The organism is Sphingomonas profundi (assembly GCF_009739515.1).
Classification (GTDB): Bacteria; Pseudomonadota; Alphaproteobacteria; order Sphingomonadales; family Sphingomonadaceae; genus Alterirhizorhabdus; species Alterirhizorhabdus profundi.
In genome coordinates, this window is sequence record NZ_CP046535.1 from 1,525,597 (window position 1) to 1,635,650 (window position 110,054).

Genomic DNA, 110,054 nt, shown 5'->3' on the forward strand with positions numbered 1-110,054 from the left:
CCGGCTCGAACCTGCTGTGCGAGGAGTGGTGCGATGGAGCTTTCGGTTTCGCTTGAGACGGTGTGTCGCCTGATCGTCCGGGCCCGCGAGCTGGAGGCCCAGGTGCCGGCCATCGAGACCGACGAGGAGGCCGATCCCACCGACTCCGACGACGGCATGGCCGTGCTGGAGGATGAGGCGAACGAATCGATTGAGGCCGAGATGATGGCCGCGCTGGATGATCTGGCCGACGATCAGATCGCCGAGATCCTGGCTCTCGCCTGGGTCGGCCGTGGCACCTACGACGCCAGCGAGTGGGAAGACGCGCTGGAGGAGGCGAACGACGCCGACGCGGAAGACCCGATCGACCAGCTGCTCGATATGCCGATGCTGGCCGGCTATCTCGACGCCGGGCTGGCGGCGTTCGATCTCAGCTGCGAGGGCATCGGCCAGATCGACTGAGGCTCGGCCGGGCGCGCGTCGGCACGCGCGCCCTAAAACGTCGTGCCGGGGCAGGCTGACATCCATGTCTCTCCCGCGCTCGGGTGCCGTTCGCCGCGCAAGACATGGATTCAGTCCTCGTCGTGGCGAGGGTTCAGGCGGCCACGCCCTCCTCGAAGTCCACCTCCGCCAGGAAGCGCTCGGCGTCCAGCGCGGCCATGCAGCCGGTGCCGGCGGCGGTTATCGCCTGACGATAGACCTTGTCGGCCACGTCGCCGCAGGCGAACACGCCGGGGATGTTGGTGAGCGACGTGCCCGGCTTCACCCGCAGATAGCCGTCATCGTCATGGTCGAGCTTGCCGACGAATAGTTCGGTGGAGGGGTGGTGGCCGATCGCCACGAAGCCGCCGTCCACGTCGAGCCGGCTGATCTCGCCGGTCTTGGTGTCGCGCAGGTCCAATGCGACCAGGCCGGCATTGCCCTCCCCCCCGATGAACTCCGCCACCTCCTTGTTCCACAGCACCTTGATGCCGTGATGCTTGAACAGCCGCTCCTGCAGGATCTTCTCGGCGCGGAAGCTGTCGCGGCGGTGGATCAGCGTCACGTCGTGCGTGTGGTTGGTCAGGTACAGCGCCTCCTCCACGGCGGTGTTGCCGCCGCCGATCACCGCCACCTTCTTGCCGCGGAAGAAGAAGCCGTCGCACGTCGCGCAGGCGGATACGCCCTGCCCGCGCAGCCGCGTCTCGCTCTCCAGCCCCAGCCATCTCGCCTGCGCGCCGGTGGCGATCACCAGCGTGTCGCAGACATAGACGTCGCCGCCGTCACCGGTGAGGCGGAACGGGCGCTGGCTGAGATCGACGTCGACGATCATATCCCACATCATCTTGGCGCCGACATGCTCGGCCTGCGCCTGCATCTGCTCCATCAGCCACGGGCCCTGGATCACGTCGCGGAAGCCGGGATAATTCTCCACGTCGGTGGTGGTCATCAGCTGGCCGCCGGGCTGGATGCCCTGCACCACGATCGGCGCCATGCCGGCGCGCGCGCCGTAGATGGCGGCGGAGAGACCGGCCGGCCCGGAGCCGAGGATGAGCATGCGGGTCGAATGGGTGGCGGTCATCACGGTCTCGCTGAAGTTCGGCCCAGCGAGATATGCGCGCGCACCGGCGAGTCAAGCACGGCCGCTCTGCCGTGACCCGGCCTGGCGTGGCCTCAGCCCAGTTCGCGCACCGGATCGCTGCCGTCCCAATCCCGCGCGGCATCGCGCATCATCGCGAACACGGGCTTCAGGCCCGCTCCCTCGATCAGCTCGATCAGCGGCGCGCCCTGGCCGGGATCGACGTAGATCGCCTCCACTCCCTCCAGCACGATATCCTGCAGGATCTCGGCGTTGGCGGCCTGCGCCTCGCGCCGCGCCGCCGCGATGTCGTCCACCTCGATGCAGACATGGTGCAGCCCGGTACGGCCCGCGTCCAGCCAGTCGCGGTAGATCGAGGGGGCGTCGTTATGCTGGTCGATCAGCTCGATCTGCATGTCGCCCCAGTAACCGACCGCCATCGAGAAATCGATGTTCGTCTCCGCGCCGCGATGGGTCGCGCGCTTGTAGGCGATGTGGCGCAGGCGGAAGAACGGGCCGGCGCCCAGCGACAGCCAGTGGGCGATCGCCGCCTCGATATCCTCCGGCACGAAGGCGAGCTGCATGATCGGCCCCAGGCTCGCAATCGACATCTCCGGCACTCCTCGCATGATGATCCCGCACTCCTCTTTCGGCGTGGCGGGGCGCGACGCTTAGCTGTCGTTTTACGCAGGTGCGCGGGCGGCCGCGCCAAGCGAGGGGTGATGCCCGGCGCAGGGCGATCGCGCCGCACGGACCGAAGAGGATGCCCGATGGGTCGTACCCTGCGTTTCACCGCCGCCGCCGCGATCACCGCGCTGGCGGCCGCCGCGCTCCAGTCGGCGGCGACGCCCCGACCGCAGGCATCGAAAGACGCCGCCCGCCTGGCCGATGCCAGCGGCGGCGACGATTGGGCCGCCTTCGGCCGCACCTTCGGCGAACAGCATTACAGCCCGCTGGCCGACATCAACGATCGCAACGTGAGCCAGCTCGGCCTCGCCTGGTCGCTCGATCTGCCGTTCGGCAATTCCGTGACGGCGCCGCTGGCGGTGGACGGCACGCTCTATTTCGCCCGCGGCTACAGCGTGGTGCAGGCGGTGGACGCCGCGACTGGCCGCGAATTGTGGACCTACGATCCCAAGGCGCCGGAAGCCGCCGGGCACAAGCTTCGGCAGGGTTGGGGCAGCCGCGGCATCGCCTACTGGAACGGCAAGATCTACACCGGCGCGCATGACGGCCGGCTGATCGCCATCGACGCGAAGACCGGCAAGCCGGTGTGGAGCACGATGACGGTGGACAAGGACGACGTCCGCTTCATCTCCGGCCCGCCGCGCGTGTTCGACGGCAAGGTGATCATCGGCCATGGCGGCGCCGACGTGGGCTCGATCCGCGGCTACGTCTCCACCTACGATGCCGAGACGGGCAAGCTGCTGTGGCGCTTCCACACCGTGCCCGGCAACCCGGCCGACGGGTTCGAGAACAAGGCGATGGAAATGGCGGCCAAGACCTGGGCGGGCGAGTGGTGGAAATATGGCGGCGGCGGCACCGTGTGGAACGCGATGACCTACGATGCCGGCACCGACACCATCCTGATCGGCGTGGGCAACGGCGCGCCGTGGAACCGCAAGGTCCGCAGCCTCGACCAGGGCGACAACCTGTTCCTCTCCTCGATCGTGGCGCTGGATGCCAGGACCGGCGCGTACAAGTGGCACTACCAGACCAACCCCGGCGAGACGTGGGACTATAATGCCGCGATGGACATGGAGCTGGCCGATCTGACGATCGGCGGCGCCCGGCGGCAGGTGCTGATGACGGCGCCGAAGAACGGCTTCTTCTACGTGATCGACCGGACCAACGGAAAGCTGATCTCGGCCGAGCCGTTCGTGAAGGTGACGTGGGCCTCGAAGATCGATCTCGCCACCGGCCGGCCGGTGGAGAATCCGGCGTCGCGCTATCCCAAGGGCACCACCTTCACGATGTGGCCCGGCCCGGTCGGCGCGCATACCTGGCTGCCGATGGCCTTCAGCCCGAAGGCGGGCCTCGTCTACATCCCCGCGATCGAGATGGCGACGAGCTACAATGACGACGGCATCACCCAGCCGACGTGGAAGCGCACGCCCGGCAGCGCGGTGGATGGCGCCGCCAACCCCAATTTCGTGGTGAAGGATGCGGGCCCGCTGAACGCCACGAGCGCCCTGATCGCGTGGAACCCGGTGACGCAGAAGCAGGCGTGGAAGGTGCCGACGCCGGGCTTCTGGAACGGCGGCATCATGGCGAGCGCGGGCAACCTCGTCTTCCAGGGACAGATAGACGGCGCGTTCAATGCCTATGAGGCGGGCAGCGGCAAGCGGCTATGGTCGTTCGCGGCGCAGGCGCCCGTCACCGCGCCGCCGATTACCTACCGCGCCGGCGGCCGCCAATATGTCACCGTGCTGACAGGCATGGGCACCAGCGGCGCCGCCTTCGGCCCGCTGATCGAGCGATACGGCATCGACTATCGCACCCAGGCGCGCCGCGTGCTCACCTTCGCGATCGGCGGCAAGGGCGTGCTGCCGAAGGCCGAGAAGGCCGTCATCACCGCCTCCGACGATCCGACCTACAAGGCGGACAAGGCGTCGGCCGATGCCGGCATAGAGATATATGGCCGGCGCTGCGCCGTGTGCCACGGCGTCTACGCGATCGCCGCCGGCATCGCGCCCGATCTCCGCCAGTCGCCGGTGCCGACCGACGCCGAGGCGTTCAACGCGGTGGTGCGCGGCGGCGCGCTGGTGCCGAACGGCATGCCCCGTTTCGAGGAGCTGACCGACGCCGAGATGCTCCACCTGCGCCAGTATATCCGCAGCGAGGCCGCCGCCCTGCGCACGCGCAAATAGGCGTGGCGGGCGGGTCGTCGCGGCTGTGCCCGGCGACGACCCCGAAGGCGGGAGCTACTCGATCGCGTCCGCCAGCGTCCGTCGCGGGGCGGCCTTCGCGCGGCGCCCGGCGGGCGCCAGGCCGGCAGAGAGGATCAGGTGGCGGATGCCGTCATCGAAGGCCTTTGCCCCGCCCAGCGGCGCGGCGGCGGCATATTGCGCCTCGCGGACGCGCTCCCACGTGCCGGCATCGGTGGCGAGCGCGCACATCCAGTCGGCGAACGACCGGCCGCCGTCATCCCGCCGCGCCACCGCCAGCCCGCTCGTCCCGACCGCCTGGCTGCCGACGATCTGCTCCTCCAGCAGATCGGTCATCACCACCGGAACGCCGAGCATCATCGGCTCCAGCACCTTGGAGGCGACGCCCGCCGCGAAGCGCGTCGGCGCGATCGCGATCCGGGTCTCGGCATAGAGCTCGGCCAGCCGCGCTTCGGACACCACGCCGGCAAACTCGATCGCGGCATCCGTATAGCGTGCCTCGAAGCTCTCGCGCACCTCGGGATGCCAGTAGCCGACGATCGTGAGGGTGAGCCCGGCCATCGCCTCGCGACACTCGCCGTAGATGCGGTCCATGAACCACAGCAGCCCGTCATGGTTGGGCGCGCCGGCCTCGTGGATGGCGCCCACCGCCAGCACGCGCCGCCGCTCGTCGAACGGGCGCGGCGTACCGGCCGGCGCGCGATCGAAGCGGTGGCAGATCATCGATGTCGGGCCGAAGCCCGCCGCCTCGATCAGCTCGCGCTCATAGGGGCTCACGGCGATCCAGTGGGCGACGCTCACGGGCGCGTCCAGCTCCAGCCGCACGGCCGATTGCTGCTCGGCCGCGTCCACCGGCCGGCCGGCCTGCCGCTTCGTCTCCAGCAGCCGCAGCACGCTCAGCGCTTCCGTGTCGCAGATCACCTTGAAGCCGTGCTGGTGGCGCAGCCGCTCGATCAGGCCGCCGAAGCGGGTGAGGTTGTGCGTCCGGCAGACCATGATGTGCGAATAGGCGCCGCCATCGCGCGAGAGCACCGTCTCGACATCCTCGCCCGCCATCCAGCCGCGATAGACGGTGACGAGCGGATCGGAATAATCGTCGACGACGGAGCTTGGATTCAGCACGAGCAGATCGTAGGCGACGCCCGCATCGCTGAGCCCGCCGAGCAGCTGGGCCGAGCGGACGAAGCCGGAGCCGAGCCGCCTGTCCGGCATCAGATCCTCGATCACCAGCAGCCGGGTGCGGTCGATCGTCTGCGGCTTGGCCCCCGCCCCGCCACGCAACGCCAGGGGAGACGGCCGCTGCGCCAGCGCCGCGCGATGCTTCTCGGCGAAGCGGGCCTGGTTGCGGCGGATCAGCGCGTAGGCGGTCGTCGGCGGACGACCCTTGCCGAAGCTCGCATGTTCGAAATGGTTGATCTGGATGGCGGAATCGATCGCCGCCTTCTTGCCCAGCGTCTCGTGGAGGCGGAAGCTGAAGTCCGTCTCCTCATAATAGCCGGGGGAGAACGCCTCGTCGAAGCCGTCCACCGCATCATAGTCCGCCCGGCGGAAGGCGATGAAGCTGCCGGTGCAATAGTCCGCCTCGTGCACGCCCTGGAAATATTCGTTCCACGGATCCTCGTGGCGGCCGAGCCCGATCACGCCGGCCGTGTGGTCCAGGAAGGAGCCCGCCTCCTGCAGCGTCTCGTTGGGCAGGATGGTGAGGCCGCCCAGCAGCCCGATCCAGTCGTCCGCCGCCAGCCGCCCGTGCACCTTCACCAGCGTGTCCGGCGCGAACTCGATATCGTTGTTCGCGACCACGATCACCTTGCCACGCGCTTGGGCGACGCCGGCATTCACCGCGCGCGGGAAGCCGATCGGCCCGGGGAAGCGGACGATCACGAGGCCGGGGCAGCGCGCGAGCAGCCGGTCGGTGCCGTCCTCGCTGCCATTGTCGACGACGATCACCTCGCAGCCGAGGCCGGTCGCCTGCTTCAGGAAGGCGGCGGCGAAATAGGCGCATTCCAGGAAGCGGGCGGTGAACTCCACCTCGTTGAACACCGGCACGATCAGCGAGATGGCCGGATCGACCGAGAAGGGTGTGAAATCCAGCGGCGTGCGGCTCAGCGTATTGAAGCTGCGGCGGGTGCGGCGCTGGAACACCGCCTTGGCGGCATCCATCGCCGGCTGCCCGCTGACGAGCGGCGGCGAGGGCTTGTAGCCGCGCGCCTTGCCGATCAGCAGGAAATGCTCCAGCTCCGATCGGATGCCGAGCTCCCGCATCTCGCCCGGCGCGTGCGGCTGGCGCTCGCGATAATATTGCGGGCTGAAATAGGGGTTGGGCGCATAGCCTTCCGCCAGGCCGTGGAAGATGAAGTGGTAGCTGGCGGACGGGATGTGGCCGCCGCGTATCGCGGTTTCGATATCGGGATGGCGGGTGAGGTAGAAAGCCGGGTCGAAATCCGGCGAGAAGGGCAGATCGCGGTTCATCCCGCTCGTCAGGAAATGGTGCAGGGCCGAGACGTGCGTGCCGGTGAGCAGCGCGTAGCGGGCATCCGCGTTCGTCACGAGATAATAGTCGTCGTCGAAGACGGCGCTCGTCCGCCGCCCGGCTAAGCAGCCATGCCTTATATAGTCCGCGAACGCCCCGACGGGCGCCCGCTCGCCGGCATAGGAGCGGTATGCGAACGGGCAGAACAGGGGATGCGGATTATAGCCCTTGCCATCGCCGTACAGGAGGAAGTCGAGGTAGGAGCCCCGCTCCGTCGGCCGATCGCCGTCCTGCTCCTCGGCGTCGCGCTTCCAGTCAAGGATCTTGGCGTAATAGGGTGCGGAAAACAGCCAGTGGGTGAGTTCGCCGGCGCGCGCGTCCATCTCCATCTGGGCGAGCACATGCTCGATCGTCAGCGGCCCCTGGCGCAGCACCTTGCGGTAGGAGGCGACGCGGTTGTTCGGGAAAGCCGGGAGCGCCTGCTGCCCATCGCGTATGCCGTCGGCCAGGAAATAATCCTCGGCGGAGGGGAACATGCCGCTGGAAAGGGCGAGCCGCGCCTTCTCGTTGACGCGGAGATACCAGTCGGCATCGAAGGTGAAGAGGGGCCTCTCGGCGTAGAACTGGCTCGCGCTCTCCCGCGCCTGCGACGCGGCCGTATCGCGCAGTCCGGCCAGATCCAGCGCGGTAATCGCGTCGCCCAGTTCCTCGCGACCCAGCAGCGCGTCCAGCAGCACCCACCAGTTTGCGCCCGCGACATCGCTGGCGGCGGGAGCAAAACGGGCGACCCATTTAGCCGCTGTCCTGAAGTCGGCAAATGCAAGGCGCTCGTAAGGCGATCGACCACCCTCGATCGCAGTCTTCATCACCACACCCAGCTCACCAGAGCCCAGTATATCGGTGATGACGCGCTTTATAGTCTGGCCGATGCGCTCCTGAATGACTATGTCGTTCTCGGGCGGCCGGGCCAGCAGCAGCAGATATACGGCGCGTATGTCGTCCTTACCGGCGCTGCCATCGAGGAACCTGTGCATCCGATTTGCTCCGCCCACTGGCACGCCTTTTACGATCGAACCTTTATAAGCTAATCGGCTGATTGCAAGCTGACGGGCACCCTCATCCCCCGGCGCATCGCCGCCGCGAGCTTCGGGCGGCGGACGGCCGAAAGCCCGATCCAGGGACTGGCGTCGTCCGGACAGGCGGCCCGCCGCTCACGCCGGCCACGCGAGGATCAGCACGTTGCCCAGCAGCACCAGCGCCGCCACGATCATCAGCACCCCGCGTCGCCGATCCGCCACGCGGCGGCGGATCAGGTAGAGGCCCCCGGCCGCAAGCGCGAAGACCGCCAGCATCGCGGTGCCGAGGAACAGGGGCAGGTTGCCGGCCGGCATGGCTGGCGGCGCGGCCTATTTCTTGCGCGTGAAATCGACCGAGACGACGTTCGAGCCGTCCTCGATCGGCTCGGCCACCGGCGCGTCGTTGCCGGCGCTGCCGGATTCGGGCGCGTCGTCCTCGCCCTGCGCCTGGAACTGCAGCGCGAAATTGACCGCGGGATCGACGAAGCCCGTCACCGCGGCGAAGGGCACGATCAGCTTGGAGGCGACCTGGTTGAAGCTCAGCCCCACCTCGAACCCGTCCGGCGTCACCTTCAGATCCCAGAAACGGTTCTGGATGACGATCGTCATCTCGTCGGGAAAGCGCTCGATCAGGTGGCGCGGGATGTCCACGCCGGCCGCCGTCGTCTTGAAGGTGATGTAGAAATGGTGCTGGCCCGGCAGGCCGCCATTGCGCTCCACCTCGCCCAGCACCCGGCCGACGACGGCGCGCAACGCCTCCTGCACGATCTCGTCATAGGGAATCAGGCTGTCGGGCGCGGTGTCGCTCATGCCCGCTAGGTGAACGCTGCGTTCGGGCCGGTCAAGCGCGTTGCGCCTGTCGCGGGCCGCGCTATAGCCGCCACCATGCGCACCGCCTCGCTCCACCGCAAGACGAACGAGACCGACATCGCCGTGGAGATCAATCTCGACGGTTCGGGCAGCTACAGCATCGCGACCGGGATCGGCTTCCTCGATCACATGCTGGAGCAGCTTTCCCGCCACTCGCTGATCGACATCCATCTCACCGCGAGCGGCGACCTGCATATCGACCAGCATCACACGACCGAGGATTCCGCCATCGCGCTGGGCGAGGCGTTCGGCCGCGCGCTCGGCGACCGGCGCGGTATCGCGCGCTTCGGCCACGCCTATGCGCCGATGGACGAGTGCCTGACGCGCGCGGCGATCGACGTGTCCGGCCGGCCCTTCTGCGTGTGGCGGGTGCAGTTCAGCCAGGCGAAGCTGGGCGACTTCGACACCGAATTGTTCGAGCACTGGTTCCACTCTTTCGCGCAGGGTGCGGGGATCACGCTGCACGTCGAGAATCTCTACGGCCGCAACAACCACCATATCGTCGAGAGCAGCTTCAAGGCGGCGGCGCGGGCGCTGCGCGCGGCGATCGAGATCGACCCGCGCAAGGCCGATGCGATCCCCTCCACCAAGGGGACGCTGGGCGGCCATGCCTGAGCGGATCGCGCTCGTCGATTACGGGGCGGGCAACCTTCGATCGGTCGAGAATGCGCTGCGGGCGGCCGGCGCGGAGGGTGTCGTCGTCACCGCCGATCCGCAGGCGGTGCGGGCTGCGGACCGCATCGTGCTGCCCGGCGTCGGCGCCTTCGCCAACTGCATGGGCGCGCTCTCGGCCGTGCCCGGCATGGTCGCCGCGCTGGAGGAGGCGGTGCGCGGGCGCGCCCGCCCGTTCCTCGGCGTGTGCGTCGGCATGCAGCTGATGGCGGATGCGGGCGAGGAGCATGGCCGCCACGCCGGGCTCGGCTGGATCGGCGGCACGGTGCGCCTGCTCGCCCCGGCCGATGCCGCGCTTAAGGTGCCGCACATGGGCTGGAACGACGTGGTCGCCGCCGCCGCCCATCCGCTGATCGTGCCGGGCGAGGCCTATTTCCTGCACAGCTACGTGTTCGATCCGGCCGATCCGGCGCATCTGGCCGCCACCAGCGACCATGGCGGCGCGCTGACGGCGGCGGTGGCGCGGGACAATATGGTCGGCGTGCAGTTCCACCCGGAAAAGAGCCAGGCCTACGGCCTCGCCTTCCTCCGCCGCTTCCTCGATTGGCGCCCGTGAGCGGGCCTCGCGTGAGAATCACCGCATGAGCCTGATCGTCTTTCCCGCCATCGATCTGAAGGGCGGCCAGATCGTCCGTCTGGCCGAGGGCGACATGGATCGCGCCACCGTCTACGGCGACGATCCGGCGGCGCAGGCGCTGGCCTTCGCGCAGGCCGGCGCCGATCACCTCCACGTCGTCGATCTCGACGGCGCCTTTGCCGGCCAGTCGGTGAATGGCGACGCCGTGGAGGCGATCGTCCGCGCCTTTCCCGGCAAGGTGCAGGTGGGCGGCGGCATCCGGACGCGCGCCGGCATCGATCGCTGGCTGGCGCTTGGCGTCGACCGGGTCGTCATCGGCACCGCCGCGCTGGAGGATCCGGATCTGGTGAAGGCGGCGGCGCGCGATCTGCCCGGCCGCATCGTGGTGGGCGTGGACGCGCGCGACGGCTTCGTCGCGACGCATGGCTGGGCGGAGGTGTCCGACCTCGCCGTCGCCGATCTCGCCGCGCGATTCGTCGATGCCGGCGTCGCCGCCCTGCTGTTCACCGACGTCGGGCGTGACGGGATGCTGAAGGGCTGCAACGTGGAGGCGACGCTGCGCCTGGCCCGCCGCACGACCATTCCGGTGATCGCCAGCGGCGGGGTGGCCGACCTCGCCGACATATTGAAGCTGGCGCGCCACCATTCGGAGGGGATCGAGGGCGTCATCACCGGCCGCGCGCTGTACGACGGCCGGCTCGATCTGGCCGACGCGATCCGCATCGCGCGCGGGCGATAGCGGTGCGCACGCCACCTCCCTTCCCCGAGGCGCTTTCGGTGCGCACGCCTGCCCGGGCGTTGGCGGTGCACCCCCTTCCTCCGCTGCCCCAAGCGCAGTCGAGGGGCCGGCCGGGCGCAGCCGGGCGCATCGCCTGGGCGGCAGGCGTGTCTCGACTGCGCTCGACAGATGGAGTGCCGTCGGGCGTGTCTCGACTTCGCTCGACACACGGCGGGGTTCCGGCGAGGGTCGCCATCTCGTGCGTGGGCGCCGGGGCACACCGGCGATGACCGTCCGGGTCCGCATCATCCCCTGCCTCGACGTCGCCGGCGGGCGGGTGGTGAAGGGGGTGAACTTCGTCGATCTCGCCGATGCCGGCGATCCGGTGCAGCAGGCCCGCGTCTATGATGCCGCGGAGGCGGACGAGCTCTGCTTCCTCGACATCACCGCCAGCCACGAGGGGCGCGGCACCATCCTGGACGTCGTCGCGCGGACCGCCGCCGTCTGCTTCATGCCGCTCACCGTCGGCGGCGGCGTGCGGACGGTGGAGGACGGCCGCGCGCTGCTGCTGGCGGGCGCCGACAAGGTGGCGATCAACTCCGCCGCCGTCGCCCGGCCGGAACTGGCCGGCGAGCTGGCCGAACGGTTCGGCAGCCAGTGCGTCGTTGGCGCGATCGACGCGCGCGCCACGGCGCCGGGCCGGTGGGAGATATACACCCATGGCGGCCGCCAGCCGACCGGCATCGATGCCGTCGCCCACGCCCGCCACCTCGCCGCGCTGGGCGCGGGCGAGCTGCTCGTCACCTCGATGGATCGGGACGGCACGCGCGGCGGCTACGATCTCGCCCTCACCCGCGCCATCGCGGATGCGGTCACGGTGCCGGTGATCGCCAGCGGCGGCGTCGGTACGCTCGGCGATCTGGTGGCCGGCATCCGCGAGGGCGGGGCCAGCGCGGTGCTGGCGGCATCGATCTTCCACTTCGGCCAGCACAGCATCGCGGAGGCGCGCGCCGCGCTGGCGGCGGCCGGCCTGCCCGTGCGCGGCGCCGCCGCGGCGCCGAGCCCCATGGCGCACGGCCCGGGCGCTTGACCCGTGGCCGCCGCCGCTCTCTAACGCCGGCATGACCGAGACGCTGAGAACCCTGGAAGCGACGATCGCGCGCCGGCGCGGGGCCGATCCCGAACACTCCTACGTCGCCCGGCTGTTCGGCAAGGGCCGCGCCAAGATCGCCCAGAAGCTGGGCGAGGAAGCGGTGGAGACGGTGATCGCGGCCATGCGCGGCGACAAACGGGAAATGATCGGCGAGGCGGCCGACCTGCTGTTCCACCTCGCCGTGCTGCTGGCCGAGATGGGCATCCCGCTGGACGCGGTGATGGCCGAGCTCGATCGCCGCGAAGGCATATCGGGCATCGCCGAGAAGGCCGGCCGCACGCCCTGACCCCGTTCCATCTACCGCCGGAGGCCCGCCATGCCGATCGACGCCACCCTGCCCTATGACGACACCAACATCTTCGCCCGCATCCTGCGCGGCGAGATCCCCTCCACCCGCGTGTATGAGGACGCGTTCGCCCTCGCCTTCCACGACATCGCCCCGCAGGCGCCGACCCACCTGCTGGTGATTCCCAAGGGCCGCTACGTCTCGTGGGACGACTTCGCCGCAAAGGCGGACGATGCCGAGATCGCCGGCTTCGTCCGCGCGGTTGGCCATGTCGCGCGCGAGGCGGGGCTGGTGGAGCCCGGCTATCGCCTGCTCGCCAATATCGGCGGGCACGGCCATCAGGAGGTGCCGCACCTGCACGTCCACATCTTCGGCGGGCGGCAGCTGGGCGCGATGCTGCCGCGCTGAGGGCGGGACGCGGCCCCGGCCGATGTCCGTTCCCGCGCTGCCGCTAACCGCGCAGGCTTGCGCCCGTCCCATATCCGATTAGGCTCGGCCGATTGAAGCGGGCCGTGTTCCAGCCCGCCTGTCGGGGGACACCGCATGATATTCGGTCGCGTGAAATCACTCGACGCCATTCTCCTCACCGCCCAGCGCAAGGGCCTGCACCGCACGCTCGGCGCGTTCCAGCTGACCATGCTCGGCGTGGGCGCGGTCATCGGCACCGGCATCTTCGTGCTGACGTCGGAAGCGGCGCAGAAGGCGGGGCCGGGCATGCTCGTCAGCTTCGTCATCGCCGGCTTCGTCTGCGCGGTGGCGGCGCTCTGCTATTCGGAGCTCGCCTCCATGGTGCCGGTCTCCGGCTCCGCCTACACCTACACCTACGCCGTGGTGGGCGAGCTGCTCGCCTGGATGGTCGGCTGGGCGCTGATCCTGGAATATGCGGTGGGCGCCAGCGCCGTCGCGGTCGGCTGGTCCAACCACGCCGTCGGCCTGCTGCGCGGGCTGGGGATCGGCTTTCCCCATCTGCTCAGCAACGGCGATGCGCTGATGGCGCATGTGCAGCTCGCCTTCGGCGCCGCGCCCTCGGCCGATCTGCAGGCCGCGATCGAGACGGGCGGTTATTTCAACCTGCCGGCCGTCGTCATCTCGGTGCTGGTCACGTGGCTCCTGATCGTGGGCACGACCGAGAGCGCGCGGGTGAACGCGGTGCTGGTGGCGATCAAGATCACCGCCCTCACCCTGTTCGTGGCGCTGACCCTGCCGGTGCTGAACGCGGAGAATTTCACGCCCTTCTCGCCCACCGGCGCCTCCGGCATGTTCGGCGCCGCCGCCTCGATCTTCTTCGCCTATGTGGGCTTCGATGCCGTTTCAACCGCGGCCGAGGAGACCAAGAACCCGCAGCGCAACGTGCCGATCGGCCTGATCGGCAGCCTGTTCATCTGCACCCTGTTCTACCTGCTCGTCGCCTCCGGCGCGATCGGCGCGATCGGCGCGCAGCCGGTGGTCGGCGCGGACGGCGGCGTGCTGGCGCCGGGATCGGCCGAGATGGCCGGGCGCTGCGCCGCCATCGTGCGCGGCGGGCTGGAGGAGCCGCTCGTCTGCTCCAAGGAGGCGCTGGTCCACGTGCTCGACACGATCGGGTGGGAGAAGATCGGCCGCCTCGTCGGTCTCGCCGCCGTGCTGGCGCTGCCCTCTGTGGTGCTGATGATGATGTTCGGCCAGACCCGCGTCTTCTTCACCATGGCGCGTGACGGCCTGCTGCCGGAGAAGCTGGCCAGCGTGCACCCGCGCTACCGCACGCCGCACGTCGTCACCTTGGTGACGGGCGCCGGCGCCACGCTGGCGGCGGCCGTGCTGCCGGTGGGCCGACTGGCGGACTATTCGAACTCGGGCACCCTGTTCGCCTTCCTGATGGTGGCGATATCGGTGATGGTGCTGCGGCGGACCGATCCGGGCCGCGTCCGCCCGTTCCGCACGCCGGCGGTGTGGATCATCGCGCCGCTGGCGATCGTCGGCTGCGTGGCGCTCTATTTCTCGCTGCCGCTGCTCGCCATCCTGGTGCTGCCGGTGTGGGGCGGCATCGGCCTGCTCGTCTATTTCGGCTACAGCCGCAGCCGCAGCCATGTCGGCCGCGGGCTGGACGACGTGCCCGAGGGCAAGGTGTCCGGGGTGGAGCCGCCGATGCCCGGCACGGCGGGATAGAACGTCGCCGCGCAGGCCTTCCACCGCAGTCGCCGTGAGGCGCGTGCCATTCCCGCCTGCTGGCAGGATATGGCACGGCGCCTCTTCCGTTCCGCTTGACGCGGCACGCCCATGCTGGGAACATAAAGGGAACACAAGAGTCGTCGAGTCCATCATGTCCGCGTATCCGTCCGCCCGCGCCGAACGCCTCTCCGCCCTGCGGGAGGAGGTGCGCGCCATCGGCGCCACCGCCTCCGGCGCCGCGCGGGCGGTGCTGCCGTTCGGGCTGGAGACGCTGGACGCGCGGCTGGCCGATGGCGGCCTCGCGACCGGCGGGCTGCACGAGATTGCCGGCGCCACCTGCGCCATCGCCGACGATGCCGCCGCTACCCTGTTCGTGGCCGGCATCGCCGCCCGCGCCGGCGGCGCGCGGGCGAACATGCTCTGGGCGTTCGGCCGGCGCGATCTGTTCGCGCCCGGCCTGGCCCAGGCCGGGCTCGGCCCCAACCGGCTGATCCACGCCGAGGCGGGCCGCGATCCGGACATATTGGCGGTGATGGAGGAAGGCCTGCGCCACGGCGGCCTGTGCGCCGTGATCGGCGAGGTCGGCCGCATCGGCATGACGGCCACCCGTCGCCTCCAGCTCGCCGCCGAGGAGGGCGGCACCATCGCCCTGCTGCTGCGCCGCTGGCGGCCCCGATCGTCTGCCGCCGACGCCGATCCGCTGACCGAGCCCTCCGCCGCCACCACCCGCTGGCGCATCGCCTGCGCCCCGTCCGAGCCGTTGCCGGTGCCGGGCGTGGGGCGGCCGCGCTGGCATGTCGATCTCGTCCGCCAGCGTGGCGGCGAGCCTTTTTCCTGTATCCTGGGAGGATGCGATGCCGAGGGTCGCCTCGCTCTACCTACCGAATCTCGCGACCGATCGCCTGCGCCGCGCCGACGCCGCCGCGCGGCCTGAGACGGCGGATGCGATCCGGCCGTCCGCTCCGCATCCGCCCGCCCGCATCCGCGAAGAACCGCCCGTCGCCGATCCGCAGGATGATGCCACCGCCTGCTCGGCGCCGCGCGGCGGCTGGCGGCCGGGCGCGCGATGGGCGCGGGATGCGGAGGAGGACTCGTCGCCGGAGGCCGCGTGGGCGGCCTTCCGCCGCCGCAAGGCCGCCCAGCGCGCCGCCACCCAGTGCGAGATCGAGCGGCTGCCGCTGCACCAGCGCCCGCCGGTGCGCGAGCTCGGCCGCCGCAGCGAGGCGGCGGAGAACCCCTTCAAGAACGGGGCTTTTCGCAGCGGGCCCGCCGGCGGCAAGCCGATCCACCACGGATCGTTCAAGGGTCCGTCGCTGGCCAGCCAGCCGTTTGCGATCCAGCCTTTCAGGGCGATGCGGCCGGACGATGGGGGCGCCGGCGGCGGCCAGCTGCCCGTTCCCCTCGGCGAAGCATCCGGAACGGCGCCGCTCGTCACCGCCCATCCGGTCGGCCCGCGCATAGTCGTGGCCGCCGCCTGCCCCGCCGCCCGCGCGCTCGGCCTGCTGCCCGGCATGCCGCTGACGCAGGCGCGCGCGCTGGTGCCGGGGCTGGACGTGCGCGATGCGGCGCCGGCGGCCGACTCGGCGATCCTGGAGCGGCTGGCCCTGTTCGCCGCCCGCCGCTGGACGCCGACGGCCGCCGTGTCGGCCGGGCTGGACGGGCTGTGGCTGGATCTGACCGGCGTCTCCCACCTGTTCGGCGGCGAGCGGGCGGTGGCCGCGCGGATGCTGCGCACCTGCGCGCGTGCCGGCTTCACCGCGCGCATCGCCGTGGCCGGCACGGCGGGCGCCGCCCACGCGCTCGCCCGCTACGGACGCGAGCCGCTGGCGATCTGCCCGAGCGGCGGCGAGGCGGCGGCGATCGCCCAGCTGCCGCCGGCCGCGCTGCGGCTGGAGCAGAACCAGATCGACGCCGCCCGCCGGCTGGGCATCGAGACGGTCGGCGATCTCTTGGCCAGCCCGCGCGGGCCGATCGGCCGGCGCTTCGGCACCAGCCTGATCGCCCGGATCGATCAAGCGATCGGCCGGCAAGGCGAGCCGATCGAGGCGATCGCGCCGTTCCAGCCGCCATCCGCCACGCTGCGCTTCGTCGAGCCGATCGCCACCGCCGAGGCGATCGCCACCGCCTTGGCCGATGCGATGACGATGCTGGTGCGCGAGCTCGGCCTGCGCGGCCTGGGCGCGCGGGCGCTGCTGCTCGCCTGCCTGCGGGTGGATGGGGCCGAGCAGCGTGTCCGCTGCGGCACCGCCCGGGCGACGCGCGACGGCGGCCACCTGCTGCGGCTGCTGGCGATGCGGATCGAGACGATCGAGCCCGGCTTCGGCATCGAGGGCATCCGCCTGGTCGCCACCCGGTCCGAGCCGCTGGCGGCGGAGGCGATCGACGGCGGCCTCGGCGCGGCCGGCGGGCCGCACGGCTGGGGCGGCGATCCGCCCGCGCCCGATCTCGCGCCGCTGATCGATCGGCTGGCCGGCCGTATCGGCGCGCGCAACCTCTACCGCGTGGGCGCGGTGGAGAGCGACGTGCCGGAGCGCGGCGTCCGCCCCGCCCCGCCGCTCGCCGAGGTGGCGGAGTGGCCGCGCCGCTGGCCGCGCCCGGCGCGGCTGCTGTCCCCGCCCGAGCAGGTGGATCATGTGATCTTCGAGATACCCGATCACCCGCCCCGCCGCTTCGTCTGGCGCGGCCGGCCGTATCTCGTCACCCGCGGCGACGGGCCGGAGCGGATCCACGGCGAGTGGTGGCGCCGCAGCGGCGAGGCGGACGCGGTGCGCGATTATTATCAGGTGGAGGACGAGGCCGGCGCCCGCTTCTGGCTGTTCCGCCGCGGCGACGGCCTCGATCCCCGCACCGGCGACCTCAGCTGGCACCTGCACGGCGTGTTCGGGTGAGGCACCGATCGGCGCACCAGACGATGCTATATTCCGTGCCTTGCGAGGAGGTACATCATGCGGACCACGATCGTGCTCGACGACGATCAGCTTGCGCTGGCGGCGGACTATACCGGGCTGCGCGAGAAGTCGGCCATCGTCCGCTAGGCGCTGAAGGCGCTGATCGAACGCGAGGCCGCGCGCAGGCTGGCCCTGCTCGGCGGCAGCGAACCCGATCTCGCGGCACCGCCGCGGCGCCGTTCCGCCGTCTTATGATCCTGGCCGACACGTCGATCTGGATCGATCATCTGCGCGCCGGCGATCCGCTGCCCGCCGCCCGGCTGAGGCGGCGGCAGGTGATCGTGATCGGCGAGATCGCGCTCGGCAGCCTGCGCCGCCGCCGCGAGACGCTGGCCGATCTCCACGCGCTGCCGCGCGCGGTGCAGGCCGGCGAGGGCGAGGTGCAGGTGTTGATCGAAGCCGCGCCGCTGCACGGCCTTGGCATCGGCTATGTCGATGCGCACCTGCTCGCCTCGGTCCGGCTCACGCCGGGGGCCTCGCTGTGGACCAGCGACAGGCGGCTGCATGCCGCCGCTCGATGGCTCGGCATCGCCCCTCCGGCCGACTGAGCCTGCACCTGCCATGGCCTATTCCGAACTCCAGGTGACGACGCACTTCAGCTTCCTGCGCGGCGTCTCTTCGTGCGACGAGCTGTTCGCCGCCGCCGCGCTGCTCGGCCTGCCGGCGCTCGGGCTGGTCGATCGCAATTCGGTGGCGGGGCTGGTGCGCGGCATGGTGGCGGCGCGGGCGACGGGGATGCGGATGGTGGCCGGCTGCCGGCTCGATCTCGCCTGCGCCTGCCCGGAGAGCCACCCGCCGGGCGACTGCCGGAGCGCATCGTCGCTGCTGGTCTGGCCGCAGGATCGCGCCGGTTGGCGCCACCTCACCCGCCTGCTCACGATCGGCAAGGGCCGCGCCAATGCGCAGAAGGGCGAGAAGGGCCGCTGCTTCCTGCACTGGGAGGATGTCGCGGCCCATGCCGGCGGCCTCGTCGCCGCGCTGGTGCCCGATCTGGCGGACCGCGGGACGGAGATCGCGCTGGCCCAGCTGGCCGACATCTTCGGCGATGCCGCCCATCTCTGCCTCACCCACCGCCGCCGCCCCGGCGATGCGCTGCGGCTGCACGAGCTCGCCGGCATGGCGCGCCGGTTCGGCGTGCGCCCGCTCGCCACCGGCGACGTGCTCCACCACACGCCGGACCGGCGGATGCTGCAGGACGTCGTCACCGCCATCCGCCACGGGTGCACGATCGACGATCTCGGCTTCCGCCGCGAGCGCCACGCCGACCGCCACCTGAAGGGGCCGGACGAGATGGCCCGCCGCTTCGCCCTCCACCCGGATGCGATCGCCGCCACGGAGGCCATCGTCGAGCGCTGCACCTTCGCGCTGACCGAGCTGGACTATCGCTATCCCGACGAGCTGGTGATGAGCGGTCGCACGCCGCAGGCCGCGCTGGAGCAGCTGACCCGCGATGCGCTGGCGCTGAAGTTCCCCGATGCGCCGTCGCGCTATGCCGGGCTGCTGGAACATGAGCTGCAACTGGTCGCCCGGCTCGGCTACGCGCCCTATTTCCTCACCGTCAACTCGATCGTCCAGTTCGCCCGCAGCCAGGGCATCCTGTGCCAGGGGCGCGGCTCCGCGGCCAATTCGATGATCTGCTTCGTGCTCGGCATCACCTCGATCGATCCGGTGCGGCACGAGCTGCTGTTCGAGCGGTTCATTTCCGGCGAGCGCAAGGAGCCGCCCGACATCGACGTAGATTTCGAGCATGAGCGGCGCGAGGAGGTGATCCAGTGGATCTACGAGACCTACGGCCACCGCCACGCCGCGCTGACCGCCGTCGTCAGCCGCTTCCGCGCGCGCGGATCGGTGCGCGAGGTGGGCAAGGCGCTGGGCCTGCCGGAGGACATGACCGGCGCGCTCGCCGGCCAGGTGTGGGGCTGGTCCACCGAGGGCGTGGGAGACAGGCACGTCGCGCAGCTGAACCTCAACGCCGCCGATCCGCGCCTCGCCCTCACGCTCGATCTCGCCCGCCAGCTGATCGGCACGCCGCGCCACCTCTCGCAGCATCCGGGCGGCTTCGTGCTGACGCGCGAGCGGCTCGACGATCTCGTGCCGATCGAGCCCGCCGCCATGGCCGATCGCCGCGTGATCGAGTGGGAGAAGGAGGATATCGAGGAACTGGGCTTCATGAAGGTCGATATCCTCGGCCTCGGCATGCTCGGCTGCATGCGCCGCGCCTTCGATCTGCTGGCGGCGCACAAGGGCCTGCGCCTCGATCTCGCCTCGGCCGAGATGCAGACGGACTGCCCCAGGACGTTCGAGATGATCCAGCGGGCCGACACGCTCGGCACCTTCCAGATCGAGAGCCGCGCGCAGATGAGCATGCTGCCGCGGCTGAAGCCCAGGAAGTTCTACGATCTCGTCATCCAGGTGGCGATCGTGCGGCCGGGGCCGATCCAGGGCGACATGGTCCACCCCTATCTGCGCCGGCGGGAGGGCAAGGAAAAGGCCGAATATCCGAAGCCGGAGCTGGAAGCGGTGCTGAAGAAGACCTACGGCGTGCCGCTGTTCCAGGAACAGGCGATGAAGGTGGCGATCGTCGGCGCCGGCTTCACCCCGGCCGAGGCGGATCAGCTGCGCCGATCGATGGCGACGTTCAAGTTCACCGGCGGCGTCGGCGAATTTGCCGACAAGATGATCGGCGGCATGATCCGCAACGGCTATGAGCGCGATTTCGCCGAGCGCACGTTCAAGCAGATCGAGGGTTTCGGCAGCTACGGCTTTCCGGAGAGCCACGCCGCCAGCTTCGCCAAGATCGCCTACGCCTCGTCGTGGATGAAGTGCCACCATCCGGACATCTTCTGCGCCGCCCTGCTCAACGCCCAGCCGATGGGCTTCTACGCCCCCGCCCAGATCGTCCGCGATGCGCGCGACCACGGCGTGGAGGTGCGGCCGGTGGACGTGAACGCCAGCCGGTGGGACTGCACGCTGGAGAGCCTCGACGAACCGTTCCTCCCCGGCACGGGCAGGGGGACCGGCACAGCCGGTGGAGGGGGGCTGCGGCCGGATGGAACGACACCGCGTGCCGTCACCCGCCGCCCATGTCCCGCCGATGGCCCCCCTGCCCGTGCCGGGGAGGAGCGGTTCGCCGTGCGGCTGGGGCTGCGCATGGTGCGCGGCCTCTCCAACGTGGATGGGGCGAAGATCGTCGCGGCGCGCGGCGGCACGCCGTTCGCCTCGCCGGAAGACCTCTGGTTCAGGAGCGGGGTGGCGCCGGCCGCGATAGAGAAGCTGGCCGATGCCGATGCGTTCGGGCGGATCACTAGCGGCCCGTCCCGCCAGCCGTCATCCCCCCACCCTCCACCGGCGGGACGGGACGGCCTGTCGCGCCGCGACGCGCTCTGGCGGGTGCGCGGCCTGGCCGCGGCGCCGCTGCCGCTGTTCGCCGCCGCCGACGCGCGCGAGGCCGCGAACGAGCCCGCGGTGGCGCTGCGCCAGATGACCGAGGGACGCGAGGTGGTCGAGGATTATCGCGCCGTCCAGCTCTCGCTGCGCGCCCACCCGCTCGCCTTCCTGCGCGCCGACCTCGCCCGGCGCGGCGTGGTGACGGCCCGGGCGCTGGAGACGATCCGCGACGGCCGCCACGTCGAGGTCGCCGGCATCATCCTGGTGCGGCAGAAGCCGGGCTCCGCCAAGGGGGTGCTGTTCATCACGATCGAGGACGAGACCGGCATCGCCAACGGCATCCTCTGGCCGGATCGGTTCGAGGCACAGCGCCGCACCGTGCTGGCCTCGGCGATGATCGGCATACGCGGCCGCGTGCAGCGCGAGGGGCTGGTGATCCACGTGATCGCCGACCATATCGTCGATTACACGCCGCTGCTGCGCACAGTCGGCGAGATGGACTTCCCGCACCGCCCCGGCCCGGGCGACGGCGCCACCCACGGCGGCTCACCCGATCGCGGCGATCCCGGCTACAAGGACCATCGCCCCACGGATCGCGAGCGGACCTGGGCGCCGAAGATCTACGACAGCTATCACCGCGCCTTCGCCGACGGCTGCGACCCGGAAGACGCGATCCGCGTGAAGACGCGCGACTTCCACTGACGCGCCCGCGCGTCTCCCGCGGTTCAGAGCCGGACGATCACCTTGCCCACATTGCCGCCGGTGAACAGCTTCGCATACGCGCCCAGCACGTTCGCCAGCCCGGCCGTCTCGTCGAACGGCATCGTCAGCCGGCCATCGTCCAGCCAGCCGCGCAGCCGATCGGTCAGCTCCGGCCCGCGATCCATGAAGTCGGGCGAGAAGAAGCCGGTGATCTGCAGGCGGCGCGCGAGGATCTGGTCGAACCGGCGTGGCCCGGGCTGCGCCTCGGCATAGCCGGCGACGAGGCCGCAGAGCGCGATGCGCCCGTAATGGGCCATGTTGGGCAGCACCGCATCCAGCAGCGGGCCGCCGACATTGTCGAAATAGACGTCCACGCCGTTCGGCGCCGCCGCCGCGATCGCGCCCTCCACGTCCGCGCCGCGATGATCGACCGCCGCGTCCAGGCCGAGCTCATCCGTCAGGAAGGCGCATTTGCGCGGGCCGCCGGCGATGCCGATCACGCGCGCGCCCAGGATGCGGGCGATCTGCGCGGCCAGGATGCCCGTGGCGCCCGCCGCGGCCGAGACCAGCACCGTCTCGCCCGGCCGCGTCCGCCCCACCTCGGCGATGCCGACCAGCGCCGTCCAGCCGTTCATGCCCAGCACGCCGAGATGCTGGCGCGGATCCGCCACGCCGTCGTCGAGCACGACCAGTCCGGAGAGTTCGGGCCGCACCACCGATATCTCCGCCCACTGGCCGAAGGCGCGGACGAGATCGCCGGCCGCGAAGCCCTCTGCCCGCGATTCGAGCACCCGGCCCAGCACGAGGCCCGGCACCACGCTGCCGAGCGGGATCGGCGGCTGATAGCTGTCGGTGCGCGGCGTCATCCACATGCGCGTGCCGGCATCCAGCGAGAGCAGTTCGTTGGCGATCACCACCTCGCCCTCGGCGGCGCTGGGCGTCGGCGCATCGACCAGGTGGATCGCCGCGGCGAAATCGTTGCCGGCGGGATAGTCGTCGAGTTGCCAGGCCTTCATCGTCTCGCCTTTCGTGGATGCGCGCGACATGCTGGCCGGCGTGCCGGCGGGGCAACTATCAGAAACGCTACCGCCACCCCCGCGATCCGGCCCCGCCTCCCCGCCTTTAACCGGCCCTTATCTTCTCGGCGATATGATCCGTTCCGGTTGAAGATCTTCCGCCGGTGGCGGGTGTGAACCAGCTGTTAGGCATTTCACCTTAGCCGTCGTCGGAGTGTGGATCGGGATCGCTCCCGGCGTTCGGGGAGACAGACGATGGCTTCGCGGCCGATCGAGAGAGACGATACAGACGTGGCCGCCCGGCTGATGGCGCTCGTGCGGAGCGACAGCAGCGCCGGGCGCGGGGCGCTGACCGCCCGGCCCTATCTTCCGGGCAACGAGACGGCGCGCAACTTCGCCGACGCCGCCCATTATCTCTGCCTGATCCACGGCCGCGCGCCGGGCGTGGTCGATCTCGCCGCCGCGCAATATGTGCCGCCCGCCGCGCGCGCCTGGCTGGAAACCGCCGTGTCGGGCTTCGGGCGGGAACGCGGCTACATCACCCGCCTGGCCGTGGCCGCCGGGCCGCAGCCGAGCACGCCGGGCCACGCCACGTCGGAAGCCACCGTTCTCGCCCAGCGCCACGCCGCGGAGGTGCTCGCCCGATCGGAGCGCAGCGGCTGCGCGCTGGGTGCCGCAATGGCGCTGGTGCTCGACTGGCGGGCGCTGCGCGAGGTGCTGGACATCGCCGCCATCCGCTTCGGCATGGAGCCGCCGCCGCTGGCGCTGCCGGGCGTGGAGGAGACGCGCGCGCTCGCCGCCACCTTCGCCACCACGCCGGCGGCCGAGCGGGCGATGCTGTTCGGCGCGGAGCAGATCATGCGCCAGCACCGCGCGCTGTGGGATCTGCTCGACGCCCGCCGCCAGGCCCGCCTCGAACAATAGCGCCTGCCGCAACGATCGCCCGGCCTTGCGTGGCCGCGCCCGCTTTCCTATCCCGGTCGCGACCGACGCGATCGAAAGGAATGGCGAGTGCGCTTCGAAGGCACGCGGGACTATGTCGCGACGGACGATCTGAAGGTGGCGGTGAACGCCGCCGTCACCCTGCGCCGCCCGCTGCTGGTGAAGGGGGAGCCCGGCACCGGCAAGACGGTGCTGGCGCACGAGGTGGCGAAGGCGGCGAACGCGCCGCTGATCCAGTGGCACGTGAAATCCACCACCAAGGCGCATCAGGGCCTCTACGAATATGATGCCGTCGCCCGCCTGCGCGACGGGCAGCTCGGCGATCCGCGCGTGCACGATATCGCCAACTACATTCGCCGCGGCAAATTGTGGGAGGCGTTCACCAGCCCCGTTTTGCCCGTGCTGCTGATCGACGAGATCGACAAGGCCGACATCGAGTTCCCGAACGATCTGCTCCAGGAGCTCGATCGCATGGCCTTCGACGTCTACGAGACGGGCGAGACGGTGGCCGCGCAGGAGCGGCCGATCGTCGTCATCACCTCGAACAACGAGAAGGAACTGCCGGACGCCTTCCTGCGCCGCTGCTTCTTCCACTACATCAAGTTCCCCGATCGCGAGACGATGCAGGCGATCGTCGACGTGCATTTTCCCGGCATCCAGAAGACGCTCGTCGCCCGCGCGATGGACATCTTCTACGAGGTGCGCGACGTGCCCGGCCTGAAGAAGAAGCCCTCGACCAGCGAACTGCTCGACTGGCTTAAGCTGCTGCTGGCGGAGGACATGCCGCTGGAGGTGCTGCAGTCCAGGGATGCGCGCAAGGCGATCCCGCCGCTTCACGGGGCGCTGCTGAAGAACGAGCAGGACGTGATGCTGTTCGAGCGGCTGGCCTTCATGTCGCGCCGCCAGGGCGGCTGAGCGTGGCGCCCCCCGCGCCCCCGCCGATCGCCACCTTGGCCGAGCTGGACGCGGCGCGCGCGCAGGCGCGCGGCCTCGTCCACCGCCGCGCGCTGAAGGCGGCGGGCCGCGCGGCGGTGCCGTTCGGCTTCGGCCACGATGCGCTGGCCGATCTCGTCGACGACATCCAGCGCATCTTCCGCCTCACCCCCGCGCAGCGCGCCGAGATCGCCCCGCGTCTGCTCACGAGCATGACGGACCTGATCGCCGCCTACGCCCCTCCGGCGATCGGCGCGGAGGCGATCGCCGGCCTCGCCGCCCGCTTCGGCGCCAACCCGATCGCGCGCGTGGCCGGCCGCTCCTTCGCCGGCCGGCTGCTGCGCCGCGTCGCGGCCGGGCGCGGCCTGCTCGGCACCGTCGCCAGGCGGGCATGGGTGATCCCGGCGGCGCTCGGCGGCGGCGCCGCCGCCGGCTACGAACTGCTCGGCCGCCGCTGCATCAACCAGTGCCACGCCTACCTGCGCACGCGGCTGCCGGGGGCGGCGATCGCCTGACGCGACGAGCCGCTTCGAGGCCCGGCGACAAGGCGCTCCCTCCCCTGCGGCGCGGATCGGGCTTGCACCACCCTCCCGCTTCGCCACACTGCCGAGGCGGCGGCCCGGCGAGGCCGTGGACAAAAGGGAGGATCATATGCGCCTGCTGTGCCTGCTGCTGCTTGCCGTCACCCTCCAGCAGCCCGCGCGCGCGGCCGATTATGCGGTGCTCGACGGCCAGGCCTGGATAGACAAGGCCAGCAAGCCGCCGCGTCCGCGCCTCGTCGATATCGGCGTGCCCCGCGCGGCGGCGGGGCTGAACCTGTTCCAGCTCAACAGCTTTCGCCCGGGCGGCGAGGATGTCGTCGCGAAATACCAGACGCCGGATGGCGAGGTCTTCGCCACACTCTATCTCTACCGGCCGACATTCCCGGACGCGCGGCTGGCCGCCACCGCGACGGGCGAGGTGCTGAAGATGCGCTTCGGCAAGGAGATGAAGCGTCTGCCGGACGCCATCCTGCCCGCCGGCGGCGTACCCGGCGTCGCCTACCGCACGATGGTGGACGATGCCACGTTCGAGATGTCGGCCAATGTCAGCCTGGGGCTGAAGGCCAGCTTCGCCGCCTTCCTCCAGGCCGGCGACTGGCTAGTCAAGCTGCGCGTTAGCGGCCCGGAAGGTCGCAAGGACGAGGTGGACGCGGCCGGACGCGGCATCCTCGACGCCCTCGTCTTCGGCAAGGCGGCGCAGCCCCGCGCCGCGCCCGCCTACCGCCTCACCGAATGTCCGGACGAGACCTACGCAGCCGGCGCAACCCGCCTGCCCGGCGGCCCGGATGCCATGGCGGCGGCGCTCGTCGGCACCGCCACGCTCGGCAATCCGGCGGCGGCCGTGGCTTCGCCTTCGGCGGACCTCTGCGTCATGCGGCGCGACGCCTCCTCTCGCGCGCTCGTCCTCGTGCTGCGGCCCGCTGCCGGCGCCGCGACGCCGGCCTTCATGCTGCTCGGCGATGCCGGCAATCTCGTGCAGGTGGTTGCGGAGAGCGGCGCCCGCCCAATCGTGATCAGCCACGGCGTAGGCGGCGCCACGCTGTACGGACCGTTTGATCGCCCGCCCAGCGCCGACCAGCTGATCGCGATGAAGGATGGCGACACGGCCTGGTCGGGCACGCCGATCGGCACCGTCGCCTACGACCGCAAGGGCCCGAAGCTCACCCTCGATCCCGCCGCCATGGGCCTGCCCGCGCGGTAACGCCTGACAAGGCGCCGCACGCGCGTTATCAGGCACTTCCCTGGCTGACGGACCGATCCATGTTCCTGACCTTCCTCGACGAGCTGCGCGCCGCCGGCATCAACGCCAGCCTCAAGGAGCATCTCGTGCTGCTGGAGGCGCTCGATCGGGAGGTTATCGCGAGGCGGCCGGAGGAGTTCTACTATCTCGCCCGCGCCACCTACGTGAAGGACGAGGGGCTGATCGATCGCTTCGACCGGGTGTTCGCCAAGATCTTCAAGGGGCTGGAGGGCGCCGCCGGCACGGACGAGGCCGAGATCCCGGAGGAGTGGCTGAAGGCCGTCGCGCAGAAATATCTGAGCGCCGAGGAGATGGAGAAGATCAAGGCGCTCGGCTCGTGGGACGAGATCATGGAGACGCTGAAGCAGCGGCTGGAGGAGCAGAAGGGCCGCCATCAGGGCGGCAGCAAGTGGATCGGCACCGGCGGCACCTCGCCCTTCGGCAATAGCGGCTACAATCCGGAAGGCGTGCGGATCGGCGGGGAGAGCGTCCACAAGCGCGCGGTGAAGGTGTGGGAGAAGCGCGAGTTCCAGAATCTCGACAGCAATCGCGAGCTCGGCACCCGCAACATCAAGGTGGCGCTCCGCCGCCTGCGCCGCTTCGCCCGCGAGGGCGCGACGCAGGAATTGGACATCGACGCGACGATCGATGGCACCGCGCGCAAGGGGTGGCTCGATCTGGCGATGCGTCCGGAACGCCACAATGCGGTAAAGCTGCTGCTGTTCCTCGACATCGGCGGATCGATGGACCCGCACATCAAGCTGTGCGAGGAACTGTTCTCCGCCGCCAACAGCGAGTTCAAGAACCTAGAATTCTTCTACTTCCACAATTGCGTGTACGAGGGCGTGTGGAAGGACAACAAGCGCCGCTTCACCGAGCGCACGCCGACGTGGGACATCCTGCACAAATATGGCCACGACTGGAAGCTGGTGCTGGTGGGCGACGCCTCGATGAGCCCGTACGAGATCGCCCAGCCCGGCGGCTCCGTGGAGCATTTCAACGAGGAGGCGGGTGCTGCCTGGATGCAGCGGCTGACCACCACCTACCCCGCCGCCGCCTGGCTGAACCCGACGCCGGAGGCGCACTGGGGCTATTCCCAATCGACCCGGATGATGCGCGAGCTGATGAACGACCGCATGTACCCGCTGACCCTCACCGGCCTGGACGATGCGATGCGCGGCCTCAGCCGCAAGGGATGACGCAAAGGGCGCCGCCGAACAGCCGCTTGACCCCTCCGGAAAACCGCGTATCTCCGGCCTCACGCGGGTGTAGCTCAATGGTAGAGCAGAAGCTTCCCAAGCTTACGACGAGGGTTCGATTCCCTTCACCCGCTCCATCCCCATAGCCGGCGCCTTGCATCCGCTTCGGGTCAGGCTCGTTCCGTAACGGACTGGTCTGTCCATTTCTGGCACGGTGGCGCGCTGCTAGCACCGGAGCATGGAAAATCGCTCCGCCGGTCGCATCGCCCTTGTCGAACATGATCCGGCGGTCGCCGCCACGCTGATGGGGGCGCTGCGGCGGGCGGGGCATGCGTGCCGCCGCTTCGCCGACGGGGCATCGGCGCTGCGCGAGATCGACGAGGCGCGGTTCGATCTGCTGATCGTCGGGCGCGATCTGCCGGACATCCCCGCGCGGGAGCTGATGGCCGGCGTCCGCGCGCGGCTGGGCTTCGCGCTGCCGGTCATCGGCCTCGTCCGCGCCGAGCGGCCGGAGGCGATCGTCGCGGCGCTGGACGATGGCGCCGACGCCTGCCTCGCCCGGCCGGTCGCGCCGGCGCTGCTGATCGCTCATGTCAATGCGGCGATGCGGCGCGCGTCGCCGTGCGGGCCGCGGATCGAGGCGGCGCTCGGCCATCTCCGCTTCCAGCCGGAAGGGCTGAAGGTGTTCGTCGACGGCCGGCCAACCCTGCTGACCGCCAAGGAATATGCGCTGGCGCTGATGCTCTGCCGCAACATCGGCCGGCCGCTCGATCGCGATCACATCCTGGCCACGATCTGGGGCGACGAGATCGCGCCGCTCACCCGCACGCTGGACGTCCACGTCTCGCGCCTGCGCGCCAAGCTGGAGCTGCGGCCGGATCGCGGCTTTCGCCTGGTGGCGCTCTACGGCCGCGGCTACCGGCTCGATCAGGTCGCGGCGGACGAGGCGGAGGCAAGCCCGCGCTTCACCCCGCGACGATCAGCTTCACCTTCCGCCCGGCCCGCACAGGTTCATCTGCCGCTAGCCCGTTGATCGTGCGGAACCGCTCGATGCGGTGATCGGCATAGGCCATGCGGGCGGCCAGGCTCGTCACCGTGTCGCCGGGCTGCACCGTCACCACGTCTATGCGGCGCGGGCGGATGGCGGCGGCCTGCGCGTCGCTGAGCCGGCCGAAGCTCTGCACCATCGGCGCGAACGGGCCGATGCCGCGTCCGGTGGGCGTCAGCAGCAGGAAGTGATAGGCGCTGCCGCCGAGATCGTAGGCGAACACGGTCACGTCCACCGCCTGCGATCCGCTGGTTGCGCGGGTGGTGGCATAAGCGGCGTCTAGCCCGTTCACCTTCGTGCGGGTGAGCGTGCCCGGCGTGCCCGATCCACCGATGCCGCGGAACACGCCATCGACATAGGCGTCCAGCCCCGTGCCCTTCGCGCCGCCGCCGAACTGTGCCTGCCCGCCGGTGCCGGCGATCGTCACTGCGGTGGCCGAATTGCTCATGCGGAAGCCCTGCGGCGCGGTGAAGGCGATCTTCAGCTGCGGATGGGCGAAGCGATTGCCTTCGATGATGCCCTGCGCCGGATCGTCGTCGTACAGCAGCCCGTCCAGCCGGGCGACGAACGCGTCGGCGTTGCGCGGCCTGTCGCCGATGGCAAGGCCGGTGCGCGTCGCCTGCTCCCGCGCGCGGGCGACGCGGTCGGCACCGTTCGGGTGCGTGCTCATCCAGCTCGGCACGCCGCGCGCATCGTCGCCGCCCTTGATCTGCGCGTCCAGGTTGGTCTGCGCGTTCAGCGCCGTCAGCATGTCGGCGGCGGCATAGGGATCGTAGCCGGCGCCGGCCAGGTAGCGGATGCCCAGGTCGTCCGCCTGATATTCCTGCTGCCGCGAGAAGCGCAAGGTGACGAGCTGCGCGCCGGAGCCCGCCAGCTGGCCCAGGGCCGAACTGCCCGTCACCGCGCCCAGCAGGCCGGCCAGCACGTTGCCTATGGTCGAGGTGGTGTTGCGCTTGCTGGCGTGGCGGGCGGCGACATGCCCCACCTCATGCCCCAGCACCGATGCCAGCTCCGCCTCGTCGTTCATCAGGGCCAGCAGCTGGCGGGTGACGTACACATAGCCGCCGGGAATGGCGAAGGCGTTGTTCACCGGCGAGTTCAGCAGGGTCACGGTGAAATCGGCCTGCGAGTTCGACAGGCCGGACTGCAACGAGATCTTCTTGCCCACCGCCGCCACATAGCCGGCCTGCGCGCCGGCATATGGACCGCCATATTCCTTCAGCAGCTCCGGATGCGCCTTGGCACCCGCCGCCTTGTCGCCGGCCGAGATGCTGCGGGCGGACTGGGTGATGCCGTCCGCGCTGCCCATCGCCGCATAGCCGATCAGCGCCGCCGCCGCGCCCCAAGCCAGTATCCGCTTCATCGTCCCCTCCGAACATCTGCCGGAACCGGCCCGATCGCGCCCGGTTCCATTCACGCCGCGTCAGCCGATGGCGAGGAACTTGTCCCGCCGGGTCTCGCGCAGCGCCTCGCGCGGCTGGCCGGCCAGCGCGGTCAACTCCTCGCCGATCGCCGCACCCAGCGACGTGATCGCGGCCGCGCGATCGCGATGGGCGCCGCCCAGCGGCTCCGGCACGATGCGGTCGATCACACCCAGCCGCTTCAGATCCTGCGCGGTGATCTTCATCGCCTCGGCCGCCTCCGGCGCCTTGTCGCCGGTGCGCCACAGGATGGAGGCGCAGCCCTCCGGCGAGATCACCGAATAGACCGCATGTTCGAACATCAGCACGCGGTTGGCCGCCGCCAGCGCCACCGCGCCGCCCGATCCGCCCTCCCCCACCACCGCCGTCACCAGCGGCACGCCCAGCGCCAGGCATGCCTCGGTCGATCGCGCGATCGCCTCCGCCTGCCCGCGCTCCTCGGCCTGGATGCCGGGAAAGGCGCCGGACGTGTCGACCAGGCTCACCACCGGCAGGCCGAAGCGGTCGGCCAGCTGCATCAGGCGGATCGCCTTGCGATAGCCCTCGGGCTTGGCCATGCCGAAATTGTGGCGCAGCCGGCTGGCGGTATCGTCGCCCTTCTCGTGGCCGATCACCATCGCGCGCCGCCCGTCGATCCGCCCCAAGCCGCCGACGATCGCCTTGTCGTCGGCAAAGGCGCGGTCGCCGGAGAGCGGCACGAAATCTGTGACGAAGCCGGCGAGATAGTCCTTCAGGTGCGGCCGTTCCGGATGTCGCGCCACCTGCGTCTTCTGCCACGCGGCCAGTCTGGCGTAGGTATCGCGCAGCAGCTTCTGCGATTTGCCCTCCAGCTTGGCGATCTCGGCCGCGATGTCGATCGCGCCGGCGTCGGCCGTCTCGCGCAGTTCGGCGATGCGGCCCTCGAGCTCGGCGATGGGCTTTTCGAAATCGAGGAAGGCGACCATGGCAGCGGCGGTTACGGTGCGCGGGCGGGCGCGTCAACGTGGCCGGCGTCGAGAGGGCCGGCCTCGACAGCGCCAGCGTCGAGCGGAATCACGTCCGGCCCGGCGGCGGCATCGGCCAGCGGGTGGCGGCTGTTCACCAGCTCCACCAGCCGGCGGCTGTCGACATGTGTGTAGATCTGGGTGGTCGCGATATCGGCGTGGCCCAACAGCATCTGCAGCGCCCGCAGGTCCGCCCCGCCTTCCAGCAGGTGGGTGGCGAAGGCGTGGCGCAGCACGTGCGGGCTGATCCGCTCCGGCGCGATCCCGGCGTCCGCGGCCAGTTCCCGCACGAGCTGGTAGAGGCGCACCCGGCTGAGATGCTTCGCGCCGGACGGGAACAGCCAGGCGGCCCCGCCCGGCACGAACACCTCCCACGCGCGCACGGCGGCGCGGGCGCGATCGGAGATCGGCACCAGCCGCTCCCGCCCGCCCTTGCCGCGCAGGATGATGAACGGATCGTCGCCGCGCAGCGCCCGCCGGGGCAGGGAGACGAGCTCGGTCGCGCGCAAGCCGGATCCGTAGAGAAGCTCGATCAGCGCCCGCAGCCGCGCAGTGGCGGCCCCGTCCGGCCGATCGGCGAGGGCGGCGAACAGCCCGGCGATGTCGCCATGGTCCAGCGTCCTGGGCAGCGCCCGCGCGGCACCCGGACGCGGCAAAGCGGCGGAGGGATCGTCCGCCCGCATCCCCTCCTCCGCCAGAAAGGCAAGGAAGCGCCGCACCGCCGCGGATTTGCGCGCCACCGTGGCCCGCGCCAGCGGCAGCCACGCCGCGCCGAGGGTGGCGAGCGCGGTGTCGTCCGCCCCGGCCAGCCGCCCGCCGAGCAGTGCGGAGGCGCCGCGCAGATCCGATCCGTAGGCTGCCAGCGTGTTGCGCGCGGCGCCGGCCTCGGCCGCCATCATCTCCAGGAAGCGGTCGATCAGCGCCGCGTCGTCGACCGCATCGCTCACGCCGCCCACATGTGCGTCACGCCGGCCTCACGATCGCGTCATCGCCTCGGCGGCGATCATCCGCGCCTCGCCCTCCAGCCCCACGCGGCGCAGCGCCGAGACCATGCGGTAGAGATAATGCGCCGGCACCCCGCCCCAGCCGCGCGTCTGCATGCCGGTGGCGACCAGCAGCGCCACGGTGCCGGTCTGCCCGCCGTTCGCCGCCAGATCCAGCGCGCGGCTCCAGCGATCCTCCTGCGTCAGCGACAGGCCGTTCGCCTGCGCCAGCCGCTCCGCCTGCGCGGGCGCGAGCCGGCCGAGCCCGGCCAGCGCCGCCACGATCAGCTGCGCCCGCCGGCCGCCGGCCCGCCCGGCGAAGTCGGCCACCCGCCCGGCGCCGGTATCCACTGCCGGCTGCTCCGCGCCCACGGCCAGGATCGCCCAGGCGGCATCGCCCGCCCCGCCGGACATCGCGCTTACCACCGGCGCCCAGCGCGCGGCCTGCCGATCGAGCCCGGCGGAGAGCATCGCCCCAACCAGCGCCCCGGCCTCGTCGGCCAGCGCCGGATCGGGCGCGATGCGGGCCGCCGCCCGCGCCGTCAGGATCGCCGCGGCGTAGCGATCGCGCGCGCCCCGTGCGCCGCTCCACAGCGTGCGCAGCGCCTGGATGCGGGTGGCGGCGTCCGCCCCCACATAGGCCACGCGCAGGCGCCCGGCATCGGTCTGGTCGATGTCGGAAGGGTCGGTCTGGTCGGCGATCGCACCGTACAGGTCGACCAGCGCGGCGCTGGAGAACACGCCCAGCGCCGCCGCGATTCGCGCCGGCATCACCCGCTGCTGCGGCGCCAGCATCGGCGCGCGGGCGCGCCACGCCTGCACCTGCGGCCCCACCGTCATGAACAGCGGATCGGGTATCGCCAGCCCGACGGCGCTGGCCAGGCCGAAACGCCATGCGTTCAGCCGCTCCACACCGTCCCACTCGATGTTGATGGCGCGCCGGCCGTTCACCCCGGCCCCGATCACCTTTTCCGCCAGCAGCAGGTCGATGCCGCCGGCCAGCTTCTTCTGCCGCGCGTGATCGATCAGCGCGCCCGATGTCGCCGCCTCGCCGGACAGGCCGTCGCAGATCGCCGTCGCCAGCTGCCAGGCGGCCTCGCCGCTGGTGGCGGCGCCGGGGGCGGCGATGGCGCAGAGGCCCGCCGGATCCGCCGAGGCGAGAGCCGACTGCATCGCGATCTGGAACATGCGCGGCGTGTAGCGATCGACGTCGACCGACTGCACCAGCATCCGCGCGGCATCGGCCTCGCCCAGCCGCAGCAGCAGCCACGCCCGTTCCGCCACCCAGTCGACCGGATCGATCAGCCGCGGCGCCGGCGTGCGCGCCATCAGCGCGCGGCGCAGCAGCATCGCCTCCCAGCGCGAGGGCAGCGGCGCGTCCAGCCGCCGCATCAGCCCGGCCAGGAATCGCCCGTTCGCGCCGCCGAACGGATCGCCGCCCAGCCCCAGTTCCGTGCCGTCCAGCGGGCCGACGGCCGCGACCGACCGCCGCGCATAGTCCGGCAGTTCCAGCTCCTCGGGCGGCGTCTCCTCCGCGTCGGTGAGCGCCTCGTCCTCGCCCGGCACCGCATCCGCCTCGCCCGGCGGCGGCGCCAAGGCGACAGGCGGCAGCAGGTCGGCCGGCGCGCCGGCGGGCGCCGCATCCGCGCCGGGGCGCGGCGCCGCCGGTTGCGACGGCGGTGGTGCCGGATCGCCGAACCCGGGCGGCAGCAGCGATTCGGGCGCGGCGGACTGGCCGAGCGCGACGCCGCCCAGGCCGATCAGCGCCGCCCCGCCGAGCAGCGCCGCCAGCCGCTTATTTGGCGGCCGCTTCATTCAGCATCGCCTTTTCCACACGCTGCGGCGGCACTTCGGTGTTCACCGTCGCCATCACGGCGATCAGCGCCACGATCGCGACGAGGATCAGGATCAGGATGATGAAGAAACGCGGCATTGTGCTTCCTTGGGCCTTGGCCGGATCAAACCGTGTGGCGGCTTTTGCCCGACGCGGCGGCACTGTGTATAGCCCCGCCGCCATGTCGCACAGCCTTAGCGCCCCGTTCCCGCTCCGCAAGCGCCCCATCGTGCTGGTGGGGCTGATGGGCGTGGGCAAATCGACGGTCGGCAAGCGGCTGGCGGCGCGGCTGCACCTGCCCTTCGTCGATGCCGATCACGAGATCGAGCAGGCCGCCGGCCTCACCATCAGCGAGATCTTCGAGCGGTTCGGCGAGGCGGAGTTCCGCGATGGCGAGCGGCGGGTGATCGCCCGCCTGATCGATGGCCGCGCCAAGGTGATCGCCACCGGCGGCGGCGCCTTCATGCAGGAGGAGACGCGCGCGCTGATCCTGGAGCGGGCGACCGCGATCTGGCTGGACGCCGATCTCGACGTGCTGGCGGAGCGTGTCGGCCGGCGCGACGGGCGGCCGCTGCTCAAGGACCGCGATCCGCGTATCGTGCTGGGGGAACTCGCCGCCGTCCGCAATCCCGTCTACGCGCTGGCCCCCATCCACGTCCGCAGCCAGCCGCTGCCGCACGAGGCGGCGGTCGAATCGATCCTGAAGGCGCTCGCTCCATGACGACCATCACCGTCGCTCTCGAAGGCCGCGGCTACGACATACTGATCGAGGACGGCGCGCTCGATCGCGCCGGCACGCTGCTCGCGCCGTACATCCGGCGCGGTCGGGTGCTCGTCGTCACCGACGGCAACGTGGCGGCGGCGCAGCTCGGCCGCCTGCGCGCCGCGCTGGACGGGGCCGGGCTGGCCGTGTCGGTCGAGGTCCTGCCGCCCGGCGAGGGCACCAAGAGCTGGGCGCAGCTCGCCGCCCTCACCGATGCGATGCTGGCCCGGGGCATAGAGCGCGGCGATCATGTGGTGGCGCTCGGCGGCGGCGTGATCGGCGATCTCGTGGGCTTCGCCGCCGCCATCCTGAAGCGCGGCTGCGGCTTCGTGCAGGTGCCGACGACATTGCTCGCCCAGGTCGATTCGTCGGTTGGCGGCAAGACGGCGATCAACAGCGCCGCCGGCAAGAACCTGATCGGCGCCTTCCACCAGCCCGGCTTCGTGCTGATCGATCCGACCACGCTCGATACCCTGCCGCAGCGGGAGGTGCGCGCCGGCTATGCCGAGGTGGTGAAGTACGGCCTGATCGACGACGCCGCCTTCTTCGCCTGGTGCGAGGCGAACGCCGCGGCCCTGCTCGCCGGCGATCCCGCCGCGCGGGCCAGCGCGATCGCCCACAGCGTCGCCGCCAAGGCCGCGATCGTGGCGGCGGACGAGCGCGAGACCAGCGGCACCCGCGCGCTGCTGAACCTCGGCCACACCTTCGGCCATGCGCTGGAGGCGGAGACCGGCTTCTCGGACCGGCTGCTGCACGGCGAGGCCGTCGCCGCCGGCATCGCGCTGGCCTTTCGCTTCTCCGCCTGCGCCGGCCTCTGCCCGCCCGGCGATGCGGCGCGGGTGACGGCGCATCTGCGCGCCACCGGCCTGCCCGTCACCTTGGCCGACTGCGGCATCGATGCGGACGGCGCCACCCTGGTCGCCCACATGGCCCACGACAAGAAGATGGATGGCGGCCGCCTCCCCTTCCTCCTCGCCCGCGGCATCGGCCGCACGTTTCTGGCGAAAGACGTGGCGCTGGCTGACGTGACGGCCTTCCTGGATGAGGAAGCCTAAGCTCGATCGACATTCAGCTTTTTGCATGTCCGCTTATCCTGAGGAGGGTCTGAGCGGAGGCGAAGACCCGTCTCGAAGAACTTCCCAAATCCTTCGAGACGCCATTTCGACAGGCTCAATGGCTCCTCAGGATGAGCGGCTTGCACAAAGCCAAGTCAAACCGGCTTCATCCGCTGAATGTCGGTACGCGCTAACCGATCAGGCTGCGGTACAGCGCCAGATATCGGTCGGCCATCCGGTCGACCGAGAATCGCTCCTCCACTGCGCGGCGGCATGCGGCGCGGTCGATCTCGCCGAGGCGGTCGATCGCCGCCACCGCCTCGTCGACGCTCTCGACGAGGAAGCCGGTCACGCCGTGGTCGATCAGTTCGGGCATCGATCCGCGCCGCGTCGCAATCACCGGCGTGCCGGAGGCGAGCGCCTCGACCACCGAGAGGCCGAACGGCTCGTCGAAGTTGATGAGGTGCAGCAGCGCGCGCGCCGCGCCCAGCATGCGCACCCGCTCCTCGCCGCCCACCGCCCCGGCATAGACCACCCGGTCGCCGTCGATCGCGGGCTCCACCTGCCGCGCGAAATAGCCCTCGTCCTGCACGATGCCGGCCATCACCAGCCGCCGACCCGTCCGCGACGCCGCCGCGATCGCCTCCGCCGCGCCCTTGTCGGGGTGGATGCGGCCGAAGAACAGCAGGTCGTCGCTGCCCACCGGATCGAAGCGGAAATCCTCGACCGGGATGCCGTGGTGGATCGTCGCGGCATAATGCAGCCCCTCCGCCCGGTCGGCATCGCTGATCGCGACATAGGCGACGCGATCCTGATACGCGCGCCACGGCGGCAGCACCCGCTCCGGCGTGGTGCCGAAGCCGTGGATCGTCGTCACCATCGGCGTATCCACCAGCCGCGAAAAGGCCAGCGGCACGAAATCGGCCTGGTTGTGGATCAGATCGAACTCGCCCGCCCGCTCGAACACGTGGGCGACATGCAGCGTCTCCCACACCTTGGCGTCGATCGAGGGATCTTCCGAATAGGGCGCCGGGCACACGCCGGCCAGGGTGCCCGCGGTGTGCGAATCCTGCGTGGCGAACAGGGTCACGTCCACTCCGCGCGCGACCAGCGCCTCGGTCAGCAGGCTGGTGACGAGTTCCCACGGGCCATAATGGCGCGGCGGGGTGCGCCAGGAGATCGGCGCGAGCATCGCGATACGCATGATCTTTTCCTATTCGTCGAGCAGCACGACGCCCTCGTCCGGCGCCAGCAGGATCGTGCGGCCGTCGCCATCCTCTCCGCCGGTGCGCCACGGCGGCACGGTGGAGAGCAGCAGCCGCGGCATGCCGACATGGTCCGGCAGTGCGAACCGCCGCTCCCCGGCGGAGAGGTTCAGCGCCACGATCAGCCGCTCGCCGCCATCGCTCCGCTCGTAGCGCAGCACGTCGTCCTCGCCGGACACGCCCTCCAGCGCGCCGAGCGACAGCGCCGGATGCGCGCGCCGCAGCGCCAGCAGATCGCGAACGAGCGACAGCATCGATCCCGCATCCGCCGCCTGCGCCGCCACGTTGCGCGTCGCCGCGTCGTCGTGCAGCGGCAGCCACGGATCGCCGGTGGTGAAGCCGGCGCCCGGCCCCCCGTCCCACGCCATCGGGGTGCGCACCGGATCGCGGTTGAGACCGAGGCCGGGTTCCCGCAGCTCGCGCGGATCCTGCACCCGTTCGGGCGGGATCGCCACGTCCGTCAGCCCCAGTTCGTCGCCATAATAGAGCGTCGGCGTGCCGCGCAAGGTCAGCAGCAGCATCGCCGCGACGCGCGCCTGCGCCGGGCCGACGCGGGTGGCGATGCGTGGCCGGTCGTGATTGCCCAGCACCCAGTTCGGCCAGCCGCCGGGCGGTAGCGCCGCCTCGTAATCGGCGATCAGGCGGGCGAGGCCGGCCGCATCCCACGGAGCGTCGATCAGCGAGAAGTTGAACGGCAGGTGCACGCCGGGCATATCCGCCGTGCCGTAATAGGTCATCAGCCTGTCCAGCGGCAGGTAGATCTCACCGATCAGCACACGCTCCCCGGCCGTATCGGCGATGCGGCGGAGATCGGCGGCGACGGCGTGGATCTCCGGCTGGTCGGTCGATCGGGTCTGCAGCACGCGCAGCATGTCGGCCATGCCGGGCCGCCACGCCGGATTGGGCGGATTGTCGGCGAAGTCGGCCGCCTTCACCATGTGCCACAGCACGTCGATGCGAAAGCCGTCCACCCCGCGATCGAACCAGAAGCGCAGCACGTCGTGCATGGCCGCCACCACCTCCGGGTTGCGCCAGTTGAGGTCGGGCTGCTCCTTGAGGAACGCGTGACTGTAATATTGGCCGCTGGCCGCGTCATACTCCCACGCCGACCCGCCGAAGTCGCTGATCCAGTTGTTCGGCGGCCCGCCGCCCGGCGCCGGATCGCGCCAGATATACCAGTCCCGCTTGGCGTGCTGCCGCGAGGATCGGCTGGCGACGAACCACGGATGCTGGTCCGAACTGTGGTTCGGCACGAAATCGAGCAGCACGCGCAGGCCCCGCCCATGCGCCGCCGCCAGCAGCGCATCGAAATCGGCGAGCGTGCCGAAGCGGGGATCGACGTCGCGATAGTCCGCCACGTCATAGCCGAAATCGGCCATCGGCGAGGGGTAGAGCGGCGAGATCCAGATCGCATCCACGCCCAGGCCGGCGAGATAGTCGAGCCGGCCGGCGATGCCCCGCAGGTCGCCGATGCCGTCGCCGTCGCTGTCCTGAAAGGAGCGCGGATAGATCTGGTAGAATACCGCCTGGCGCCACCACGTCACGCGAAGCGCGCCTTCGGGATGTGGGTGATGCGGCAGGCGAGATCGGCCTCGCCGGACGCGACGATATAATGGTCGCCCGCATCGACGATGCCGGTCGTGAACACCACCGGGGTCGGCAGGTACATCCGGTCGGCGATCGGCGCGGTCAGCGCCGGGTTCGCCTCCAGCAGCGGCACGCCGTCCTCCAGCCGCACCACGCGGGTCGGATCGTCGGCATCCAGCACCGCCCAGAAAGTGCGGTAGATGCCCACCGTGCCACGCGTCTCCACGCCGTGATACAGCATCAGCCAGCCGGCGTCGGTACGGATCGGCTGGCTGCCGCCACCGAGCTTCATGTTCGAGGTGGAGCCCGCGCGCGGCCGCAGACCCGGCCGGTCGAGCGGCTTCCAGTGCAGCGCGTCCGGCGATGCCGCCAGGTTGATCGCCGGGCCGCCGGCATGGTCGCTGCCCGGCGGATAGGCGAAGTAGAGCTCGCCGAGCGGACGCGTCAGCGCCATGAAGCGGCCGCCCACCTTGCCCTCGAACAGGATCATGTCCTTGTTCTGGTGATCCAGCACGATGCCCTGCAGATCCCAGTCGACCCCGTCCGGCGAGGTGTAGAGCGCGGTCGCGTGGCGTTCGGCGCTCACCGTGCAGGCCGTCATGTACCAGATCTCGCCGATGCGGGTGATGCGCGCATCCTCGATGCCGTAATCCTGCCATGTCTCGCCCGGGGCGATCGCCCGATCATAGTGGACGGCGATGATCGTGCGCCCGTCCGGCGTCAGCTCCACCGGCAGCAGCCAGGAAAGCGAGGTGAGCGCCAGCTGCCGGTACGGGCGGCCGCGAATGGCGAACTGGCGCGGATCGCTCATGTCCACCGCCGCCAGGTCGTGCGCGTCGAGCACGTAGCCGTCCGCCGTCCAGCGGATCGCGCGGACGTGGCCGTCCACCACCGGCTCGCTCAGCGCCTCCGCCACGCGCACCATCATCAGCAGATTACCGTTGCCCAGCCGCGCGAAGCCCGGATTGAAGGCGCCCAGCACATAGGTGTCAGTCGCCAGCGACGGCCGCAGCGGCGAGCGCGACAGATCCACGTCCTGCGGGCCGAAGATCAGATAATCGTCGCCCTCGAACATGCCATGCTCCCGCGGTCGCGGTGCGGGTAACGCGATCGTGACGCGGGCGTTCCGGCCGGCGGGCCGCCTATCGCACCTCCCGCCGCCGCCTGAGCACCACGTAGAGCGCACCCGCGCCGCCATGCCGTGGATGGGCGTTGCGCACGGCCGCGATGCGATCGGCGAAGCGGGAGCCGGAGAGCCAGTCGCCGATCGAGGCGCGGATGGCGCCGCGCGGTCGCTCCTCGCCACCGGCGCTACGGGCGCGCTCGCGCGGCGGCCGGCCCGTCACCAGCAGCAGCAGCCGCGCCTCCATCGCGATCGCGCGGGCCAGTTCGGCGTCCAGCGCGTTGTGGGCGGTGGCGAGCGTGTGACCATGCAGGTCGATCGTGCGATCGGGCGCCACCAGCCCGCGCCGCAGCCGCCTGTCCCACCCGCCGTCCAGCGTGTCCGGCACCGGCGCCGGCTGCGCGGACAGCCGGGGCGGCAGCGGCGGCGGCACTCGGCCCAGGCGCCTGGCCGGCGTCGGCATCGGGGCGGGCGGTGCCGCCGCCGGCGGACCCTTCGGCTTCGCGGCGGTCGGCCGGGCGCGGGCGATCGGCCGCACGCTCTCCGTCACGCGCCGCCACAGCGCGCGCTCCTCAGGGTCGAGATGCCGGCCCGTCATAACCCGCCCCCGTCAGCCGCGCGACGGTGCCGATCGGCAGCAGCAGCCACGCCTGCCCCCGGCCGGACATGCCGCCGGCGATCCGCCGTGCCTCTTCGCCAGCACCCCAGAAGGTATCGAAGCGGTTGGCGCCCTTGATCGCCCCGCCGGTATCCTGCGCCACCCATAGCCCGCTCGCCTCGCCGCGATCGAGCGCCACGAACAGCGGCGCGCCCAGCGGCACGAAGGCAGGGTCTGCCGCCACGCTCGTTCGCCCCGTCACCGGCACGCCCATCGCGCCGATCGGGCCGCCGCCGGTCAGCTCGCGGAAGAACACGAACGACTTGTTCTCGTCCATGATCGCCCGCCCCTCCTCCGGGTGCGCGCGCAGCCACGCCATGATCCCCTGCATCGAGGACTGGCCGGGCTCCAGCAGCCCGCGCCCCTTCATCAGCGCGCCGATGCCGACATAGTCGCGGCCGTTCTGGCTGTCATAGCCGATACGCATCACGCGCCCGTCCGGCAGGCGCAGCCGGCCCGATCCCTGCACCTGCAGGAAGAAGAACTCGATCGGGTCGGCCGCCCAGGCGAGTTCCAGCCCGCGCCCGGCAATCGCCCCGCGCACGATCGCGGCGCGATCGGGATAGAGCAGCAGCTTGCCGTCCTTCGCCTGCCCGCGCACCTTGCGGCCTTTCAGGTCCGGCGCGAACAGGCCCAGGTCCGCCTCGATCAGATCGGGCGGGCGGCGGTAGATCGGCACGTCGTAGCCGGGGCGGCGATCGCGCGATCCGGCGATCTCGGGCTCGTAATAGCCGGTGGCGAAGGCGGTGCCCGCGCCGACCACCGCCGTTTCGAAATAGCGCGCGAAGAACGCGGCGGCGTCCCCGTCGCGCCAGCCGGGCGCGGCGGCGCAGGCCGGTCGCCAATCCTCGCCGCGCGTCAGCCCGCTCGCATCGGTGCGCCGCACGAGCGACGGGCAGGACAGGCGAAAGGCGGCCAGCGCGGCGCGCGCCTCGTCGGGCTGGATGCCGAGAGAAGGCACGGGCGGCCCGGGCCGCACGCCGAGCACCGCGGCACGATCGCCCACCGGCATGTCCACAAGCGGCGTCGGCGGTTCCGGCAGCGGATGCGCGCCGCGAACCGGCGGCCTGATCTCGGCGAACACCGGCGTCGCGGGTGCGGTCGATGCGGCGGGCCGCTCGCTCGGCGGTGGCGGCGCGGCCGAGCGCTCGCCCGGCCCGACGCATCCGGCGAGAGCCAGCGCCGCCAGCGCGACGCCGGCGAACCGGGCGCGACTCACGCCGCCTCGTCGGTTTCGACCAGGATCCAGTTGGGGTCGTCGGAGCGGACGTGGCGGCTGAACGTCCACACGTCGTGCGTCTCGATCGCGTCGGTCAGCGATCCGGCGATCGCCTCGCCGTCGGCGTCGCGGGTCACGGCGGCGATGTCGGCGTCGAACCGCACCGTGACGCTGGCCATCTGGCCGGAGAGCGCGGCGCGCTCGATCACCGCCCGCTCGATCGCGACCAGCCGGTTGTCGAGCACGTGGCCGGCGACCCGCCGCTCCTCGATCGCCTGGGCGAAGGCCTGGCGCACGCCATCATCGGCAAGCCGGCCAAGCTCGTCCACGTCGCCGCGCCAATAGGCTTCCAGCACCATGCGGTAGGCGGCCTGCGCCCCTTCCAGGAAGCGGGCGACGTCGAACGACGAATCCGCCGCCGCGATCGCGCGGACGCCATCCGTCGCGCGCGGCTCGATCGCCGGCTCGGCCAGGGCGGGCGACGGCGGCACGTCCGCGGTCGGGCGGCTGATCGTGGCGGAGGGCGCCTGCACCTCCACCGGCTTGGCGATCGGCTGCTCATGCCCCGTGCGACGGCCGAGGACGCTCCACAGCCGGAGGCCCACGAACAGGAAAATCATCGCCAGGATAATGATCTCGACCACCGGGCCTCCAATGTTTCTGGAGGTTACATAGGGGGAGCCGCGCCATCTTTCAAACGGCGATGACGGATCAGGTGCCGAAGGTGAGGCTGGCGAAGATCGTGTCGAACTCCGCACGGGGATGCTCGATCGGCTGGGTCCACACCGTGCCTACTCGCCACCGCCCCGGCCCCGGCGGCGGGAAGGCGACGCGGCCGGCCGCGTCGCTGATCACCGGGGTGCCGTGCGCATGCTGCCCGTCGAGTCGTTCCAGCACCACGCTGGCGCCCGCCAGCGGTACGCCGTGATAGTAGACGCGCACCACCAGCGGATCGCGCGGGGCAAGGGCATAGGGGTTGCGCTCCGGCACGATCTCCAGCGTCTGGCCGATCCGGCGGGTGGCGTCGTCGGTGGGGGTGCCGCCGATCTGCACCAGCGCCTTGGCCCGCCGCGCATAGAGCTCGCGCCCGCGCGCCTTCGTCTGCCCGTGCGCCTCGCGCCACGCGATCGCCGGGGCGAGCCCCTCATGCGCGGCATAGGCGTTGAACTCGGCCGCCGAAATGTCGTTCTCGGCCTGCTGGCTCTCAAACGCGATCACGTGCGTGCCCGCCTCGCCCAGCGTGACGGAGGCGCCGCCGCCGGTGGTGCCGGCGGTCTCGCGGATGCCCGCCTGCTGGTCCGCCACGCCGGCCGGGCCGTAGCTGCGCAGCGAGACGATCCGTCGCCAGCGCGTCTCCCACGGCTCGCTAGCGCCGGCATCGCCGATCAGGAACGCGATCGCGAAGGGTCGGCCGGACTCCTGCCGGTAGCGCGGCAGATCGATCCAGAAATCGTGCGCCGCCGCCGGCATGGCGAGCAGGCCCAGCATGATCGTCATCGCCGCCCGGCGCATCGCCTTCCCCCGTCCGTTACCGTTAGCGGAGTGGCGAAGGCGGCCGGCGCGGGCAAGGGCGCTTCGCCCCATTGCTCTCGCCTGCCTGCGCTGGTAGCGCGCGCCCACCGCATTGGATCAGGACGAAGCAGCATGGCCGACGAGCAGTTCAGCGCCGATCAGACCGGCAATGGCGAGGATACGCTGCCGCAGGTCGGCATGATCGCCCAATATGTGAAGGATCTCTCGTTCGAGAACCCGAACGCGCCGGCCGTCTACCAGTGGCAGGGCCAGCCGCGCATCGACGTGCAGTTCAACATCGGCGCGCAGACCGTGGGCGACGATGTGCATGAGGTGGCGCTGAAGGTGGAGGTCTCTGCCATGTCCGCCGACAAGACGGCGTTCCAGGTCGAGCTCGTCTATGCCGGCCTGTTCGGCATCCGCAACGTGCCGGAGGACCAGATCCAGCCCTTCCTGCTGGCCGAGGCGCCGCGCCTGCTGTTCCCCTTCGCCCGCCGCGTGCTGGCGGACGCCATCCGCGACGGCAACTTTCCGCCGCTGCTGCTGGAGCCGATCGATTTCGGCGCGCTCTACATGCAGCAGGCGCAGGATGCCGCGCTGGTGAACGCCGAACCCGCCGGCGAGGCCTGAGACAGTGACGTTCCTCCCGGTACGGGGAGGGGACCGCCCGCAGGGTGGTGGAGGGGGAGCGCGGCTGTACGCTGACCGAGAGGACGGGCGTCGCCGCTCTCCCCCTCCACCGGCTGCGCCGGTCCCCCTCCCCGGTCCGGGAGGAACCAGATCATGAGCCTCGTCCGCAACACAGCCACCATCGGCGGCCTCACGCTCGTCAGCCGCATCCTGGGCTTCGTGCGGGACATGCTGATGGCGCGCTTCGTCGGCGCGGGGTTCGCCTCCGATGCGTTTCTGATCGCGTGGCGGCTGCCCAACCTGTTCCGCGCACTGTTCGCCGAGGGCGCCTTCGCCTCCGCCTTCGTGCCGATGTTCAACCGCACGATCGCCAAGGCCGAGGCGGGGGGCGATCGCCGCGCCGGCCTGCCCGCCGGCATCCGCTTCGCCGAGGACGTGCTCTCGGTACTGCTGCCGATCCTGATCCTGTTCACCGCCGCGATGATGATCGCCGCCGGCCCGATCGTGTGGGCGATGACCGGCGGCTTCCCCGATGGCGGGCCGGACAAGCTGGCGCTGGCGACGCAATATACCCGCATCACCTTCCCCTATCTGATGCTGATCTCGCTCGTGTCGCTGCTCGGCGGCATCCTCAATTCGCTGAACCGCTTCTGGGTGAACGCGGCGGCGCCGGTGCTGCTGAACCTCTGCCTGATCGCCGGCCTGCTGTTCTTCCGCGGCTACAGCGAGATCGATACCGCGCGCACGCAGGCGATCGCCGTCACCGTGTCGGGGGTGCTGCAGCTCGGCTGGCTGGTGTGGGCGTGCCGGCGGGCCGGCGTGGTGCTGCGGCTGAAGGTGCCGCGCCTCACGCCGCAGGTGAAGGCGCTGCTGAAGGTCATCATGCCGGCCGCGATCGGCGCCGGCGCGGTGCAGTTCAACCTGCTGATCTCCACCACGCTGGCCGCGCGCTTCCTGCCGCAGGGCTCCGTCTCCTACCTCTATTATGCCGATCGGCTGAACCAGCTGCCGCTGGGCCTGATCGGCATCGGCGTCGGCACCGCGATCCTGCCCCTGCTCTCGCGCCAGATCGGCGGGGGCGACGATGCCGCCGCCGCCGCCACGCAGAACCGCGCGATCGAGCTCTCGCTGCTTCTCACCCTGCCGGCCACCGCCGCGCTGATGGTTTCGGCCGAACCGATCATCCGCGCGCTGCTGCAGCACGGCGCCTTCTCGCCGCAGGACAGCGCCGCCACCGCCGCCGCCCTCTCCGCCTTCTCGCTGGGCCTGCCCGCCTACGTGCTCATCAAGGTGCTGACGCCCGGCTTCTACGCGCGGGCGGACACGCGCACGCCGGTGCGGATCGCGCTGGTGGCGATGCTGGTGAACCTGACGCTGAACCTCGTCCTCGTCTGGCCGCTGGCGCATGTCGGCCTCGCCCTCTCCACGGCGGTGTCGGCCTGGGTCAACGTCGCCCTGCTGTACGCGACGCTGCACCGGCGCGGCCATTTCGCGGCGGACGCGCGGCTGAAGGGGCGCACGCTGAAGCTGGCCGGCGCCACCGCGATCATGGCGGCGCTGCTGCTGGCGCTGAACCCGCTGGTCGATGCCCGCGCCGCCGGCCCGCTGCTCGGCCGCATCGTGGCGCTCGGGCTGATGATGGCGCTGGGCGCGGCGGTGTATTTCGCCGCCGCCTTCGCTCTCCGCGCGTACAGCCTGGCCGAGCTGAAGGCGCAGGTCCGCCGCCGCCACTGAGGGTTGACGATCGCCCCGGCGGCGGACAGGAGGCGCGGCTATGATCCAGCGCATCGTCTCCGGCATCCAGCCGACCGGCAACCTGCACCTCGGCAATTATCTCGGCGCGATCCGCAACTGGGTGCGCATGCAGGATGCCATGGCGGGCGACAGCCGCTGCTTCTTCTTCCTGGCGGATCTGCACGCGATCACCGTGCACAACGATCCCGCCGCGCTGCGCGCCAACGTGCGGGAGATGGCGGCCGCGCTGATCGCCGCCGGCATCGATCCGCACCGATCGGTGCTGTTCAGCCAGGCGCAGGTGCCGGCCCACCCGGAACTCGCATGGCTGCTGAACGGCACGGCCCGCATCGGCTGGCTGAACCGCATGACCCAGTTCAAGGAGAAATCGGGCAAGAACCGCGAGGGCGCCTCGATCGGCCTGTTCGCCTATCCGGTGCTGCAGGCGGCCGACGTGCTGCTCTACCAGGCCACGCACGTGCCGGTGGGCGAGGACCAGAAGCAGCATCTGGAGCTGGCTCGGGACATCGCGACCAAGTTCAACACCGATTTCGCGGTGGACCTGTTCACCCTGCCCGAGCCGATCATCGCGCCGGCGGCCGCCCGCATCATGTCCCTGCGCGAGGGTACGGCCAAGATGTCCAAGTCCGATCCGTCGGACATGAGCCGGATCAACCTCGTCGACGATGCCGACATGATCGTGCAGAAGATCCGCAAGGCGAAGACCGATCCGGCGCCGCTGCCGGACGGTCCGGCCGAGCTGGCCGACCGGCCGGAAGCGCGCAACCTCGTCGGCATCTACGCGGCGCTGGCGGAGCGGACGGCGGCGGACGTGCTCGGCGAGTTCGCCGGCCGGGGCTTCGGCGCGTTCAAACCGGCGCTGGCGGACCTGCTCGTCGCCACGCTCGGCCCGGTGCGGGCGCGGCTGGTTGCGTTGCGCGACGACCCCGCCGAGCTAGACCGGCTGCTGGCGCTGGGCGCGGGGAAGGCGCGCGAGGCCGCCGCCCCCACCCTGGCCGCCGCCTATCGCGCGCTCGGCCTGCGCGATTGACGAACGGCACGGCTCATCCCAGATTGGGTGTACGCAACCGCCGCGTTCACTACGCGTTCAAGGGATGTTCAGCCGGAATGTGGAAGGCTGCCTGTCGTTAACATGCGGGCGGTGGCCCGCCATAAAGGTCATCGGCCATGTCGCTTCGTACCCGCGTCCTGACACTTGCGACCCCCCTCGCCCTGCTCGCGCTCGGCGCCTGCGCCACGCCCTTCCGCGCCGATGTCGCCCGTTTCCAGGCGATGCCCGCGCCCAACGGGCAGACCTTCGTCGTGCAGGCGCGCGATCCGCGCAACCAGGGCGGGCTCGAGTTCGCGCAATATGCCTCGATGGTCAGCCAGCGGCTGGTGCAGCAGGGCTATCAGCCCGCAGCGGAAGGGCGCAGCGCCTCCTTCGTCGTCATGCTCGATTATGGCGTCGACAACGGTCACGAGAAGGTCGTCAGCACGCCGGGCTTCGGCGGCTGGGGCGGTTATGGCGGCTGGGGCGGCTACGGTGGGTTCGGCGGCTTCGGCTATGGCGGCTTCCGCCGGCCCTTTTACTACGGCTGGAACGATCCCTTCCTGTTCGGCGGCTATCCGGACGTCAGCAGCTATACCTATTATACCAGCTTCCTCGACATGACGATCAGCCGCACGGCCGACGGCCAGCGCCTGTTCGAGGGCAAGGCCAAGGCTCGCTCGCGCGACGACAGCCTGCCCTATCTGGTGCCCAACCTCGTCGAGGCGATCTTCACTGGCTTCCCCGGCCGCTCGGGCGAGGAGGTGCGCATCAGCGTGCCGCCGCCCCCGAAAGCCGGCTGAGGTTGGGATTCAGGCGGGCCGCCCGGCGCAAGCGGGGCGGCCCGCCTTTTTCATGCGCGTCATCCTGTATTTAATCCAGGATACCCGCAGGCGGTTCGTTCGATCGGAACGTCAGGCACCGCGCGCCGGTGCGCGTCGCCCCAGAGCCAAGCTTGGGACGCGGCAGCCTCCGATCAGCCCTCCAGCTGCCGTGTCAGCAGCCGCACGTCGGCGTCGAGTTCCGCGTCGATCGCACGCAGCTTCTCGATCTGCTTCACCGCGTGGATCACGGTCGTATGGTCGCGACCGCCGAAGCGACGGCCGATCTCGGGCAGCGAGCGCGGGGTCAGCTGCTTGGCGAGGTACATCGCCACCTGACGCGGCCGGGCGACCTCGCGCGCGCGGCGGGCGCTGCTCATCTCGGTCTGCTTGATACGATAATGGTCGCACACGCGACGCTGGATCTCGTCGATCGTGATGCGCCGCTGGGTGGCGCGCAGCAGATCGGCCAGCGTCTCCTGCACGAACTCCATGTCGATCGCGCGGCCCGTCAGCATCGCATAGGCGACGACGCGGTTCAGCGCCCCCTCCAGCTCGCGCACATTGGCGCTGATGCGGCGGGCGAGGAACATCACCACCTCCTGCGGCACGCTGATCTGCGGCAGTCCCTCCAGCTTCTTCAGCAGGATGTTCAGCCGCAGCTCGAAATCGGCCGGGTTCACGTCCGCCACCAGCCCCCAGGACAGGCGGGAGAGGATGCGGCTCTCGATCCCGTCGAGATCCTGCGGCGACCGATCGGCGGTGATCACCAGCCGCCGCCCGGCGGAGATGATCTCGTTCATCGTGTGGAAGAATTCTTCCTGCGTCGATTCCTTGCCGGCGATGAACTGCACGTCGTCGATCATCAGCACGTCGGCGGCGCGCAGCCTGGCCTTGAAGCTGTGCGTGTCCTTCGCCCGCATCGCGGCGACGAACTCGTACATGAACTTCTCGGCCGACATGTAGATCACGCAGGCGCCCGGCTGGCGGGCGAGGAATTCCTGCCCCATCGCATGCATCAGGTGCGTCTTGCCGAGGCCGGTGCCGCCGTGGAGGAACAGGGGGTTGAAGCCCAGCGTGCCGCCCTCGGCCATCGTCCGCGCGGCATTGTAGGCCACCTCATTGGCCTTGCCGACGACGAACGCGTCGAAGCTGTAGCGCGACTCGAAGCTGCTGCTGGGTGCGGCTGCCTCCGACGGCGCGAGCGGTGCCGGCATCGCGGGCGCCGCGTTCGCGGGCTCCGGCGCGGCGATCTCGGCCCCGTCGATCTCCGCCACGGCGAACAGCGCCGGCCGGCCCGCGCCGGTGGCGGCCGCCACCGCCACCCGCGTCACCTGCGGCAGCATGCCGCGCCATGCCGCCAGCAGCGGTTCGGCGAAATGCGTGTCCACCCACGTCGCCATGAAATCGGAAGGGGCGGCCAGGTGGACGATGCCGTCGGCGTCGTCATAGCCGGTCAGGGTCAGCGGCTTCAGCCAGCCGTCGAAGGTGCGCGCGCCGATGCTGCGCTTCAGCCCCGTCCGCACCGCCTCCCACGCCGCCTGGTACGGGCACGGGCCAACCTCGTCCTCGTCCTCACGCCTCACAGGTTTCACCACTCCAGCACGCCCCCCGCACCCACCGATACCCGACGTTCGCAGGACAAAATCGTCCCCAGCCCGGTGGCAAGGGGCCGCCGGGGCATCCGATCGCTGATTCGTGTAACGGCTGGGGCGAACCCCGGCCGGACGGCTGTTCTGGAAGCTGGCGACGGCCCGATCAAGGGGGCCTTCTGTCACCGAGACGAAATAAAGGCTCTTGACAGCGGAACCCGCGTAATTCCGTCACGGGCCGTAATTAACTGAAATCGCTCGGCTTTATCGACAGGCATGCTGGAGGGTTAACGCCGAATCGTGGGGAATCCTCGCCTTTCCGAAGCGGCGACGGCGGGCATGAAAAAACCCGCCGGATCGCTCCGGCGGGTCGCTTCATCGGGCGTGTCGCGGCCGCTCAGCCGAGCGCGGAAACGCGCTTGGAGAGGCGGGCATATTTGCGCGAGGCGGTGTTCTTGTGGATCACGCCCTTGGAGACGCCGCGGAACAGCTCCGGCTGGGCCAGCGCCAAAGCGGCGGTGGCGGCGTCCTTGTCGCCGGCGGTCAGCGCGAGCTCCACCTTCTTGACGAAGGTGCGGATGCGGCTGACGCGCGCACCGTTGATCTCCGCGCGACGATCGTTGCGGCGGATGCGCTTCTTTGCCTGCGGCGTGTTCGCCATGCTCGTCCCTCAAAATCTCAATAAAGGAAAACGGCGCGGAAAGCCTCCGCACCGGGAAGCCGGCTTCATACACGGAAGCGCGATTCGTTCAAGCCCCTCCCTCAACGCTGGCAGCGCGCGCAGTAGAAGGTGGAGCGGCCGCCTTCCACCCGCCGCAGCACCGGCCGCCCGCAGGCGCAGGCGTCCCCCTCGCGGCCGTAGACCAGGAACTGCTTGGAGAAATAGCCGAGCTCCCCGTCCGGCCGCGCATAATCGCGCAGGGTGGATCCGCCCGCCGTGATCGCCGCCTCCAGCACCAGCCGCACCGCCTCCACCAGCCGGGCGAGCGGGGCGCGGCCGATCGACCCGGCGGGCTTCGCCGGATCGATCCGCGCCACGTGCAGCGCCTCGCACACGTAGATGTTGCCCAGGCCGGCGACGATCCGCTGATCCAGCAGCAGCGGCTTCACCGGCGCCACCCGGTTGGCGAACGCGCGCTTCAGGTGAGCGGCGGTGAAGTGCGGCCCCAGCGGCTCCGGCCCCAGAACGCGGAACGCCGGGAAGTCCGCCACGGCCGCCGTCTCGACCAGATCGAGCGAGCCGAAGCGGCGCGGATCGGTCAGCGCCAGCCGCCGCCCGGCCTCCGTGTCGATCAGCAGGTGATCGTGCCTGCCGATTTCCGCCGGATCAATCCGCCAGCGGCCGGACATGCCGAGGTGGAAGATCAGCGTATCGCCGCGATCCGTATCGATCAGCCCGTATTTGGCGCGACGCGACAGGGCCGTCACCGTCGCCCCGGTCAGCCGCTGGCGCAGGTCCGCCGGGATGGCGCGGCGCAAGTCGGCGCGGCGCGGCTCCACATTGGTCAGCCGCTGCCCCTCGATCACCGGGCGCAGACCGCGCACGGTCGTCTCGACTTCTGGCAGTTCGGGCATGGTTTTCAGCTAGGTTCGGTTTGCCCGCCCGGCAAGGCCCGGCTACAGCCCGCGGCATGAGCGACACCGTTTCCTTCGGCTATGCCGACGTGCCCGCGACCGAGAAGACCGCGAAGGTCGGCGAGGTCTTCCGCAGCGTGGCCGGCCGCTACGATCTGATGAACGATGCGATGTCCGGGGGCATGCACCGCCTGTGGAAGGATCGCTTCGTCCGCCGGGTGAAGCCGCGCGAGGGCGAGGCCATTCTCGACATGGCGGGCGGCACCGGCGACATCGCCTTCCGCCTGGCGCAGGGCGGCGCGCAGGTGACGGTGGCGGACATCAACCCGGCCATGCTGGAGGTCGGCATGCAGCGCGCGGCGAGCCGCCACATCGCCGGCCTGATCTGGGCCGAGGAGAATGCCGAAACGCTGAGCTTCGGAGAGCGGCGCTTCGACGCCTACACGATCGCCTTCGGCATCCGTAACGTCACCCACATCGATCGCGCGCTGGCGGAGGCGCACCGCGTGCTGAAGCGCGGCGGCCGCTTCTTCTGCCTGGAATTCTCCACCACTTTGTGGCCGGGCTTCGCCGACATCTACGATGTCTATTCGCACCGGCTGGTGCCGAAGCTCGGCAAGCTGCTGGCCGGTGACGAGGACAGCTACCGCTACCTGATCGAGTCGATCCGCCGCTTTCCCGACATGCCGCGCTTCGCCGCGATGATCGAGACGGCCGGCTTCGCGCGGGTCGCCGCCGAGCCGATCCTAGGCGGCCTCGTCGCGATCCACAGCGGCTGGAAGATCTGATGGCACCCGCCGATCCTCCCCGACGCGGGGAGGGGGACCGCGCGCAGCGTGGTGGAGGGGGAGCGCGGCACACGCTGCCGCTGCACCTTGCCGCCTGCCCACTCCACCATCCTGCGGACGGCCGCCCTCCCCTTCGCGGGGGAGAATCGCGATGACCTCGCCCGTCGTCCATCTCTGGCGGTTGCTGAAGTGGGGACGCACCCTCGCCCGCCACGGCGCGCTGACCGGCATCGAGCGCGATCCGCTGACGCCGCCGCCGGTCCGCCGCCTCGTGCGCATCGCCCGCATCGGCGCGCGCGTGCCGGCGCAGCCGCGCTATGCCGAGGCGTTCGAATCGATCGGGCCGGCGGCGATCAAGCTTGGCCAGGCGCTGGCCACCCGCCCCGATCTGGTCGGCGAGGATGCAGCGAACGATCTCTTCCGCCTCCAGGATGCGCTGCCGCCGGTGCCGTTCGGCCAGATCCGCGCCGCGGTGGAACTCGCCCTTGGCAAGCCGATCGAGGCGATGTTCGCCTCGTTCGACGAGCAGGCGGTCGGCGCCGCCTCCATCGCGCAGGTGCATCGCGCCGTCACCATCGAGGGGCGCGCGGTGGCGGTGAAGGTGCTGCGCCCCGGCGTGGAGGAGGATTTCGCCCGCGCGCTGGAAACCTATGAGTGGGCGGCGGCGCAGGTGGAGGCGATGGGCGGCGAGCTCGCCCGGCTGCGGCCGCGCCTGGTGATCGCCACCTTCCGCCAGTGGACCCTGCGCGAGCTGGACCTGCGGCGCGAGGCCGCTTCCGCCTCCGAACTGGCCGAGGCGATGACGGCGGAGCCCGGCTTCCGCGTGCCCGCGATCGACTGGGGCCGCACCGCCCGCCGGGTGATGACCCTGGAGTGGATCGACGGCATCAAGCTCTCCAACCGCGCCGCGCTGATCGCCGCCGGCCACGATCCGCGGGCGCTCGCCGCCCGCCTCGTCCGCGCCTTCCTGCGGCAGGCGATCGCGGAAGGATTCTTCCACGCCGACATGCATCAGGGCAATCTGTTCGCCCTGCCCAACGGCGATCTCGCCGCGATCGACTTCGGCATCATGGGCCGGATCGACCGGCGCGCCCGGGTGTGGCTGGCGGAGATCCTTTACGGCCTCATCACCGGCAATTACCGGCGCGTGGCGGAAATTCACTTCGAGGCGGGCTATGTGCCGCCGCACCACAACCTCGCCGAGTTCACCACCGCGCTGCGCGCCGTGGGCGAGCCGATCCGCGGGCTGGCGGTGAAGGACATCTCGATCGGCCAGATGCTGGACGGCCTGTTCGGCATCACCCGCGACTTCGACATGCCGACCCAGCCACACCTGCTGCTGCTCCAGAAGACGATGGTGATGGTGGAGGGCGTCGCCACCGCGCTCGATCCCGACATCAACATGTGGGACACGGCGAGCCCGTTCGTCCGCGAGTGGCTGCGCTCGGAACTGGGGCCGGAGGCGGCCATCGCCGACCGCATCATCACCGACATGCGGACGCTGGCGGGCCTGCCCGACCTCGTCCGCCGCATCGAGGCCCGCTTCCCCCCCGAAGGCGCCGCCCCACCCCCGCCGCCCCTGCGCGAGGTGCAGGTGGTGCGCATCGGCGGCGGCTGGCGCTACGCGGCGGTGGCGCTGGGCGCGGCGATCGCGGGCGCGCTGGGGATGTGGCTGGCGGGGTGAGGGTGCAAAAAGGTGAGGTGGTAGGCTCCGGTGGACAGCTGCGCTTCCTTTCCGTCACCCCGGCCTTGTGCCGGGGCCTACCTGACGGCATCCGCTGGCAGTGAACGACGAGCGGAGCCCCTGCGTCTATATTCTGGCAAGCGGCTATAATGGTACGCTCTATGTGGGTGTTACGTCTGATCTCGTCCGGCGTGTCGTCCAGCATCGTGTCGGCGCGTTTAGTGGTTTTACCGCGGTGCATGGCATCCGCCGCCTCGTCTATTTCGAGATGATCGCGACGATGGATGGCGCGATCGCGCGCGAAAAGCAGCTCAAGCGCTACCGGCGTGACTGGAAGCGCAATCTGATCGAACGCGAGAACCCGGCGTGGAACGATCTCGGACAGCAGATCGGACTGGAACCGCTAAATCTGTCAGCAAGCCGGGCGGTGGGCCCCGGCACAAGGCCGGGGTGACGCTGATCTGAGATTGCAAGTACGCGTTAACGGAAGGCGCCTCGCCACTACTCCGCCGCCTCGCTTCGCCCGGCGGCCTTCTCGGCCGCCAGCGTGTCGCGCATGGCGTCACTGCGGATCAGGCGGTCGGCCATGGAGCGCCAGGCCGCTTCGGAGCGCAGGCTGCGCTCGCGGACATTGTCCAGTTTCGCCGCCTCGGCCTCGCGCGCGCATTCGTCGGCGCGGGCCAGATAGAAGTCGCTGGATACGGACATGGCGTGCTCCGATGCGGTCGAGGGTGCGGCCGCGATGGCCGCGGGCGGGATCAGCCGAGGATCTCGGCCACCATCCGGCGATAGTCGGTGCGCGACAGGGCCGGCGGGCTGGCCGGACGCGGCCGGCGGTCAGAACGGGAAACGGGATAGGTCTTTACGCTAGTGTCTATAGTAGTGAGCATGTTGTCCTTTGGCGCGCGGAAGTCGCGCGATGGGTTAGCGGCGGAAGGTGCGGCGCTGGCTGGGGCCGACGCCGGGCGTCCGCTCACGGAAGATGATCCGGCCCTTGGTCAGATCATAGGGGGTCATCTCGACCTGCACCTTGTCGCCCACGACCGAGCGGATGCGGTTTCGCCGCATCCGTCCGGCCGTATAGGCGATGATCGCGTGATCGTTCTCCAGGCGCACGCGGAAGCGTCCGTCGGGAAGGATCTCGTCGATCTGGCCGTCGAAGGTGAGGAGTTCCTCCTTCGCCAAGCGATCAGGCCGGCTGGAGGTTGACGGCGGACTGCTTGCCGCGACGATCCGTCTCAAGCTCGAAGCTGACGCGCTGGTCCTTGTCCAGCGTCGCCATGCCGGCGCGCTCGACGGCGGAGATGTGGACGAAGCTGTCGCCCGTGCCGTCCTCGTTGGCGATGAAGCCATAGCCCTTGTCGCTGTTGAAGAATTTGACTGTGCCTGTCGGCATGATGATTTTCCTTTCACGGAAATGGTTCCCGCAAGGCAGGCGCCCGGCGGAGCATGGAAGCGTGAAAGGGAAGGATCAGCGCGCGACCGCGAGACATTCCGTCGCAGCGACGTCAGCAGTTTCAACATAGGGAGCGTGCCGGAATAGTCAATGCGCGATCCGCGATATTGGCCGCGCGCCGGCCGGCACGGCCGCTTTACCAGAGCACCCCCTTCACCACCGCCAGCGGCGCGGGCGCGGGATCGCCGATCGCCTCCAGCAGGTCGATCTCGATCGTGCGGCACATCGCCGTCAGCGGCACGTCGTGCACCGTGCCGGCGAACGGATCGACGAGATCGTCGCCGATCTGGAGGATGGCGAGGAACATCAGCCCCGCCACCGTCGAGCCGATCGGCGTCGCCCAGCCCAGCGTCTCGACCAGCCCGATCGGCAGCAGCACGCAGAACAGGCGGGCGAACAGAGCGGGGAAGAAGCGGTACTGGTAGGGCAGCGGCGTGTTCTTCAGCCGCTCCATGCCGCCCTGGGCGTTGGCGATGTCGATCAGCACGCTCTCCAGGCGGGATTGCTGGATCGTGTCGATGCGGCCGGCGCGCTGCGCCTCGGCGATGCGCCGCGCCGTTCCGTCGAGCAGGCCGTTGGCCGGGTTGCGCCGGCCGAGCCCCTCCTCCGCCTCCGGCGGCGAGAGGAAGCGCAGCACCTCGGGCGCGGGATCCTCGCGGCGCAGCTGGCAGCGCAGCCCGTGGACATAGGCGATCTGGCGCAGCGCGATCGTCCGCTTCAGGTCGCGCGCTTCCGCCGCGTCGGGATCGATGAAGGCGTTGGCGCCACGCACCAGGCTGCGCGAGGCGTTGATCATCGCGCCCCACAGCACCCGCCCCTCCCACCAGCGCTGATAGACGGAGTTGACCCGGAAGCCGAGGAACAGCGCCACCGCCGAGCCGAACAGGGTGAGCGGCAGCGAGGGCGCGCGGAACGGCAGCGCGTAATAGGATACGGTGACGATCACGTCCCACACGAACAAGGCGAGCAGCGGCGTGTGCACCTCTCGGATGATGCGGCCCATGCTCGGAATGTTAGGAATGATCACGCCTGTCCCCTTTCGCGCTGGGCATACTCCCGCGCCGCCGGTTTGTTGCATCCGCGCCAATGCTTCGCCATGACGGCGGGTATGCAGGGCGCGCGCATCCTTCTGATCGTCGGCGGCGGGATCGCGGCCTACAAGGCGTGCGAGTTGATCCGCCTGATCCGCAAGGCGGGCGCCACCGTGCGCTGCGTGCTGACGGCGGGCGGCGCCCACTTCGTCACGCCGATGACGCTGGCCGCCCTGTCCGAGCAGCCGGTCCACACCAGCCTGTGGGATCTGAAGGACGAGGCGGAGATGGGTCATATCCAGCTCAGCCGTCAGGCCGATCTGGTCGTCGTCTGCCCGGCGACGGCGGATCTGCTGGCGCGGATGGCGGCCGGCATCGCCGACGATCTCGCCACCACCCTGCTGCTCGCCACCGACAAGCCGGTGCTGGCGGCGCCGGCGATGAACGTGCGGATGTGGCGCCACGCCGCCACCCGCCGCAACGTGGCGGCCCTGCGCGGCGACGGCGTGACGGTGCTGGAGCCGGACGAGGGCGCGATGGCGTGCGGCGAATACGGCCCCGGCCGCCTGCCGCAGCCCGAGGCGATCATGGCCGCCATCGCCGAGGCTCTGGCACGCCTGTCGCCTTCCACCTCTCCTCCCACCCCTTCCCCCACCCCGAGCGAAGTCGAGGGGCGCCTCCCCCCCGCCCCGAGCGAAGTCGAGGGGCGCCTCCCTCTCGCCGGCCGCCACATCCTCGTCACCGCCGGGCCGACGCATGAGCCGATCGATCCGGTGCGCTACATCGCCAACCGATCGTCCGGCCGGCAGGGCTTCGCGATCGCGGCGGCGCTGGCGGCGCTCGGCGCCCGCGTGTCCCTCGTCGCCGGGCCGGTGGCGCTGCCCACGCCGCCGGGCGTCGCCCGCATCGACGTGGAGACGGCGCGCGAGATGGCGGCGGCGGTGGCGGCGGCCCTGCCGGCCGACGCGGCGGTGATGGTCGCCGCCGTCGCCGACTGGCGGGTGGCCGACGTGGGCGAGCGCAAGCTGAAGAAGACGGGCGACGGCGCGCCGCCCCCGCTCGCGCTGGTCGAGAATCCGGACATCCTCGCCGGTCTCGCCCGCGATCCGCGCCGGCCGCCGCTGCTGATCGGCTTCGCCGCCGAAACGCACGATGTGGTGCCGCATGCCATCGCCAAGCGGGCGCGCAAGGGCGCCGACTGGATCGTCGCCAACGATGTCTCGGGCGACGTGATGGGCGGGGCCGCCAACACCGTCCACATCGTCACCGCCGACGGGGTGGAAAGCTGGGAGGAGCTGCCGAAGGAGCAGGTGGCGACCCGGCTGGCCGATCGCATCGCCGCTGCGATCGGCCGGACGCGCGCCTGACGCCCGCGTTTCACGACGGCGGAGCCGATCGCGAGGCGGGGCGTTCGTCGGCGGTCAGGACCATCGTCCTTAACCGAGGAACCCGATCATGAACGCCACCACGACGACCCCGAAGCCGCTCGGCAAGAGCATGGCCAAGCATGCCGCGATCGGCGCCGTCATCGCCATCCCCGTGCCGTTCGTCGGCCCGGTGATCGGCGCGATCGCCGGCGCCGGCTACGCCTATTACAAGGCGAAGAAGGCCGGCTGAGCGCGCCTCAGCCGGGCAGCAGCGGGCGGGTGCCGAGCAGGGTCAGCGCGTCGGTCTTGGGATCGAGCGCGTAGCACGCCTCGCCCGCCGCGCCCGACAGGAAGCACAGGATCGGCTGGCCCCATTTCCGCAGTTCGGCGTAATGCGTGCGGCTGATCAGCGGCTCGGGATGGAACAGGCGGGTGCCCTCCGCCGGCTCGTCCCTGCCCGCCTCCCAGCCCGGCAGGTCGCGCATAGTGCGGCCCGGCGGCTGGGCGATCCAGCGGCGCAGGGCGGCCGTCATCGCCGCCGGGGTCGTCGCCTCACCGAAGATCATCGGCAGATCGGCGGCGGCGGACGCCACCGTCAGCAGCACCGCGCCAGCCGGCCCGCGCACCGTGAGGGTGACGTTGGCGGCGGCGCACGAACTGCCGGAGGCGACCGCGCCGATGCGGTAGGTGCGCCCGCCCGCAACCGTCAGCGGCAGCATCGCCATGGCTGCGCAGCCGGTGGCCGCCGGCTCGCCGGGCTCCGCCGGCCGAGCGACCGCGACCTGCGCCGAGAGCATGAGCATGCCGAGACACCCCGCCAGCCTGCCGGCCGATGCCGCTATGCGCCCGGCACCATAGCGATGCGCCCGCCTCATGGCGTGCCGCCCTCATCCTCGCGGGCGATCGCCGCGCCGTCGAGCAGCGCCGCCTGTCGCCGCCGCTCGATCTCCGCCGCCGTCCGCTCCGCCTTCGTCCGTCCGTGCAGGGCGCGGTTGGCGGCCGCCGTGTCGACTGCCCGATCACGCGCGCGGGCCTTGCGCGCGCGGCGCAGGTTGATGATTTCACCCATGTTCCGATCCTGATCCCCGCCGCGCCGATTGTCGATGGGGCGCGTGCGGGGCACGTCGCACGGCCGCCACGTCGGATCGATTCACCGCTCGCCTCGCCCGCCGCGACGCGTTAGGCGGGCGGGAATGAGCGACGCCGCCCTCGTGTCCTGGATCACCGCCGCGCTCGGCCGCGCTCCGGGCGACGCCGCGCTCTACCGCCGCGCGCTCACCCACGGCAGCCACGGCGGCGACACCTATGAGCGGCTGGAGTTTCTCGGCGATCGCGTTCTCGGCTTGGTCGCCGCCGCGTGGCTGTACGAACGCTTCCCGGACGAGCCGGAAGGCGCCCTCTCCCGCCGGATCAACGCGATCGTCAGCCGGGAGACGTGCGCCGAAGTGGGCCGGGCGATCGGCGTGCCGGCCCATCTGCGGCTCGGCAAGCAGGCGCGCGACGATGGCGCCGTCGACAGCGACAATGTCGTCGGCGACGTGGTGGAGGCGCTGATCGGCGCCCTCTTCCTGGAAGGCGGCCTCGCCGCCGCCACCGCGTTCGTGCGGACGAACTGGTCCGGTCGCGTCGAGGCACAGGCGCAGGCGCCGCGCCATCCGAAATCGGCATTGCAGGAGTGGGCCGCCGCCCACCGCTGCCGCGCGCCGGTATATACGCTGGACGCGCGGACCGGCGCGCATCATGCGCCGCGCTTCACCGTCTCGGTCGCGCTGCCCGGCCGGGCGGACGCGGTCGCAACCGCCGAGGGCTCCTCGAAACAGGAGGCCGAGACCGCCGCCGCACGGGCGCTGCTGGAGAAACTGTCTTGACCGATCCCGCCCCCGCCCCTGTCGCGCCGGATCGGCAATCCTGCGGCCTGATCGCCGTCGTCGGCGCGCCCAACGCCGGCAAGTCGACCCTCGTCAACGCGCTGGTCGGCCAGAAGGTGGCGATCGTCAGCCCCAAGGCGCAGACCACGCGGGTGCGGCTGATGGGCGTCGCGATCGAGGGAAGCACCCAGATCCTGCTGGTCGACACGCCCGGCATCTTCGAGCCGCGCCGCAGGCTGGATCGGGCGATGGTGGCGGCGGCCTGGGGCGGCGCCAGCGACGCCGATCTGATCGCGCTGGTGATCGACGCGAAGGCCGGCATCAAGGCGAAGCTGGACGATCTCATCAAAGGCCTGGCCGACCGGCGGGAGCCGCGCGTCGTGATCCTCAACAAGGTGGACGTGACGCCCAAGGAGAAGCTGCTGGAACTCGCCGTGCGGCTGAACGAGGCGCTGGCGCCCGAGGAGATCTTCATGGTCTCCGCCGCCACCGGCGACGGCATCGCGGCGCTGAAGGCGGCGCTCGCCCATCGGATGCCGGCGGGGCCGTGGCACTTCCCCGAGGATCAGGTCTCCGACGCGACCGACCGGATGCTCGCCGCGGAGGTGACGCGCGAGCAGCTCTACCTCCAGCTCCATGCCGAGCTGCCTTATGCCAGCGCCGTGGAGACCGAGAAATATGAGGAGCGCAAGGACGGCTCCGTCGCGATCCACCAGCAGATCCTGGTCGCGCGCGATACGCAGCGGGCCATCGTGCTCGGCAAGGGCGGCGCACGGCTGAAGGAGATCGGCAGCCGCGCGCGCGAGGAACTGCAGCGTCTGCTCGGCCACAAGGTGCACCTGTTCCTCCACGTCAAGGTGAAGCCGGACTGGGAGGAGGATCGCGCCCTGTATCGCGACATCGGCCTCGACTGGGTCGATTGACCGCCGGAAGCTGGCGCAATGAGCGGGTGGACGCGCATGGCCGGCACGCTCATGGTGCGGCGATGATAGCCCGCTTGTTCATCCCGTCGCTCGATTCCACCCCACGCGACTTCGAGTTCCGCGTGTCGCCCGTAGTCGGCGACGTGATCCATATCGAGCATGAGGACGAGGCGATCGTCGTCTCGGTGGAGCGGATCGAGCATTATCCCGTGGCGATGACCGGCGGCACCAACATCTTCGGCGGGCGGGAGCCGGCGCTGACGGTGATCGCCCGCGTCGTGTCGGGCGAGGGCTGAGCGGCCGTGGCGGACAAGCCGATCGATCCGCTGGGCCTGCTCCAGGCGCTCGCCGCCGCGTGGACAGCGCCGGCCGCCGCGCCGCCGCCGCCCTCGGCCAGCGGCGATGCGCCTTCCGCCCGCCTGATGGCGCAGGCGCTGGCCGCCGCCAACATGCCGAGCCGCGCGGAGGTGGACGAGATCGCCGCCCGCCTCGACCGTATCGAGGAAACGCTGGCGCGGATCGAGCGGCTGGTGAAGGCCGGTCGCCGCGCCAAGCCGCGCAAGGCGACGAAGAAGGAGTGAGACCCGGCGGCGGCGTTGCCGCTAGCGCCGCCGCTTGATCATGCGCAGGGTGGGCCAGTCGCCCAGCCGGATGGTATCGGCCAGGCGCAGCCCCTCCCGGCGGTAGGCGGCCGCCACCCGCTCCGCCTGATGATCGAGCAGGCCTGCCAGCACCAGCGACCCGCCGGGCAGCAGCGCGCCGCCCAGCATCGGCGCCAGCTCTACCAGCGGACCGGCCAGGATGTTCGCCACGATCAGGTCGTAGGGCGCCCACGCGCGCAGGCGGGGATGGGCGAGGCCGGGCGCCGTCGCCAGCGCGACGCGCCCGTGGCCGCGGCCGATCGCCACGCCGTTCACCGCCGCATTTTCGGCCGTCACCTCGATCGCCACCGGATCGATGTCGGATGCGGCGACACGCGCGCGCGGCCACACGGCCAGCGCGGCGAAGGCGAGCAGGCCGGTGCCCGTGCCGACATCGACGATATCGTCGAAGCGCAGGCCGCTGGCGCGCATCCGGTCGATCATCATCAGGCAGCCGGTCGTCGTCTCGTGGTGGCCGGTGCCGAATGCCCGCCCCGCCTCGATCGTGAAGGCGATCGCGCCCGGTGGCGGCGCGGCCGCGCTGGCGGGCGTGCGCACGTAGAAGCGCCCGGCGCGGATCGGCTCCAGCCCCGCCTGCGACAGCGTGACCCAATCCTCCTCCGGAATATGCTCGATAAGCGGCGCGGTGCCGACGGCGCTCGGCACCAGATCGCGCACCAGCGCGATCGTCGCCGCGTCCGGCTCGGCCTCGACATAGGCGTCGAGTCGCCACGCGTCGGGGGCGGCGGGATCGGGCTCGCTCGTCATCAGCACCGGCGGCTCGTCCAGCAGCGCCAGCTGCGGCACGTCGCCGGCCAGCGCCTCCGCCTCCGCTCTCGTGCAGGGCAGGCTCAGCTTCCAGCTACCGGCGCAGGCCGCGTCGAACGGGAAGCCGGTGACGCCGTCGCCCTTCGCCCCGGCCCGGCGGCGCGGCCTAGCGGACATAGCTGGCGCCGTTGATGTCGAGCACGGCCCCGGTCATCGAGGGCGGCGCGGCGAGTGCCAGGAAGCGCACCGTCTCCGCCACCTCGGCGGGCTCGGCGACGCGGCCGAGCGGAATGTCGGCGAGCAGCCTGTCGCCGCCCCGGCTCGCCAGATAGTCCTCGGCCATGCCGGTCATGGTGAAGCCGGGGCAGATGGCGAACGCCAGGATGCCCTCGCCGGCATGGCCGCGCGCGATCGTCTTGGTCATGGCGACCATGCCCGCCTTGGAGGCGGCGTAGTGCCAGTGGGCCGGGCTGTCGCCGCGATAGGCGGCGCGGCTGGCGACGTTGACGATGCGCCCGCCGCCGCCCCGGGCACGAAAGTGGAGCACAGCGCGGCGGCACAGCTCGGCGCTGGCGGCAAGGTTCACCTGCATGGTGCGCGCCCACGCGGCGGACCAGGCGCCGTCCTCGCCGTCCAGCGGCGCCGCCTCGAAGATGCCGGCATTGTTGACCAGCACGTCTATACGGCCGTCCAGCCGCTCCACCGCCGCCCGCCACAGCGTGGCGGGCGCGGCGGGATCGGTGAAGTCGGCGGCGATCATGTCCTCTCCGCCCGCGGTGGAGTGGCCGACGACGCGCACGTCCTCGCCGGCGAGGCGGGTGAGGATGGCGGCGCCGATGCCGCGGCTGGTGCCGGTGGCGAGGATGTGGATCGTCATGCGCGGTGCGATACGCAAGACGCGGCGCGGGGAAAAGCCTTACCGGCCCGCCTAAGCGCTTACGCCGCCGCCGGCAGCCTCAGCCGGGCGCAGAGGCCGCCGAGATCCTCGCTCTCCTCCAGGCTCACCGTGCCCTCGTATATCTCCGATACGTCGCGCACGATGGCGAGGCCGAGGCCGGTGCCCGGCTTGCCCGTATCCAGCCGGGCGCCGCGTTCGAACAGCGTGTTGCGCTGCGCCGCCGGTATGCCGGGGCCGTCGTCCTCCACCATGATCTCGACGAAGCCGGCCTCGCGCGTCACCGTGACGAACACCCGGCCCTGACCGTATTTCGCGGCATTCTCGATCAGGTTGCCGAGCATCTCGTCCAGATCCTGCCGCTCGACATGCACCACCGCATCCTTCGCGCCGTCTATGTCGATCGTCACGTGGCGGTGCAGGCGGGAGACGGCGCGCTCCACCGCCTTCACCGATGGCCACACCTCCGACCGGCTCTGCGCGCTGCCGCGCCGCCCAACCGCGCGGGCGCGGGCCAGGTGGTGATCCACCTGCCGGCGCATCGTCGTCGCCTCGCGCACCACCGTCGCGACCAGATCGTCGCTGCCGGCGGTCGCCTCGTTCATGATGACGGTGAGCGGCGTCTTCAGCGCGTGGGCGAGGTTGCCGGCATGGCGCCGCGCCTCCTCCGCCTGCTTCTCGTTATGGGCGAGCAGATCGTTCAGCTCCTCCACCATCGGCTTGATCTCGTCGGGCAGATGCTCGTCCACGCGGGCGATGTGGCCGGTGCGGACGGCGCTGATCTCGCGCCGGATTTTGCGCAGCGGCCACAGGCCGAACGTGGCCTGCAGCGCCGACATGATGATGAGCCCCAGGCCGAGCGCCGCGAAGGAGCGGACCAGCGTCTTGCGCAGGGCGGCGATCTGCTCGTTCAGCCCGGCGCGCGTCTGGGCGACCTGGAAGCGCCATTCGAGTGGCGAATCGGGCAGCTTGATGTCCCGCTCCAGCACGCGCAGCGGATCGGACGGGAATTCGTTGCTGTCATAGACGTGGATGTCGTTGTCATGATGGCCGCGTCGCACGGTGAGCGCCCGATCCCACAGCGAGCGGGAGCGGAACGGATCGAACCCCCGGCCGGAGACCTGCCAGTAGAGCCCCGAATAGGGCTCCAGGAAACGCTGGTCGCCGAGCGGGCGGTTGAACCGCACCTCGCCGTCCGGCCCGGTCTCGGCAGAGGCGATCATCGCCGTCAGCACATATTCCAGCTGCCCGTCGAAATTGCGGGTGATGGCGTCGCGCAGCACGCGATCCAGCGCCAGCCCGCCGCCGAGCAGCAGCAGCATTATCCAGAGGGCGGCGATGCCGATCATGCGCCGGGTGAGCGATCCGGCGCGGCCGCGCCCCGCCCCGGCATCCCGCCCGATCCGCATACGCCGGCCGAACAGGAAGCGCAGCCAGTTGGTCGCCATGACCGGCCAGCGATCCTCGCGCGACGCGGCCGGGGGTGTCTCGCTGCTCATCGCCGGTGCGGCGCGATCAGGCGCCCGGATCTTCCAGGCTGTAGCCGAGGCCGCGGATGGTGGTGATCACGTCCGGCCCCAATTTCTTGCGGATGCGCGTGACGAACACCTCGATCGTGTTCGAATCGCGATCGAAATCCTGATCGTAGATATGCTCGATCAGCTCGGTGCGGCTCACCACCTTGCCCTTGTGGTGCAGCAGGTAGCTGAGCAGCTTATACTCCTGCGCCGTCAGCTTCACCGGCTCGCCGGCCAGCGTGACCTTGCCGGAACGGGTGTCGAGCCGCACGTCGCCGGCCGTCAGCTCGGACGAGGCGTTGCCCGATGCGCGGCGGATCAGCGCGCGCAGGCGGGCGATCAGTTCCTCCGTCTGGAACGGCTTGGCAAGATAGTCGTCGGCCCCGGCATCGAGCCCGGCCACCTTGTCCGACCAGCTGTCGCGCGCGGTGAGCACCAGCACGGGCGTCTCCTTGCCCTCCTTGCGCCAGCGGTCCAGCACGGTGAGCCCGTCCACCTCCGGCAGGCCGAGATCGAGCACGATCGCGTCGTAATTCTCGGTGGAGCCGAGATAATGGCCATCCTCGCCGTCGGTCGCGAGATCGATGGCATAGCCGGCGCCTTCCAGGGTGGCGCGGAGCTGGCGGCCGAGATTCGGCTCGTCCTCGACGATCAATACGCGCATGTCACCCCTTCATCCTCGAACCCGTGTCCTGAGCCCACGCCAGTGGCTTATGGCGCGCGTGCCGCCGGTTCGACAAGCGGCGGCGCGCCTCAGTTGCCGGATCGGCCGAGCACGGCGCCGGTGCGCCCGTCCACGTCCACCCATATCACGGAGCCGCCGCGCATGAACTTCAGGCGGTAGCGCGCGGTATCGGAATCATATTCGGGGCCGATATAGCTGGCGCCGCCCATCTTCGGCACGACGCGCGCCTCGATCTCGCGCAGCGGCCGCACCTCGCCGCGCCGCGTGTCGCTGTAGATCGCGTCCTGATCGCGCCGCCGCTGCTCCGCCCCCGCATGGGCGCCGGCGGCGAGAACCGCACCCGCGAGCGGGAGGAGGATAAATTTCTTCATCGGCATGGGCTTGTGGCATAGGGCCGGCGCATTGAATAGGCGGTGAACAGGCCGCCTCCCACGTTCTCCAGCGATAGTTGCATTATGTCCGCACCCGTTCTCGCCTACGAAGATCTCGGCCTCGTCCAGGGTTCCGGCTGGCTGTTCCGCCACCTCGACATCTATATCGCGCCGCGCGACCGGCTGGCGCTGATCGGCCGCAACGGCGCCGGCAAGACGACGCTGCTGAAGCTGCTGGCGGGGCGCATCGACGCCGACGAGGGCCGCCGCACGATCGTGCCCGGCGCCCGCGTGATCCTGCTGGAGCAGGAGCCGTCTCTCGGCGACCACGCCACCCTGCGCGACTATGCGCTGGCCGGCGACGACGCGCCCGCCGCGCACGAGGTGGAGGCGATCGCCGACCAGATCGGCATCGATCTCTCGCGCGCGTGCGCCACCGCGTCCGGCGGCGAGCGGCGGCGGGCGGCGATCGCGCGGGCGCTGGCGATGGAGCCGGACGTGCTGCTGCTGGACGAGCCGACCAACCATCTCGATATCGCCGCGATCGACTGGCTGGAGGGCTGGCTGGCCCGCTACAACGGCGCCTTCGTCGCAATCAGCCACGATCGCGCGTTCCTGACGCGGCTGACGCGCCAGACCCTGTGGCTCGATCGCGGCGCCATCCGCCGCGCCGAGATCGGCTTCGGCGGGTTCGAGGCGTGGATGGAGAAGGTGCATGCCGACGAGGAACGCAATGCCGAGCGGATCGACGCAAGGCTGAAGCTGGAGGAGCATTGGCTCCAGCGCGGCGTCACCGGGCGGCGGCGGCGCAACCAGGGACGGCTGACCAAGCTGCTGGAGATGCGGGCCACCCGCGCGGCGATGATGGGGCCGCAGGGTACGGCCGCGCTCACCATCTCGTCGGACGACGTCCGCACCAAGACGGTGATCGATGCCGAGCATGTCTCCAAGGGCTTCGGCGACCGCGCCGTGATCCGTGACTTCTCCCTGCGGGTGACGCGGGGCGACCGGATCGGCATCGTCGGCGCGAACGGCGCCGGCAAGTCCACCCTGCTCAAGCTGCTCACCGGCACGATCCCGCCGGACGAGGGCCGCATCCGCCTGGCCAAGACCTTGGAGGCGACGATCATCGACCAGCAGCGCAGCCTCATGGCCCCCGAGAAGACGGTGCGCGAGGTGCTGGCGGACGGCGGCGAGTGGATCGAGGTGCAGGGGACCAAGAAGCACATCCAGGGCTATCTCAAGGAGTTCCTGTTCGAGCCGACGATGGCCGATGCGCGCATCGCCTCGCTCTCCGGCGGCGAGCGATCGCGCCTGCTGCTGGCGCGCGAGTTCGCCCGCCCCTCCAACCTGCTGGTGCTGGACGAGCCGACCAACGACCTCGACCTGGAGACGCTGGACCTGCTGCAGGAGGTGATCGGCGATTATGACGGCACCGTGCTGATCGTCAGCCACGATCGCGATTTCCTCGACCGCACCGTCACTGTGACCTTGGGGCTCGACGGATCGGGCCGGGTGGACGTCGTCGCCGGCGGCTATGAGGACTGGCAGCGCCAGCGCGCGCAGGCGGCCGCCCAGCGCCGCCCGCCGCCGCCGCCAGGTCGGCCGATGCCAGGTCGGCCGATGCGGCCCCCGCGCCGTCGAAACCGCGCACCAAGCTCAGCTACAAGGACCAGCGCGACCTCGATCTGCTGCCCAAGCGGATCGAGGAGATCGAGGCCGCGATCGCGCGCGACGAGGCGGCGCTGGCCGATCCCGCGCTGTACGCCAGAGACCCGGCCCGCTTCGCCGCGCTGACGGAGGCGATCGATGCGGCGCGCGCGCGCAAGGATGAGGCCGAGTTGCGCTGGCTGGAACTGGCCGAGATGGCCGAGTCTTTAGCCGGTTAGGCCGACAAGGATGCTGGAATGACCAACGACGATGGCATGACTACCGACCAAGCGAGGCCCGACGTCCGCCGTTTCCTCGACTATGTGAACGCCCTGCCCGGCCCGCGAACGCACGAGCTGCCGCCCGAGACCTCGCGCGCGCTGTTCCGCCAGATGCGCGACGTGGCGGACGCGCCCGTCGGCGAGCTGGCGGTGATCCGCGATCTTGAGGTGCCGGCCGCGCACGGCGGCATTCGCGCCCGCCTGTACGACGCGCGCGAGGCGCGTGCGCCGGGGCCGGTGATGCTGTTCTTTCACGGCGGCGGCTTCGTCCTCGGCGATCTCGACAGCCACGAGCCGCTCTGCGCCGAGTTCGCCCGCGTGCTGGACATGCCGGTGGTGGCGGTCGACTACCGGCTGGCGCCCGAACATGCCTGGCCCGCCGCGCCCGACGACTGCGAGACGGTGACGCGCTGGGTGGCCGATACGCCGGGCGTGCTCGGCCGCGGCGTCTCCGGCCTAGTGCTGGCCGGGGACAGCGCGGGCGGCACGCTGACGATCGTCACGGCCATGGCCCTGCGCGATCGGCCGGCCGGCGTGCCGGTGCTCGCCCACTTCCCGATCTATCCCTCGCTCGCGCGGTCGCAGGAGTTCCCGTCCTTCGCCGAGTTCAACCAGGGCTATTTCCTGACGCTGGAGGGGATGCGCTTTTTCAGCGAATCCTATCGCGCCGACGTGAGCCATTGGCGTGCCGTGCCGACGCGGGGCGAGATGACGGGCATGCCGCCGGCACTGGTCGTCACCGCCAGCCTCGATCCGATCCGCGATGAAGGCCGCGCCTACGCCTCGGCGCTCGTCGCCGCGGGCGTGCCGACCGTCTATCGCGAGGCGGTGGGCACGATCCACGGCTTCTGCAACCTGCGCAAGGCCATCCCTTCCTCGGAGGGCGACATTCGCGGCGCGCTGGTGGCGCTGAAGGCGATCGTAGTGGAGGCGAGCGCCGCCGCGGCGATGGCGCAGGCCGATCCGGTGCCGGCGTGAACGAGGCGCTGCCCTACCGGCCGGCCGCCGGCGTGATGCTGCTGAACGCGGACGGCAAGGTCTTCGTCGCCCAGCGGATCGACAGCACGCTGGAGGCCTGGCAGATGCCGCAAGGCGGCCTCGATCCCGGCGAGGATGCCCGCGCCGGTGCCCTGCGCGAGCTGGAGGAGGAGACCGGGATCCCGCAGCATCTCGTCGCCGAGATCGCCTGCGCGCGCACGGAGCTGCTCTACGATCTGCCCGCCGACCTGATCGGCAAGCTGTGGAAGGGGCGCTATCGCGGCCAGCGGCAGACCTGGTTCCTCCTCCGCTTCCTGGGCACGGACGCCGACGTGAACCTGGAGACCGAGCATCCCGAGTTCCGCGCCTGGAAGTGGGTCGCCCCGGCCGAGCTGCCGAACCTGATCGTTCCGTTCAAGAAGACGCTCTACGAGGCGGTACTGGCCGAGTTCGCCGAGCATCTGGGCTGACACCCGAGCAACCCACTCCACCCCGTGCCCCGAGCGAAGTCGAGGGGCGGGCCGAGCGCAGCCGAGGCCCACTTATCTCGCAACGCTCAGGTGTGGCGCAGCAGCGAAGCGCGCCGGTTCGCAACATACGTGCTGTGCGTACCGCCGCCGCTCGTGTCTCGACTTCGCTCGTGTCTCGACTTCGCTCGTGTCTCGACTTCGCTCGACAGAAGGGAAGTGGCGGTCCTCTACCCCCGGCCGATCAGCCGCATCGCGATCCGGTCCGCCACCAGCGCGGCGGGGTCGCCGGTGGCGGCGCTCTCGTCCCAGATCTGGTCGAGGCGGCCGGGGATCTGGGCGATGCGCGCCTCCACCTCGGCGCGATCACCCTGCCCGAGATATTCGAGGCCGACATTGATGATGCCGCCGGCGTTGATGACGTAATCGGGTGCGTAGAGGATGCCGCGCGCCTGCAGCCGGGTGCCGTCCTCCGGCGTGGCGAGCTGGTTGTTGGCGCCGCCGGCGACGATCGGCGCGTTCAGCGTCGCGATCGTCTCCGCATCCAGTATCGCGCCCAGCGCGCACGGGCTCACCACCTCCGCCTCGACGCGCAGGATGTCCGCCTTGTCGACGGCCGTACCGCCGAGTTCCGCCGCGAGCGCGTGGGCGCGGCCGGCATCGACGTCGGCGATCGTCAGCCGCGCGCCCTCCGCCGCCAGCCGCCGGGCCAGGCCGCCGCCCACGCTGCCGACGCCCTGGATGGCGACGTGCACGCCGGCAAGATCGTCCCGCTTCAGCCCGCGCCGCACCGCCGCCTTCAGCCCCAGGAACACGCCCAGCGCCGTCAGCGGACCCGGATCGCCGCCGGCCGCCCCCTGTCCCACCGGAAGGCCGGCGACGTGGCGGGTCTCGGCGCTGATCGCCACCATGTCAGCGTCCGACATGCCGACATCCTCGGCCGTCACATAGCGTCCGCCCAGGCTGTCGATCGCGCGGCCGAAGGCGGCGAGCAGCGCGGGCGTCTTGGTGCGGGCCGGATCGGCCAGCACCACGCCCTTGCCGCCGCCCATCGGCAGCCCAGCCATGGCGTTCTTGAAGCTCATGCCGCGGGAGAGGCGCAGCGCGTCCGTCAGCGCGTCCTCGCCATCGGCATAGTGCCAGAAGCGGGTGCCGCCGGCCGCCGGGCCGAGCGCCGTGGAGTGGATCGCGACGATCGCCGTCAACCCCGCCGCACGATCGCGGAACAGGTGGACGCCCTCATGATCGTCGAAATCCGGATAGTCCCACAGCGCGGCCATGATCACGTCCTCACTTAATTGCGTGATCGCGCAATAATATTATTCGCCAGCCGTGACCAGCGGAAAAAGGGAGAGGAGCGGTGGGGCGATCGACGGGGATTGAACCCGCAACCTCCGGTACCACAAACCGGCGCTCTAACCAATTGAGCTACGATCGCCACGGCCATGCCGGCGTGCGCGACCCATAGGAGCGGCCGGGGGCGACCGTCAAGGCGGCAACGTCGCCATGCGGCAATGCTTGCGTCCGCTGCCGCGACGCGACAAAGACCACCCGTGCTTTCCCAACGGACCCGATACGCCATTCGCGCGCTCCTCCATCTCGGCGATCGGTACGGCGAAGGGCCGGTGCAGCTGAGCGAGATCGCCGAGGCTCAGAACATCCCGGCCAAGTTCCTCACCGTCATTCTGTCCGAGATGAAGCGCGCCGGCCTTGTCGAGACGCTGCGCGGCAAGGAGGGCGGCTATTGGCTCGCCCGGCCGCCGGAGCAGGTGACTTATGGCGAGATCGTGCGGCTGACGCGGGGATCGCTGGCGCTGGTGCCGTGCGCCGCCCGCCTCGCCTACACGCCATGCGAGAATTGCGTGGACGAGGCCGGCTGTCGCCTGCGCGCGGTGATGCTTTCCGTGCGGGACGAGACGGCGAAGATCCTCGACCAGATGTCCCTGTCGCAAAAAATGTTCGTTTGACGGTATAAAATCTTGCCGCGCGATCCGCTTGTCGATCGCTGTGGTAGTATATAGGCGAGACCGTCATGAAACGCACCCTCTCCTCCGTCGTCCTCGCGGCCTCGGCCCTCCTGGCGCTCTCCGCCTGCTCGGGCAGTGCGAAGAAGGGTGACGAGGTCGCGCTGCTGAACGTCTCCTACGATCCCACGCGGGAGCTCTACCGCGCGATCGACAGCGGCTTCGCGGCGGACTGGAAGGCGAAGACCGGCCAGACGGTGACGATCAAGATGAGCCATGGCGGATCGGGCAAGCAGTCCCGCTCCGTGATCGACGGGCTGGAGGCGGACGTGGTGACGCTCGCCCTCGCCTACGACATCGATGCGATCGCCGCCAAGACGAAGCGCCTGCCGGCCGACTGGCAGGCCCGCCTGCCGGACAACAGCGCGCCATATTACTCGACGATCGTGTTCCTCGTCCGCAAGGGCAACCCCAAGAACATCCGCGACTGGGGCGATCTGGTGCGACCGGGCGTGCAGGTGATCACGCCGAACCCGAAGACCAGCGGCGGCGCGCGGTGGAACTACCTCGCCGCCTGGGGCTATGGCCGCAAGGCCGGCGGCAGCGATGCCGCCGCGCGCGACTATGTGACGAAGCTCTACAACAACGTGCCGGTGCTGGACAGCGGCGCGCGAGGCGCCACCACCACCTTCGTCGAGCGCGGCATCGGCGACGTGCTGATCGCCTGGGAGAATGAGGCGATGCTGGCCCAGCAGGAGATGGGCAGGGGCAAGTTCGAGATCGTCACCCCGCCTCTGTCCGTCCTCGCCGAGCCGCCGGTGGCGGTGGTGGACGCGAACGCGAAGAAGCACGGCACCGAGGCGGTGGCGAAGGCCTATCTCGATTATCTCTACACCCCGGCGGGGCAGGAGCTGATCGCGCAGAATCACTACCGGCCGCGCAACGCCGCCGTGGCAGCGAAATATGCGGCGGCCTTCCCGAAGATCGAGCTGCTGACGATCGACGGCGACTTCGGCGGCTGGGCGAAGGCGCAGGCCGAGCATTTCGCCGACGGCGCGATCTTCGACGCGATCTTCGCGAAGCGCCGGCGCTAGGCGGGATGGCCGCGGCGGCTTCGGCCGGGCAGCGGGCGGCCGCGCCGGCGCAGCGGTTCGGCCGACGGCGATCGATCGTGCCGGGCTTCGGCCTCACGCTCGGCTTCACCCTGTTCTATCTCTGCCTGATCGTGCTCATTCCGCTGTCGGCGGTGTTCGTGCGCTCGGCCGGGCTCGGCCCCGGCCATTTCGTCGATGTCGGCTTCTCGGCACGCGCGCTCGCTTCCTACCGGCTCAGCTTCGGCGCGGCGGCGGCGGCGGCGGCGGTCAACAGCGTGTTCGGCCTGCTGATCGCCTGGGTGCTGGTGCGCTACGACTTTCCCGGCCGGCGCATCGTCAGCGCGATGGTGGATCTGCCTTTCGCGCTGCCCACGGCTGTCGCCGGTATCTCGCTGACCGCGATCTACGCCGGCAACGGCTGGCTCGGCCGCTTCCTCGAACCCGCCGGCATCAAGGTGGCCTATACGCCGCTGGGCGTGGTGATCGCGCTCGTCTTCATCGGCCTGCCGTTCGTCGTCCGCTCGGTGGAGCCGGTGCTGGCCGATCTGGGCCACGACGTGGAGGAGGCGGCCGCGTCGCTGGGCGCCGGCCGGGTGCGCACGTTCACGCGGGTGATCTTCCCCGCGGTCGGGCCGGCGCTGCTGACCGGCTTCGCCCTCGCTTTCGCCCGCGGGGTGGGCGAATATGGCTCGGTTATCTTCATCGCCGGCAACATGCCGTTCGAATCGGAAGTGTCGCCGCTGCTGATCGTCACCCAGCTCGAACAATATGACTATGCCGGCGCCACCGCGATCGCCAGCGTGATGCTGGTCGCCTCCTTCCTGCTGCTGCTGCTGATCAACCTGATCCAGATCTGGAGCCGGAAGCGGATGGCGAGGTGAGCGGCGGCGCACCCAATCGCCGCGCCACCGCCGAATCGCCGGCGACGCGGATCGTGCTGATCGGCGTGGCGCTGGCCTTCCTCGGCATCTTCCTGCTGCTGCCGCTGATCGCCGTGTTCGCAGAAGCGCTGCAGCGCGGCGTCGCCCCGTTCCTGGATGCCATCGTGGAGCCGGATGCGGTCTCGGCGATCCGCCTTACCCTGATCGTCGCCGCGATCAGCGTGCCGCTGAACATCGTCTTCGGCATCGCGGCGGCATGGGCGATCACCAAGTTCGACTTTCCCGGCAAGGGCCTGCTGATCACCCTGATCGATCTGCCCTTCTCCGTCTCGCCGGTCGTCGCCGGGCTGATGTACATCCTGATGTTCGGCGCGAACGGCTGGCTGGGGCCGTGGCTGGAGGCGCACGACCTGCAGATCGTGTTCGCCGTGCCGGGCATCGTGCTGGCGACGATCTTCGTGACCTTCCCGTTCGTCGCGCGCGAGCTGATCCCGCTGATGGCCGAGCAGGGGCGTGACGACGAGGAGGCGGCGCTGTCGCTCGGCGCCTCCGGCTGGCAGACCTTCTGGCACGTGACCCTGCCGAACATCCGCTGGGGGCTCCTGTACGGGGTGCTGCTGTGCAACGCCCGCGCCATGGGGGAGTTCGGCGCCGTCTCGGTCGTCTCGGGCCACATTCGCGGCCTGACGAACACGATGCCGCTGCATGTCGAGATCCTCTACAACGAGTATAATTTCGTCGCCGCCTTCGCCGTCGCCTCGCTGCTGGCGGGGCTGGCGCTCGTCACTTTGGTGCTCAAGAGCGTGCTGGAATGGCGGTTCGACTATCATCGCGGGGGCAGCGGCCACTGATGGGCATCACCGTATCCGGCATCTCGAAGCGTTTCGGCGGCTTCACCGCGCTCGGCCATATCGATCTGGAGGCGCGGCCCGGCGAGTTCCTCGCGCTGCTCGGCCCGTCCGGATCGGGCAAGACGACCCTGCTGCGGATCATCGCCGGCCTGGAGTTTCCGGATGCCGGCACGGTGGCGTTCGACGGGGCGGACGTGACGAACCAGCCGATCACCGATCGCGGCGTGGGCTTCGTCTTCCAGCAATATGCGCTGTTCCGCCACATGACGGTGGCGGACAACGTCGCCTTCGGCCTCACCGTGCGCCGGCGCAGCACCCGGCCGGCCAGGGCGGAGATCGCCCGGCGGGTGGAGGAACTGCTCGATCTGGTGCAGCTGGGCGGGCTCGGCCGGCGCTATCCGGCACAGCTCTCGGGCGGGCAGCGCCAGCGCGTGGCGCTTGCCCGCGCGCTGGCGGTGGAGCCGCGCATCCTGCTGCTGGACGAGCCGTTCGGCGCGCTCGACGCCAAGGTGCGCAAGGATCTGCGCCGCTGGCTGCGCGAGCTGCACGATCGCATGGGCCTCACCTCCATCTTCGTGACGCACGATCAGGAGGAGGCGCTGGAGCTGGCCGATCGCGTGGTGGTGATGGACCATGGCTCGATCGAGCAGGTGGCGAACCCGCGGACGATCTACGAGGATCCGGCCTCCGCCTTCGTGTTCGATTTCGTCGGCGAATCGAACCGGCTGCCGGTGGCGGTGAAGGGCGGCCGCGCCCACTTCGGCGATCATGCGCTGGATGTGGCGCTGGGCGACGCGGCGGATGGGGCGGGCAGCCTGTTCTTCCGCCCACACGATGCCGAGATCGTCGCGGAGGGCGCGCCGGCGCTGCCGGCCATCGTCTCGCTGGCACGGCCGCGCGGCGGCGCCACCCGCATCGAGGCGCAGGTCGAGGGTCACGCCGCCCCGCTGGAGATCGACTATCGCGGCACCGAGCCGCCCCGGCCCGGCGATCGCATCGGCGTGCGCCCCACCCGCGCCCGCTTGTTTCCGGACGGCTGACCCGCCATTGCCCCGACCTTTGTGTCGAGCGAAGTCGAGACACACCCCTCGCCGCAAGCCGGAGTGGAGGCGGACTGGACGAGAATCTGCTAGGCCGAATCGACGTTCAGCTTTTTGCCTGTCCGCTCATTCTGAGGAGGGGCTGAGCGGAGGCGAAGACCCATCTCGAAGGACCTTTCATGTCCTTCGAGACGCCATTTCGACAGGCTCAATGGCTCCTCAGGATGAGCGGTGTGCATAAATGCGAGTAAATCGAATTGGTTCGCTGAACCTCGATCCGGCCTAGGCGGGGTGTCCATGTCCGATCCCGCCATCGATGACCGCGCTGTCGCCCCCGCCGTAATGCGCGGGCTGGGCGGCCGTTGCCCGGCCTGCGGGCAGGCGCGGCTGTTCGGGCGGTTCCTGAAGCCGGCCGCCACCTGCCCCGGCTGCGGGCAGGACTGGTCCCACCAATGTGCCGATGATTTCCCGGCCTATCTGGTCATCATCGTGCTCGGCCACCTGCTGCTGCCGATCGTCATCGAGGTGAACCACCTCTTCGCGCCCGCAATGGGCGTGCAGATGCTGCTTTGGCCGCTGCTCGCCGCCACGCTGGCGCTGCTGCTGATCCAGCCGGCCAAGGGTGCGGTGATCGCCTTCCAGTGGGCGCGGCGGATGCACGGCTTTGGCGCGCCGCGCCCGTGAGAGGCGGCGGCTACTTCGCCAGTGCCTCCAGCCGGGCATAACCGATCGCCTCTACCGCGCCCTTCAGCGCCGCCATCTGCACGCCGGTGCCCTCCGCCTCCACCATGAAGCGGTTCGCCACCAGCACGCTGTATTTGCCGCGCCTGGCGGCTTCGTCATATTCCTCGGAGACCATGCGGCCGTCGATCGTCGCGACCTTCTCGTAGCCGGTCGCGCTCTGCTTGTTCGACTGGACGTTGAACGCCGCGCCGAATGCCGCCAGCGCGCCGGCCGCGCCGATGTCACTCAGGCCCAGCGTCACGCTGCCCTCGCCGGCGCGGTAGATCCCCTCGGCATGCGCGCCGCCGATCGGCCCGTTGCCGGCCGACGCGCTCGATACCTCGGTGCGCGGCAGGCCGGCGACCGTGGCGGGCAGCATCGCCTGCAGCGCCTCGGCGGGGATCGCGGTGGCCGCCGTGCCGTTCGCCGCCGCCTCCATCGACTTGGACGCCGCCTCCAGCTTGCCGACGTCCACGGTGCCGACGCCCGGCACGGCGAGCGAGCCCGACACGGTGCCGCCGTCCGCCACCAGAGCCGGCCCGGAGAGCAGCGAGACGAGCGGCGAGGTGATCGCGCCGACGAGGAAGGTCAGCAGGAAGGCCGCCAGCACCGTGACGGCGGTGTACGCCATCGCGTTGGCGGGCGGCGCCCGCATCAGGAACGGCAGGCCGAGATAGAGCAGATAGAGGCCGTAGAGCCCGACGATGCTCAGCCAGCCGAGCCCCGGGATCAGCAGGAACAGGCCCGCCAGCCACGCCGCCGTGCCGGAATAGGCGGCCAGCTTGAACGCCTGCACCCGGCTGCGCGTGCCGCCGAAGCGCGGCGCCAGCAGATCGACGACCAGCGCCAGCAGATACACGCCGACGAGGGTGAGCAGATAGCTGACGACCGCGCCCGCCAGCGACGCGCCGATCGAGGGACGATAGGTGATGCCCAGGGCCGAGTGGCCCCACATCATGCCGCCCAGGGCGCCGCACACCGCCGGGATCGCCGCCAGGATCATCACATAGCCGCGATAGAGGCCGCCGACGGTCGCCGGCTCGGCGGCGATCACCGGCCATTCCGTCTTAGGTGTCAGCAGGATCGCCTTGGCCCGCTCCACGACGCCGTTCGGCGCCCCCATGTCCATGTTCCGCATCGCTTGCCACCCCTGTCCGGTCGCCTCATCGATGGTCGGTCTGGCGGAGGGATCGCGCTTGCGCAGTGATCCGGCGCACATCCGGCTTTGCTCTGCCTGCCATTCATTGCCCATCGGCGCGGGCTGCGCTAGCACGCCGGGAAGATGCCCCATCTTTTTCTCCCCAGCCCGCGCCCGGCCCCGTGCGAGGCAAGGCGATGAGCCTGCGCACCGAGCTCCGCACCGCCACCGCCGGGGATCATGAGCGGCTGGACGCGACGTTCGCCACCTTCGACCTCGCCGATGCCGCCGCCTACCGCGCGTTCCTGCGGGCGCACGCGCGCGCGCTGGCGCCGATCGAGCAGGCGATCGCCGGATCCGGCGCGACCGCCGGCTGGCGCCCGCGCGCGCCGCTGCTGGCCGACGACCTCGCCGCGCTCGGCACGCCGCCGCCGCCGCCGCTGCCGCTCGATCGCCCGGACGAGGCGGCCCTCTGGGGCATGCGCTACGTGGTGGAGGGATCGCGGCTGGGCGGGGCGCTGCTGGCGCGGCAGGTGGGCGCGGGCCTGCCCGCCGCCTATCTCGGCGCGCAGCACGCCAAGGGCGAGTGGCGCGGCTTCCTGGATGCGCTGGAGGCGGCCGGGGAAGCCGGCGGCGCGGCGTGGCGGGCGGAGGCGATCGCCGGCGCCCGGCGGGCCTTCCACCTGTTCGCCGCGAGCGTCGCGGAGGAGAAGGCGCCCGATGAGCGACGCTGACATCATGGGCGATTTCCCCGCCGACATGCCCGTCGATCTCACCAACTGCGATCGCGAGCCGATCGCCATTCCCGGCCTGATCCAGCCCTTCGGCTTCCTGGTGGCGTTCACCTCCGACTGGATGGTCTCGCGCGCGTCGGACAATGTGGGCGACTTCATCGGCCTCTCGCCCGCCGCGATGCTGGGCAAGCCGGTGAGCGCGATCTTCGCCGACGAGGCGATCCACACGATCCGCAACCGCATGACGATGCTGCGCGGCGCCGACGCGATCGAGCGGATGTTCGGGCTGGAGCTGGTAGGCGGGCGCGGCCGGTTCGACGTGGCCGTCCACTTCGCCGGCGACATCGTGATCCTGGAGGCGGAGCCGGCCTGCGGCGACGATGTCGAGGCATCCACGCTCGTACGCGGCATGATGGCGCGGCTGACCCAGGCGGACGGGCTGAAGGCCTTCCTGCGCGAGGGCGCGCGGCAGGTGCGCGCGCTGACCGGCTTCGATCGGGTGATGGTCTACCGCTTCGATCGCGATGGCGCCGGCGAGGTGATCGCCGAGGCGGTGCGCCCCGGCATCGACAGCTTCCTGGGCCTCAACTATCCGGCATCGGACATACCCCGCCAGGCGCGCGCGCTGTACGTACGCAACATCTTCCGCATCATCGCCGATGTGGAGGCGTCGCCGGTGCCGATCGTGCCCACGCTCGATCCGCGCGGCCGGCCGCTCGATCTGTCGCTCGCGGTGCTGCGTGCCGTCTCGCCGATCCACATCGAATATCTCCGCAACATGGGCGTGCAGGCGTCGCTGTCGATCTCGATCGTGGTGGACGGCGCCCTGTGGGGCCTGTTCGCCTGCCACCATTACGCGCCGCGCCTGCCCGGCATCGGCCATCGCAGCGCCGCCGAGCTGTTCGGCCAGATGTTCTCGATGATGCTGGAGAGCCGCGAGCGCCGCGAGGTGGCCGATTACGAGCGGCGCGCTCGCGCCGTGGCGGATCGGCTGATGGCGGCGGTGGCGCAGGATGCCGGCGTGCTGACCGACGCCGTCTGGCTGGGCGAGATGATCGCCGACACGATCCCGAGCGACGGCGTCGGCGTGTTTCTCGACGGCCGCCTCTCGCTCTCCGGCCTGACGCCCGATCGCCAGCAGTTCGAGGCGCTGGTTACGGCGCTGAACCAGGTGGCGGGCAGCGCCGTGTTCGCCACCGATCACCTCGCCTCCGTGCTGCCCGAGGCGGCGGCCTATGCCGATCGCGCGGCCGGCCTGGTCGCGATCCCGCTGTCGCGCAGCCCGCGCGACTATGTGGTGCTGTTCCGCAGCGAGCGGCTGCGGTCGGTGCGCTGGGCCGGCAACCCCGAGAAGCCGATCGAGCCCGGCCCCAACGGCATGCGGCTGACCCCGCGCAAGAGCTTCGAGGAATGGTCGCAGCTGGTGAAGGGCAAGGCGCTGCCGTTCACCCCGGCCGAGCTGCGCGTCGCCGAGACGCTGCGCACGGCGCTGCTGGAGGTGGTGCTGCGCCTGTCCGACAGCGCCAGCCACGATCGCCGCCGCGCGCAGGAGCAGCAGGAGCTGCTGATCGCCGAGCTGAACCACCGCGTGCGCAACATCCTGTCGCTGATCCGCGGCCTGATCTCACAGACGCGCAGCACGGCGGTGACGGCGGAATCCTTCGTGCAGACGCTGGAGGATCGCATCCAGGCGCTGGCCCGCGCGCACGATCAGATCACCAGCGATCGCTGGGGCCCGGCGCGGCTGATCGACCTGATCGAGACGGAGGCCGGCGCCTTCCTGGGCGAGAAGCGGGAGCGGGTGCGCCTTTCCGGCCCCAACGTGCTGATCGAGGCGGCCGCCTTCACCACCATGGCGCTCGTCTTCCACGAATTGCTGACCAACGCCGCCAAATATGGCGCCCTCTCCGATAGCGGCGCGGTGGCGATCGACTGGAAGGTGGATCGCGATGGATCCCTGCTGATCGACTGGAGCGAGGAAGGCGGCCCGGCGGTGCAGGCGCCCACGCGGCGCGGCTTCGGATCGACGATCATCGAGCGGTCGATCCCGTTCGATCTCGGCGGCACGGCGGAGATTCGCTACCGGCTGAGCGGGGTGGAGGCACATTTCTGCGTGCCGTCGCGCCATGTCGCGCGGGTGCTCGCCACCCCCGGCAAGCGATCGGCGCCGCCGGTGCCGCCGATCGAGGCGGTGCAGGGCGCGCTGGCCGGCAAGGACGTGCTGCTGGTGGAGGACAGCATGATCATCGCGCTGGACGGCGAGGATGCGCTGCGGGCGCTCGGTGCGCGCAGCGTGCTGACCGCCGCCACGGTGGCGCGCGCGCTGGAGATACTGGAAGGCGCGGTGTCACCCGGCTTCGCCCTGCTCGACTTCAATCTCGGCATCGAGACGAGCCTTGCCGTCGCCGATGCGCTGCGCGCGCGGGGCACGCCCTTCCTGTTCGCCACCGGCTATGGCGACCAGCTCGACGTGCCGGAGCGGCTGGCGGACGTGCCCGTGGTGCGCAAGCCCTACGGCACGGACGCGCTGGCGCGGGCGATCGCGCCGATGGCGACGGTCGCCCCGGCCCAGCCCGCCGCCTGATACCCGAGGAGACCGGCATGGACGCCCCCGCCCGCTTCCACGCCCGCCAGGCGCAGGGCTTCGTCCGGGTGGCCGCCTGCACGCCGATCGCCACCGCCGGCGATCCGGCGGCGAACACCGCGGCCACGCTGGCGCTGGCGCATGAGGGCCATGCCGCCGGCGCGGACCTGATGGTCTTTCCCGAGCTCAACATCTCCTCCTACGCGATCGACGACCTGCTGCTGCAGGACGCGCTGCTCGACGCGGTGGAGGACGGCATCGCCGCGCTGGTGGCGGCCAGCCGCGATCTGGCGCCGGTGCTGCTCGTCGGCGCGCCGCTGCGGCGGCTCGGGCGGCTCTACAACACCGCGCTCGTCATCGCGCGCGGGCGGATACTGGGCGTGGTGCCCAAGAGCTTCCTGCCCAACTACCGCGAATATTACGAGAAACGCTGGTTCGCCCCCGGCGCCGGCATCACCGGGCTGGACATTAGGGTCGCCGGCCAGTCGGCGCCGTTCGGCACCGATCTGGTCTTCGCCGCCGACGACCTCGCCGACTTCTGCTTCCACGTCGAGATTTGCGAGGATTACTGGGCGCCGCTGCCGCCCTCCACCTTCGGCGCGCTCGCCGGGGCGCTGATCCTGTGCAATCTCTCGGCCTCGAACATCGTCGTCGGCAAGGCGCGGGAGCGGGCGCTGCTCTGCGCCTCGCAGTCGGCGCGGGCGCAGGCGGCCTATGTCTACTCGGCCGCCGGGCCGGGCGAGAGCACCACCGACCTCGCCTGGGACGGGCAGGCGATGATCTACGAGCTCGGCGAACCCCTGGCCGAGTCCCGCCGCTTCGTCGACGATCCCGAGACGATCCTGGCGGACATCGACGTGCAGCGCCTGCGGCTGGAGCGGATGCGCACGCCCACCTTCAACGATGCCGCCGTGGCCGCCGGCCATCCCGAGCAGCGCTTCCGCCGCATCGGCTTCACCCACGCGCCCGCCTTCGCCGACGACGGGCTGAAGCGCGCGATCCGCCGCTTTCCCTTCGTGCCGAACGATCCCGCCCGGCTGGACGAGGATTGCTACGAGGCGTTCAACATCCAGGTGGAAGGCATCGCCAAGCGCTTCGCCGCCACCGCCGGCAAGACGATGGTGATAGGCATTTCGGGTGGACTCGATTCCACCCACGCGCTGATCGTCGCCGCCAAGGCGTGCGACCGGCTGGGCCTGCCGCGCGATCGCATCCTGGGCTACACGATGCCCGGCTTCGCCACCGGCGAGGCGACGAAGGCCAATGCCTGGGCGCTGATGCGCGCGCTGGGCATCACCGCCGCCGAGATCGACATCCGCCCCGCCGCGCGCCAGATGCTCGCCGATCTCGGCCACCCGTTCGCCGCCGGCGAGCCCGTGTATGACATCACCTTCGAGAATGTGCAGGCGGGCCTGCGCACCGATTACCTGTTCCGCCTGGCCAACCACAATGCCGGCTTCGTGATCGGCACCGGCGATCTCTCCGAACTCGCGCTCGGCTGGTGCACCTACGGCGTCGGCGACCAGATGAGCCACTATGCCGTCAATTGCGGCGTGCCGAAGACGCTGATCCAGTATCTGATCCGCTGGTGCATCCAATCCCGCCAGTTCGATGCCGGGACGGACCGCATCCTCGCCGCCATCCTCGCCACCGAGATCTCGCCGGAGCTGGTGCCGGCGGACGCGAGCGGCGCGATCCAGAGCACCGAGAGCAAGATCGGCCCATACGAGCTGCACGACTTCTTCCTGCACTACGTCGTGCGCCACGGCCTGCCACCCTCCAAGATTGCCTTCCTGGCGTGGCATGCGTGGCGGGATGCGGAGGCCGGCAGCTGGCCGGCCGGCTTCCCGCAGGATGCCCGCCGCGCCTATGATCTGGCGACCATCCGCACGTGGCTGGAGGCGTTCCTCTGGCGCTTCTTCCAGACCAGCCAGTTCAAGCGATCGGCCATCCCGAACGGGCCGAAAGTGTCCGCCGGCGGCAGCCTCTCCCCCCGAGGGGACTGGCGCGCCCCCTCCGACGGCACGGCGCGGACGTGGCGCGACGAGCTGGCCGCGGCGCTCGGCGGTTGACCGGGGCGCCGCCGGCGGCATGATCCGGCGGCCGATCCCCGTGGAGACAGGAATGACCCGCCTCATCGCCCTCGCCCTCGTTCCGCTCGCCGCTGCTGTGGCCGTCCCGTCGCTGGCGGCGCCCGAGCCGGCGACCGGGCCGGCGACCGGGCGAGCGCCGCTGCCCGATCCGGACAAGATCGTCTGCCGCCGCATCCAGTCGCTCGAGTCGCGCATCTCCGCGCGCAAGGAATGCCACAGCCGGCGCGAGTGGCGGGAAATGGCGGATCAGGCGCGGGCGGATCGCGACTCGGTCAACAATTATCGCGGCCGGGCCAGCGGCAACTGAGCGCCGGCGCCTGCCGCCTCATCCCTGCGTCGTCACCCGAGCGTCGTCACCCGATCGTTAAGCGCCACCAGAGTCTTGCCGGAGGTGACGCCGGACATCAGGCGGATGAACGCGTCCGGCGTATTCTCCAGCCCGACCGTCACATTCTCCGTCGCGACCAGGTCGCCGGAGCGGAACCAGTCGGCCAGCTGCGTCTCGGCCTCGTGCAGCATGTCGGGCGCCTCATAGGCGAGGAAGCCACGCATCGTGATGCGGTTGACCAGCACCTGCCAGAGGTTGCGGATCGGATACTGCTCCGTCTGGTGGTTGTAGTTGTCGATCATGCCGCACACCGGGATGCGGCCGAACGGGCGCATCAGCGGCAGGATGGTATCGAGCGTCCGGCCGCCGACATTGTCGAAATAGAGGTCGATCCCCTCCGGGCACGCCGCCTGCAGCGCGGCCGTCAGATCCGGAGCCGAGCGATAATTCACCGCCGCATCCATGCCGAGGTCGCCGGTGATGTGCGCCGCCTTCTCGTCGGATCCGACGATGCCGATCACGCGGCAGCCGCGCAGCTTGGCCACCTGCCCCGCCACGCTGCCGACGGCGCCGGCCGCCGCGCTCACCACCACCACGTCGCCCGCCTTCATCTCGCCGGTGCGGTGCAGGCCGACATAGGCGGTGATGCCGGACCAGCCGAGCGCGCCCATATAGGCGGTGAGCGGGATGGCGGGATCGACCGTGACATTCTCGAACGCCACGCTGCCGGGGTTCAGGATCGAATATTCCTCCCAGCCGATGAAGCCGCGGCCGAAATCGCCTTCCTTGAACTGCGGGCTGCGCGACTTGACGACGCGGCCCAGCACCATCGTGGGGATCAGGCCGCCGATCTGGACCGGCGGCATGTAGCTCTTCACGTCGTCCAGCATGCCGCGCACCGCCGGATCGATCGCGAAGACCTGGTTCTCGAGCAGCACCTCGCCCTCGCCAAGTTCCGGCACCGGCGCCTCGACGATCGTGAAGTTCTCGGGCCGGGGAATGCCTTCCGGGCGGGACGCGAGGACGATGCGGCGATTCTGCATGGCGGGCTCCGAGGCTTGACCGCGCGACCATAGAGCCTCCGTCCGCACCCCGAAGGTAGCGCTTTGATCAGGGTGGCGGTGGCGCGCCTCGCCGGCGGGGATGGACGCATCCGTCTGCCGCGCCGGTGTGCGCGCCCGAACAGCCGAAGCACGTTCCACCGCCGCCGCGAAGATTATCACGGGCATGGAACAGTGGCGTGGTGCGGAAGTTTCAGAGGGCGAAGCCGATCACCACGGAGACCTCGTCATGGCCAGTTCGCAATCCCCGCTTCCGGAAGGTACGGATTCGATCGTTACCGGCGCGTCAGACGCGACGGTCGATCGCAGCGGCGACTATGCCGGTGCGCCCTCCTACGGCGCCGCGCCGGCCGGATCGGCGGTGTCCGCCGGTGCCGGTGTCGGTGCCTCTGCCACCGACAAGCTCGGCGATGCGGCTACCAAGGTGGGCGATGCCACCGCCAGCCTGCGTGCCCAGGCGGCCGACAAGGCGCGGGACTATGCCGCGCAGGGCAAGGACCGCGCCGTCGGTGCGCTGGAGAACGTCACCCGCTTGACGGACGAGTTTGCCGGCCAGATCGACGAGAAGGTCGGCGAGCAATATGGCGCCTATGCCCGCCAGGCGTCGCAGGCGATCGCTGGCTTCGCCGATACGCTGCGCGGCAAGGATGTGGAGGAACTCGTCGCCGATGCGCGCGATCTCGTCCGCAAGAGCCCCGCGATCGCGATCGGCGCCGCCGCCGCGATCGGCTTCGTCATCGCCCGCATGGTGAAAGCCGGCGCGTCCGACGCGGCGACTGCCGGCGAAGCCCCTGCGCCGGCCGCCGCGCCGACCCCCTCCACCGCCACCACGGTGCCGGTGGACACCACGGCCTGAGCCGGCAGCCCTCGATGCGCGAACCGCGCGATACCGAATCCGTCGGCACGCTGATCAGGCGACTGGTCGCTGACGGCCGCGCCTACGCGACCGCAGAGATCGACGTCTATCGGCAAAAGGCACTCGCCTGGGTGCCGCCGGTGCGCACCGCGGCGATCATGCTGGTGGTCGCGCTATTCCTGGTGCAGGCGGCGCTTACCACCCTCATCGTCTTCCTCGGCTTCTGGCTGGCGCTCTGGATCGGGCCGCTGGGCGGTGGGATAGCGGCGGTTCTCATCGCGCTCGCCGTGGCGGGTATCCTTGCGAAGATGGCGATCGGCAAATTGTCCACGCCGCCGCCGGGGGTAAGGTCATGAGCGGCAAGCCCGCCGACATCGCCCGCGCCAAAGCGGAGGCCGCAGCAGCCCGTATTCGGATCGACGAGACGGTCGCAAGGCTCAAGGTGCGCCTCAGTCCGCGCGTCCGCGTCCGCGAAACGTGGGAGGACGTGCGCGAGAAAGGTGAGGAGATGGGCGATACCGCCGTCGGCTTCGCGATCGAGCGGCCGGGCACCGTCGCCGCCGTCGCGGGCGCTGGCACGCTGCTGCTGCTGCGCCGCCCGCTCTGGCGCCTGCTTCGCCGCCTCGCTTTCTGGCGCCGCCCCAAGTGGGACGCCGAACCATCGAACACACCAGCCGCGACCACCAGGCGCCGTCGCGGCAAAGGAGGAGAAAGACGATGACCGTCAAGGACACTGTCAAGGACACCGCCGATCGTGCGACCACCTACGCCAGCGAGACCCTGTCCGCCGCTGGCGAGAAGCTGCACGATGCCGCCGGCAAGGTGCGCGAGGGCGCGGGTGCCGCGCGCGCCAGCGTGAGCGAGACGCTGGAGTCGGCCAAGGCGACCGCCGGCGAGACGCTCGCCTCGGCACGGGAGAAGACGGGCGCGGCCTATGAGGGCGCGCGGGATTATGCCGCGATCGCCGCCGAGGCCGCCCGCGACAAGGCGAACGCCGCTTATGCGAGCGCCAAGGACACGGCCGCCACCGTCCGCACCAGGACGGCCGACGGGATCGAGGAGAGCCCGCTCGCCGTGCTGATCGGCGGCGTGGCGATCGGCGCCCTGCTCGGTGCGCTGCTGCCCCGTACCCGGCGCGAGGCGGAGGTGCTGGCGCCGATCGGCGACAAGCTCGGCACGCTTGCCCGCAACGCCCTCGCCGCCGCCAAGGAAGCGGGGCAGGACACGCTCGACGAGCTTGGCGTCAACAAGGATGGCGCCAAGCAGCAGGTCGATCGCCTGATCGATACGGCCAGCAAGGCGGCGACCTCGGCCGGCGCCGCCGCCAAGGAGGCGATCCGCTCGCCGCAAGGCTGAGGGCGCTCAGCGCGGGTTAAGCGGCGACTGCGTAAAGCTGGCGCTACCCGCGCGGCTCCCGCAGCCGCCACCCCGGAGATTGAACTGACATGATGCGCCTTTCCTCTCACATCCGCCACGCCGTCCTCGCCGCGCTGATCGGCGGGGCCTCGTTCAGCGCCCCGGCGCTGGTGGCGCCGGCCGCTGCCGCGGTGAACAACCAGGAGCCCGGACCCTTCGTAGACACGCTCGCCGACGAGGGCTTCGCGGTGCTGCGGACGGGCAATCGCGCCGCCGCGCGCACCCAGTTCCGCACGCTGCTGTCGCAATATTTCTCGGTCGACACGATCGGCGACCGGCTGATCCGCAGCTGGCGCGCCAAGATCACGCCGGCCCAGTATAGCGCCTACAAGGCCGCCTTCCCCAATTTCATCATCGGCACCTACGCCGATCGCCTGTTCGATTACGCCAAGGCGGATCTGAAGGTGGTGCGCACCGTGCCTTCCGGCACCAGCGCGGCGGTGATGACGCAGGTGACGAAGCCGGGATCTTCGCCGCTGAACGCGGTATGGACGGTCGACAAGGTGGGCGGCGGCTACAAGGTGAGCAATCTCACCGTGGCGGGCGTGAACCTGGCCGTCACCCAGGCGGCGGATTTCGACGCCTATATTCGCCGCAACGGCTTCGACAAGCTCGTCGCCTTCATGAAGTCGCGGGGCTGAGCGGGGTGAGCAAGCTGCACCTGGTCTTCGGTGGCCGCGTGAGCGATCCGCGCGGGCTGGACTTCACCAATCTCCAGGGTCTCGACGTCGTCGGCTTCTACGATGATTATGCGAGCGCCGAGAAGGCATGGCGCGGCGCCGCCCAGCGGTCGGTCGACGATGCCGAGATGAAATATGTCGTGGTGCACCTGCACCGCCTGCTTCAGCCCGCGCTGGACTGACAGAAAACCTTGTTATCGCACCGCCGCTCAGGCAGTGCGATAACGCCAGCGCAGCAGCGGGCGGGCAAGCAGCAGCCCGATGAGGAATCCGCCGATATGGGCGGCGATGGCGATGGTCGCGCCCTGCTGCACCGTCGCAAAGCCGATAAGCAGCTGAAAGCCGATCCACGCGGCGGCCAGCCAAAGCACATGAAGCGCCTTGCCGAAGCGATGGGTCGCCAGCGTACCGCGCCGCTCCCCGAACAGCAGAGCATAGGCGCCGAGCAGCGCCGAGATCGCCCCGCTGGCACCGATCATCGGCACCAGCCCGTGCGGATCGACGGCATATTGCGCCGCTGCGCCTGCATAGGCGCCGATCGCGTAGAGCAGCAGCAGCCCGCGCGGCGCAAGCGCAACCTCCACGAAGCGCCCGCAGAAGCCCAGCATCAGCAGGTTGAAGGCGATGTGCATGAGGCCGCCATGCACCAGCGTGGCGGTGAGCGGCGTCAGCCATGCCGGCACGAACCCGGTGACGCCCGCACCGTAAGTGGTCGCGACGATGGCCTGCCCGCCGGCGTTCATCCGCTCCGGAATGAAGCCGCCGGCGATGGCGGCGGCCTGATCAAGCCCGGCGAGGCTCACGCCGAGCCATGCCGCCGCCGTGAGCGCGCCGAGTACGATCGTGGCGCGGGATGGCGGCAGGCGCACGGATCAGATGAATTCTATCTTGGAAACCACATAGTAGCGGTCGCCGGACGGCACCGTCACCTCGACCTCGTCGTCCACCCGGCGGCCGATCAGCGCCTTGCCCAGCGGTGAATTGTACGAGATGCGGCCGGACTTCGCGTCCGCCTCCGTCTGGCCGACGATCTGGTACTTCACCGGCTTCTCGTCCTCGTCCAGCATGTGCACGGTCGCGCCGAACACCACCTTGTCGCCGGACAGCGTCGTCGGGTCGATGATCTGGGCGCGGCTCAGCCGGTCCTCCAGATCGGCGATCATCGCCTCGATCTGGCCCTGCCGCTCCTTGGCGGCGTGATATTCCGCATTCTCCGACAGATCGCCGTGGGCGCGCGCTTCCTCGATGGCATCGATGATCTGCGGGCGCTCGACCTTCAGAGCCGCGAGCTGCGCGGTGAGCATCCTGTGCCCCTCCTCCAGCATCGGCATCTTGTCCATCGGCGAAACCCCTCTACTGCAAAAACCATTTCCCAAGCGGCCCGAAATCGAGCCGCCCGCACCGTGCAATTATGTCGGGATCAAGCGTGCGAACGGGAATAATATGATTGGAGCGGTCTCACTTCAAGGGTTCTGGCACTCAGCGCCGCGATCGCCCGCGCCGCCGCCACGCTGGCGGCCGCCGTGGTGAAGTAGGGCACCCGCCCGGCGAGCGCGGAGGCGCGGATCGACTGCGAATCCTGCAGCGACTGCCAGCCCTCGGTCGTGTTGAAGATCAGCGCAATGCCGCCGTCCTTGATCCGGTCGACGATGTGCGGCCGGCCCTGCTGCACCTTGTTGATCGTCTCCACCGCCAGCCCCTCGCCGCGGAGGAAATCGGCCGTGCCCGTGGTGGCGACGATGCGGAAGCCGAGCTCGATCAGCGTGCGCACCGCCGGCGCGATCTGCTGCTTGTCGCCCGGCTTGACCGAGACGAAGGCCGTGCCACCGCGCGGCAGCACGGTGCCCGCGCCGATCTGCGCCTTGGCGAAGGCGGTGGCGAAATCGCCATCGATCCCCATCACTTCGCCGGTGGACTTCATCTCCGGCGAGAGGACCGGATCGACGCCGGGGAAGCGCGCCCAGGGGAACACCGCCTCCTTCACCGCGACATGATCAATCGCGCGGTCGATCGGCGGCAGGTCCGCCAGCATCTCGCCCGCCATCACCCGCGCTGCGATCTTGGCGATGGGGATGCCGATCGCCTTCGCCACGAACGGCACCGTGCGGCTGGCGCGCGGGTTCACCTCGATCAGATAGACCTGCCCCTCCTTCACCGCGAACTGGATGTTCATGAGGCCGCGCACGGACAGCGCACGCGCCAGCTCGCGCGTCTGCCGCTCGATCTCCGCCACCGTCTCATCCGACAGGCTGTAGGGCGGCAGCGAGCAGGCGCTGTCGCCGGAATGGACGCCCGCCTCCTCGATATGCTGCATCACGCCGGTGACGACCACGTCCGTGCCGTCGCAGATCGCGTCGACGTCCACCTCGATCGCGTCGCGCAGATACTGGTCGATCAGCACGGGCGAGTCGCCGGAGACCTGCACCGCCGTCTGGATGTAGTTCTCCAGCTGCGCCGGGCCGTCGACGATCTCCATCGCGCGGCCGCCGAGCACGTAGCTCGGCCGCATCAGCACCGGATAGCCGATCCGCTCGGCCACGATCAGCGCCTCCTCGCGGCTGCGGGCGATGCCGTTGGCCGGCTGGGCGAGGCGCAGGCTGGAAACGAGGGCGGCGAACCGCTCGCGATCCTCGGCCAGATCGATCGCATCGGGGCTGGTGCCCAGGATCGGGATGCCGGCATCGGCCAGCTCCTGCGCCAGCTTCAGCGGCGTCTGCCCGCCGAACTGGACGATCACGCCCTTCAGGGTGCCGTTCGCCTGCTCGACATGCAGGATCTCCAGCACGTCCTCCACCGTCAGCGGCTCGAAATAGAGGCGGTCCGAGGTGTCGTAGTCGGTCGAGACGGTCTCCGGATTGCAGTTGACCATGATCGTCTCGTAGCCGGCGCCGCCCTGATCCTTGTCGCCCAGCGCGAAGCAGGCGTGGCAGCAGCAATAGTCGAACTCGATGCCCTGGCCGATGCGGTTCGGTCCGCCGCCCAGGATCACCACCTTCTCGCGCGCGGTGGGCTGCGCCTCATTCTCCGGCGCGCCGAAGGCCGGCGCCTCGTAGGTGGAATACATGTAGGGCGTCTTCGCCTCGAACTCGGCGGCGCAGGTATCGATGCGCTTGAACACCGGGCGCACGCCAAGGCGGTGGCGCAACGCCCGCACCTCCTGCTCGGTGACGCCGCCGGTCATCGCGACGAGCGTGTCGTGGATCAGGCCCGATCCGCGCGCCTGCGCCCGCTCCATGCCGCGCAGGTTGGCCGATCGCAGCGCCAGCCAGGCCAGCCGCTTGTCGGAGAAGCCCATCGCCTTCAGCCGCCGCATGCCCACGGCATCCTGCGGCAGGCCGTTGGTGGCGACATCGTCCTCGGCGCGGACGATCTCGGCCAGCCGTTCGAGGAACCACGGATCGAACCGGGCGATGCGGTGGATCTCGTCCACCGTGAAGCCCTCGCGCAGCGCCTGCGCCGCCACCAGCAGCCGATCGGGCGTGGGGCTGGCGAGCGCCGCCTCGATCTCGCCGCGCGGCGCGCCCGCCAGCCGGTCGACGATGTTGAGGCCGGCCAGCCCCGTCTCCAGCCCGCGCAGCGCCTTCTGCAGGCTCTCGGGGAAATTGCGCCCGATCGCCATGACTTCGCCGACGCTCTTCATCGCCGTGGAGAGGAGATTGTCGGCGCCCTTGAACTTCTCGAAGGCGAAGCGGGGGATCTTGGTGACGACATAGTCGATCGTCGGCTCGAAGCTGGCCGGGGTCGCGCCGGTGATGTCGTTGTCGATCTCGTCCAGCGTGTAGCCCACCGCCAGCTTGGCGGCGACCTTGGCGATCGGGAAGCCGGTGGCCTTGGAGGCGAGCGCCGAGGATCGCGAGACGCGCGGGTTCATCTCGATCACGACCAGCCGGCCATCCTTCGGATTGACCGCGAACTGCACGTTGGAACCGCCTGTCTCGACGCCGATTTCGCGCAGCACCGCGATGCTGGCGTTGCGCATGATCTGATATTCCTTGTCGGTCAGCGTCAGCGCCGGCGCGACTGTGATGGAATCGCCCGTGTGGATGCCCATCGGATCGACATTCTCGATCGAGCAGATGATGATGCAATTGTCGTTGCGATCGCGCACCACCTCCATCTCATATTCCTTCCAGCCGAGAACGGATTCCTCGACCAGAACCTCGGTCGTCGGGCTGAGATCGAGCCCGTTCGTCACGATCTTGACGAACTCCTCGCGATTATAGGCGATGCCGCCGCCCTGCCCGCCCATCGTGAAGCTGGGCCGGATGATCGAGGGCAGGCCCACCTGGTCGAGCGCCGCCAGCGCCTCCTCCACGGTGTGGGCGATGGCGGAGCGCGGCGATTCCAGCCCGATCCGGTCCATCGCGTCGCGAAACTTCTGGCGATCCTCGGCCTTGTCGATCGCGGCAGCATCGGCGCCGATCATCGTCACGCCATATTTCGCCAGCGTGCCGTCATTGTAGAGCGCCAGCGCGGTGTTGAGCGCGGTCTGCCCGCCCATCGTCGGCAGCACGGCGTCCGGCCGCTCCTTCTCGATGATCTTGGCGACGATCTCGGGCGTGATCGGCTCCACATAGGTGGCGTCGGCCATGTCGGGATCGGTCATGATCGTCGCCGGGTTCGAATTGACCAGGACGATGCGATACCCCTCCTCGCGCAGCGCCTTGCACGCCTGCGTGCCCGAATAATCGAACTCGCACGCCTGCCCGATGACGATCGGACCCGCGCCGATGATGAGGATGGACGAGATGTCGGTGCGCTTGGGCATTGTTCTCAATCAGCTTTCAACTTAGGTGATTGCATTGCAATCACTGGAGGCGCGACATGGGCAGTATCACCATCCGCCGGCTCGACGAGGTCGCCAAGCGCAACGCCCGGCAGGTGGCGGCCGGCAAGGGACGATCGCTCGAGGCGGAACTGCGCGAGTTGATCGAGCGGACCTATGGAGAGGGTACGGACTTCGACCGTGCGGCCCGCATACGGGCCATGTCGAACGCCGACTTCGTCGCGCATCTGGTGAAGACCGCGAACGGCGCCACGCTCGAATTGCCGGAGCGGACGATCGACGAGGATCGGACCGTCTTCGGTGCTGATTGACACCAACGTCTGGAGCGAACTGGCGCGCCCCCGCCCGAACGCGACGGTGCTCGCCTGGATGGCCGAGCATTTCGGCGCATGCATCCTCTCCACCATCGTGCTCGGCGAGATACGGTATGGCATCGCCCTGACGGACGACGAACCGCGGCGGCGTGATCTCCAGGCGTTCCACGACGACCTGCTCAGCCGGCTCGGCGACAGGATCGCCGCGTTCGACGATCCCGCCGCGGCCGCCTGGGGGCCGCTGCGCGCGCGATTGAAGCGCGACGGCCAGCTGATCGCCGAGCGCGACATGCTGATCGCGGCCCATGCCCTGAGCCTCGGCACGCCGCTGGTCACGCGCAACGTCAGCGACATGGAGCGGACCGACGTCACGATCATAAATCCTTGGGGTGCCTGATCGCGGGTGCGATTGGACGGCCGAAGTCGCACGCCTGGCCGATCATGATCGACGTGGCGCCCTGATGAGGAAAGACGAAATTTGAGTATGTGTGGGCATTAAAACACGTGGTCCAATATCTTCTCAATCAATTTGATAATCCGATCCACACCGAGACTAGCTGCTTTCTCAGGAATTCTTTTAATCAGCTCTCGGAGAAAGCCCAATATAAGGCCGCTAAGAACATCGGCGCGAATGTGCTGGGACCAGATTATTAAGCGTGAAGCTTTAACTTCTCCGAGAAGTCGATCTCGATCCTCACCTAAGTCGGATGCAACTTGATTATTCGTTGATAACTCATCCTCAATCAATAATAGCCCTGCCGATATATCAGCTCCTTCCGATGAGTTGTGAAGGACAGTCACAGTCCTATCCGACGCCGGTATAAGCCCAAAAGCTTTCTCAGACTGCACCTTCTCCGAGTCATCTTCTAGGTCTTGCCAAAATCTACTCTGAGAAAAGACTTTTGAAAATAGCTCGAAATTAAATGACCAGCCGCGTGCCAGTATGCTTTCCGGCAGCTTTTCTCGAAATTGCCTGTAAGCTGCGTTAAAGTCATTTTGATCGTACGAAAGGAGCATGCCCGCATATCTGTCATTATACAATTTTATGAACGAGTTCTCCTCGAGCCAACTAGCCGTCTCTAAAACGGCTTTGTCGCTCAGCTCGTGATCAAACTCATTTTTGAATGTAGCTTTTAGATCTGAAAGCGAGCTTGGGCCGCCAATTTTCTCGTCGCGGAGATAAAAGTGGTATGCAAGCGCAGAGGCTACGTACTCTATCGAAGATCTCTCGCTCATATCTTCAGCTCCTCCACGAACCGCTCGAACAGGTAGTGGCTGTCCTGCGGCCCCGGGCTCGCCTCCGGGTGATATTGTACCGAGAAGGCCCGCGCGTCGGTCAGCTCCAGCCCCGCCAGCGAGCCGTCGAACAGCGAGACGTGGGTGGCGCGGGCGTTGGCTGGCAATGAACCCGCGTCCACCGCGAAGCCGTGGTTCATGCTGGTGATCTCCACCTTGCCATCGCCGATGCGCTTCACCGGATGGTTGGCGCCGCGATGGCCCTGGTGCATCTTGGAGGTTGTGGCGCCCACCGCCAGGCCGAGCAGCTGGTGGCCCAGGCAGATGCCGAAGATCGGCTTGCCCACCTTCAGCAGCTCCCGGATCACGGGCACGGCATAGGTGCCGGTCGCCGCCGGATCGCCGGGGCCGTTGGAGAGGAACACGCCGTCCGGCGCGTGCGCCATTACCTCGTCGAACGTCGCGGTGGCGGGCACCACCGTCACCCGCGCGCCGGCGGCGACGAGGTTGCGCAGGATATTGCGCTTCAGGCCGTAGTCGATCGCCACCACGTGCGGGCGGGTGTCACCCTCGCCCCCCGGGTGCCCCGGCTGCGGTCGCGCGTAGCCCTCGCCCAGCGTCCAGAGGCCCTCGTCCCACTTGTAGCTCTGGGTGGAGGAGACCTGCTTCGCCAGGTCCATCCCCTCCAGCCCCGGCCAGGCGCGGGCCTGGGCGATCAGGGCGGGCACGTCGAACCGGCCGGCGGCATCGTGCGCGATCACGCCGCTGGGCGCGCCCTGGATGCGGATCGCGCGGGTCAGAGCGCGCGTGTCGATGCCGGAGAGGCCGATGCGGCCGTTGTTGCGCAGCCACGTGTCCAGCGTCTGGGTCGAGCGGAAGCTGGAGGGATCGGTCACGTCCTCCCGCACGATCATGCCCAGCGCATGCGGGTTGATCGCCTCCACATCCTCCGGGTTCGCGCCGACATTGCCGATGTGGGGGAAGGTGAAGGTCACGATCTGGCCGGCATAGGAGGGATCGGTCATCACCTCCTGATAGCCGGTCATCGCGGTGTTGAAGCACACCTCGCCCACGGCCGCCCCCTCCGCGCCGAAGCCGCGGCCCCAGAGCACGGCGCCGTCCGCCAGCGCCAGTACGCCGGTCGCCCCTTCCGGCACGCGCGTGGTGTCTTGCTCGGCCAAGGCGGGCGCTCCTTCGATTGTCGGGCGGGTAAACGGCGGGGGTGGTAGGAGGGCTCGCCCAAGCGGTCAATCTATTAAAGATCGGCCGGCGCGGCTAGGCTTCCGCCTTTGCCGAACCAGCCGAGGCCCCATGATTCGTGATGACGTGAAGACGGCGCTCGTCGCCGCGATGAAGGCGCGCGACGCGACGCGCACGGCGGCGATCCGCCTGATCCAGTCCGCGATCAAGAATCGCGACATCGAATTGCGCACCGCGAGCGCGCAGCCCGACGACGACCTGCTGGTGACGGAGGTGCTGCAGAAGATGGCCAAGCAGCGCCGCGAATCGATCGAGATGTTCGAGAGCGGCGGGCGCGACGAACTAGCGGCCGTGGAGAAGGCCGAGCTGGCGGTGATCGAGGGCTTCCTGCCCCGCCAGCTGGACGAGGCCGAGGCGAAGGCGGCGATCGCCGCCGTGGTGGCGGAACTCGGCGCCACTTCCGTCAAGGACATGGGCCGGGTGATGGCGGCGGTGAAGGAGCGGTTCGCCGGCACGCTGGACATGGCGAAGGCCAGCGGCATGGTGAAGGCGGCGCTGGCGGGCTGATCCGGTGGCCCGCTACTTCCTGGATACCGAGTTCGACGGCTTCGGCGGTCCGCTCCTCAGCTTGGGCCTCGCCGCCGAGGAGGGGGACGATTATTACGTCGTGATCCACCCCCTGCCCGATCCGCCGACCGCGTGGGTCGGCCGGCACGTGATCCCCTATCTGTTCACCGTGCCGCAGGCGCTGGACACGCGGCTGGACCGGGTGGCGGCGGCGCACGATCTGGCCGCCTATCTGCGCCACGATCCCGATCCGTACATCGTGGCGGACTGGCCGGAGGACATCGCATTGTTCTGCCGCCTGCTGCTGGTGGGCGAGACCGACATCGTCGACGTGGACCGGTTGAGCTTCGAGCTGCGCCGCACGCCGGGCTTCTCCACGGCGCGCAACAGCCAGGTGCCGCACAATGCGCTGCACGATGCGCGCGCGCTGCGGGCCTTCGTGCTGGAGAGCGAGGGCCGCTGACGGCGCCGCCCCGCGCGAAGCGATCTGGCCATTCGGGGGCGGAGCCGCTACCGCTATAATCGGGCGATGCCTCGCAACGCCCGATTCGCCCGGCCCGGATGGGATGTCGGGACATGATGCTGTCGCCCGCCTTCCTCGACGAGATCCGCACCCGCACGTCGCTGTCGGGCCTGATCGGCCGCACGGTGAAGATCACCAAGGCCGGCCGCGAGTATAAGGCGTGCTGCCCCTTCCATCAGGAAAAGACGCCCAGCTTCTACATAAACGACGACAAGGGCTTCTATCACTGCTTCGGCTGCTCGGCCCACGGCGACGCCATCCGCTTCCTCACCGAGGCGCAGGGCCTGCCGTTCATGGACGCGGTGAAGGAGCTGGCGCAGGCCGCCGGGCTGGACATGCCCGCGCCCGATCCACGCGCGCAGGAGAAAGCGGAGCGCGCCGCCACGCTGATCGACGCAACCGAGGCGGCCGCCGTCTGGTTCCGCGAGCAGCTGGACGGCCTGAGCGGGGCGGAGGCGCGCGCCTATCTGCAGCGGCGTGGCGTAAGCGCCGCCCTTGCCGGCGCCTTCGGCCTCGGCTTCGCGCCCGATTCGCGCGGGCGGCTGAAGGAGGCGCTGGCCGGCTTCGGCGCGCCGATGCTCACCGAGGCGGGGCTGCTGATCCAGGTGGAGGAGCGCGAGCCCTACGATCGCTTCCGCGGCCGCCTGATGATCCCGATCCGCGATGCGCGCGGCCGCACCATCGCGTTCGGCGGGCGCATCCTGGGGCCGGGCGAGCCGAAATATCTGAACTCGCCGGAAACGCCCCTGTTCGACAAGGGCCGCACCCTGTTCAACCTCGATCGCGCCGCGCCGGCCAGCCGCAAGGCGGACCGGCTGTTCGTCGTCGAAGGCTATATGGACGTGATCGGCCTCGCCTCGGCGGGCGTCGACGAGGCGGTGGCGCCGCTCGGCACCGCGCTCACCGAGCAGCAGATGGCGCGCCTGTGGCGGCTGATCGACGTGCCGACGCTCTGCTTCGACGGCGATGCCGCCGGCCAGAAGGCGGCGCTGCGCGCGGCGGAGCGGGCGCTGCCGGTGCTGACGGTGGGCAAGTCGCTGCGCTTCGCGCGCCTGCCGGCCGGCCAGGACCCGGACGATATCGTGCGCGCGGGTGGCGTGGCCGCGTGGGACAAGGCGGTGGCGGAGACGGTGCCGCTCGTCGCGATGCTGTACCAGGGCGAGGCGGCGAAGATCGACGCCGCCAGCCCGGAGGAGCGCGCCGGCCTGCGCCAGCGGCTGAACGATCTGGCCGGCACCTGCGCGGACCGGCTGATGGCGGACGAGTATCGCCGCAGCTTCACCGGCTATTTCTTTGAAGATTTCGGCTGGAAGCGGCAGGAGCGCGGCGGCGTCCAGCAGTCCGTGGTGCGCACCTCGCCCGGCGGGCGGCGCGAACTTTCCGGCCTATTCGTTCGTTCCCTGCTCTATGGACTCACGCGTTACCCGATGGTCACGGTGGACCGGATCGAGGCCGTCGGCAGCCTGCGCGTCGATCATGACGAGTTCAAGCGATGGCGCGATACCCTCATGCATGTGGCCGTGACCAGACCCGATCTTGATCAGGATGGGATCGACGCCATATTGGCCGTGGAGGCGCTTACGGAAACCGCGCGCTTCGACGTTACGTTCGATCTTCGCTTCCCGTTCACCCATCCGGGCGCCGACGCGGCGTTCGCGGTGGAGCGGCTGAACGCGATGATCGAGACGATCAGCGAGGAGCGCGATCTGGATGACGAGATGGCGCGGTTGAATGCCAAGGCGTTAGCCGATACCGGGCTTGGCCGGTACGAGGCGATCGAGGCGGCGCGGCAGAGGAACCGGGAACGACGGCTGCGCTTGAGGGAGCGGGGCTACGAACTCGGTTCGATCGACATGATGCAGGCGGCCGAAATGGCGGCGGCAGCGACTGGCGGGAAATAGATGGCGAAGACGAACATGGCGGAACCGGCGGAAAAGACCGAGGGCGGCGATGCGCCGTTGATCGATCTGAACGAAGCCTCGCTCAAGAAGCTTATCGCCCGCGCCAAGAAGCGCGGCTACATCACCGTGGACGACCTCAACGGCGCGCTCGGCGAGATGTCGACCGACCAGATCGAGGACGTGATGTCCGCGCTCAACGAGATGGGCGTCAACGTCGTCGAGAATGACGAGTCCGGCGAGGAGGATCAGAGCCACGCCGACGACGCGGCCGACGAGGATGTCGCCGGCGTTGACGAGGGCGAGGCGACGCCCGTCCTCACCAACGTCACCAAGAAGGAGACGGTCGATCGCACCGACGATCCCGTCCGCATGTACCTGCGCGAGATGGGTGCGGTGGAGCTCCTCAGCCGCGAGGGCGAGATCGCCATCGCCAAGCGTATCGAGGCGGGCCGCGACACGATGATCCTGGGGCTCTGCGAGAGCCCGATCACGTTCAACGCGATCATCGACTGGTCGACCGCGCTGAACGAGGGGACGATGCAGCTGCGCGAGATCCTCGATCTCGACGCCATGCTCTCCAAGGGGCCGACACCCGAGCAGGTCGAGGGCGCCGAGGAAGGCGACGAGATCTCCGAGAAGACGACCGGCCCCTCGTTCAAGGAGGAAGCCGAGCCGGAGGAGCCGGAGGTCGTCGACGAGGACGACGAGAGCATGACCGAGCGGCGCACGCCGCGCCCGTCCGACGACGAGGAGGAGGATAACACCCTCAGCCTCGCGCAGATGGAGGAGCAGCTCAAGCCGATGGCGTTGGAGAAGTTCGCGACCATCACTTCGCTCTACAAGACCTTTTCCAAGGTTCAGGCTGCCCGCCTGGCTGCCCTTGGCGCCGGCGACGATTTCCCGGCGAGCCAGGAGGCCAAGTATCAGAAGCTGCGCGAGGATCTGACCGCCGAGGTCGAGAGCGTGCAGTTCCACGGCCAGAAGATCGAATATCTCGTCGATCAGCTGTACGCCTTCAACCGGCGCCTCACCGCGCTGGGCGGGCAGATGCTGCGCCTGGCCGAGCGCCACAAGGTGCCGCGCAAGTCGTTCCTCGACGCCTATGTCGATCACGAGACCGAGGAAGGCTGGCTGGAGCGCGTCGGCGGGCAGGACAAGAAGTGGATGGCCTTCGCCGCCGCCGAAGCCGAGCCGGTGGAGCGCATCCGCAGCGAGATCGCCGATATCGCCCAGGCGACCGGCATGGCGCTGGCCGAGTTCCGCCGCATCGTCAACATGGTGCAGAAGGGCGAGCGCGAGGCGCGGATCGCCAAGAAGGAGATGGTCGAGGCCAATCTGCGCCTCGTGATCTCCATCGCCAAGAAGTACACCAACCGCGGCCTGCAGTTCCTGGATCTGATCCAGGAGGGCAATATCGGCCTGATGAAGGCGGTGGACAAGTTCGAGTATCGTCGCGGCTACAAGTTCAGCACCTATGCGACATGGTGGATCCGGCAGGCGATCACCCGCTCCATCGCCGATCAGGCGCGCACCATCCGCATTCCGGTGCACATGATCGAGACGATCAACAAGCTGGTGCGCACCAGCCGCCAGATCCTGCACGAGATCGGCCGCGAGCCGACGCCGGAGGAACTGGCCGAGCGGCTTTCCATGCCGCTGGAGAAGGTCCGCAAGGTGATGAAGATCGCCAAGGAGCCGATCAGCCTGGAAACGCCGATCGGCGACGAGGAGGACAGCCACCTCGGCGACTTCATCGAGGACAAGAACGCCGTCATCCCGGTCGATGCGGCCATCCAGGCCAATCTGAAGGAGACCGTGACCCGCGTTCTCGCCAGCCTGACCCCGCGTGAGGAGCGCGTGCTGCGCATGCGCTTCGGCATCGGCATGAACACCGATCACACGCTGGAGGAGGTCGGCCAGCAATTCTCGGTCACGCGCGAGCGGATCCGGCAGATCGAGGCCAAGGCGCTGCGCAAACTGAAGCATCCGAGCCGCAGCCGCAAGATGCGCAGCTTCCTGGATCAGTAGTCCGGCGTTCGCCGCCGGCCGGCGATGCGCTTCGGGGGCAGCGCCAGCCGGCGCGTGCCCCCCCCCCCGCCCGCCCCTTACTCGGCGGCCAACGCCAGCGGCAGCGGCTCGACATGATCGCCCAGCACCGGCGCGACCCTCAATTCCGGCGGCATGCGATCGGCGCCGATCCGCCGGTCCAGCTCCTCGTGGAACCAGTAGATGCGGCGTTCCTGATAGTTGATCATCATGCCGGTGAACGCGCCTGAATCGAGCGACTGCTGGATCGGCGCGAGGTTCATCATGTCCTCCTGCAGCACCGCATCGAAGATCGGCAGGAAGCGATCCCAGAAGGCCGGCCGCTCCCCATCGCCCCAGTCCGGCGCGACATAGACGGCGACCATCTCGGTCTTGCGCAGACCGCGCGGCCAGAACAGCAGGATCGGGAAGCCCGTTGGCTCCACCGGCGTGACCAGATTGGGGAAGATATTGTAGGCGACATTGTTGTTGCGATAGAAATCAGGCATCGTCGCGATGTCGGGCGCGCCCTCAAACTCGACGAAGTTGATCCCCTGGTTCATGTTCTTGCGCGTCGCCATGCGCGAGTGGCCATGCGGCATCAGCCCCATCGCCGCCGCTTTCGAATGCAGCATGACGCCGGCATTGGTCGGGTGGATCGTGTTGATGTGATAGACTTCCAGGAAGGCATCCACCGCCGCCTTCCAGTTGCAGTCGATCTCGTAGCTCACAGTCTCCACCACGCGCAGCCCGTCCATGCCGACGCAGGCCAGCTCGTGCGGCAGCCCGCCCAGATAATCGGCCAGCGGCATCGCCGACTGATCCTCGTTGATGAACACCATGCCGCCCCACGTCTCGCAGCGCACCGGCAGCAGGCCGCGATCGGCCTTGTTCAGGCAGGCGAAATCGCGCTCGTCCGGCACGCTCACCAGCGTGCCGTCAAGCGCATAGGACCAGCTGTGATACTGGCAGCGCAGCCGCCCCACCTTGCCCGCCTCGTCGCGCACCACGGGCGCGCCACGATGGCGGCAGGTATTGTAGAAGGCGCGCACCACATCGTCCTTGCCGCGCACCACGATGATCGGCGGCCCGAGCTTGTTGAAGGCGCGGTAGCTGCCGGGCTCGCGCACCTCCTCCTCGCGGCAGGCGTAGATCCAGCTCTTGCGCCAGACATGCTCCACCTCGAGATCGTGGAAGTCCTGCCGCGTGTAGCGTCCGCCCGGGATCTCCGGCAGCGGCGGGAAGTCCGCCGGCGGCGCCTCCCGCGCCGCCTCCCAGGCGATCGCGTCCTCGACCCCGCGGCAGATCTCGCTCGTATCCGGAATGGCCATCCTGCACCTCTCGCGCGGATTAGCGCCACGGCGGCGGGCAGCGGCAACCGGAAAAACTGAAACCTGATACATATTATAGCCCGGCACGGTGCGCGCGCTGTGCCGATCGTCCGCCGGGGCCTTGTGGAACCAGCATCTCGCACCGGCCGTTCTGGCGCAAACCCACTTTCACGAGGGATCGACCATGGCCGGCAAATATTCATCGCGGAACGAGGAAGGCGATCATCGCGTAAAGGATGACGATCCCGAGGGCATCGCCCTGCTGAAGCGCGAGCATCACCGCTTCCGCGAGCTGTTCGACGAGGCCGAGGATGCCGAGGGCGACAAGCTGGTCGCCATCACAGAGGAACTGTGCATGCGCCTGGCCGTGCACATGACGATCGAGGAGGAGATCCTCTACCCGGCGGTAAAGCCGGTGATCGGTGCCGATGAAGTGAACGAAGGCATCGTCGAGCATGCCGCCGGCAAGACCCTGATGGCGGAGCTGGAGCAGCTGGACGGCACGGAGGAGCTCTACAAGGCGAAGGTCCACGTTCTCGGCGAGGAGACGATCCACCATATCGACGAGGAAGACGAGGACATGTTCGAGGACGCCAAGAAGGCGCATGAGGAAGGCAAGCTCAACCTCGACGAGATCGGGGACCGCCTGCGCGACCGCCAGGCCGAACTCTACGATCAGCTCGGCGCCAGCGGCGAGCTGGGCAAGACCCAGGAAGCCGAGGCGAGCGAGATCGAGAAGGCCTGAGCGCCCTCGACCACGCGATCACCCTTGGTATTTGAAGCGGCCGGCTGAGCGATCAGCCGGCCGCTTCCGTTTCCAGCAGCGCCTGCCCCAGCGACCCCCCGGTCATCGCGATGAAAAAGCCGCCTAGCAGCGGCGCCAGCAGCCACATCGGATAGAGCCAGGGCGAGTGCATGATGGCGATCTGCCGCGATGGATCGGCGAGCCCGACAACCCCGCCGCCGCTGCCGAGCAACACGATCAGCATGGGCAGGAACAGCAGCAGCGAAACGGCGCTGACGATCATGCCGGCGATCGCGAAGCCGCCGAGCAGCGGCCAGAAATGCCCACGGGACCGCCGCCATCCCTCCAGCACCACGACGCGCCCACGCACCAGCGTGAGCGGCAGCGCCAGGGCGAACCGCGTCTGCAACGCGATCATGGACGCCATCAGAAGGGAGACCGACAGAAGCGCCGCCAGCACCACGAATATCGCCGCCGCGCCGCCATCCGCGGCCGATGTGCCGACAGTACCGGCGAAGATCGCCGCACCGCCGACGATCACGATCGCGACGACGAGGATCATCGCCAGATAGGCACCGAGGCCGATCAGCAGCAGCAGGATCGTCGTACCCAGCAGCCGCAGCTCGTCCATTCCCACCCGGATGAAGTAGGCCCCCTGCTCCTCCGGCTTCAGCACCGCCCGCATCGCCGCCGCCAGCAACACCAGCAGCATGCCGGAGGAACCGAGATTGACGGCCAGCAGCGCCGGCCAGAGCCCCGGCGGGATGGCCGGCGCGGGCGCCGCAGCGCCGGCCGCCGGCATCGCGCGGATCATCTCCGCCATCAGCGGGCGCGTGACCAGGCTGGTGACGATGCCGAACAGCAGATACACGAAGCCCCACGCCAGCACGGCGCGGGGCCTCGATCGGATCAGCGTGAAGCCGGCCAGGCCGATGCGCGCGGCATCCGCCACGGCCGGCGCCTCAGTGGGCCATCGCCTTGACGATGTCGTCGACCATCTTCTTGGCGTCGGCCAGCAGCATCATCGTGTTGTCCATGTAGAACACGTCGTTGTCGACGCCGGCATAGCCGACACCGCCCATCGATCGCTTCACGAACAGCACCGTCTTGGCCTTTTCCACGTCCAGCACCGGCATGCCGTAGATCGGCGAGGACTTGTCCGTTTTGGCCGCCGGGTTGGTCACGTCATTGGCGCCGATCACGAAGGCGACGTCGCTCTGGGCGAACTCGCCGTTGATGTCCTCCAGTTCGAACACCTCGTCATAGGGCACGTTCGCCTCGGCAAGCAGCACGTTCATGTGGCCGGGCATGCGGCCGGCGACGGGATGGATGGCGTATTTCACCTTCACGCCCTCCTTCTTCAGCGTGTCGGCCATCTCGCGCAGCGCGTGCTGCGCCTGCGCCACCGCCATGCCGTAGCCGGGCACGATGATCACCTGCTCCGCCTGCTTCATCAGGAAGGCCGCGTCCTCGGCCGATCCGCGCTTCCACGGCCGGTCGATGGCGGCGGCGCCACCGGCACTCGCTGTATCGCCGCCGAAGCCGCCGGCGATCACCGAGATGAAGCTGCGGTTCATCGCCCGGCACATGATGTAGCTGAGGATCGCGCCCGACGAGCCGACCAGCGCGCCGGTGATGATCATCGCCGAATTGTGCAGCGTGAAGCCCATCGCCGCGGCCGCCCAGCCCGAATAGCTGTTCAGCATCGACACGACGACCGGCATGTCCGCGCCGCCGATCGGGATGATGAGCAGGAAGCCGATCAGGAAGCTGAGCGCGGTGATGACGAGGAAAACCCACGCGCTCTGATCGGTCAGGAAGTAGCCGACCAGCCCCAGGATGGCCGCCAGCAGCGCGATGTTGATGACATGCCGGCCCGGCAGCATGATCGGCTTGCCGCCCATGTTGCCGTTCAGCTTCAGGAAGGCGATGACCGAGCCCGAGAAGGTGATCGCGCCGATCGCGACGCCAAGGCCCATCTCGATCCGGCTGACGCGCAGGATCTCGCCGGTGGCCGGGTCGACGATGCCGAAGGCGGCGGGGTTGAGGTACGCGGCGATCGCCACCAGCACCGCCGCCATGCCGACGAGCGAGTGGAACGCCGCGACCAGCTGCGGCATGTCCGTCATGGCGATGCGCTTGGCCGTCACATAGCCGATGCCGCCGCCGATCGCGATGGCGATGGCGATCTCGACCAGGCCGGTGCCGTGCAGGATCAGCGTCGTGACGACGGCGATCAGCATGCCGATCATGCCGAAGCGGTTGCCCTGCCGCGAGCTCGTCGGGCTGGAGAGGCCGCGCAGCGCGAGGATGAACAGCACGCCCGAGGCGAGATAGGCGAGGCCGGCCCAGCTGGGCACGGCGATATGCTCGGCGGCATGGGCCATGCCGGCGGGCATGACATCGGTGGCGGCGTCGTAGTTCATCGGATCAGTCCCCCCGGCCGATATGCGTCAAGGCGAGCCACCGGGCTCAACCCTTGCGCTCCTTCTTCTTGTACATGGCGAGCATCCGCTCGGTGACGGCGAAGCCGCCGAAGATGTTCACGCTGGCGAACACCACGGCGACGAGGCCGAGATATTTCGACGTCGCCGATCCGGGCGCCGCCGAGGCGATCAGCGCGCCGACGATGATGACGGACGAGATCGCGTTCGTCACCGCCATCAGCGGCGTATGCAGCGCCGGCGTGACCGACCAGACGACGTAGAAGCCGATGAAGCAGGCCAGCACGAAGATCGACAGGATCGATATGAAGTCCATTTTTCGCCTCCTTTTGTGGCCTACTGTAATGTTCTAGTCGTGAAGATGCCGAACGGCTGCCGAGGCATCGCCTCGTCAACACTAACAATCATCTTGCCATCTTTCTCGGACAACGCGGTGAAACGGGCGCCGAGAATAGCGATCTGCTTCGGCATCTCTCTGGATTTAAATGCAACAGGTGCGGTTATTCGCGATAAAGAACCATCTTTGCCGAATGCGATCATGAACGACTCGGCGCTGAATATGTTGAAGTAGTTGCGTCGCTCAATGCCGATGAAAAACACGTCCGTCATTTTGACCGTATCGACATCATGATACGCAATATCAGGCAGCGCCTTCGGCATCTTTGGTCGGTCGCCTGCGATATTCAAGATGCTTGCCGTCTGGCTGCGAGCCGGAAACCAGCCCTCAAACCGCAAATCCCTATCACTATCGACAAAGCATAAGTGCAAACCGCGCATAAAAGACTCTTCAAGGGCGCTTGGCTGGCAATACACATTGTCATTCGGCGTCTCGACCTTCACCAGCTGCGTGCCGGGCGGAAGAGTAGGCAGCTTGTCGATTTCGATACGGTCTGCCAATTCGACTAAGCCCGTCGGCAACAGGCGTTGTTTCAGAACGAAGTCGCCGGAGACCAGCGCTTGCTCGCCCTGAGGAGGTGCGACGGGCTGGATAATCCAGCTATTCCGCAGATGACGCGGCTCTCCATGAGCCACCGATGCAAGCAGCTCTGCCGCGACTATTGCGACAAGGGCCCTCACCCCAGCAGCCGCGCGTTGACGACCTTGCCCCCTTGCGTCAACCGCACCGCGTCGCCGATCTCGGCGTCGAGTACCGGGCCGCCCTTCTCCTTGTCCCAGAAGGCGGAGAGGAAGTTGAACAGGTTGCGCGAGAACAGGGCAGAGCTGTCCGCCGACAGGCGCGAGGCGACGTTGCGGTGGCCGACGATCTTCACGCCGTGCCGCTCCACCACCTCGCCGGCGACGGCGCCTTCCACGTTGCCGCCGCTCTCCACCGCCAGATCGACGATGACGGAGCCCGGCCGCATCGATGCGATCTGCGCGTCGGAGATCAGGCGCGGCGCAGGCCGGCCGGGGATCAGCGCCGTGGTGATGACGATGTCCTGCTTGGCGATGTGGCTGGAGACCAGTTCGGCCTGCGCCTTCTGATATTCCGGGCTCATCTCGGTCGCGTAGCCGCCCGATCCCTCGCCCTCGATGCCCTTCACGTTCTCGACGAAGATCGGCTTCGCGCCCAGCGACAGGATCTGCTCCTTCGTGGCCGATCGCACGTCGGTGGCGGAAACCTGAGCGCCCAGCCGCCGCGCCGTGGCGATCGCCTGCAGGCCGGCGACGCCTACGCCCATGACGAAGCAGCGCGCGGCGGATACGGTGCCCGCCGCCGTCATCATCATCGGGAAGGCGCGGCCATATTCGGCCGCCGCGTCCAGCACCGCCTTGTAGCCGGCGAGGTTCGATTGCGAGGACAGGATGTCCATCGATTGCGCGCGGGTGATGCGCGGCATGAACTCCATCGCCAGCGCCTCGATGCCGGCGGCGGCATAGCCGTCCACCTTCGCGCGCCCGCCATTCTCGCCGCCGCCGAACGGGTTGAGGCCGGCGGCCAGCCACGCGCCGGGCTTGGCCCCCGCGAGCGAAGCCGGGTCCGGCCCCTGCACGCCGAAGATGATGTCCGCGCCGGAGAGTACGGCGGCGCGATCGCCCACCGTGGCGCCGGCATCGGCATAGGCCTGGTCGGCGATCGACGCCCGCTCGCCGGCGCCGCTCTCCACCGCCATGGTGGCGCCCAGCCCGATGAACTTCTTGACGGTCTCCGGCGTGGCCGCCACCCGGCGCTCGCCCTCGGCCGTTTCCCGCAGGACCGCGATCTTCATCGCGCTCAGTTCGCGATGAGCAGGACGACGACCGCCGCGGCGGCGATCGCCACGCCGGTGCCGACCTTCAGCAGCGTGATGAAGCCCGCATAGGTGCCCTCGTGAGCCTTCAGCTCCATGTTGTTACCGGCCATGTTCCGTCCCCTCTTGCGGCAGTCCTCCATCCTCTAGCTGCGCCGGGCCATCGCCTCAAGTAGCCAGCCGGCTTTGTGACACCGTGACTTAATCCGGATTTTACTTCGCGCCGCTATGCGCCTGTCCTGAAACGAGGCGCATGAGGACGCAATGGCACGCGAAGCGACACGGATGCTGCTGCTGATCGACGACGAGCCCGCCCAGGCGCGCCTTGTCGGGGCGATCGCCGCCAGGGCGGGATGGCGGATGCTGACCGCGCCCGATCAGGCCGCCGCGCTGGCCCTGCTGGCGCGCGAGGCGGCCCGCATCGACGCGATATTGCTGGATTCCTGGGCGCCCGAGGCTCCCTGCGGCGAGATCGTGGGCGCCCTGCGCGACATGTGCCCGCTGACGCCGATCCTCATGCTCGCCGCCTCCTCGTCGGTGGCGGCGGTGGTGGAGGCGATGCGCGCGGGCGCCACCGATTTCCTGGTGAAGCCGATCGCGCCCGACCGCCTGCTCGCCGCGCTGGACGCCGCGACCGATCGCCGCGCCACCACCGGGGAGCTGCGTCCCCTGACCGAAAAGATAGGTCATGCGCTGGCCTTCGACGAGGTCGTCGGCTCCGCATCCGATTTCCGCGCCGCCCTGGCGATCGCCGCCAAGGCCGCCCGCGCCCGCGTGCCGGTGCTGATCGAGGGCGAGAGCGGCGTCGGCAAGGAGGTGGTGGCGCAGGCGATCCACGCCGCCAGCCCGCGCGCCAAGCGCCCGCTGATCGTGGTGAACTGCGGCGCGATCCCGGCCAACCTCGTCGAATCGGAGCTGTTCGGGCATGAGAAGGGCGCCTTCACCGGCGCCTTCGATCGTCACGTCGGCAAGTTCCAGGATGCCGACGGCGGCACGCTGTTCCTCGACGAGATCGGCGAGCTGCCGTTCGATGCACAGGTTAAGCTGCTGCGCGTGCTCCAGTCCGGCGAGTTCCAGCCGCTCGGCAGCCGCGGCGTGCGGCACAGCGACGTGCGGGTGATCGCCGCCACGAACCGCACCCTGATCGACGAGGTCTCCGCCGGCCGCTTCCGCGAGGATCTCTACTACCGGCTGGCGGTGGTGCAGGTGGTGATCCCGCCGCTGCGCCGCCGCCCGGCGGATATCCCGGCGCTCGCCCGCCACCTCCTCGCACGTATCGCCCGGCAGCCCGGCATGCGCGATCTCGGCATCACGGACGAGGCGCTGCGCGTGCTGATCGGCTATGCCTGGCCCGGCAATGTCCGCCAGCTGCAGAACGCGCTGTTCCGCGCCGCCGTGCTCTGCGAGGGCGATGCGCTGACCGCGACCGACTTCCCCCACATCGCGCAGCAGACGCTTGGGGGCGCCGGCCGGCCGGCGGTGGGCGTGGGCGGTGGCGCCGGCGTGACGCTGTTCGAGCCGAACGGGCACATGCGGCCGCTGGACGCGATCGAGGCGGACGTGATCCGCCTGGCGATCGGCCATTATCGCGGCCGCATGACGGAGGTGGCCCGCCGGCTGGGCATCGGCCGCTCGACGCTCTACCGCAAGCTCGGCGAACTCGGCATCGACAACGCGGCGGCCTGATCCGCCGAAAGGCGGCCACCTTGGGCGGCCGGCTCAGCCCACCGCCTTACGCAATATGCGCGACAGCTCGTCGATCGAATAGGGCTTCTGCAGCAGATCGAAGCCGCCGGTGCCCTGCGCCGCCAGCACCGCGCTGTAGCCGCTGGTCAGCACGATCGGCAGCGCCGGCAGCAGGGTGCGCAGCTCGCGCGCAAGCTCGATGCCGGACTTGCCCGGCATGATCACGTCGGTGAACACGATGTCGAAGCGGTCCGGCGTGGCGGCCACCAGCGCCAGCGCCTCGTCGGCGGTGGCCGCCCACTCGGTGCCGAAGCCCAGTTCCGCGAGCGCCTGGGTGGCGAAGCGGCCGACCTCCTCATTGTCCTCCACCACCAGCACGCACCCGCCGGGCCGCGCGGGGCGGGCCGTGTCCGGCCCGTCGGCGGCGGCGGCCTGCTCGTCCGGCGCCACCAGCGGCAGGTACAGGGTGAAGGTCGATCCCTCGCCGGGCGCGCTCGCGACGTGGATCTCGCCGCCGGACTGCTTGGCGAAGCCGAACACCTGCGACAGGCCCAGGCCCGTGCCCTCGCCCACACTCTTGGTGGAGAAGAACGGTTCGAATATATGCTCGATCTGGTCGGCCGCGATGCCGCTGCCGGTATCGGTGATCGCCACCGCCACATAGTCGCCCGGCACGGCCGGATGGTTGCGGATCGCGGGCATCGCCGCGACGGTGGCGACGGCGATCGTCAGATCGCCCTCGCCGCCCATCGCGTCGCGCGCATTCACCGCCATGTTGACGATCGCGGTATCGAACTGGCTGGGATCGGCATTCACGTGGCACGGCGTCGCGCACGCGGATAGGTGCAGGCGGATGCGCGACCCGGTGAGGGTGCCCAGCATCTCGCGCAGCGCGGTGATGTTGGCGCCGGCATCGAACACCTGCGGCTTCAGCGCCTGCCGCCGGGCGAAGGCGAGCAGCTGCGCGGTCAGCCGCGTCGCGCGGTCGGTGGTATCCGATATGGCATCGATGTAGCGCCGCCTCTTCTCCTCCGAGATGTTCGGCCGCTTCAGCAGATCCACCGATCCGCGGATCACGGTCAGCAGGTTGTTGAAGTCGTGCGCCACGCCGCCGGTCAGCTGGCCCACCGCCTCCACCTTCTGCGCCTGGCGCAGCGCGTCCTCGGTGCGGCGGAGCGTCTCCTGCGCCTCCTTCTCGGCGGTCACGTGACGGCCGGTGGCGTAGATCAGCCCCTCGAACGGCGCCGCCACCCAAGAGATCCAGCGATGGCCGCCGTCGGCGTGGCACAGGCGGTTCTCCATGATCGGCAGCGGACCCTCCGCCGCGCTGCCCAGCGCCGCCCGCGTCGCGGGCAGATCGTCCGGATGGATCAGGTCGGTGATGTTGGTGCCGATCGTCGCCGCCACGTCGATGCCGAGAATGTCGTGCCAGGCGGGGTTCATCTCGCCGATCATGCCCTCGAAATCGACGATCGCGAGCAGATCGGGCGACGCCTTCCACAGCCGGTCCCGCTCCGCCATGGTCGATGCGATGTCGGCGGCGAGCCGTTCCGCGCGGGACTGTAGCTCCCGCTCCATACGCTTTCGCTCGGTCAGGTCCTGAATCGCGCCGATCATGCGGATCGGCCTGCCGTCCTCGTCGCGGATCACCGATCCGCGATCGAACACGTCGGCGAAGCTGCCGTCGGCGCGGGTGAAGCGATATTCGGCGGACCATTCGGTGCCGTCGCCCGCGATCACCGCGTGGAGGCCGTGGTCGATCCGTGCGCGATCGTCGGGATGGATATGATCCATCCACCAGCTGCCGACCGGCGCGACATCGGCCAGGCGGTGGCCGTAGACCGTCTCGATCGCCTCGTTCCAGCGGACATTGTCGATCCGCAGATCCCAGTCCCAGATCGCGTCGTTCGTCGCGGCCACGGCGTAGCGCAGCCGCTCCTCCGTCTCGCGCAGCGCCAGCCGGGCGGCGCGATCGGCAGTCACGTCGCGCACCGTGCCGATCAGGCGGACCGGGCGGCCCTTGTCGAAGAAGGCCTGTCCTTCGGCCGCCACCGCCCGCTCGATCCCGTCGACGATGCCGATCGTTCGATATTCGGTGCGGAACTTGCCCGTGCCGGCCGGATCGAGCGAGGCGGCGACGGCGGTCGCCGCCGCGTCCCGATCGTCCGGATGGAGGCCGCGCAGGAACGTCTCCTCATAGCCCACCGGGGCGCCCGGCGGCAGGCCGAACAGGGCACGGCAGCGATCGTCCCACTCCAGCGCGTCGGCATCGGGATGATAGTCGAAATTGCCCAGGCCGGCGGCGTGGGAGGCCAGCTCCAGCCGCTCCCGGCTGCGGTCCAGCGCCTCGCGCGTCTCGTGATCGGCGGTGATGTCGCGCAGGCTCTTGACGAAGCCAGAGCGCCCCTCGCCCACCAGCGGCGTCACGGTGCCGTGGGCGTAGAAGCGGCTGCCGTCCTTGCGCTGATGCCAGCGTTCGTCCAGCGCGCGCCCCTCGCGCGCGGCGCGGGCCAGCTCGGTCGCGGGCCGCGCCGCCGCGCGATCCTCGGCCACGAAGATCGTCGCCAGCGGGCGGCCGATCATCTCCTGCTCGCTCCAGCCAAGGATATGCTCCGCCCCCGCGCTCCAGCTCGTCACCTGGCCGCTCTCGTCGGTGCTGATGATCGCGGTGTCGATCGCCGAATCGATGATCGCGCGGTAGCGCTGCTCGACATGCTCGGCCGATCGCAGGGCCGCCGCCTCCGCGCTCTCGGTGAAGCCGCCGGCGATCAGGCCGGCGATCATCTGCGCGGTGAGGATGTGGCGCGAGTGGAACATGTCCGGCTCGCGCGATTGCAGCTTCAGCACGCCGAAGGCCTCGCCCCGGCGCGACAGCGGCACCACGATCATCGAGCGTATGCCCAGCCGCTCCACCGTCGCCCGGTCCGATCGCTCGTCGCGCAGTGCGTCGGCGGTGACGAGGGTGCTGCCGCCGCGCAGCGACGCGCCGGAGAACGACCCTTCGATCGGCAGCTCCAGCCCGACATGCGGCGCCGACGTGCCGGATGCGGAGCGATACACCAGCCGGTCGTCGAAGCGCATCTCCACGACCGCACCGTCGGCCGGCGGCACCGCCTCCAGCGCGGCATCGACGAACGCCTGCAGGCTCGCATCGAAGCTGCCGCCCGCCTGCGCCACCTGGCGCTGCGCCTCCAGGATCGTCTCCAGCACGGCCGCGTCGCGCGTCGCCTGATCCTGCCGGCGGCCCTGCTCCACGATCGCGCGGTCGCGCTGGCCCACCGCGCAGCGCAGCTCGATCAGCGCCACCACCTGCCGCGCCACCGCGCGCAGCGCCGCCAGCTGCTCCGCGTCGAGCCCGCCGGGCCGGGGCGCCGTATCGATCGCGCACAGGCTGCCCAGCGCATGGCCGTCGCCGGTGACGAGCGGCATGCCGGCGTAGAAGCGGATATGCGGCGCCCCCGTCACCAGCGACATGCCGGCGGTGCGCGGATCGGCGGCCAGATCCTCGATCACGAACGGTTCGCCCTGGCGGATCGCCAGCGCGCACACCGACGTGTCGAGCGCCGTCTCGTGCGCATCGACGCCGATCCTTGCCTTGAACCACTGGCGCTGCGCCGCCACGAAGCTGACGAGCGCGATCGGCACGCGGCAGATCGTCTTCACCAGCGCCACCGCGTCGTCGAACGCCGGCTCCGGCGGCGTATCGAGGATGCCGTAGCGGCTGAGCGCGGCGAGGCGATCGGCCTCCTGCGGGTCGGCGCCGGTCTCCGGATCGGTGCTGGTGTCAGTGTCGCTCATCGGAACAGGCTTCGATCGTCTCGCATGCGGCCTCGAGTCCGCCACGCCGCATATCATATCGCCGGCCCGCGTCGAGACGGCGTTCGGCGGCGCAGGCGGAACCGGACCCACCCACAAGGTCGTTACGTTCCTGCAAAGGAGATGACGACGATGCCCAGGCTACCGCTGACCCTCGCCACCATGGCGCTCGCTTTGCCTGGCTGCGGCGGGCCGAAGACGCTCGCGCTGCCCACCGATCCCGTCGAGCAGGCGGCCACCTGCGGCGTCGTGGCCGCCGCCGAAGCGCGGGTGGGCCA

At 69.9% G+C, this 110,054-nt stretch carries 110 protein-coding genes, 2 tRNA genes and 1 pseudogene (1 of these 113 running past the window's edge); 64 read left to right on the forward strand and 49 right to left on the reverse strand.

Annotation, left to right across the window (positions count from 1 at the left end; all coding sequences use genetic code 11):
- Positions 1 to 33 precede the first annotated feature (33 nt).
- Complete coding sequence (locus tag GNT64_RS07035) at positions 34 to 441, forward strand: DUF3775 domain-containing protein (protein ID WP_156678856.1); 408 nt, start codon at positions 34 to 36, stop codon at positions 439 to 441.
- Between the two features lie 133 nt (positions 442 to 574).
- Here the strand turns inward: GNT64_RS07035 and trxB are convergent, their stop codons facing one another.
- Positions 575 to 1,540: a thioredoxin-disulfide reductase gene (trxB, locus tag GNT64_RS07040; protein ID WP_156678857.1), complete on the reverse strand. Its 966-nt coding sequence runs from the start codon at positions 1,538 to 1,540 to the stop codon at positions 575 to 577.
- A gap of 92 nt (positions 1,541 to 1,632) precedes the next feature.
- Positions 1,633 to 2,148, reverse strand: a complete 516-nt coding sequence (locus GNT64_RS07045; RefSeq protein ID WP_197277307.1) for a VOC family protein — start codon at positions 2,146 to 2,148, stop codon at positions 1,633 to 1,635.
- Between the two features lie 159 nt (positions 2,149 to 2,307).
- Here GNT64_RS07045 and GNT64_RS07050 point away from each other — a divergent pair, with 159 nt between their 5' ends.
- On the forward strand, positions 2,308 to 4,407 hold the full coding sequence (locus GNT64_RS07050) for a PQQ-dependent dehydrogenase, methanol/ethanol family (protein WP_156678860.1): 2,100 nt from the start codon (positions 2,308 to 2,310) through the stop codon (positions 4,405 to 4,407).
- 54 nt (positions 4,408 to 4,461) lie between these two features.
- Here the strand turns inward: GNT64_RS07050 and GNT64_RS07055 are convergent, their stop codons facing one another.
- The 3 genes from GNT64_RS07055 to GNT64_RS07065 form a co-directional block, all read right to left on the reverse strand.
- Positions 4,462 to 7,929 (reverse strand): glycosyltransferase, encoded by a 3,468-nt coding sequence (locus GNT64_RS07055; protein WP_156678862.1) that lies wholly within the window; start codon positions 7,927 to 7,929, stop codon positions 4,462 to 4,464.
- Positions 7,930 to 8,106: 177 nt separating this feature from the next.
- Positions 8,107 to 8,286 carry a hypothetical protein gene (locus GNT64_RS07060; protein ID WP_156678864.1) on the reverse strand — a complete coding sequence of 60 codons (180 nt, stop codon included), beginning with the start codon at positions 8,284 to 8,286 and terminating at the stop codon, positions 8,107 to 8,109.
- 15 nt (positions 8,287 to 8,301) lie between these two features.
- Positions 8,302 to 8,781: an SspB family protein gene (locus GNT64_RS07065; RefSeq protein WP_156678866.1), complete on the reverse strand. Its 480-nt coding sequence runs from the start codon at positions 8,779 to 8,781 to the stop codon at positions 8,302 to 8,304.
- Positions 8,782 to 8,856: 75 nt separating this feature from the next.
- Between GNT64_RS07065 and hisB the strand changes: the two genes are divergently transcribed.
- The 12 genes from hisB to GNT64_RS07125 all read left to right on the forward strand — a co-directional run bounded on the left by hisB (position 8,857) and on the right by GNT64_RS07125 (position 21,432).
- Positions 8,857 to 9,456, forward strand: coding sequence for an imidazoleglycerol-phosphate dehydratase HisB (gene hisB, locus GNT64_RS07070; protein ID WP_156678867.1), 600 nt, complete (start codon positions 8,857 to 8,859; stop codon positions 9,454 to 9,456).
- Complete coding sequence (gene hisH / locus GNT64_RS07075) at positions 9,449 to 10,069, forward strand: imidazole glycerol phosphate synthase subunit HisH (protein ID WP_156678868.1); 621 nt, start codon at positions 9,449 to 9,451, stop codon at positions 10,067 to 10,069. The genes hisB and hisH overlap by 8 nt, the downstream gene beginning before the upstream one ends.
- Positions 10,070 to 10,094: 25 nt before the next feature.
- Positions 10,095 to 10,829: a 1-(5-phosphoribosyl)-5-[(5-phosphoribosylamino)methylideneamino]imidazole-4-carboxamide isomerase gene (gene hisA / locus GNT64_RS07080; protein WP_156678869.1), complete on the forward strand. Its 735-nt coding sequence runs from the start codon at positions 10,095 to 10,097 to the stop codon at positions 10,827 to 10,829.
- Between the two features lie 265 nt (positions 10,830 to 11,094).
- Positions 11,095 to 11,898, forward strand: a complete 804-nt coding sequence (hisF, locus tag GNT64_RS07085; protein ID WP_156678870.1) for an imidazole glycerol phosphate synthase subunit HisF — start codon at positions 11,095 to 11,097, stop codon at positions 11,896 to 11,898.
- A gap of 31 nt (positions 11,899 to 11,929) precedes the next feature.
- Complete coding sequence (locus GNT64_RS07090; protein ID WP_156678871.1) at positions 11,930 to 12,247, forward strand: phosphoribosyl-ATP diphosphatase; 318 nt, start codon at positions 11,930 to 11,932, stop codon at positions 12,245 to 12,247.
- A 30-nt stretch (positions 12,248 to 12,277) separates the two neighbouring features.
- On the forward strand, positions 12,278 to 12,655 hold the full coding sequence (locus GNT64_RS07095) for an HIT domain-containing protein (protein ID WP_156678872.1): 378 nt from the start codon (positions 12,278 to 12,280) through the stop codon (positions 12,653 to 12,655).
- Between the two features lie 135 nt (positions 12,656 to 12,790).
- Positions 12,791 to 14,392: an amino acid permease gene (locus GNT64_RS07100; protein ID WP_156678874.1), complete on the forward strand. Its 1,602-nt coding sequence runs from the start codon at positions 12,791 to 12,793 to the stop codon at positions 14,390 to 14,392.
- A gap of 154 nt (positions 14,393 to 14,546) precedes the next feature.
- Positions 14,547 to 15,329: an ImuA family protein gene (locus tag GNT64_RS07105; RefSeq protein WP_231639347.1), complete on the forward strand. Its 783-nt coding sequence runs from the start codon at positions 14,547 to 14,549 to the stop codon at positions 15,327 to 15,329.
- On the forward strand, positions 15,250 to 17,283 hold the full coding sequence (locus tag GNT64_RS07110; RefSeq protein WP_156678875.1) for a DUF6504 family protein: 2,034 nt from the start codon (positions 15,250 to 15,252) through the stop codon (positions 17,281 to 17,283). The genes GNT64_RS07105 and GNT64_RS07110 overlap by 80 nt, the downstream gene beginning before the upstream one ends.
- Positions 17,284 to 17,340: 57 nt before the next feature.
- Positions 17,341 to 17,430, forward strand: a complete 90-nt coding sequence (locus GNT64_RS21825; protein WP_231639349.1) for a type II toxin-antitoxin system VapB family antitoxin — start codon at positions 17,341 to 17,343, stop codon at positions 17,428 to 17,430.
- A 104-nt stretch (positions 17,431 to 17,534) separates the two neighbouring features.
- A complete protein-coding gene (locus GNT64_RS07120) occupies positions 17,535 to 17,891 on the forward strand; it encodes a type II toxin-antitoxin system VapC family toxin (RefSeq protein WP_156678877.1) in 357 nt (118 codons plus the stop codon).
- A gap of 13 nt (positions 17,892 to 17,904) precedes the next feature.
- Positions 17,905 to 21,432 carry an error-prone DNA polymerase gene (locus tag GNT64_RS07125; protein WP_156678879.1) on the forward strand — a complete coding sequence of 1,176 codons (3,528 nt, stop codon included), beginning with the start codon at positions 17,905 to 17,907 and terminating at the stop codon, positions 21,430 to 21,432.
- 23 nt (positions 21,433 to 21,455) lie between these two features.
- Here GNT64_RS07125 and GNT64_RS07130 read toward each other — a convergent pair whose 3' ends face one another.
- Positions 21,456 to 22,448, reverse strand: coding sequence for an NADP-dependent oxidoreductase (locus GNT64_RS07130; RefSeq protein ID WP_156678880.1), 993 nt, complete (start codon positions 22,446 to 22,448; stop codon positions 21,456 to 21,458).
- 255 nt (positions 22,449 to 22,703) lie between these two features.
- Between GNT64_RS07130 and GNT64_RS07135 the strand changes: the two genes are divergently transcribed.
- The 7 genes from GNT64_RS07135 (at position 22,704) to GNT64_RS07165 (ending at position 28,337) form a co-directional block, all read left to right on the forward strand.
- Positions 22,704 to 23,372, forward strand: a complete 669-nt coding sequence (locus GNT64_RS07135) for a DUF6975 family protein (protein ID WP_156678881.1) — start codon at positions 22,704 to 22,706, stop codon at positions 23,370 to 23,372.
- Between the two features lie 87 nt (positions 23,373 to 23,459).
- A complete protein-coding gene (locus tag GNT64_RS07140) occupies positions 23,460 to 24,305 on the forward strand; it encodes an AAA family ATPase (protein ID WP_156678882.1) in 846 nt (281 codons plus the stop codon).
- Between the two features lie 2 nt (positions 24,306 to 24,307).
- On the forward strand, positions 24,308 to 24,838 hold the full coding sequence (locus GNT64_RS07145; protein ID WP_156678883.1) for a hypothetical protein: 531 nt from the start codon (positions 24,308 to 24,310) through the stop codon (positions 24,836 to 24,838).
- Between the two features lie 136 nt (positions 24,839 to 24,974).
- A complete protein-coding gene (locus GNT64_RS07150; RefSeq protein ID WP_156678885.1) occupies positions 24,975 to 26,066 on the forward strand; it encodes a hypothetical protein in 1,092 nt (363 codons plus the stop codon).
- 59 nt (positions 26,067 to 26,125) lie between these two features.
- Positions 26,126 to 27,304 (forward strand): vWA domain-containing protein, encoded by a 1,179-nt coding sequence (locus tag GNT64_RS07155; protein ID WP_156678887.1) that lies wholly within the window; start codon positions 26,126 to 26,128, stop codon positions 27,302 to 27,304.
- A gap of 63 nt (positions 27,305 to 27,367) precedes the next feature.
- Positions 27,368 to 27,441, forward strand: a tRNA-Gly gene (locus tag GNT64_RS07160).
- A gap of 101 nt (positions 27,442 to 27,542) precedes the next feature.
- Positions 27,543 to 28,337 carry a response regulator transcription factor gene (locus GNT64_RS07165; RefSeq protein WP_156678889.1) on the forward strand — a complete coding sequence of 265 codons (795 nt, stop codon included), beginning with the start codon at positions 27,543 to 27,545 and terminating at the stop codon, positions 28,335 to 28,337.
- Here the strand turns inward: GNT64_RS07165 and GNT64_RS07170 are convergent.
- The 5 genes from GNT64_RS07170 to GNT64_RS07190 are packed head-to-tail and all read right to left on the reverse strand — an operon-like array spanning position 28,270 to position 33,756.
- Positions 28,270 to 29,715: a M48 family metalloprotease gene (locus tag GNT64_RS07170; protein WP_156678891.1), complete on the reverse strand. Its 1,446-nt coding sequence runs from the start codon at positions 29,713 to 29,715 to the stop codon at positions 28,270 to 28,272. The genes GNT64_RS07165 and GNT64_RS07170 overlap by 68 nt on opposite strands.
- Positions 29,716 to 29,775: 60 nt before the next feature.
- Entirely contained in the window at positions 29,776 to 30,717 is a 942-nt protein-coding gene (locus tag GNT64_RS07175) for an acetyl-CoA carboxylase carboxyltransferase subunit alpha (RefSeq protein ID WP_156678893.1), read from the reverse strand.
- 11 nt (positions 30,718 to 30,728) lie between these two features.
- The gene (locus GNT64_RS07180) at positions 30,729 to 31,703 is read right to left on the reverse strand and encodes a tyrosine-type recombinase/integrase (RefSeq protein WP_422396624.1); all 975 of its coding nucleotides are present in this window, start codon (positions 31,701 to 31,703) and stop codon (positions 30,729 to 30,731) included.
- A gap of 27 nt (positions 31,704 to 31,730) precedes the next feature.
- Positions 31,731 to 33,554: a hypothetical protein gene (locus GNT64_RS07185; protein WP_156678897.1), complete on the reverse strand. Its 1,824-nt coding sequence runs from the start codon at positions 33,552 to 33,554 to the stop codon at positions 31,731 to 31,733.
- Positions 33,535 to 33,756 carry a hypothetical protein gene (locus GNT64_RS07190; RefSeq protein WP_156678899.1) on the reverse strand — a complete coding sequence of 74 codons (222 nt, stop codon included), beginning with the start codon at positions 33,754 to 33,756 and terminating at the stop codon, positions 33,535 to 33,537. The genes GNT64_RS07185 and GNT64_RS07190 overlap by 20 nt, the downstream gene beginning before the upstream one ends.
- Here GNT64_RS07190 and GNT64_RS07195 point away from each other — a divergent pair.
- Together GNT64_RS07195 and aroB are read left to right on the forward strand one after the other, a co-directional pair.
- On the forward strand, positions 33,755 to 34,294 hold the full coding sequence (locus GNT64_RS07195) for a shikimate kinase (RefSeq protein ID WP_156678901.1): 540 nt from the start codon (positions 33,755 to 33,757) through the stop codon (positions 34,292 to 34,294). The two genes, GNT64_RS07190 and GNT64_RS07195, sit on opposite strands and share 2 nt — an antisense overlap.
- Complete coding sequence (gene aroB, locus GNT64_RS07200) at positions 34,291 to 35,391, forward strand: 3-dehydroquinate synthase (protein ID WP_156678903.1); 1,101 nt, start codon at positions 34,291 to 34,293, stop codon at positions 35,389 to 35,391. The genes GNT64_RS07195 and aroB overlap by 4 nt, the downstream gene beginning before the upstream one ends.
- A gap of 190 nt (positions 35,392 to 35,581) precedes the next feature.
- Here aroB and GNT64_RS07205 read toward each other — a convergent pair whose 3' ends face one another.
- The 7 genes from GNT64_RS07205 to GNT64_RS07235 form a co-directional block, all read right to left on the reverse strand.
- Complete coding sequence (locus GNT64_RS07205; protein WP_156678905.1) at positions 35,582 to 36,595, reverse strand: glycosyltransferase family 4 protein; 1,014 nt, start codon at positions 36,593 to 36,595, stop codon at positions 35,582 to 35,584.
- A gap of 9 nt (positions 36,596 to 36,604) precedes the next feature.
- Positions 36,605 to 38,200, reverse strand: coding sequence for an alpha-amylase family glycosyl hydrolase (locus GNT64_RS07210; RefSeq protein WP_156678907.1), 1,596 nt, complete (start codon positions 38,198 to 38,200; stop codon positions 36,605 to 36,607).
- Entirely contained in the window at positions 38,197 to 39,318 is a 1,122-nt protein-coding gene (locus GNT64_RS07215; protein WP_156678909.1) for a glycoside hydrolase family 130 protein, read from the reverse strand. Before GNT64_RS07215 ends, GNT64_RS07210 begins: the two co-directional genes overlap by 4 nt.
- A gap of 67 nt (positions 39,319 to 39,385) precedes the next feature.
- Positions 39,386 to 39,964, reverse strand: coding sequence for a Smr/MutS family protein (locus tag GNT64_RS07220; protein ID WP_156678911.1), 579 nt, complete (start codon positions 39,962 to 39,964; stop codon positions 39,386 to 39,388).
- Positions 39,939 to 41,243, reverse strand: coding sequence for a murein transglycosylase A (gene mltA / locus GNT64_RS07225; protein ID WP_338420415.1), 1,305 nt, complete (start codon positions 41,241 to 41,243; stop codon positions 39,939 to 39,941). The genes GNT64_RS07220 and mltA overlap by 26 nt, the downstream gene beginning before the upstream one ends.
- Positions 41,240 to 41,887 (reverse strand): Tim44/TimA family putative adaptor protein, encoded by a 648-nt coding sequence (locus GNT64_RS07230; protein WP_156678913.1) that lies wholly within the window; start codon positions 41,885 to 41,887, stop codon positions 41,240 to 41,242. The genes mltA and GNT64_RS07230 overlap by 4 nt, the downstream gene beginning before the upstream one ends.
- 67 nt (positions 41,888 to 41,954) lie before the next feature.
- The gene (locus tag GNT64_RS07235) at positions 41,955 to 42,740 is read right to left on the reverse strand and encodes a DUF4198 domain-containing protein (protein WP_231639351.1); all 786 of its coding nucleotides are present in this window, start codon (positions 42,738 to 42,740) and stop codon (positions 41,955 to 41,957) included.
- 147 nt (positions 42,741 to 42,887) lie between these two features.
- On the opposite strand from GNT64_RS07235, the gene secB reads away from it, so the two are divergent.
- From secB to GNT64_RS07255, 4 genes are all read left to right on the forward strand, one after another.
- Positions 42,888 to 43,385, forward strand: coding sequence for a protein-export chaperone SecB (secB, locus tag GNT64_RS07240; protein WP_156678916.1), 498 nt, complete (start codon positions 42,888 to 42,890; stop codon positions 43,383 to 43,385).
- Between the two features lie 153 nt (positions 43,386 to 43,538).
- Entirely contained in the window at positions 43,539 to 45,119 is a 1,581-nt protein-coding gene (murJ, locus tag GNT64_RS07245; protein ID WP_156678918.1) for a murein biosynthesis integral membrane protein MurJ, read from the forward strand.
- Between the two features lie 40 nt (positions 45,120 to 45,159).
- Positions 45,160 to 46,170, forward strand: a complete 1,011-nt coding sequence (trpS, locus tag GNT64_RS07250; protein WP_156678920.1) for a tryptophan--tRNA ligase — start codon at positions 45,160 to 45,162, stop codon at positions 46,168 to 46,170.
- 137 nt (positions 46,171 to 46,307) lie between these two features.
- Positions 46,308 to 46,973, forward strand: a complete 666-nt coding sequence (locus GNT64_RS07255; protein ID WP_156678922.1) for a DUF4136 domain-containing protein — start codon at positions 46,308 to 46,310, stop codon at positions 46,971 to 46,973.
- Positions 46,974 to 47,146: 173 nt separating this feature from the next.
- Here GNT64_RS07255 and dnaA read toward each other — a convergent pair whose 3' ends face one another.
- The 3 genes from dnaA to mutM all read right to left on the reverse strand — a co-directional run bounded on the left by dnaA (position 47,147) and on the right by mutM (position 50,158).
- Positions 47,147 to 48,577 carry a chromosomal replication initiator protein DnaA gene (dnaA, locus tag GNT64_RS07260; protein ID WP_197277309.1) on the reverse strand — a complete coding sequence of 477 codons (1,431 nt, stop codon included), beginning with the start codon at positions 48,575 to 48,577 and terminating at the stop codon, positions 47,147 to 47,149.
- A 403-nt stretch (positions 48,578 to 48,980) separates the two neighbouring features.
- Entirely contained in the window at positions 48,981 to 49,244 is a 264-nt protein-coding gene (gene rpsT, locus GNT64_RS07265; protein WP_156678926.1) for a 30S ribosomal protein S20, read from the reverse strand.
- 101 nt (positions 49,245 to 49,345) lie between these two features.
- Positions 49,346 to 50,158, reverse strand: a complete 813-nt coding sequence (mutM, locus tag GNT64_RS07270) for a bifunctional DNA-formamidopyrimidine glycosylase/DNA-(apurinic or apyrimidinic site) lyase (protein ID WP_156678927.1) — start codon at positions 50,156 to 50,158, stop codon at positions 49,346 to 49,348.
- A 56-nt stretch (positions 50,159 to 50,214) separates the two neighbouring features.
- Between mutM and GNT64_RS07275 the strand changes: the two genes are divergently transcribed.
- From GNT64_RS07275 to GNT64_RS07285, 3 genes are all read left to right on the forward strand, one after another.
- A complete protein-coding gene (locus GNT64_RS07275; RefSeq protein WP_156678928.1) occupies positions 50,215 to 50,946 on the forward strand; it encodes a class I SAM-dependent methyltransferase in 732 nt (243 codons plus the stop codon).
- 151 nt (positions 50,947 to 51,097) lie between these two features.
- The gene (gene ubiB, locus GNT64_RS07280; protein WP_156678929.1) at positions 51,098 to 52,630 is read left to right on the forward strand and encodes a 2-polyprenylphenol 6-hydroxylase; all 1,533 of its coding nucleotides are present in this window, start codon (positions 51,098 to 51,100) and stop codon (positions 52,628 to 52,630) included.
- 100 nt (positions 52,631 to 52,730) lie between these two features.
- Positions 52,731 to 53,084, forward strand: a complete 354-nt coding sequence (locus tag GNT64_RS07285; protein ID WP_156678930.1) for a GIY-YIG nuclease family protein — start codon at positions 52,731 to 52,733, stop codon at positions 53,082 to 53,084.
- 47 nt (positions 53,085 to 53,131) lie between these two features.
- On the opposite strand, the gene GNT64_RS07290 is transcribed toward GNT64_RS07285, so the two are convergent.
- The 4 genes from GNT64_RS07290 to GNT64_RS07305 form a co-directional block, all read right to left on the reverse strand.
- Positions 53,132 to 53,338: a hypothetical protein gene (locus GNT64_RS07290; RefSeq protein ID WP_156678931.1), complete on the reverse strand. Its 207-nt coding sequence runs from the start codon at positions 53,336 to 53,338 to the stop codon at positions 53,132 to 53,134.
- A gap of 216 nt (positions 53,339 to 53,554) precedes the next feature.
- Positions 53,555 to 53,815 (reverse strand): translation initiation factor IF-1, encoded by a 261-nt coding sequence (gene infA, locus GNT64_RS07295; protein WP_156678932.1) that lies wholly within the window; start codon positions 53,813 to 53,815, stop codon positions 53,555 to 53,557.
- A 4-nt stretch (positions 53,816 to 53,819) separates the two neighbouring features.
- Complete coding sequence (locus GNT64_RS07300) at positions 53,820 to 54,026, reverse strand: cold-shock protein (protein WP_156678933.1); 207 nt, start codon at positions 54,024 to 54,026, stop codon at positions 53,820 to 53,822.
- 196 nt (positions 54,027 to 54,222) lie between these two features.
- Positions 54,223 to 55,113 (reverse strand): bestrophin family protein, encoded by an 891-nt coding sequence (locus tag GNT64_RS07305; protein WP_156678934.1) that lies wholly within the window; start codon positions 55,111 to 55,113, stop codon positions 54,223 to 54,225.
- Positions 55,114 to 55,194: 81 nt separating this feature from the next.
- On the opposite strand from GNT64_RS07305, the gene GNT64_RS07310 reads away from it, so the two are divergent.
- Both GNT64_RS07310 and GNT64_RS21510 read left to right on the forward strand, forming a co-directional pair.
- Positions 55,195 to 56,484, forward strand: coding sequence for a bifunctional phosphopantothenoylcysteine decarboxylase/phosphopantothenate synthase (locus GNT64_RS07310; protein WP_156681492.1), 1,290 nt, complete (start codon positions 55,195 to 55,197; stop codon positions 56,482 to 56,484).
- Between the two features lie 88 nt (positions 56,485 to 56,572).
- On the forward strand, positions 56,573 to 56,734 hold the full coding sequence (locus tag GNT64_RS21510; protein ID WP_197277310.1) for a hypothetical protein: 162 nt from the start codon (positions 56,573 to 56,575) through the stop codon (positions 56,732 to 56,734).
- 7 nt (positions 56,735 to 56,741) lie between these two features.
- On the opposite strand, the gene GNT64_RS07315 is transcribed toward GNT64_RS21510, so the two are convergent.
- Positions 56,742 to 57,359: a hypothetical protein gene (locus GNT64_RS07315; RefSeq protein ID WP_156678935.1), complete on the reverse strand. Its 618-nt coding sequence runs from the start codon at positions 57,357 to 57,359 to the stop codon at positions 56,742 to 56,744.
- A complete protein-coding gene (locus GNT64_RS07320) occupies positions 57,356 to 57,553 on the reverse strand; it encodes a DUF4169 family protein (RefSeq protein WP_156678936.1) in 198 nt (65 codons plus the stop codon). The genes GNT64_RS07315 and GNT64_RS07320 overlap by 4 nt, the downstream gene beginning before the upstream one ends.
- 124 nt (positions 57,554 to 57,677) lie before the next feature.
- Between GNT64_RS07320 and rnc the strand changes: the two genes are divergently transcribed.
- The 4 genes from rnc to GNT64_RS07340 all read left to right on the forward strand — a co-directional run bounded on the left by rnc (position 57,678) and on the right by GNT64_RS07340 (position 59,856).
- Entirely contained in the window at positions 57,678 to 58,352 is a 675-nt protein-coding gene (gene rnc, locus GNT64_RS07325) for a ribonuclease III (RefSeq protein ID WP_156678937.1), read from the forward strand.
- The gene (era, locus tag GNT64_RS07330) at positions 58,349 to 59,275 is read left to right on the forward strand and encodes a GTPase Era (protein ID WP_156678938.1); all 927 of its coding nucleotides are present in this window, start codon (positions 58,349 to 58,351) and stop codon (positions 59,273 to 59,275) included. The genes rnc and era overlap by 4 nt, the downstream gene beginning before the upstream one ends.
- Before the next feature lie 62 nt (positions 59,276 to 59,337).
- Positions 59,338 to 59,571, forward strand: coding sequence for a hypothetical protein (locus tag GNT64_RS07335; protein WP_156678939.1), 234 nt, complete (start codon positions 59,338 to 59,340; stop codon positions 59,569 to 59,571).
- A 6-nt stretch (positions 59,572 to 59,577) separates the two neighbouring features.
- On the forward strand, positions 59,578 to 59,856 hold the full coding sequence (locus GNT64_RS07340; RefSeq protein WP_156678940.1) for a hypothetical protein: 279 nt from the start codon (positions 59,578 to 59,580) through the stop codon (positions 59,854 to 59,856).
- A gap of 21 nt (positions 59,857 to 59,877) precedes the next feature.
- Here GNT64_RS07340 and GNT64_RS07345 read toward each other — a convergent pair whose 3' ends face one another.
- The 5 genes from GNT64_RS07345 to GNT64_RS07365 all read right to left on the reverse strand — a co-directional run bounded on the left by GNT64_RS07345 (position 59,878) and on the right by GNT64_RS07365 (position 64,152).
- On the reverse strand, positions 59,878 to 60,861 hold the full coding sequence (locus tag GNT64_RS07345) for a 50S ribosomal protein L11 methyltransferase (protein ID WP_156678941.1): 984 nt from the start codon (positions 60,859 to 60,861) through the stop codon (positions 59,878 to 59,880).
- Positions 60,851 to 61,561: an SDR family NAD(P)-dependent oxidoreductase gene (locus GNT64_RS07350; RefSeq protein WP_156678942.1), complete on the reverse strand. Its 711-nt coding sequence runs from the start codon at positions 61,559 to 61,561 to the stop codon at positions 60,851 to 60,853. The genes GNT64_RS07345 and GNT64_RS07350 overlap by 11 nt, the downstream gene beginning before the upstream one ends.
- Positions 61,562 to 61,620: 59 nt before the next feature.
- Positions 61,621 to 62,988 (reverse strand): sensor histidine kinase, encoded by a 1,368-nt coding sequence (locus tag GNT64_RS07355; RefSeq protein ID WP_231639498.1) that lies wholly within the window; start codon positions 62,986 to 62,988, stop codon positions 61,621 to 61,623.
- Positions 62,989 to 63,094: 106 nt separating this feature from the next.
- A complete protein-coding gene (locus GNT64_RS07360; protein ID WP_156678943.1) occupies positions 63,095 to 63,760 on the reverse strand; it encodes a response regulator transcription factor in 666 nt (221 codons plus the stop codon).
- Positions 63,761 to 63,849: 89 nt separating this feature from the next.
- On the reverse strand, positions 63,850 to 64,152 hold the full coding sequence (locus GNT64_RS07365) for a hypothetical protein (RefSeq protein WP_231639353.1): 303 nt from the start codon (positions 64,150 to 64,152) through the stop codon (positions 63,850 to 63,852).
- An 84-nt stretch (positions 64,153 to 64,236) separates the two neighbouring features.
- On the opposite strand from GNT64_RS07365, the pseudogene GNT64_RS07370 reads away from it, so the two are divergent.
- The 3 genes and pseudogenes from GNT64_RS07370 to GNT64_RS07380 all read left to right on the forward strand — a co-directional run bounded on the left by GNT64_RS07370 (position 64,237) and on the right by GNT64_RS07380 (position 67,531).
- Positions 64,237 to 66,041 (forward strand): annotated as a pseudogene (locus GNT64_RS07370) (ABC-F family ATP-binding cassette domain-containing protein).
- Between the two features lie 18 nt (positions 66,042 to 66,059).
- Entirely contained in the window at positions 66,060 to 67,061 is a 1,002-nt protein-coding gene (locus GNT64_RS07375) for an alpha/beta hydrolase (RefSeq protein WP_231639354.1), read from the forward strand.
- Positions 67,058 to 67,531 (forward strand): RNA pyrophosphohydrolase, encoded by a 474-nt coding sequence (locus tag GNT64_RS07380; RefSeq protein ID WP_156678945.1) that lies wholly within the window; start codon positions 67,058 to 67,060, stop codon positions 67,529 to 67,531. The genes GNT64_RS07375 and GNT64_RS07380 overlap by 4 nt, the downstream gene beginning before the upstream one ends.
- Before the next feature lie 227 nt (positions 67,532 to 67,758).
- Here the strand turns inward: GNT64_RS07380 and GNT64_RS07385 are convergent, their stop codons facing one another.
- Together GNT64_RS07385 and GNT64_RS07390 are read right to left on the reverse strand one after the other, a co-directional pair.
- Positions 67,759 to 68,808: a Glu/Leu/Phe/Val family dehydrogenase gene (locus GNT64_RS07385; protein ID WP_156678946.1), complete on the reverse strand. Its 1,050-nt coding sequence runs from the start codon at positions 68,806 to 68,808 to the stop codon at positions 67,759 to 67,761.
- Between the two features lie 81 nt (positions 68,809 to 68,889).
- Positions 68,890 to 68,966, reverse strand: a tRNA-His gene (locus GNT64_RS07390).
- Between the two features lie 115 nt (positions 68,967 to 69,081).
- Here GNT64_RS07390 and GNT64_RS07395 point away from each other — a divergent pair.
- From GNT64_RS07395 to GNT64_RS07420, 6 genes are all read left to right on the forward strand, one after another.
- On the forward strand, positions 69,082 to 69,495 hold the full coding sequence (locus GNT64_RS07395; RefSeq protein WP_156678947.1) for an RrF2 family transcriptional regulator: 414 nt from the start codon (positions 69,082 to 69,084) through the stop codon (positions 69,493 to 69,495).
- 65 nt (positions 69,496 to 69,560) lie between these two features.
- Positions 69,561 to 70,586, forward strand: a complete 1,026-nt coding sequence (locus GNT64_RS07400) for a sulfate ABC transporter substrate-binding protein (RefSeq protein ID WP_156678948.1) — start codon at positions 69,561 to 69,563, stop codon at positions 70,584 to 70,586.
- A gap of 5 nt (positions 70,587 to 70,591) precedes the next feature.
- Entirely contained in the window at positions 70,592 to 71,467 is an 876-nt protein-coding gene (gene cysT, locus GNT64_RS07405) for a sulfate ABC transporter permease subunit CysT (protein WP_156678949.1), read from the forward strand.
- Complete coding sequence (cysW, locus tag GNT64_RS07410; protein WP_231639355.1) at positions 71,464 to 72,318, forward strand: sulfate ABC transporter permease subunit CysW; 855 nt, start codon at positions 71,464 to 71,466, stop codon at positions 72,316 to 72,318. The genes cysT and cysW overlap by 4 nt, the downstream gene beginning before the upstream one ends.
- The gene (locus tag GNT64_RS07415) at positions 72,318 to 73,358 is read left to right on the forward strand and encodes a sulfate/molybdate ABC transporter ATP-binding protein (protein ID WP_156678951.1); all 1,041 of its coding nucleotides are present in this window, start codon (positions 72,318 to 72,320) and stop codon (positions 73,356 to 73,358) included. The genes cysW and GNT64_RS07415 overlap by 1 nt, the downstream gene beginning before the upstream one ends.
- A 297-nt stretch (positions 73,359 to 73,655) precedes the next feature.
- On the forward strand, positions 73,656 to 74,042 hold the full coding sequence (locus GNT64_RS07420; protein ID WP_156678952.1) for a DUF983 domain-containing protein: 387 nt from the start codon (positions 73,656 to 73,658) through the stop codon (positions 74,040 to 74,042).
- Between the two features lie 10 nt (positions 74,043 to 74,052).
- Here GNT64_RS07420 and GNT64_RS07425 read toward each other — a convergent pair whose 3' ends face one another.
- A complete protein-coding gene (locus GNT64_RS07425) occupies positions 74,053 to 75,219 on the reverse strand; it encodes a Yip1 family protein (RefSeq protein ID WP_156678953.1) in 1,167 nt (388 codons plus the stop codon).
- A 197-nt stretch (positions 75,220 to 75,416) separates the two neighbouring features.
- On the opposite strand from GNT64_RS07425, the gene GNT64_RS07430 reads away from it, so the two are divergent.
- The 4 genes from GNT64_RS07430 to GNT64_RS07445 are packed head-to-tail and all read left to right on the forward strand — an operon-like array spanning position 75,417 to position 80,937.
- Positions 75,417 to 75,953: a biliverdin-producing heme oxygenase gene (locus GNT64_RS07430; RefSeq protein WP_156678954.1), complete on the forward strand. Its 537-nt coding sequence runs from the start codon at positions 75,417 to 75,419 to the stop codon at positions 75,951 to 75,953.
- On the forward strand, positions 75,940 to 78,537 hold the full coding sequence (locus GNT64_RS07435; RefSeq protein ID WP_156678955.1) for an HWE histidine kinase domain-containing protein: 2,598 nt from the start codon (positions 75,940 to 75,942) through the stop codon (positions 78,535 to 78,537). The genes GNT64_RS07430 and GNT64_RS07435 overlap by 14 nt, the downstream gene beginning before the upstream one ends.
- A gap of 17 nt (positions 78,538 to 78,554) precedes the next feature.
- Complete coding sequence (locus GNT64_RS07440; protein WP_156678956.1) at positions 78,555 to 80,609, forward strand: NAD(+) synthase; 2,055 nt, start codon at positions 78,555 to 78,557, stop codon at positions 80,607 to 80,609.
- 52 nt (positions 80,610 to 80,661) lie between these two features.
- Positions 80,662 to 80,937 (forward strand): hypothetical protein, encoded by a 276-nt coding sequence (locus GNT64_RS07445; RefSeq protein WP_156678957.1) that lies wholly within the window; start codon positions 80,662 to 80,664, stop codon positions 80,935 to 80,937.
- 32 nt (positions 80,938 to 80,969) lie between these two features.
- Here the strand turns inward: GNT64_RS07445 and GNT64_RS07450 are convergent, their stop codons facing one another.
- The gene (locus tag GNT64_RS07450) at positions 80,970 to 82,001 is read right to left on the reverse strand and encodes an NADP-dependent oxidoreductase (protein WP_156678958.1); all 1,032 of its coding nucleotides are present in this window, start codon (positions 81,999 to 82,001) and stop codon (positions 80,970 to 80,972) included.
- 247 nt (positions 82,002 to 82,248) lie between these two features.
- Here GNT64_RS07450 and GNT64_RS07455 point away from each other — a divergent pair, with 247 nt between their 5' ends.
- The 6 genes from GNT64_RS07455 to GNT64_RS07480 all read left to right on the forward strand — a co-directional run bounded on the left by GNT64_RS07455 (position 82,249) and on the right by GNT64_RS07480 (position 85,153).
- On the forward strand, positions 82,249 to 82,875 hold the full coding sequence (locus GNT64_RS07455; protein ID WP_156678959.1) for a hypothetical protein: 627 nt from the start codon (positions 82,249 to 82,251) through the stop codon (positions 82,873 to 82,875).
- 14 nt (positions 82,876 to 82,889) lie between these two features.
- Entirely contained in the window at positions 82,890 to 83,231 is a 342-nt protein-coding gene (locus tag GNT64_RS07460; RefSeq protein ID WP_156678960.1) for a phage holin family protein, read from the forward strand.
- On the forward strand, positions 83,228 to 83,596 hold the full coding sequence (locus GNT64_RS07465; protein WP_156678961.1) for a DUF3618 domain-containing protein: 369 nt from the start codon (positions 83,228 to 83,230) through the stop codon (positions 83,594 to 83,596). The genes GNT64_RS07460 and GNT64_RS07465 overlap by 4 nt, the downstream gene beginning before the upstream one ends.
- Positions 83,593 to 84,231 carry a hypothetical protein gene (locus GNT64_RS07470; RefSeq protein WP_156678962.1) on the forward strand — a complete coding sequence of 213 codons (639 nt, stop codon included), beginning with the start codon at positions 83,593 to 83,595 and terminating at the stop codon, positions 84,229 to 84,231. The genes GNT64_RS07465 and GNT64_RS07470 overlap by 4 nt, the downstream gene beginning before the upstream one ends.
- 89 nt (positions 84,232 to 84,320) lie before the next feature.
- The gene (locus GNT64_RS07475; protein WP_231639357.1) at positions 84,321 to 84,932 is read left to right on the forward strand and encodes an MlaC/ttg2D family ABC transporter substrate-binding protein; all 612 of its coding nucleotides are present in this window, start codon (positions 84,321 to 84,323) and stop codon (positions 84,930 to 84,932) included.
- Between the two features lie 5 nt (positions 84,933 to 84,937).
- The gene (locus GNT64_RS07480) at positions 84,938 to 85,153 is read left to right on the forward strand and encodes a DUF4170 domain-containing protein (RefSeq protein ID WP_156678963.1); all 216 of its coding nucleotides are present in this window, start codon (positions 84,938 to 84,940) and stop codon (positions 85,151 to 85,153) included.
- Between the two features lie 27 nt (positions 85,154 to 85,180).
- Here the strand turns inward: GNT64_RS07480 and GNT64_RS07485 are convergent, their stop codons facing one another.
- The 3 genes from GNT64_RS07485 to carB form a co-directional block, all read right to left on the reverse strand.
- Entirely contained in the window at positions 85,181 to 85,840 is a 660-nt protein-coding gene (locus GNT64_RS07485; protein ID WP_156678964.1) for a rhomboid family intramembrane serine protease, read from the reverse strand.
- Between the two features lie 3 nt (positions 85,841 to 85,843).
- The gene (gene greA, locus GNT64_RS07490; RefSeq protein ID WP_156678965.1) at positions 85,844 to 86,311 is read right to left on the reverse strand and encodes a transcription elongation factor GreA; all 468 of its coding nucleotides are present in this window, start codon (positions 86,309 to 86,311) and stop codon (positions 85,844 to 85,846) included.
- Between the two features lie 80 nt (positions 86,312 to 86,391).
- A complete protein-coding gene (gene carB, locus GNT64_RS07495; protein WP_156678966.1) occupies positions 86,392 to 89,739 on the reverse strand; it encodes a carbamoyl-phosphate synthase large subunit in 3,348 nt (1,115 codons plus the stop codon).
- 56 nt (positions 89,740 to 89,795) lie between these two features.
- On the opposite strand from carB, the gene GNT64_RS07500 reads away from it, so the two are divergent.
- Positions 89,796 to 90,068, forward strand: coding sequence for a FitA-like ribbon-helix-helix domain-containing protein (locus GNT64_RS07500; protein WP_156678967.1), 273 nt, complete (start codon positions 89,796 to 89,798; stop codon positions 90,066 to 90,068).
- Positions 90,058 to 90,468, forward strand: a complete 411-nt coding sequence (locus GNT64_RS07505) for a PIN domain-containing protein (protein WP_197277311.1) — start codon at positions 90,058 to 90,060, stop codon at positions 90,466 to 90,468. The genes GNT64_RS07500 and GNT64_RS07505 overlap by 11 nt, the downstream gene beginning before the upstream one ends.
- A gap of 98 nt (positions 90,469 to 90,566) precedes the next feature.
- Here the strand turns inward: GNT64_RS07505 and GNT64_RS07510 are convergent, their stop codons facing one another.
- On the reverse strand, positions 90,567 to 91,307 hold the full coding sequence (locus GNT64_RS07510) for a hypothetical protein (RefSeq protein WP_156678969.1): 741 nt from the start codon (positions 91,305 to 91,307) through the stop codon (positions 90,567 to 90,569).
- Entirely contained in the window at positions 91,304 to 92,488 is a 1,185-nt protein-coding gene (gene carA, locus GNT64_RS07515) for a glutamine-hydrolyzing carbamoyl-phosphate synthase small subunit (protein ID WP_156678970.1), read from the reverse strand. Before carA ends, GNT64_RS07510 begins: the two co-directional genes overlap by 4 nt.
- A gap of 130 nt (positions 92,489 to 92,618) precedes the next feature.
- On the opposite strand from carA, the gene GNT64_RS07520 reads away from it, so the two are divergent.
- From GNT64_RS07520 to rpoD, 4 genes are all read left to right on the forward strand, one after another.
- Complete coding sequence (locus GNT64_RS07520; protein ID WP_156678971.1) at positions 92,619 to 93,074, forward strand: GatB/YqeY domain-containing protein; 456 nt, start codon at positions 92,619 to 92,621, stop codon at positions 93,072 to 93,074.
- A 4-nt stretch (positions 93,075 to 93,078) separates the two neighbouring features.
- Positions 93,079 to 93,537, forward strand: a complete 459-nt coding sequence (locus GNT64_RS07525) for a hypothetical protein (RefSeq protein ID WP_156678972.1) — start codon at positions 93,079 to 93,081, stop codon at positions 93,535 to 93,537.
- 113 nt (positions 93,538 to 93,650) lie between these two features.
- Positions 93,651 to 95,498: a DNA primase gene (dnaG, locus tag GNT64_RS07530; RefSeq protein WP_156678973.1), complete on the forward strand. Its 1,848-nt coding sequence runs from the start codon at positions 93,651 to 93,653 to the stop codon at positions 95,496 to 95,498.
- On the forward strand, positions 95,499 to 97,526 hold the full coding sequence (gene rpoD, locus GNT64_RS07535) for an RNA polymerase sigma factor RpoD (protein ID WP_156678974.1): 2,028 nt from the start codon (positions 95,499 to 95,501) through the stop codon (positions 97,524 to 97,526).
- Between the two features lie 77 nt (positions 97,527 to 97,603).
- On the opposite strand, the gene GNT64_RS07540 is transcribed toward rpoD, so the two are convergent.
- The gene (locus GNT64_RS07540) at positions 97,604 to 98,854 is read right to left on the reverse strand and encodes an aromatic ring-hydroxylating oxygenase subunit alpha (protein WP_156678975.1); all 1,251 of its coding nucleotides are present in this window, start codon (positions 98,852 to 98,854) and stop codon (positions 97,604 to 97,606) included.
- A gap of 88 nt (positions 98,855 to 98,942) precedes the next feature.
- On the opposite strand from GNT64_RS07540, the gene GNT64_RS07545 reads away from it, so the two are divergent.
- On the forward strand, positions 98,943 to 99,599 hold the full coding sequence (locus GNT64_RS07545; RefSeq protein WP_231639359.1) for a hemerythrin domain-containing protein: 657 nt from the start codon (positions 98,943 to 98,945) through the stop codon (positions 99,597 to 99,599).
- A gap of 52 nt (positions 99,600 to 99,651) precedes the next feature.
- Here GNT64_RS07545 and GNT64_RS07550 read toward each other — a convergent pair whose 3' ends face one another.
- From GNT64_RS07550 to GNT64_RS07575, 6 genes are all read right to left on the reverse strand, one after another.
- Positions 99,652 to 100,551, reverse strand: a complete 900-nt coding sequence (locus tag GNT64_RS07550; protein WP_156678976.1) for a hypothetical protein — start codon at positions 100,549 to 100,551, stop codon at positions 99,652 to 99,654.
- A 10-nt stretch (positions 100,552 to 100,561) separates the two neighbouring features.
- Positions 100,562 to 101,986, reverse strand: coding sequence for an NAD(P)(+) transhydrogenase (Re/Si-specific) subunit beta (locus GNT64_RS07555; RefSeq protein WP_156681497.1), 1,425 nt, complete (start codon positions 101,984 to 101,986; stop codon positions 100,562 to 100,564).
- Positions 101,987 to 102,071: 85 nt separating this feature from the next.
- Positions 102,072 to 102,359, reverse strand: coding sequence for an NAD(P) transhydrogenase subunit alpha part 2 (locus GNT64_RS07560; protein ID WP_156678977.1), 288 nt, complete (start codon positions 102,357 to 102,359; stop codon positions 102,072 to 102,074).
- 20 nt (positions 102,360 to 102,379) lie between these two features.
- Positions 102,380 to 103,120 (reverse strand): hypothetical protein, encoded by a 741-nt coding sequence (locus tag GNT64_RS07565; RefSeq protein ID WP_156678978.1) that lies wholly within the window; start codon positions 103,118 to 103,120, stop codon positions 102,380 to 102,382.
- Positions 103,117 to 104,253: an NAD(P) transhydrogenase subunit alpha gene (locus tag GNT64_RS07570; RefSeq protein WP_156678979.1), complete on the reverse strand. Its 1,137-nt coding sequence runs from the start codon at positions 104,251 to 104,253 to the stop codon at positions 103,117 to 103,119. Before GNT64_RS07570 ends, GNT64_RS07565 begins: the two co-directional genes overlap by 4 nt.
- Positions 104,254 to 104,258: 5 nt before the next feature.
- Positions 104,259 to 104,387: an aa3-type cytochrome c oxidase subunit IV gene (locus GNT64_RS07575; protein ID WP_156678980.1), complete on the reverse strand. Its 129-nt coding sequence runs from the start codon at positions 104,385 to 104,387 to the stop codon at positions 104,259 to 104,261.
- Positions 104,388 to 104,538: 151 nt separating this feature from the next.
- Here GNT64_RS07575 and GNT64_RS07580 point away from each other — a divergent pair, with 151 nt between their 5' ends.
- Entirely contained in the window at positions 104,539 to 105,960 is a 1,422-nt protein-coding gene (locus GNT64_RS07580) for a sigma-54-dependent transcriptional regulator (RefSeq protein WP_156678981.1), read from the forward strand.
- A 33-nt stretch (positions 105,961 to 105,993) separates the two neighbouring features.
- Here GNT64_RS07580 and GNT64_RS07585 read toward each other — a convergent pair whose 3' ends face one another.
- Complete coding sequence (locus GNT64_RS07585) at positions 105,994 to 109,758, reverse strand: PAS domain S-box protein (protein WP_197277312.1); 3,765 nt, start codon at positions 109,756 to 109,758, stop codon at positions 105,994 to 105,996.
- Between the two features lie 141 nt (positions 109,759 to 109,899).
- Between GNT64_RS07585 and GNT64_RS07590 the strand changes: the two genes are divergently transcribed.
- A protein-coding gene (locus tag GNT64_RS07590; protein ID WP_231639361.1) for a hypothetical protein crosses the window boundary here: on the forward strand, positions 109,900 to 110,054 show its start. It continues 508 nt past the right edge of the window; the window shows 155 of its 663 coding nt (coding positions 1-155); the start codon lies at positions 109,900 to 109,902; the stop codon falls past the right edge of the window.

What these genes read in the sequence shown, in the direction of transcription:
- GNT64_RS07035 (WP_156678856.1), top strand. Translation starts at nt 34, where the DNA reads ATGGAGCTTTCGGTTTCGCTTGAGACGGTGTGTCGCCTGATCGTCCGG.
- trxB (WP_156678857.1), bottom strand. Translation starts at nt 1,540, where the DNA reads ATGACCGCCACCCATTCGACCCGCATGCTCATCCTCGGCTCCGGGCCG.
- GNT64_RS07045 (WP_197277307.1), bottom strand. Translation starts at nt 2,148, where the DNA reads ATGTCGATTGCGAGCCTGGGGCCGATCATGCAGCTCGCCTTCGTGCCG.
- GNT64_RS07050 (WP_156678860.1), top strand. Translation starts at nt 2,308, where the DNA reads ATGGGTCGTACCCTGCGTTTCACCGCCGCCGCCGCGATCACCGCGCTG.
- GNT64_RS07055 (WP_156678862.1), bottom strand. Translation starts at nt 7,929, where the DNA reads ATGCACAGGTTCCTCGATGGCAGCGCCGGTAAGGACGACATACGCGCC.
- GNT64_RS07060 (WP_156678864.1), bottom strand. Translation starts at nt 8,286, where the DNA reads ATGCCGGCCGGCAACCTGCCCCTGTTCCTCGGCACCGCGATGCTGGCG.
- GNT64_RS07065 (WP_156678866.1), bottom strand. Translation starts at nt 8,781, where the DNA reads ATGAGCGACACCGCGCCCGACAGCCTGATTCCCTATGACGAGATCGTG.
- hisB (WP_156678867.1), top strand. Translation starts at nt 8,857, where the DNA reads ATGCGCACCGCCTCGCTCCACCGCAAGACGAACGAGACCGACATCGCC.
- hisH (WP_156678868.1), top strand. Translation starts at nt 9,449, where the DNA reads ATGCCTGAGCGGATCGCGCTCGTCGATTACGGGGCGGGCAACCTTCGA.
- hisA (WP_156678869.1), top strand. Translation starts at nt 10,095, where the DNA reads ATGAGCCTGATCGTCTTTCCCGCCATCGATCTGAAGGGCGGCCAGATC.
- hisF (WP_156678870.1), top strand. Translation starts at nt 11,095, where the DNA reads ATGACCGTCCGGGTCCGCATCATCCCCTGCCTCGACGTCGCCGGCGGG.
- GNT64_RS07090 (WP_156678871.1), top strand. Translation starts at nt 11,930, where the DNA reads ATGACCGAGACGCTGAGAACCCTGGAAGCGACGATCGCGCGCCGGCGC.
- GNT64_RS07095 (WP_156678872.1), top strand. Translation starts at nt 12,278, where the DNA reads ATGCCGATCGACGCCACCCTGCCCTATGACGACACCAACATCTTCGCC.
- GNT64_RS07100 (WP_156678874.1), top strand. Translation starts at nt 12,791, where the DNA reads ATGATATTCGGTCGCGTGAAATCACTCGACGCCATTCTCCTCACCGCC.
- GNT64_RS07105 (WP_231639347.1), top strand. Translation starts at nt 14,547, where the DNA reads ATGTCCGCGTATCCGTCCGCCCGCGCCGAACGCCTCTCCGCCCTGCGG.
- GNT64_RS07110 (WP_156678875.1), top strand. Translation starts at nt 15,250, where the DNA reads ATGCCGAGGGTCGCCTCGCTCTACCTACCGAATCTCGCGACCGATCGC.
- GNT64_RS21825 (WP_231639349.1), top strand. Translation starts at nt 17,341, where the DNA reads ATGCGGACCACGATCGTGCTCGACGACGATCAGCTTGCGCTGGCGGCG.
- GNT64_RS07120 (WP_156678877.1), top strand. Translation starts at nt 17,535, where the DNA reads ATGATCCTGGCCGACACGTCGATCTGGATCGATCATCTGCGCGCCGGC.
- GNT64_RS07125 (WP_156678879.1), top strand. Translation starts at nt 17,905, where the DNA reads ATGGCCTATTCCGAACTCCAGGTGACGACGCACTTCAGCTTCCTGCGC.
- GNT64_RS07130 (WP_156678880.1), bottom strand. Translation starts at nt 22,448, where the DNA reads ATGAAGGCCTGGCAACTCGACGACTATCCCGCCGGCAACGATTTCGCC.
- GNT64_RS07135 (WP_156678881.1), top strand. Translation starts at nt 22,704, where the DNA reads ATGGCTTCGCGGCCGATCGAGAGAGACGATACAGACGTGGCCGCCCGG.
- GNT64_RS07150 (WP_156678885.1), top strand. Translation starts at nt 24,975, where the DNA reads ATGCGCCTGCTGTGCCTGCTGCTGCTTGCCGTCACCCTCCAGCAGCCC.
- GNT64_RS07155 (WP_156678887.1), top strand. Translation starts at nt 26,126, where the DNA reads ATGTTCCTGACCTTCCTCGACGAGCTGCGCGCCGCCGGCATCAACGCC.
- GNT64_RS07165 (WP_156678889.1), top strand. Translation starts at nt 27,543, where the DNA reads ATGGAAAATCGCTCCGCCGGTCGCATCGCCCTTGTCGAACATGATCCG.
- GNT64_RS07170 (WP_156678891.1), bottom strand. Translation starts at nt 29,715, where the DNA reads ATGAAGCGGATACTGGCTTGGGGCGCGGCGGCGGCGCTGATCGGCTAT.
- GNT64_RS07175 (WP_156678893.1), bottom strand. Translation starts at nt 30,717, where the DNA reads ATGGTCGCCTTCCTCGATTTCGAAAAGCCCATCGCCGAGCTCGAGGGC.
- GNT64_RS07185 (WP_156678897.1), bottom strand. Translation starts at nt 33,554, where the DNA reads ATGAAGCGGCCGCCAAATAAGCGGCTGGCGGCGCTGCTCGGCGGGGCG.
- GNT64_RS07195 (WP_156678901.1), top strand. Translation starts at nt 33,755, where the DNA reads ATGTCGCACAGCCTTAGCGCCCCGTTCCCGCTCCGCAAGCGCCCCATC.
- GNT64_RS07190 (WP_156678899.1), bottom strand. Translation starts at nt 33,756, where the DNA reads ATGGCGGCGGGGCTATACACAGTGCCGCCGCGTCGGGCAAAAGCCGCC.
- aroB (WP_156678903.1), top strand. Translation starts at nt 34,291, where the DNA reads ATGACGACCATCACCGTCGCTCTCGAAGGCCGCGGCTACGACATACTG.
- GNT64_RS07205 (WP_156678905.1), bottom strand. Translation starts at nt 36,595, where the DNA reads ATGCGTATCGCGATGCTCGCGCCGATCTCCTGGCGCACCCCGCCGCGC.
- GNT64_RS07215 (WP_156678909.1), bottom strand. Translation starts at nt 39,318, where the DNA reads ATGTTCGAGGGCGACGATTATCTGATCTTCGGCCCGCAGGACGTGGAT.
- GNT64_RS07220 (WP_156678911.1), bottom strand. Translation starts at nt 39,964, where the DNA reads ATGACGGGCCGGCATCTCGACCCTGAGGAGCGCGCGCTGTGGCGGCGC.
- GNT64_RS07235 (WP_231639351.1), bottom strand. Translation starts at nt 42,740, where the DNA reads ATGACGATCATGCTGGGCCTGCTCGCCATGCCGGCGGCGGCGCACGAT.
- secB (WP_156678916.1), top strand. Translation starts at nt 42,888, where the DNA reads ATGGCCGACGAGCAGTTCAGCGCCGATCAGACCGGCAATGGCGAGGAT.
- murJ (WP_156678918.1), top strand. Translation starts at nt 43,539, where the DNA reads ATGAGCCTCGTCCGCAACACAGCCACCATCGGCGGCCTCACGCTCGTC.
- trpS (WP_156678920.1), top strand. Translation starts at nt 45,160, where the DNA reads ATGATCCAGCGCATCGTCTCCGGCATCCAGCCGACCGGCAACCTGCAC.
- GNT64_RS07255 (WP_156678922.1), top strand. Translation starts at nt 46,308, where the DNA reads ATGTCGCTTCGTACCCGCGTCCTGACACTTGCGACCCCCCTCGCCCTG.
- rpsT (WP_156678926.1), bottom strand. Translation starts at nt 49,244, where the DNA reads ATGGCGAACACGCCGCAGGCAAAGAAGCGCATCCGCCGCAACGATCGT.
- mutM (WP_156678927.1), bottom strand. Translation starts at nt 50,158, where the DNA reads ATGCCCGAACTGCCAGAAGTCGAGACGACCGTGCGCGGTCTGCGCCCG.
- GNT64_RS07275 (WP_156678928.1), top strand. Translation starts at nt 50,215, where the DNA reads ATGAGCGACACCGTTTCCTTCGGCTATGCCGACGTGCCCGCGACCGAG.
- ubiB (WP_156678929.1), top strand. Translation starts at nt 51,098, where the DNA reads ATGACCTCGCCCGTCGTCCATCTCTGGCGGTTGCTGAAGTGGGGACGC.
- GNT64_RS07290 (WP_156678931.1), bottom strand. Translation starts at nt 53,338, where the DNA reads ATGTCCGTATCCAGCGACTTCTATCTGGCCCGCGCCGACGAATGCGCG.
- GNT64_RS07300 (WP_156678933.1), bottom strand. Translation starts at nt 54,026, where the DNA reads ATGCCGACAGGCACAGTCAAATTCTTCAACAGCGACAAGGGCTATGGC.
- GNT64_RS07310 (WP_156681492.1), top strand. Translation starts at nt 55,195, where the DNA reads ATGCAGGGCGCGCGCATCCTTCTGATCGTCGGCGGCGGGATCGCGGCC.
- GNT64_RS21510 (WP_197277310.1), top strand. Translation starts at nt 56,573, where the DNA reads ATGAACGCCACCACGACGACCCCGAAGCCGCTCGGCAAGAGCATGGCC.
- GNT64_RS07315 (WP_156678935.1), bottom strand. Translation starts at nt 57,359, where the DNA reads ATGAGGCGGGCGCATCGCTATGGTGCCGGGCGCATAGCGGCATCGGCC.
- GNT64_RS07320 (WP_156678936.1), bottom strand. Translation starts at nt 57,553, where the DNA reads ATGGGTGAAATCATCAACCTGCGCCGCGCGCGCAAGGCCCGCGCGCGT.
- rnc (WP_156678937.1), top strand. Translation starts at nt 57,678, where the DNA reads ATGAGCGACGCCGCCCTCGTGTCCTGGATCACCGCCGCGCTCGGCCGC.
- GNT64_RS07335 (WP_156678939.1), top strand. Translation starts at nt 59,338, where the DNA reads ATGATAGCCCGCTTGTTCATCCCGTCGCTCGATTCCACCCCACGCGAC.
- GNT64_RS07345 (WP_156678941.1), bottom strand. Translation starts at nt 60,861, where the DNA reads ATGTCCGCTAGGCCGCGCCGCCGGGCCGGGGCGAAGGGCGACGGCGTC.
- GNT64_RS07350 (WP_156678942.1), bottom strand. Translation starts at nt 61,561, where the DNA reads ATGACGATCCACATCCTCGCCACCGGCACCAGCCGCGGCATCGGCGCC.
- GNT64_RS07355 (WP_231639498.1), bottom strand. Translation starts at nt 62,988, where the DNA reads ATGCGGATCGGGCGGGATGCCGGGGCGGGGCGCGGCCGCGCCGGATCG.
- GNT64_RS07360 (WP_156678943.1), bottom strand. Translation starts at nt 63,760, where the DNA reads ATGCGCGTATTGATCGTCGAGGACGAGCCGAATCTCGGCCGCCAGCTC.
- GNT64_RS07365 (WP_231639353.1), bottom strand. Translation starts at nt 64,152, where the DNA reads ATGAAGAAATTTATCCTCCTCCCGCTCGCGGGTGCGGTTCTCGCCGCC.
- GNT64_RS07375 (WP_231639354.1), top strand. Translation starts at nt 66,060, where the DNA reads ATGACCAACGACGATGGCATGACTACCGACCAAGCGAGGCCCGACGTC.
- GNT64_RS07385 (WP_156678946.1), bottom strand. Translation starts at nt 68,808, where the DNA reads ATGGCCGCGCTGTGGGACTATCCGGATTTCGACGATCATGAGGGCGTC.
- GNT64_RS07400 (WP_156678948.1), top strand. Translation starts at nt 69,561, where the DNA reads ATGAAACGCACCCTCTCCTCCGTCGTCCTCGCGGCCTCGGCCCTCCTG.
- cysT (WP_156678949.1), top strand. Translation starts at nt 70,592, where the DNA reads ATGGCCGCGGCGGCTTCGGCCGGGCAGCGGGCGGCCGCGCCGGCGCAG.
- GNT64_RS07415 (WP_156678951.1), top strand. Translation starts at nt 72,318, where the DNA reads ATGGGCATCACCGTATCCGGCATCTCGAAGCGTTTCGGCGGCTTCACC.
- GNT64_RS07420 (WP_156678952.1), top strand. Translation starts at nt 73,656, where the DNA reads ATGTCCGATCCCGCCATCGATGACCGCGCTGTCGCCCCCGCCGTAATG.
- GNT64_RS07425 (WP_156678953.1), bottom strand. Translation starts at nt 75,219, where the DNA reads ATGCGGAACATGGACATGGGGGCGCCGAACGGCGTCGTGGAGCGGGCC.
- GNT64_RS07430 (WP_156678954.1), top strand. Translation starts at nt 75,417, where the DNA reads ATGAGCCTGCGCACCGAGCTCCGCACCGCCACCGCCGGGGATCATGAG.
- GNT64_RS07435 (WP_156678955.1), top strand. Translation starts at nt 75,940, where the DNA reads ATGAGCGACGCTGACATCATGGGCGATTTCCCCGCCGACATGCCCGTC.
- GNT64_RS07440 (WP_156678956.1), top strand. Translation starts at nt 78,555, where the DNA reads ATGGACGCCCCCGCCCGCTTCCACGCCCGCCAGGCGCAGGGCTTCGTC.
- GNT64_RS07445 (WP_156678957.1), top strand. Translation starts at nt 80,662, where the DNA reads ATGACCCGCCTCATCGCCCTCGCCCTCGTTCCGCTCGCCGCTGCTGTG.
- GNT64_RS07450 (WP_156678958.1), bottom strand. Translation starts at nt 82,001, where the DNA reads ATGCAGAATCGCCGCATCGTCCTCGCGTCCCGCCCGGAAGGCATTCCC.
- GNT64_RS07455 (WP_156678959.1), top strand. Translation starts at nt 82,249, where the DNA reads ATGGCCAGTTCGCAATCCCCGCTTCCGGAAGGTACGGATTCGATCGTT.
- GNT64_RS07460 (WP_156678960.1), top strand. Translation starts at nt 82,890, where the DNA reads ATGCGCGAACCGCGCGATACCGAATCCGTCGGCACGCTGATCAGGCGA.
- GNT64_RS07465 (WP_156678961.1), top strand. Translation starts at nt 83,228, where the DNA reads ATGAGCGGCAAGCCCGCCGACATCGCCCGCGCCAAAGCGGAGGCCGCA.
- GNT64_RS07470 (WP_156678962.1), top strand. Translation starts at nt 83,593, where the DNA reads ATGACCGTCAAGGACACTGTCAAGGACACCGCCGATCGTGCGACCACC.
- GNT64_RS07475 (WP_231639357.1), top strand. Translation starts at nt 84,321, where the DNA reads ATGATGCGCCTTTCCTCTCACATCCGCCACGCCGTCCTCGCCGCGCTG.
- greA (WP_156678965.1), bottom strand. Translation starts at nt 86,311, where the DNA reads ATGGACAAGATGCCGATGCTGGAGGAGGGGCACAGGATGCTCACCGCG.
- carB (WP_156678966.1), bottom strand. Translation starts at nt 89,739, where the DNA reads ATGCCCAAGCGCACCGACATCTCGTCCATCCTCATCATCGGCGCGGGT.
- GNT64_RS07500 (WP_156678967.1), top strand. Translation starts at nt 89,796, where the DNA reads ATGGGCAGTATCACCATCCGCCGGCTCGACGAGGTCGCCAAGCGCAAC.
- GNT64_RS07510 (WP_156678969.1), bottom strand. Translation starts at nt 91,307, where the DNA reads ATGAGCGAGAGATCTTCGATAGAGTACGTAGCCTCTGCGCTTGCATAC.
- GNT64_RS07520 (WP_156678971.1), top strand. Translation starts at nt 92,619, where the DNA reads ATGATTCGTGATGACGTGAAGACGGCGCTCGTCGCCGCGATGAAGGCG.
- dnaG (WP_156678973.1), top strand. Translation starts at nt 93,651, where the DNA reads ATGATGCTGTCGCCCGCCTTCCTCGACGAGATCCGCACCCGCACGTCG.
- rpoD (WP_156678974.1), top strand. Translation starts at nt 95,499, where the DNA reads ATGGCGAAGACGAACATGGCGGAACCGGCGGAAAAGACCGAGGGCGGC.
- GNT64_RS07540 (WP_156678975.1), bottom strand. Translation starts at nt 98,854, where the DNA reads ATGGCCATTCCGGATACGAGCGAGATCTGCCGCGGGGTCGAGGACGCG.
- GNT64_RS07555 (WP_156681497.1), bottom strand. Translation starts at nt 101,986, where the DNA reads ATGGCCCATGCCGCCGAGCATATCGCCGTGCCCAGCTGGGCCGGCCTC.
- GNT64_RS07560 (WP_156678977.1), bottom strand. Translation starts at nt 102,359, where the DNA reads ATGGACTTCATATCGATCCTGTCGATCTTCGTGCTGGCCTGCTTCATC.
- GNT64_RS07570 (WP_156678979.1), bottom strand. Translation starts at nt 104,253, where the DNA reads ATGAAGATCGCGGTCCTGCGGGAAACGGCCGAGGGCGAGCGCCGGGTG.
- GNT64_RS07575 (WP_156678980.1), bottom strand. Translation starts at nt 104,387, where the DNA reads ATGGCCGGTAACAACATGGAGCTGAAGGCTCACGAGGGCACCTATGCG.
- GNT64_RS07580 (WP_156678981.1), top strand. Translation starts at nt 104,539, where the DNA reads ATGGCACGCGAAGCGACACGGATGCTGCTGCTGATCGACGACGAGCCC.
- GNT64_RS07585 (WP_197277312.1), bottom strand. Translation starts at nt 109,758, where the DNA reads ATGAGCGACACTGACACCAGCACCGATCCGGAGACCGGCGCCGACCCG.